Consider the following 115,343-nt stretch of genomic DNA (forward strand, 5'->3'; position numbering starts at 1 on the left):
ACTGGGGCGCACCAGCGCTATTTCTGCATTGCTCAATGTCGGCACCTGAGCTTTCAACCACTCAATCGGTGCTGCGACATCTTGTTGAATGAGCACGCGTAGTCGGATCCCTAACTGGGCCGCCGAGCGAACCGCCGCAAACATCAGTAAATGTTCTTTCAATCCGCGGAGGTTCTCCGCCCGAATTTCCACCACATGCACGCCCATATCACGCATGAGTTGCTCCGGTTCTCCGTCGGCACGAATCCGCCCTGAATCCATAATCGCCAACCGATGACAACGTTCAGCTTCATCCATATAGTGGGATGTAACCAGAATGGTCGTCCCCTGAGCGGAGAGGTCAAACAGTTGTTCCCAGAACTCTCGCCGGTTTTCCGGATCAACGGCTGACGTCGGCTCATCCAGAAATAACAACTCAGGATGATGCATGGTTGCTGCGGCCAGAGACAAACGCTGTTTTTGTCCGCCACTCATTCCTCCGACGCGTTGCTTACGTCGTTGGTCCAATCCATACGTCTGAAGTTGCTGAGTGAGACGCTGTCTGAGTTGTTGGTGACTCATGCCGAAGATCTGCCCGATAAACTGCAGATTTTCTTCGACAGAGAGATCGTCGTAAAGTGAGAATTTTTGCGTCATGTAGCCAATTTTCAGCCGGAGGCGCTCTGATTCGCGGGGAATATCCAGCCCTAAGACTTTCACTTGCCCTGAAGTGGGATGCAATAAGCCAGTGAGAACCCGAATCGTGGTTGATTTGCCGCAACCATTCGGCCCGAGAAAACCATAGATCGACCCTTTCGGAATTTGCAGCCGGACATCCTCAATTGCAGTAAAATCCCCAAATCGCTTCACAACATTTTCCGCCTCAATGGCATACGTTGTCACGGTCTGAGCCCTCCGAGTTCCACCTGAGCCGGAATGCCGGAAGGGAGTGATTGCGCTGAATCATCCAAATCAATTTCAGCCAGATACATCAACCGAGAGCGTTCTTCCTCCGTCAATGCGTAGTAAGGGGTAAAGGATGGTTGCTCCGAGACGCGGCGAACTTTGCCCCGAAAAACTTTGTCAACCCCATCAACATGGACATTGACCATCAACCCAGTCACAAACTGAGTCCGGTATCGCGCGGGGACATAAACCCGGGCATAAGGCACCCGATCAGCTTCAATCACGGCAACCGCCTGATTGACCATCACCCGTTCGCCAAGTTGATAAGGCAGGCTGTCCAGCACACCATCGCGCGTGGCAACGATGGTCAACTCATCCAGTTGGTGCTGTTGTAACATCACACCAGCGGTTGCGGCATCCAGTGCCGCTTTCGCCTGGTCAATATCTTCAATTCGGGAGCCTGCTGTCAGTTTAGCGAATGCTTCTCTGACGGCATTCAATTCAGCCTGAGCGGTATCACGACCGGCCAACGCCCGATCTTTCTCCGACTGACTACTGAGTTTTTTCGCGACCAGTTCACGGGTGCGCTGATAATTTTTTTCGGCTTCAATAAAACGGGCCTCAGCACGAACGACATCCGCTTTTGCGGCCGCAATATCTTCCGGACGTTCGCCATTGGTGAGTTTCTGTAAGTAGGCTTTCGCTTGTGCCTGTTCAGCAACGGCCTGCGCCAACTGCATCATCTGACGTTGCCGATCAAGTTGCACCAGGACCTGCCCTTGAGTCACCGGCGAACCTTCTTTCACCGGTAAATCACGGATAATTTCGTTAGCCGTTGCAGTCAGAGTCACCCGATCTCGTTCTAAAGTGCCTAATGCAACGTTATCTGTATCCGTTTGACAGGCGGTGAGTAGAATCATCAGGATCGCATGGTAGATCAGTCGCTGCATTGATGCTTCTCCACGATTTAGATGAGCGTTGTGTCAGTCAAGTGGCACTTCACAAACCAGATGAGGACTTCATCCGCTCAACCAATGTTGCTAAAGATGCGGGTTTGCCAATATAGTAACCCTGAGCCATATGGCATCCGATCTGATGGAGCAGCGCCAGCTGTTCTTTGGATTCTACACCTTCAGCCAAGATCGACAAGTTCAGATGTTTTGCCATGTGAATCAACGTTGAAATTACATATCGATCTCGTTCGGAGTCCACCAGCGCACGGGTGAAAATCTGATCAATTTTTAAACAGCTAATGGGGAGATCTTTCAGTCGCCCCAGACAAGAATACCCGATGCCAAAATCATCAATGGCGATATGCACACCAAGAGCTCTCAATTCAGTGAGCTTCTCCCGGATATCATCAAAGATGTCACAGACTAACGCAGATTCCGTCAATTCTAAAACCAGCCGATGCGGGGGAAATTCATGGGCCGATAATGCCCGCTGAATTTGACTGACAAAATCACTCATCCAGAAATGCCGCGAGGTGATATTCACCCCTAAACGCTGATCCGCTTGCAAAAATGATTGCGCATCTTCTAGGGCCTGATACAACGCCCATAAGCCGATTTCTTCAATATGTCCTGTGTCTTCGGCAATCTGAATCAATTGTGCTGTCGGTATCAGTTTTCCTTTTAACTCCCAACGAATGAGTGCTTCATAGCCGATGATCTGCTCATTCTTCAGTGATAATTGTGGCTGATATGCCATATGGAACGTTTTATTTTGCAGCGCGGTTTTCAGATCAGATTCAAGCTGGTAGCGCGCATAGAGAATCTCGGCCATCCCAGAGGTATAGAGTTCAATTTGTCCTCTTTTGGTCACTTTAGAATGATACATGGCAATATCAGACGCTTTGAGTAAATCGGCTGCTGTATAACCATCATGAGGGTAGATAGCCACTCCGGCACTAAAACGTAACGCCAGATCATTTTCATCTAAACGATAAGATTCTTCCTGTAAGGATTTAATCCGTTCCAGTACGGGAGCCAGCTCATCTTCATCTTTCAGCTCGAGTAAAACCAGATACTCATCCCCGCCTAAACGCCCGACAATGTCACTTTTGCGGATCGTATAACGCAGCCGCTCACCGAAGACCTGCAATAACAAGTCGCCTTTGGCATGACCATAGGTATCATTGACCATTTTGAAATTATTCAAATCAATGAATATCACGGCCACCTGACACTCCAGCCGCTCTGCCCGGTGTATCATTTGTGTTAGGCACTCCAGAGAATAGGCGCGGTTTGGCAATTGGCTCACTTGATCGAAAAAAGCTTTATCCGAGACTTCATGGAGAAGGTCACGTAAATCCTGCATCCGACGATAAGCATAGAAAATCCCACCGAGGCCGAACCAGAAGACAATCAATGTAATCTCATCCATTTCCCAAAGTTCATGTTGACGACTAAAAAAATAGAGTTGTTCGAACAGATCAACTTTGGCTATCAAAGAGATACAGGACAATATCAGAACAATCGTACAGATATAGAAAAGATCACGTTTAGCCCGTGCCCGAATCTCTTTTCCTAAACTGATCTGCATGTATTTTTGTTTCATTGTGATTTATCATTTTTGGAGGCGCACAGTCAGGAAGTGTCCCTATGCCCCTGAGAAACAAATTAATTCAGCAGTGGTCAAACCAATGCTACCTTATGTAAAGCGTAGACCAAATTGTCATATTATTGATAAGCTTATTGAGCAAAGAAAATACTGTACTACTCAAATATCCAGCGACAGCAGATGAAAATATTGCTTTATTCCCATAAACAGAATAAACCACCAATAGAACTGACAATATAAAATATTGATGAAATGGATTTCATTAGACTCTTTTGTCTGCCTTTGCTAGCAAAAAACCAGATAAAAAACCACATTTAAAGTTTTAAAAAGATCAAATCATTAATTTATTGTTAACTAAATGGCAAATTCATCTAAAAGTTGCTAGGGTAACGGGATATTTGTAAAGTGGGCATAATGAGTAAAGTCAACTTGTCCAACATATAGAATCCAGTATTTCTTTCGTTTATTCGGATACCTATATTGACACTCACTTTATGAATACGATCACGGATGTCATCACACAAAATCTGGAGTTTTACATGAATAAAAATAAGATTTCCCGAGCAATGATGCTGGGATTAGGCCTGACTCTAGCCGGCACAACATTACCATCTTATGCAGCACACGTTCCCGAAGGCACAAAACTCTCCCCAGTACAAGAATTAGTCCGGGGAAATGGTTCAGAAATCGAAACGCTTGATCCACAGAAAGTCAATGGAGTTCCCGGTGCTAACGTAGACAGAGACTTGTTTGAAGGTCTGGTCAATGAAGATGGCTACGGCAAACTTATCCCCGGTGTCGCAGACAAATGGGAAACCAAAGATAATAAAACATTTATTTTTCATCTCCGTAAAAACGCACAATGGTCTAATGGTGACCCCGTCACGGCTGATGATTTCGTTTACGGATGGCAACGGCTTGTCGATCCTGCAACCGCTTCACCTTATGCTGAATATTTGCAGTTAGGTAATGTGACCAATGCAGAAGATATCGTTGCGGGTAAGAAAGACAAATCGACGCTGGGTATTAAGGCGATCGACACCCATACACTTGAAGTCCATCTTGATAAACCCACACCTTACTTTGTCAAAATGTTGGTTCACCAATCAACGTTCCCGGCACCACGTAAAGTCATCGAAAAATGGGGCAATAAATGGACTCGGCCAGCGCACTTTGTCGGAAATGGTGCGTACGTTCTGGACAAATGGGTTGTCAATGAGCGTTTAGTTCTCAAGCGCAATCCGCTTTACTGGAATAACGCTGAAACGATCATTAATAAAGTCACTTATCTACCGATTGAAAGTCAAAATGCTGAAATGAACCGTTTCCTCGCGGGTGAGATGGACTCCACCTACGAAATGCCGGTTGAACACTTCAAACGACTTAAGAAAGACCACCCTGAATCGGTTTCTGTCACCGGATATCTGTGTAACTACTACTACGATTTCAATATGCGGAAAAAGCCATTTGACGATGTTCGAGTCAGAAAAGCACTCTCTTATGCGATTGACCGCGATATCATCACAAAGGCCATTATGGGACAAGGCCAGAAGCCAGCTTACGCCTTTACGCCAGATATTACTGCCGGCTTCACGCCACCGATGCCGGAATATGGCAAGTGGACACAGAAAAAGCGGGACCAAAAAGCGCGTGAACTTTTGGCTGAAGCAGGTTATGACAAGAGTAATCCGTTAACATTGACGCTGATTTACAACACATCTGACAACCATAAGAAAGTAGCCACGGCGATTCAATCCATGTGGAAAAAAAGCTTAGGTGTCAAAGTCAATCTGGAAAATCAGGAATGGAAAACATTCTTAGACAACCGTCGTCAAGGTAACTTCGAAGTCGCTCGCGATGCTTGGTGTGGTGACTATAACGAAGCATCGACCTTCCTCTCTCAAATGCTCTCCAACAACAGCGGTAACTATGCCCACTATCAAAGCAAAGCTTATGACAGTGCCATGGAAAAAGCGATGGTGAGCACGTCAGACACTGAGCGCGCCAACTACTATGCCCAAGCAGAAAAGTTGATTGCGCAAGATATGCCCGTGGCTCCGACTTACCAATATGTAAAAGCGCATTTACTCGCGCCTCACGTTGGTGGTTATCCGATCCATAATGCGGGAGACATGACTTACACTCGGGATATGTATATTAAAGCAAAATAAGCCATTCCGAGTTATCAAGACAGGGCTGTATGGCAGATGTCATACAGCCTTTCCATTTCACAGTTGCAATTAAAATACACAAGAGTGAGTTTATGCTTAAATTCATTGCGAAACGGATGTTGGAAGCTATACCGACGCTACTGGTGCTGATCACGATATCCTTTTTTCTTATGCGCTTTGCGCCCGGAAGCCCGTTCTCTTCAGAGCGAGCCGTTCCACCTCAGGTTCTTGCGAACATCAATGCCGAATATGGATTGGATAAACCAATTAGTGTCCAGTACTTCACTTATCTGAAAAATATTGTGCATGGCGATTTCGGCCCTTCCTTTAAATATAAAGATTTCAGTGTGAATGAGTTGGTCGGAAAAGCGTTACCGGTTTCAGCCAAAATCGGGGCAACCGCCTTTGTCTTTACCCTCATTCTCGGTGTCGCGATTGGCACAATCGCGGCCCTGAAACAGAACACCTGGCTGGACTATTCATTAATGGCAACGACCATGTTGGGTATCGTGATCCCCTCCTTCGTCTTTGCTCCGGTGCTGATCTTTATCTTTTCCATTAATTTAGAATGGTTACCCGCCGGAGGCTGGAATGACGGCTCTTTCAAATATATGGCACTCCCCGTACTCGGCATGTCGTTACTCTATATTGCAACGTTTGCCCGAATTACCCGAGGCTCGATGATTGAAACCCTCAACAGTAATTTCATTCGCACCGCCAAAGCCAAAGGGCTTAATTATGGTTATATCGTCATTCGTCATGCTTTAAAGCCTGCGCTGTTACCGGTCGTATCTTATATGGGACCTGCATTTGTCGGCATTATTACCGGTTCAGTAGTCATCGAGACAATCTTTGGTTTACCGGGGATCGGGAAGCTATTCGTAAACGCAGCCTTTAACCGAGATTATTCTCTGGTACTCGGGATTACCATCCTGATTGGATTTTTGTTTATTTTGTTCAACATGATCGTCGATATTCTGCTCGCTTATATCGATCCAAAAATCCGCTATTAGAGAGAGGCAGACACATGTTAGGAAAAAAAGATAATGTCCAAGCGCTGGAGCGATTTAGCGAGCAATTGGAAATTGAAGGAAGAAGCTTATGGCAAGATGCCCGAATGCGCTTTGTACGCAACAAAGCAGCAATGGTCAGCCTGGTTATTCTGGTTTTGATTACCTTAGCGGTACTCATTTTACCTTATTCAGCCACTTACAGTTTTGATGATACCGATTGGTATGCGATGAATGCTGCCCCTTCCGCCGAACATACCTTCGGCACGGATTCGCTGGGCCGGGATCTGTATGTCCGAACCTTGATTGGCGGTCAGATTTCACTGGCTGTTGGTGTTCTGGGGGCGCTGGTTGCGGTCATTATCGGCACGCTGTATGGCGCGGCTTCCGGGTTTATTGGTGGCCGAGTAGACCGTGTGATGATGCGTATGCTGGAGATTTTGTACGCAATCCCCTTTATGTTTTTCGTCATCGTACTGGTCACCTTTTTTGGTCGTAACATCATGCTCATCTTTGTTGCCATCGGGGCGATTTCATGGCTGGATATGGCACGGATCGTTCGGGGGCAAACCCTAAGCCTACGCAGTAAAGAATTTATTGAAGCGGCGCATGTCTGTGGTGTCAGCCAGTGGAAAATTATCACTCGCCATATCGTCCCGAATGTACTGGGCATTGTGGTCGTCTATTCAACACTGCTTATCCCGACGATGATTCTGACTGAGTCATTCCTCTCTTTCCTCGGTCTGGGTGTTCAAGAGCCACGGACAAGCTGGGGGGCCTTGCTGCAAGAAGGAGCAAATACGATGGATCTGGCAATCTGGCAGCTCGCATTTCCCGCCGCATTTATGATTGTGACTCTATTTTGTTTTAACTATGTTGGCGATGGATTGCGTGATGCACTCGATCCAAAAGACAGATAATCCGGGAGCATTGTATGAACTTAATTGATGTAAAAGATCTCCGGGTTGAATTCTCGACACCGGACGGCACCGTCACTGCCGTCAACGATCTGAACTTTTCATTAAAACAGGGCGAGACTCTGGGAATCGTCGGTGAGTCCGGCTCCGGAAAATCTCAGACTGTATTTGCAATGATGGGACTACTGGCAAAAAACGGTAAAGTTTCCGGTAGCGCCTTGTTTGAAGGCAAAGAAATCCTGAATCTGCCAGAAAGAGCGCTCAATAAAATTCGCGCAGAACAGATTGCCATGATATTCCAGGATCCAATGACCTCTTTGAATCCTTATATGAAAGTCAGTACGCAGCTGATGGAAGTCCTGATGAAGCATAAAGGCATGGGGAAAGCAGAGGCATTCGAAGAATCAATTCGGATGCTGGAAGCGGTTAAAATCCCGGAAGCGCGGAAGCGTATCAACATGTATCCCCATGAATTCTCAGGAGGAATGCGCCAGCGGGTAATGATCGCCATGGCGTTGCTGTGCCGTCCCAAATTATTGATCGCGGATGAGCCGACAACAGCACTCGATGTCACCGTTCAGGCACAGATTATGGATCTGCTTAACGAGCTGAAATCAGAGTTCAACACCGCCATTATCATGATTACTCACGATCTTGGTGTCGTCGCCGGCTCTTGTGAGAAAGTTTTGGTGATGTACGCAGGCCGAACCATGGAATACGGCAGCGTCAACGATATTTTCTATCAGCCAAGTCATCCTTATGCCGAAGGGCTACTGCGGGCGATTCCTCGTCTGGATACCGAAGGAGATGTTCTCCCGACCATTCCAGGCAACCCACCCAATCTACTACGGCTTCCCCCCGGCTGCCCTTATCAGGAACGATGCCATCGGGTCACAGAACGCTGTAAACATGAAACACCAGCCCTTACAACGTTTGGCAATCAACGTCAACGGGCCTGTTTTTCTGACTGGGAGACTTGGGAAAAATGAATCAGAAACCCTTACTACTTGATATCAAAGATCTGAAAGTTCATTTTCAGATCGCCTCAAAGTCGGCTTGGCCTTGGTCACCACCGACTTCACTCAAAGCCGTTGATGGGGTGAATGCTCGCCTTTATGAAGGTGAAACGCTGGGTGTAGTTGGTGAGTCAGGTTGTGGTAAATCCACTTTTGCACGCGCAATTATCGGGCTGGTCAACGCAACGGAAGGTGAAGTGCTCTGGCTCGGTCAAGACCTGACTCGTATGAAAGCCGTACAACGGCGGGAAACCCGTAAAGATATTCAGATGATCTTTCAGGACCCGTTGGCATCGCTCAACCCGCGAATGACGATTGGTGACATCATTGCTGAACCTCTCCAGACATTTTATCCGGAACTCTCCTCTCTGGAGGTGAAAGATCGGGTCAAAGAAATGATGATGCGCGTCGGATTATTGCCGAACCTCATTAACCGCTATCCGCATGAATTTTCTGGTGGGCAGTGTCAGCGGATTGGGATTGCCCGTGCCTTAATTCTACGACCCAAAATGATCATCTGTGATGAGCCCGTTTCCGCACTGGACGTATCGATTCAGGCGCAAGTCGTTAACTTGCTCAAAGAGATACAAAAAGAGCTTGGATTAAGTCTGGTATTTATTGCCCATGACCTATCGGTCGTGAAGCACATTTCTGACCGGGTGATGGTAATGTATCTGGGGAATGTGGTTGAGATTGGTGAAGCCGATAAGCTGTTTGCAACCCCGAAACATCCCTATACGACCGCTTTGATGACGGCTGTGCCAATTCCCGACCCAAATTTGGAACGGCAGAAAAAAATTCAGATGCTGGAAGGTGATCTCCCGTCGCCAATCAATCCACCATCCGGCTGTGTATTCCGCACCCGCTGCCCAAAAGCACAACCGCAATGTGCCCAAAATAAACCGGTACTGAGCGGTGACGAACAGCACGCGGTCGCCTGCCCTATCGTGCTCTGATTCGTAAACAAAAACCTGAAGACGAGAATATCTCACATCATCGTCTTCAGGTTCCTCCATGTATACAAACACGTAACGCGCATACCGCATACCGTATCAAACAAGCTCACAACCTGAGCCAAATTCAGCAATTTTGTTCAAGTTTTCCTAAGTTGACTTTTTTATCATAAAATAAAAGTGAGACGCAGCAAGTTAGGTATTCATATGCGAACAGGTAATCATTTCAAATTTGAAAACAGCACTGCGCTTCAAGGTGTCAAAATACTGACGGCAAATATGCACGATTTCAGTTATGACAAACACGCACATGAAGAATACTCTCTGGGGGTGACATTACGCGGCAGACAAGATTTTTTCTGTTGTCGCCGTTTTCATCAAAGCCCTCCCGGAGGTGTCATACTCTTCAATCCTGATGATGTTCATGATGGGCATTCAGGCGGTACAACGGATTTGTCATATGTGATCACGTATATCCACCCTCAGACATTTCATTCCCTTTTTCTCGCACTGGGTGTGAAACCGAATCACACTGTCCGAGTGGAAGGTGCATTGTTTGACGATCTGATTCTCAAACAACAGATTCTGGCTTTCATCCGCATCGTCAACAGCGGCTATCACTCGAAAATTGAACAGGAATTGGCCCTGTTTCGTTTAGCACATACGCTGGTAAAAAAATCAGGGGCTTTATGTGAAGCAAAGCCGCAACGACGTCAGGATATCTTACTGAACCGAGCCAAAGCCTTCATTCTCAGTCAGTACCGGGACGATTTAATCGTCGATGATATTGCGGCTGTCGCTCATATGTCGAAATATCATTTTATTCGCCTATTTCGGGCACAATTCGGAATTACACCTCACCAGTACGTCCTCAACTGCCGCATCAACGGGGCACAAAAAGCGCTTGAGTCCGGTATCCCCGCCTCAGCGGTTGCACAAATGTTCTGTTTTGCAGACGTCAGTCATATGAACCGCCGCTTCAAAAAGCTCTATGGGATGACCCCGAAACAATATCAAACGCAATTGAATCTGGTACCACAACGCTAACCAGCAATACCATTCCTCCTGATAACCACAAAACAGGTCTGTCAACCTATGCTAGCAATATGGATTTATGCTCTGGGAATTATGTATTCCCCCGGTCCGGTGAACCTACTCAGCCTAAACGGTGGGGTACAGGGACACACACGTCGCCACCTCGGATTTTTCTTTGGGGTCGCCTGTGCAATGTTCATCCTATTTATCAGTTTAAGTTACCTTGGTCACTCACTCGTCAACGATGAAATTCTCCCTTATGTCGCACTCTGCGGATGCAGTTACATTCTATACCTCGCTTGGCAGTTGATACGCTCATCAGTGACATTCAAGCAATATCCCGCTTTCACGCTTTCATTCAAAGGTGGCCTCATGATGCAACTACTCAACCCCAAAGGGCTGATTGCAACACTACCAATTGCAACGATTCAGTTTCCGGCACAAAACATGACTGAAGGACAGGTCATCTGTTGGTCTGTCGCACTGTCGCTGTTTGCCGGATGTGCGCCCGGGAGTTATTCGGTTATCGGTGGGATTGTCGGGAAACACCTGCTGAATGCGAATGCGATCTGGTTGCAGCGTATACAACAACTATTGGCTTTGCTCTTAGTGTATACAGCGTTCAGTATCGGCTACGAGCATATCTATAAAGCCTGATAACCTGTTATCAAATCATCTAAAACGTCATACTGTGTATTAATCGTTTGTCGATAGCGCCACGAAAAACGGGCTCAGAAGAGCCCGTTAGCAATAGAAGTATTGGGTAGAATCTTATAACTCGACGATTAACTTACCTTGGTTATCACCATTAAATAGTAATTTAATCGCATCAGGCGCATTCTCGATACCATGAATCACATGGGTGCGATACTTCAGTTGACCTTTCATCAGCATCCCGCCTAAAGCCAAACCATAGTCAGCAAACCGATCAAAGTGATCTGGCATAGTAAAACCCTGAATCGATAGGCGACGCTTAATAATATTCATCCAACTCGGGCCCGGATCGGGCTGATCTTTATTGTATTCAGCAATCATCCCACAGACAGCAATCCGCCCATGCGCATTCATCTGGGAAAAAATAGGTGCCTGAGCAACACCACCGGTATTTTCAAAAAACAGATCAATCCCATCCGGTGCCGCCGCTGCTAATTGTTCAGCAAAGTCTTGATCGTGATAATTCAAAGCGGCATTGAATCCTAACTCTTCAGTAATCCATCGCCCTTTTTCTTCATTACCGACAACCCCGACGACTCGCAATCCGAGATTCTTCGCCATTTGTCCGACGAGTGAACCGACCGACCCAGCGGCTGCCGTGATGACTAATGTTTGTCCAGGCTTTGGCTGTAAAACTTGATACAAGCCATGATACGCCGTAACACCCGGTAGTGAGATAACCGCCAGCACAGCTTCAGCCGGAATATCCGCTGGTATTTTATTCAGCCCGGTTCCGTTTGAAATCAGGTATTCCTGCATTCCTGTCATCCCCAGCACTCTTGTTCCCTCGGGAAAATCAGGATGTTTGGAAGACACAACTTCACCTAAGCCACTTGCTCGCATGACATCACCGAGTTGTACTGGGGGAATATAGCTATTCTCATCTGGGCTCATCCAGCCTCGCATTGCAGGATCTAGAGAAAGATGCGTGACTTTGACCAAAAACTCGCCCTCTTGTGGCGTCGGTATTGTTGCTGTTTCTGTTGAAAATACATCCGCAGTAATTTCCTGCTGGGGTCTCTCAACTAAATGAACCGCCCGATATGTCTGCATGTTTTCCTCTCTCATCGAATGCTTGTTGTCACCATTACCACAACATGTTGAACATCGTATCCCACGGGTCTCAGATAGGTTATCTTTCATAGGGCAGAAATTATGCGTTCAATCTCTTAACCTATCCTTATAATTCCGATGGAATTTATTGAATGTTATGAATATTTTCTATTCAGTAAATGTAATCATAATATATATGGTGATGATTCAGGTCATTTTAAAGCATGGGAGTACAGAAAATCAGGAAATGCTAAATATCAAATAAACAAAGATAAACTGCCACCTGAAACCATTGATGATTTTTATCAGATAACAGTATTTTATTTTTACCACTGTTAACTTTAAACTAATGATGATTCCATGCAAGGTTCAAGCTGAATCGATATAGCTTTGCCATTCAGCGATGCATATTCAGTCCCCATTGGCGCATCACCAATCGACAGTGATAACTCAATAGAATCATCATGTTCTGATGTCACAGCGGGTATGCCGTTACCAAATTGTTCCGCGAAATCCTCATCCAGAAATGCAAAGGTGATGAAATAGCTTTTCCCAATCCGAATATCACTGGGGACATGACCTAAAAAACATTGAACAATTGAACCATGAATGTCAAAAGTGATCTCTTCTCGAGCTTCTGGATTAATATGAATGACTTTTGCTTTATATTTTCTCATGAAGTCTCCGTTATTATATTTTGATGAATCGTATTTCGCATCAGTAAACACGATTAAAAATGATCAAGCGTGGCGTTATACTCCGAGTCAGGATAATTGATAATTACCGACATGATATGGAATTAACTCTCATTTATTTGTTGTTATTCATATAGATATCTAAACCGATCAATCAATAAAAATAAAATTGCTCAACCAGTCAACCATCCTGATGGTGCGACGATTGTCTTTCATAAGCATAATCGATTTACAGAAAGAGACAATCCATTCTTCCGACGACACATTGAAATCAACGATCGCCTCACATCATTAAAACGGCCCGCATCCATACCTTTGCTACCGCTATTTTGAAGCGGTGGATGATTTTCTTGCACCCCGTTTAGCAAACGACTTTCTTGCCCGTGAGCGTTTCACCGGCTGAGGTAGTGAGCGTAAAGAATCCGGTGGTGGTGCGATTTTTACTTGTTGCATTAAACTGTCGATCTGTTGCGTCAGGGTAGTCATAAAAGGCTGATAAGCCTGATTTTTTTCCGCCATATCCTGAAGCTGATGCTCCCATTGAGCCGTCATATCCGGATATGTCGATGCTACGGGCAATGCATGTATCAACCCCCGCCCCGCTGCCGTACTGCGGATCTGTTTTCCTTCCCGCTGTAAGAGTTGACGTTTGATCAACATATCAATGATACCGGCACGGGTTGCTTCCGTGCCAAGCCCGTCGGTTTCCCGTAAAATTTTTTTCAGCGATTTATCTTCAACAAATCGAGCGATTCCGGTCATCGCCAACAATAAGGTTGCTTCAGTAAAAGGCCGTGGAGGTTCGGTCTGATGGTTGCCGATTTCTCCTTCACGACAGGTCAAAACAGTTCCTTTGGCCAGCGGGGGAACGGCTTCAAGACCATCCTGGTCATCATCACGAAACCCCGTAACAACCTTCCAGCCCGGCGAGACCATCTGTTTTCCTTTGGCAATAAAAGTCCCCCCGGCAATATCAAATACCAGTTGAGACTCGGCATAGCACGCAGGCGGATAAAACTGGATCAAGTACTGTCTGGCAATCAATTGATAAATTTTCTGTTCATCACCTGACAATATCGCGGTCTTGGTCTTCGGGGTCGGGATGATGGCATGGTGTGCATCGACTTTACTGTCGTTCCACGCTTTGGATTTCAAAGATAAATCTGCATCCGCGACGGCTTGTTTCAGCGCTGGCGCAATATTTGAGATTGCAGCGGTCACCGAAGCTGACGCCTGCCAATGCTCCGTTGGCAGATAGCGGCAATCTGAACGGGGATAAGTGATCAACTTATGTTTCTCATACAGCCCCTGACATACGTTCAGCACTTGCTGAGCACTCATTCCATATTTTTTCGCTGCATCAATCTGTAAAGCAGAGAGCGAATAAGGTAACGGAGCATTTTGGCGCGTTTGTTTTTGTTCTGAATCCGTGACAGTCGCTGGCTGGCCTTGAATTCGTTTCGCGACGTTTTCGACCAATGGACGATGGAGAACCCGCCCTTCTTCATCCTGCCACGGACGGCAAGCTTCACTCGGTTTCCAGCGGGCCCGAATATCAAAGGCTTGATCTGATGTGTGATAAGGCATCAAGGCATGCAGGGTAAAGTAATCCCGAGGCACAAAGTTTTCAATCGTTTCATCTCGACGAACCACCAGCCCCAGCACTGGTGTCTGAACCCTGCCGACGGACAGCACCCCCTGATAACCAGATTGCTGCCCCAACAGTGTATATGCTCTCGACATGTTCATGCCATATAGCCAATCCGCCCGGGACCGTGCCAATGCAGAGACAGAGAGCGGTATGAATTCTCGGTTTTGCCGAATCTGCTGCAATGCCCGTTTGACCGCAGACGGATTGAGATCGTTAATCAACAGACGTTCCGAGTCTGACCGTCGCTGTTGACTGACTCGGCAATACTCTAACACTTCGTCCACCAACAGTTGCCCCTCACGATCCGGGTCTCCGGCGTGAACAATCTGTAGTGGCGATTTAAGCAGTTTCTTAATCACTGTCAGTTGCCGCGAGGCAGATTTTCGAGGGCGAAGTTGCCATTGCTGCGGCACAATCGGTAAGTCTTCCAGTCGCCACTTCTTATAGCGCTCATCGTAGACTTCCGGTTCAACCTGTTCTAAAAGATGACCGATACACCATGTGACAATATCACCATTACCACAACGAATGCACCCATCCTCCTTCTGGTGGGGGCGGGGTAAAACATCGGCAATCGCACGGCCGAGACTCGGTTTTTCAGCAATAAATAAACGAGGCATAAAAATATAAAGGCCACAAAAATTTGTGGCCTTAACATAACAGGATCAACTGTAATTTTATACAGTTTACTCTTCTTTTTCTACGCGTGCTGCTGCTTCTTTAATCAGGGGTTGTAGCTCACCTTTCTGGAACATTTCCAGAATGATGTCACAACCACCAACCAACTCGCCTTCGATCCATAGCTGAGGAAACGTTGGCCACTGGGCATAAATTGGTAACTCTGCACGGATATCCGGATTCTGGAGAATATCAACATAAGCAAATTTTTCTCCACAAGCCATCAATGCCTGTGCTGCCTGAGATGAAAAACCACAACTAGGTAGCTTAGGCGAACCTTTCATATAAAGCAGAATTGAATTGTCAGAAATCTGCTTTTTAATTTTATCGATTGTTTCCATGATGTCCTCGTCAGAGCGTTTGAAAATATCGACTATTCTAAATCATTAACGGAGAATAAAAAGCCTATTATTATTAGGGTCTCTTCCGCTCAGGATACAACGCTGTCCTGCTGTGTTGACAAATTAGTGCTTTAAATAAAGTAAAAACTTGCTAAAATAGAACCAAGTCAGTCGTTTTGACGAATATCAAAAGAAAATAACTCTGGAAGCTAACTGAAAGAGAGACTCTTTCAAACACAATGGAGAACTGAGCAATGTCATTTGAACTCCCCGCTCTTCCTTATGCAAAAGATGCATTGGAACCTCATATTTCAGCAGAAACACTCGATTATCATCATGGTAAACACCACAACACATATGTGGTTAAGCTGAATGGCCTGATCCCAGGTACTGAATTCGAAAACAAGTCACTTGAAGAGATCATCAAAACTTCATCTGGCGGCGTTTTCAATAACGCGGCTCAGATTTGGAACCACACATTCTACTGGCACTGCCTGTCACCAAACGGTGGCGGTGAACCAACCGGTACTGTTGCTGATGCAATCAATCAGGCGTTTGGTTCTTTCGAAGATTTCAAAGCAAAATTCACAGATTCTGCTATCAACAACTTTGGTTCATCGTGGACTTGGTTGGTGAAAAAAGCTGATGGCTCTCTGGATATTGTCAATACATCCAATGCAGCGACACCAATTACTGAAGCTGGTGTAACACCACTGCTGACTGTTGACCTGTGGGAACACGCCTACTACATCGATTACCGCAACGTGCGTCCTGATTACATGGGTGCTTTCTGGGCACTGGTTAACTGGGACTTTGTGGCTAAAAATCTGGCGAAGTAATTCGGTAATAACCGAATTAACTGTATAAAAACCTCTGTCTCAGACAGGGGTTTTTTATGTGTATTGACGCTCGATTTTCCCTAGTATATGTTTTCCGAAATTCACAGCTGTACGAAAAAACTTATATAAACCAGACAAACGAGACCGAAGCCAGTAAGCGCCTCAAACTTTCAAGCCACAACACAGTTCATAGAGTGCTTGAGATAAATGCCAATAATACTCTCTTATTCAACAAAATAATTAAATACATAAGAAATACTCAGAATTTTCTTGGGTCACCCATTCATATAAATTATGATATTTATATAAATAATTTAAGTATAATAAATCTTTCTAAAGTGATAGATACGCAATATAAAAAGCCATTCTATAATCTCTAACTTACTGTTTATTAACATAATATATAGGAAAAATAATGAAAACATTGTTACTTACTATGGCGTTAATCTCACCATTTGCTAACGCCGAAGCGGTTTATACTGCTGCTCATATTGATTTTGTATTTGCCGGATACTCTGATGGAAGTATATCTTTTATACCAACAGAGGGGACAACCAACCCCGCACATTGCAGCCAAACTCAAGCCTATGCCATGCTTCCTCCCTCAGACACCAAAAGCGCGTTAAGTGTTTTACTTGCTGCAAAGCTAGCAAATAAGAAGGTATATTTCTCCGTTTTAGACAATGTTTGCCACTCTTTTCCACAAACAGATAACCCAGGTTCATTTCCTGTCATTCAACGTATCGGTATTCGTGGAGACTAATCTATAGTTGTAGGTCGATATCATCGATGACCACTACACTAATTAGTTTAATGGCGAAATTTTACTCCAAGAAAAAGTCTGACTTGACCATATTACTCAGCAGATATCTACTTATAGTTTATAGTGATTAAAAAGATTAATCACTATAAATTCGCTCTTTTGGTGACTGACTGTTCAACTAGATGTAATTTTATTTCCTTCCCCCCCCCCCCCAAAAAAAACATAGTAAAGTCACTGAATTCGTTAAAGTCATCTCCTCTACTGCCGATATGTAAGCATCAGACGGAGAAGATGATGCGACAGCAGACCACCGAAATCCAACATACACTGGATAAAGCAAACCTGATCAACGAACTGCAATGTGGGCAGAACGTCAATCAGGCGATCGCACAAAATCGGCGCGCCGATTTTACCTTGCTGCTTGCGATGCTCTCCAACGATATGCGTGAAACCACTGCAACAGAAGTGATTGCTCCAATTCATCATACCGACAGTGAATTACGCAAACACTTTGCACTGACATCACCACAACCCTTACGCTCCGATCAGGAGAGCTATTCATCCGGGGCTCAAATCGCTTTACAATTTCATCAAGGCGGAATGCGTTCGGCAAAACTTCAGCATTACCTACGCCCAGATGCTTTGTCTTACTTCCCTGAACATACTCACCAACTGGAAGAATCGGTTTATCACAACCTCTCCGGTCACCAACGCCGCCAGCTTGAGGACAAAACACCGCCTCAATCTTTAAACTATGACCTTTACAATCAATTGGTTACTAACCGAAGAGTGTCCCAAATTCAGGCTCAGGCCTAACTGTTTTTCTGTAATCACACCGTGATACACCGATGGTTGTGTGAATTACCCCCCAAAACAGATCACATCATGCAGCTTTAAATATATTCTTTGACCCTTTTCACATCCTTCCCTGATGGGTTCAACCATGCTAATCAAACATGAATAAAAATAATAAACCACAGGAAGATGTCAGTCATGCATATCAAGGATTCAATTATTCTAATCACTTCATCAGCAACAATGTTGGGGAGTGCATTAGCTGAGCGCTTCGCTCAACTGGGCGCAAAAATAGTCCTGACAGATACGCACCAACAAGATCTGCTGGCGACTTACACGAGAATCCGAGAGCTTTCAGCCAGTACCAGCTATTTTTTTCTACCGGATTACACACCCGGTTCAATCGAAGCATTGCTGAATTTTATTGCCGAAAAATATCATGAAAGCCCGGACATATTGGTAAACCATTGGCCGAATACCCCATTGCCTTCGGTGACAGATGAGCAACCTTTAGAAATGTTTACGAATAATTTGACTATGATGGCTTCGACAATTTTTTCATTTGGTCAGATGAGTGCTGAACGCATGAGGCGTGACAAAAAAGACGGTGTTATTGTCAATATCATTTCGAACACTGATCAAGAGACTCTCAAAGGATTTGAAAACTCAGCGTCAATGGTCACTGGATTTACCCAAAGCTGGGCAAAAGAATTGACACCATTCAATATACGAGTCGGGGCGGTCATCCCCGTCTTAGAAGCAGCTGATGGCGAATCACGGCCGACACCAGTCTTGTTAGATGAACTGATTCGGAATACCGAATATATTGTAGAAAACGAGTATTTCAGTGGCAGAACCATGTCGACTTGAATCTGCCAACATCAAGACATAAATCAGATGATCACGCTTACTCATTCATATATTGGTCAAATAAGGCTTCCTGCTCCGGATCATAGGTCTCTTTTTTCTCAATTTCAGCTTTGAAATCCTGATGCTGTAAGTAGATTTCTCGGGTCAATGCATAAGGATCGGGAGAGTCCTCCAACATTGATTCCTGATTCACCAATGCTGCCCGACTTTCCATCCCTTCAAAAATCAATTTTGAAACACTCCCCCAGATATTCAAGTAAGAGAGCGGTGCGTAGGTTTCATCCACTAAATCAGTCGCAGCACGGGGCGTATAAGGTCCGGCAGCGGGTACCATCAGATAGGGGCCATTCCCGACCCCGTAGTGCCCGAGAGCATCCCCAAAACCTTTTTGATCGGCTTTGGTAATCCCAGCTTCAGATGCCAAATCAATTAAGCCGAACAATCCGAAAGTCGTATTCAACCAGAAGCGGTTAAAATGATCTAATGCTTGATGGCCCTTCCCCATAAGCAAGTTATTCACCATACTTGCCGGTTCATCAAGATTCGAGAAAAAATTCGTAATTGCACGGCGAATCGGATTGGGGACATGATCCACATAAGCGAGAGAAACCGGTCTGATCACGTAAGGATCAAGATAATCGTAATTCAGAGCCCAGAAACTGCGATTGACGCCTTCAAGCGGATCATTTACCGATGCATTAGGGTCTTGTGGATTAACGTGCCCCGTTGTGCTGCATCCAACCAAAACCAATAGAATAAAGCCTAGACAAAGCCGCTTGATACGGTTATTCATTTTATCTTTCCGTTCTCTTTCTTGACCCAGATACGAACGATCAATCCGGCAAAGCAGTTGCGTCCTATCTATGACCGATCACTCAAAACTCGCTAAGTATATTCATATCGTTTATCAATAACAATGTTAACCGACTCTCTGGATAACCAGATCAGTTTGTTGATAACAAATATTCTGGATGTTACTCCGTTACACGCTAAATTGATTCGAACGATTTCGACAAATCATTGCCACCAATTCAATATACCTTCAGAGAAATTTAGCACATTTTTGTAGATCAGGACTGAAAAGTTCGCGACGAACAACCGCAGAAGTAAACAACCTTGCTATACACGAATCGCGTATGTCCCACAGCATTTTCTACAAGCGATAAAAAAGAAGTCCGCAGACTTCCTTTTTAATCAACTTATACACTTCTCTTTTTCGGAGGTGCTTTCCGTTTGACAGCACCACCTTCCGGACGCCCCCTCAACGGTGGCACTTTTTCTTCTCCGGAGAGTTTCTTCTGGAGTGAAAGCATCAGTTCTGCCTCAGCTTTAGGCAACTCACACTCTTCAATTAATTCATTGATATCAGCACCAAGCTGCACCATTTTTGAAGCACGGGTGTAAAGCCGGGCATCGCTGTCTTGCTGTTCCAATTCTTTAATTCGCTCATCCTGATGCAAAATAATTTGCTCCTGCTCGGAGATTTTTTGCCCCAGTCCCACGACGACAGAACGCAGCTCAACAAGCTGCTTACTCGCCTTTTGCAACGACTTATCTAATACCCTTGACTCCTGACGACGCATCTCAGACTGCTTTAAAATTAGACGCCTTAGACGGTATATTGTCAGGATCAACAAGAAAACAACAAAAATAGCTCCCCCGAGCAATACGGGAAAGCTTAATAAAATGTCACGATACATTATAAGTGAGCCACTTCATCCCACTCGTCATCATTCAAAAGCTTGTTCAGATCAACCAGAATCAATAGTTTGCCTTCCCGATTGCTGACACCTTGAATGAATTTAGAGCTTTCATCCGTTCCGACACTTGGTGTCGTGTCAATTTCAGAGGTTCGCAAGTAAACGACTTCTGCAACACTATCAACCAAAATGCCGATAACTTGACGTTCAGACTCAATCACAATAATTCGAGTATTGTCGGTCACTTCACCATCAATCAAACCAAAACGAGATCGGGTATCAATCACCGTCACCACATTTCCCCGTAGATTGATAATCCCCAACACATAATCAGGTGCTCCGGGAACAGGGGCGATTTCAGTATAACGAAGGACTTCCCGAACTTGCATCACATTAATGCCGTAAGTTTCTTCCTCTAACTGGAACGTCACCCACTGAAGCACTTCATCATTAGACTTATCTTTTTTCACTTCTACTTCATTTGTATGAGACATACCTTATCCTCTCTAAGTCGAATCCGACACTAATGTTTTCGGTAAATCTAATCACTATCGAGTGCTTTAACATCTAATCCAGCCTTTAACATGGCGGTTAATGCTTCAACATGAATCAAAGCACACATTTTCTCTTTTACCATTCCGGCAAGCCAAGGGCGTTTGCCAGCTCGTTCACGCCAACGAACCTCTTCAGGATTCAATGATTCGGTTCCTCTCAATTGACCGCATGCGAGCCCCCAAGTACTGTCACCAAGCATCACGATGTATTGATAGGAATCCTTATAATCATCATTTTTTAACTTTTCAGACATGACCCAACGGGCAGTATCGACAACATCCAATTGCTGATCACGATTCGTCTGTAAACCGAGATACCATTGAGGTCTGCCAATTAAATGACTGACTTTTTCAAGACGATGGATACCACCTAATTCATCCAACGGTACAGCAAATATAATTTCATTGACTTCAAAATACAGTACCTGAAAGTTTTCAGCCCGTTCCGTACTATGCCAAGTCATCTCTCCAACCGTATCACCAGACTGAGTCTGAAGTTCTGGCTGGGTATCCGATTGCTGTTCAATATTCTCCTGAACATCTTCGACTTGAGTCGTCTGAACTGTCATCTCAGGTTCAGGTTCAACAGCCAGAGGTTCGCTTATCACTTCTGCTGTTGCAACCTCGTCTTCCAATACATCATCCGATGCAATATCGACATCAGATGGTGTTGCGACTTCGATCACTTCTTCAGATTGAAGGTCAATATCCCAGCTCTGAATCTCATTTTCTTCAACACGTACATCTTGATGGACAGAAATCTCCTGAGTATTTTTATCCAGCAATGCTTCAAGATCTTCAATTTCATCAACTGGATTCGATGATTCCATCTGATTCAAGAGTCGCTGTACATCCTCAAGATTCGGAAACGGTGCTTCATTTTGATGAGCCGCTGATGCTTCAGTCACACTAACACGCTGTGCCTGTAATTGTGGTACAACTTCAGGTTCTTGCGAAACTTGTGCGTTTTTTTCTTGAACCAGCTCTAACTCCCCTGCCTCTTCATCTAATAAGGCAGCAAAGTAATCATCTAGAGCCTGTTCACTCGACAACGCGACATCACGATTCATTAATCGCCAACCTCTCTAAGTAGATAAGCAATTGTTTGTATGCAAATACACCCCGACTACCTTCAGCAAAGTGAGACGCAGGCAGACGTTTCAAACTTGCATCTCTGAACTTAGTATCGATCGGCACAGCAGACGTCCAGACTTGCTCCGGATAATCTTTTTTCAACTGAGTTAATGTCTGCAGAGAGGCTCTTGTTCTTTTGTCATACATCGTCGGAACAATTGTCACTTTGAACTCTCGGCTCCGTGACTTCTGCATGATACTGAGTGTCCGCACCATCCGTTCTAAGCCTTTCATCGCCAGAAACTCAGTCTGAACAGGAATCAAAATCCGGTCGCTAGCCGCTAGAGCATTGACCATCATCACACCTAAAATAGGTGGACAATCAATTAATACATAATCGTATTGATGACGAAGGGCTAGCAGCGCTTTTTTTAGAATCAGTCCCATGCCACTTCGGTTACCCATCACCCGATCCAGCGTTGCCAGAGACATATGAGCCGGAATCAGATCCATCCCTTCAATATCGGTCTCAATGACAAGAGGACGCACTAATTTTTCTTCCAAAGATGGCAACTGGAACAGATCGAATAAGCTTGACTCAACATGATCAGAATCATAACCGAGATAAGTCGTCAGTGAAGCGTGTGGGTCAGTATCCACCAGAAGCACCCGATGACCTTTTTTGCATAACAGACCAGCCAACGTAATGGTTGTCGTTGTTTTTCCTACTCCACCTTTTTGATTGGCAATACTCCAAACAATCATCGGTTTTCCTTATGCAAGACCCACTTCTACTAAAATACGCTCAGCGATACGTTCCAAAGGCAAGCTTTCAGACGAGATTCCCGCTTTAGCGACAGCCTGAGGCATACCATAAACAACACAACTCTCTTCGTCTTGTGCCCAAATCGTTGCCCCAGCTTGCTTCAACATCCGGGCACCTTCCCGCCCATCAGCCCCCATGCCGGTCAATACAATTGAAAGGACTTTATCTGCGTAAATCTTTGATGCGGAACCAAACGTTACATCGACACAAGGTTTATAGTTCATCCGTTCACCGCCATCGAGAATACGAATTTTGGCAGCGCCTGCCCGTCCCTCGACCATCATCTGTTTACCACCGGGAGCCAAGTAAGCAACCCCTGGCTGCAAAACATCACCATCGGCGGCTTCTTTAACCGATATCTGACATAGAGAATCAAGGCGGCTGGCAAAAGCAGCAGTAAAGGTCGCTGGCATATGCTGGATCAACAAAATAGGATGAGGATAATTCGCGGGTAACTTCACCAGTATTTTTTGCAGAGCAACCGGGCCTCCGGTTGACGTTCCGATAGCAGTCAATTGATATCGTTTACCACTCGCCTTAAAGCGAGTCGGCACCAAATTGGCACTACCACTCAAAGGACGAGTCGTTCGTGTTGTCGTCTGAGTCGGAGTTGATGTTGTTGTGTTCAACCGAGAAGAAAGCGGAGAGACACGACGAAGATAAGCTTTCTTCCGTGCGATCTCTAAAACACGCTGTTGCAATAACGTCACCGCTTCATCACGGTTACGGGCAATGTCTTCAAATTTCTTGGGCAGAAAGTCCATCGCACCAGCATCGAGTGCATCCAGTGTTGCTTTCGCACCATCATGAGTAAGGGAAGAGAACATCAATATTGGCGTCGGATTATCTGCCATTATTTCTCTCACAGCAGAGATACCGTCTAACACGGGCATCTCTACATCCATCGTAATGACGTCTGGATTCAAGCGTTTTGCCTTTTCAACAGCTTCTCGACCATTGATTGCGACGTCAATGACTTCTAAACGCGATTCCGAGTTAATGATCTCACTAACACGACGTCTGAAAAAACTTGAGTCATCAACCACCAAAACTCTTATCGCCATATTTTCCCTTATTCAACCTATCAGTTAGATGCGAGATGCTGCCGCATAGTTTTTCAATAAATCAGGAACATCCAGTATTAATGCAATATGTCCGTCACTGGTAATCGTTGCGCCAGCCATCCCCGGAGTTCCTTGCAGCAAATTATCCAACGGCTTAATCACAACTTCTTCTTGGCCTATCAATGTATCTACCACGAAACCAACTCTTTGGTTCCCCAACTGTACAATGACAACATGCCCATGCCCTTTACGATGTTCAATAATGCCCTTACGAGGCGCAAGCCAATTTTGTAAATAGAACAAGGGGATGGATTTTTCGCGTACGATAATCGTCAGCTGTCCGTCCACCACATTCGTCCGGCTCAAATCCAGATGGAAAATCTCACTCACACTTGCCAGCGGTAACGCGAACGGACTTCCTGCAACACCGACCATGAGTGTAGGCAGTATTGCCAGTGTCAACGGAACTTTGATAGCAATTTTGGTCCCTTTCCCAATTTCGGAGTCGATATCGATAGAACCATTCAGCGTATTAATCGCTGTTTTAACCACGTCCATACCAACACCACGGCCTGAGATGTCAGATATTTGATCTTTACTAGAGAATCCCGGCATGAAAATGAGGTTAAAGCACTCTTTATTTGTCAGACGAGAAGCGGCATCTTCATCCATGAGCCCTTTCTTAACAGCAATACCTCTCAGTTTATCCGGATTCATGCCCGCACCATCATCAATGATGCACAGTTCAATGTGGTCACCTTCTTGCGATGCAGATAACAACACTTTCCCAGTGCGAGATTTGCCGGATTTCACACGATCATCCGGCATTTCAATCCCATGGTCGACAGAGTTGCGGACCAAGTGAATCAGTGGGTCTGCAAGCGCTTCAACGAGGTTTTTATCCAGATCAGTCTCTTCACCACGCATTTCCAGCACAATGTCTTTCTTCAGGCTTCTCGCCAAATCCCGAACGACACGAGGAAAACGGCCGAATACTTTCTTGATCGGCTGCATTCTCGTTTTCATGACAGCACCTTGCAGATCAGCCGTCACAACATCTAAATTCGATACAGCTTTTGACATTTCTTCATCATTGCTGTTCAAACCAAGACTGAGCAGGCGATTCCGGACAAGGACCAACTCACCGACCATGTTCATGATGGTATCCAGTGTGGATGTATCCACACGGACACTCGCTTCAGCCTGTGGTTTTTTCACAGCAGCGACTTCTTTGGACTCCCGTGTCGCAACCTGTGTTTTCGCTTCTGGTTTCTCTTTGACTGGCGGAGTAACCGCTGGTTTCGCTTGCGCGCTCACTTTTGGTGCTGCGGATTCTTTTTTCGGAGGCTCTGCTACTTCCGCGACAGGCTCAACATTAGCCGATACCGGTCTGACCGCCATTTCCAATTCTTCTATCGACGGCCCTTTGCCAGCACCGTGTAACTCATCCAGCAATTTTTCGAACTCATCATCGGTCATCAGATCACTGTCACCGCCACTTGAGGCAGGTGTTGACGACTGAGCAGCTGGATCTACTGCTGGTGTTTTCTTCGGTGGTGGTGGCGCAGTAATTGGTTCGGCATCTTCAACGGAAGGTCCCTTCCCAACACCGTGCAACTCATCAAGTAATTTCTCGAATTCATCATCGGTAATATCACCACTATCACTTACTGTATGCTGCTGTGGTGATGCTTTAGATGTCTGACCTGATTCTTTTGGCGTAGATTCATTTGATGTAGATGGAGAGCCATGTACCGGAGATTTCCCCTTACCATGGAGTTCATCCAACAGTCGCTCAAACTCATCTTGGGTAATTTCATCAATCGATTGAGCACTTGACGGCTCAGAAGCCGCGTTGTTTTCTGGTGGCGGTGTTGGTTGAGGGATATCTTCAACAGATGCTGCAGGCTCTTCATCGAGCACTGATGTATCCGGGGATTGTCCGGTATCCTCTGATTCATCGTCATCTGCTGAAGCGGGCTGAGAAAGTCGGTGTAACTCTTCCAATAAGATTGGGTCTGCGGGTTCGAGTGGTTCACGATCTTGGACAGCTTGGAACTGTTCGTTCACAGTATCTAAAGCCCGTAACATTGTATCCATAAGACCAGATGTTACTTTTCGCTGCCTGTTTCGTAATGTATCAAAAACATTTTCTGCACCGTGACAGGTTGCAACCAACTCAGTTAAAGCAAGGAAACCAGCGCCCCCTTTTACCGTATGGAACCCTCGAAAAATTGCATTTAAAAGGTCGTTATCTTCAGGATTATTTTCAAGCTCAACCAACTGCTCGGACAACAGCTCTATTATTTCACCTGCCTCAACTAAAAAATCCTGTAAAATATCTTCGTCTAATTCGTAGCTCATACGGCACCTCTAAAAACCAAGACTCGATAACAAATCGTCAACTTCGTCTTGAGATGAAACAGCATCACTTCTTTCATGAGGATTCAAAATTGGCCCCTCAGGAGCAGTGGCTTGATGTTTTGTATTATCTTCTTGTTGTTCTGATTGCTCTGTTCCAAACACGGTAAGAATATCAACCAATCGCTGCTCAACTTCATTCACCAGTGTGATAACCCGTCGAATAATCTGTCCCGTCAGGTCTTGGAAATCTTGAGCCATGAGAATGTCCATCAACTCGCCACGTAACTCCGAACTATCACCTTCAATCTGACTAAGTAGGTCATCAATTCTATGGCAGAGTGCTTTGAACTCATCTAATGCGATTCGGCCTTTCATGAGCTCGTTCCATTGAGGACGAACATCCAGAAGCGTCTGGTGCAATTGATCAGCGATAGGCATACAGCGGTCAACGGCATCCATCGTTTTGTTAGCAGCAACCTCGGTTTTGGTAATGACATACTGGAGGCGGTCTTTTGCATCAGGAATTTCAGCTGTCGCAATCTCACTCATCCGTTCATCAACGGTGAACTCCTTGATCGATTCATGCAGTTCTCGGGTCAGCTCGCCAATCTGCTGAAACATAGGTTCGGCAGACTTAGACTTGTATATCGCCACCAATAATGCATTAGCTTCTTCTTTTTTGCCGCATTCCAATAAATGGACGAGCTGTTGTGCTTGTTCTAATTCAATCATCCTGAAGAGCCTTTATACGCGAATAAATGTTTCTCTTACCTGATCAGGTACTCAGATCAAAGTTCAAGACTTATAAACGCTCAAAGATTTTATCCAACTTTTCCTTAAGCGTAGCCGCTGTAAATGGTTTGACAATATAGCCATTCACGCCGGCCTGAGCAGCTTCAATAATTTGCTCACGCTTCGCTTCGGCTGTAATCATCAACACAGGAAGGTGCTTAAGCTCCTCATCAGAACGAATGTGTCTCAGTAAATCAATCCCTTGCATTCCCGGCATATTCCAGTCGGTCACGACAAAGTCAAAATCACCTTTCTTAAGCATAGGCAAAGCCGTTAACCCGTCATCAGCTTCTTGAGTATTATTAAAACCCAAGTCGCGGAGCAGGTTTTTCACTATTCGGCGCATTGTTGAAAAATCGTCAACAATAAGGATTTTCATGTTTTTATTCAAAATTGCCTCCACTGAGTATGAGATCAGTGATATTTAGTCATTTTGTGTCCAAGAACGCAGCTTTGTTCTTAAACGCTGCATGGTTTGGCTCAATATTTGGCTTACGCGAGACTCACTTACACCAAGCACTTCACCAATTTCTTTTAAGTTTAGCTCTTCATCATAATAGAGCGAAAGTACTAAAGCTTCACGTTCGGGAAGCGATTTTATTGATTCAACCAATGCTTTACGAAATGATTCGTCAGCAACACCTTTAAATGGTGAGTTATCATCACTATCAAAAGGTGATATTGCATCATCAGAAACACCTAAATCTTCGATGCCAACAATCCGAGAACTGTTTATATCGGTAATGACGCCATGATATTGATCTAACGACATTCCCAGATGCTTAGCAACTTCTGTATCGGTCGGTTCACGATTTAATTCACCTTCAAGTACCGAAACTGCTTGGCTGATCTCACGATTATATTTATGAACAGATCGAGGAACCCAGTCTCCACGACGAATATCATCCAACATTGCACCGCGAATACGGATCCCCGCATAAGTTTCAAAACTGGCACCTTTACTATTATCATAGTTTTTTTGCGCTTCGAGTAGTCCGATCATGCCCGCTTGAATTAAATCTTCGACCTGAACACTCGGTGGTAACCGTCCGATCAAGTGGTGTGCGATACGCTTAACCAATACAGAATACTTTTCCAGAAAAGCCTGCTGATTATTGAGATTTCCATATTGATCGTACGTCAGCGCCTTATTCACCAAAAGGTTCCCCTACTATTTCAGTTCGATTTAGCAACCGTTCAACAAAAAATTCCAAATGGCCGCTCGGTGTTTTGGGTATTGGCCATGTTAATGCTTTATTCGCCAAAGAGCTAATCGCAAGCGATGCCGGTGAGCGTGGAAATGCATCAACAATGATTTTTTGTTTTTTCACCGCCTGACGCACATTATCATCTAAAGGTATACATGCGACGAGTTCTATGCCGACATTGAGGAACCGCTCTGTGACTAAGGTCAACTTCGCGAACAATTCACGCCCTTCCCGATAACTCCGCACCATGTTCGCAACAATTTTAAAACGCGGCACCTGATGCTCACGACTCAATAACTTAATTAAAGCATAAGCATCGGTAATTGATGTGGGTTCATCACAAACAACGACAACAACATCCTGCGCCGCCCGAGCGAAGCTCACAACCATATCAGAAATACCAGCTGCCGTGTCAACCAACAGCACGTCCATTTCTTCTTCCAGACTACCAAATGCCCGAATTAACCCGATATGTTGCGCATGGGACAACTCAACCATGGACTTAGTGCCGGAAGTCGCTGGGATAATTCTAATCCCATATGGTCCTTCAACGATAGCATCTTTTAACTCACACTCACCAGCTAGGACATGTCCCAGATTCTTTTTGGGACGAATACCTAACATGACATCTACGTTTGCCAATCCCAGGTCAGCATCAAGTACCATTACTTTTTTGCCCTGACGAGCCATACTCATTGCCATACCCAAAGTTACGTTGGTTTTCCCAACGCCACCTTTCCCACCAGTCACTGCAATCACTTTTGTCAGTGTTGGTTGGCTTAAACGGCGTAAGCCGCTTGCTTGGTCGAAAATCATTTTATCTGTCATATTTATTCGCCGCCTAGATTCTCTCTGAGTCACTGCTCCAGTAGTGAGGCTCATTGTCAGCCGACTTCTCTAGCAATTCGTTCGCTTTCGCTACCATATATTTTGGCTGAGCAATCACAATATCTTCAGGGACACGCTGGCCATTCGCGATATAAGCGACTGGTAACGCATTTTCTACCACCACACTCACAAACTCTCCCAAACTCAAGGATTCATCCAATTTAGTCATGATGCATCCGGATAAGGGAATTCGTCTGAAGTGGTCAATGGTTTCCTGAAGTACCTTTCTCTGTGCTGTTGCTGGTAAAACTAAATAACTTTTGATCACTCCACCACGGTCCTGCATTAAAGTGTCAAGTTGTTCAGACAAGCGCACATCTCTTTGCCCCATACCTGCTGTATCCACAAGAATCAGACGTCGATTTCGTAACTGTTGAACTACATCGGCTAACTCGTTGGAATCTTTAGCAACTTTTACTGGGCATCCCATAATCCTGCCATATATCGCTAATTGCTCATGGGCACCAATACGATAAGTATCCGTTGTTACCAGCGCGACATTATCCGAACCGTATTCCATTGCTGCTCTGGCAGCCAATTTTGCAACGGTTGTCGTTTTCCCGACACCCGTCGGCCCGAGCAAGGCGACAATCCCGCCTCGCTTTAAAATATCCTGATTGACGACCGGAATCTGATCCGACACTAACCCAAGTAAAGCGCGCCATGCTTTGGGTGGTGGTGTATCTTCCGGTATATAACAAGCAAGCTGATCCGCCAGTTCCAGTGACAGTCCCATCCGAGACAATCGCTTGATTAACATGGCTCGGAGAGGCTCTCGACGCTCAACCTCTTGCCACATTAAGCCGGAAACCTGATGTTCCAGAAGACGACGAATCGAGTTGATATCTTCTTTCATCAAATCAAAATCCTGCGTATTCTGAACGTCTTCTTCGCGTTTCTGGCGACGCTCATAACGAGAAGGATCGAGTTGAGGCTTGTGCTGTGCTTCGCGCTCTTCCCATCGACTGACGGGCGAGTGATCTCCGTTGCGTGAAGTGCCATTGCTCGCTGAAGCATCTTTTTCTTTGGCTTGACGCTGTAGCAAAGACGACAGCGAATCTTCACGTGTCGGCTCTTCGTCTGACTGAGCTGGCGTATACTGTTTCAGTAAATTGGCAAAGCGGTTGGTCATTGAACCACGTTGACTGGACGGCTGTTGCTGCCGTTGGGGTTTCTGAAGCGTTGCCGCAGTCCGTTGACCGAGTTGGACGCGATCCTCTTCTAGCTCACGTCGTCTGGATGAAGTGACGGAAGGTGAAGGTTGAGGCGCATCCCGGTAACGCGGTTGAGAATTATAACCGTGAACTTGTGTCTTGGGAGCGGCGGTATCGCTGTCAACCGCAGCAACGATTTCTACCCCACCTGCAACTTTTTTATTAGACATGATCACCGCATCAACCCCAAGTTCCTCTTTCACTTGAAGTAGTGCTGTTTTCATATCTTTAGCAAAAAATCGTTTTATCTTCAAAGCAGCAACCCACCATCATGTTTATCTGCTAGTTACCGACAGCCTGTACAATTCGAATCTGTTTCTCGTCAGGAATCTCCTGATAAGAAAGTACGCGCAAGTTGGGTATCGTATTTTTCACAAATTTAGCCAGTGTGGCGCGCAGAACACCCGATGTGAGTAGAACTGCCGGCTCACCTTTCAACTCCTGCTCCTGAGTCGCCTGACTCAAAGAAGATTGAAGCCGCTCAGCGAGACCAGGTTCAATCCCTGCAGACTCTCCACCTGACGCCTGCATTGTCTGATGCAATAATTGTTCCAATTCAGGAATCAGTGTAATCACTGGCAATTCTGGCTCTATACCATTGATTTCCTGAACAATTAGACGTCTTAGGGAAATTCGAGCAGCAGCCGTCAAAATGTCAGGTTCTTGACTCTTCCCAGAATATTCTGCGAGGGTTTGAACAATGGTGCGAATGTCACGGATCGGGATCGCCTCATTCAATAAATTTTGCAGAACTTTAACGACGGTGCCTAATGGCAGTTGGTCCGGCACAAAGTTCTCGACCAGTTTTGGCGCACTACGCGATAACATCTCCAACAAATTCTGAACTTCTTCGTGACCGATCAGCTGGGCAGCATTATTCGTGAGTAACTGACTCAAATGGGTCGCTAAGACCGTCGATGAATCGACAACGGTATAACCCAATGCCTGAGCATGTTCTCGCTGATCTTCACGAATCCAAACCGCTTCTAAGCCAAATGCAGGGTCAAAGGTCTGTTCGCCGTCAATCAGTCCATAGACTTGCCCCGGATTAATTGCTAACTCCTGATCAGGCCGAATTTCAGCTTCCCCGACAGCAACGCCCATCAAAGTAATCCGGTAACTGTTCGGGGTTAACTCGAGATTATCCCGGATATGAACAGGCGGGATCAGAAAACCAAAATCTTGTGAGAGTTTCTTTCTGACGCCTTTTACCCGCTCTAATAATTCACCGCCTTGATCGCGATCCACCAGCGGGATTAACCGATAGCCCACTTCCAACCCAATAATATCAACCGGCTGAACGTCATCCCAAGACAGCTCTTTTAACTTCGGAGACTCAGTATCCATTTCTGCAGGCAATTGCTCGTTTTCAGCGGCTTTATCTTGTTTTTTATGTAACCAATAGGCGCCACCGCCAGCCAGAGAAGCCAGTAGCAAAAAAGCAAAATGAGGCATACCGGGCACGATTCCCATCACACCTAAAATTGCAGCCGTGATCATGAGTGCTTTCGGATTGTCGAACAGCTGGAAGATCAGCTGCTGCCCCATATCTTCATCGGTATTTTGACGCGTCACCATGATCGCAGCACCGATAGACAGGAGCAATGACGGAATTTGTGCGACCAAACCGTCACCAATCGTCAGCAAAGTATATATCTGAATTGCCTCACCGAAACTCAGATCATACTGGATCATCCCAATGGTCAATCCACCGACAATGTTGATGAATAGGATGAGAATCCCCGCTATCGCATCACCTTTCACAAACTTTGAAGCACCGTCCATTGAACCGTAAAAGTCAGCTTCTTTCGTCACTTCAAACCGACGAAGACGAGCTTGCTCTTGCTCTATCAATCCGGCATTCAAATCAGCATCAATTGCCATCTGTTTCCCGGGCAATGCATCTAACGTAAAGCGAGCACTTACTTCGGAAATCCGGCCAGCCCCTTTGGTGACAACCATAAAGTTAATAATCATCAAAATCAGGAAAACCACCAGACCCACAGCATAGTTCCCACCAATCACCACGCTACCGAATGCTTCTATCACACTACCGGCAGCCCCCGGGCCGCCATGACCATACAATAAAACAACCCGAGTCGATGCGACGTTCAATGCTAAGCGCAATAACGTTGCTATCAGCAATACAGAAGGAAAAGCAGCGAAGTCGAGTGGTCTGCGCGTATAGACGGTCACCAACAAGACGACCATCGACAAAGCAATGTTAAACGTAAAAAAGAGGTCCAACATAAATGCCGGGATAGGCAAAACCACCATCCCCAGCGTTGCAAGTACCATGACAGGAGCACCGATAGCAGGGATCGTTCGCCGTGGCATGGCCGGTAATTTGTCAGCAAATGGCAGCGTAAACTTCATAGATGACCGTTCATAATTCTCTGTTGGGAGTTGAAGAGCCTGAATTTCAGGCCGTCATTGGGAATTTTGGGATTTCTCGGTTCATGCAATAATTGCACCATAAACATGTCAAATTTATGGCTCGCTGGCTTAGTTATCACTCAGAGCACTGAAATGATCTGGATGAACCCAGAATAATAGCGCTGAACAAGGAATGGATCATAGAAATGGCGTCATATACAACAAAGATAGGAAATCAATCACTCTGGGACCATCACAAGGGACAAACGTCAATAACCCAACATGACTCCCTCTTTGACTTCAGATTGGGGGGAACATACTGCCTCACTGTTCCTCCCTTTCTGACAAAGGTCTGTGAACCCGTCTTGAACCGCAATCACCGGCAAATTATTTTGGCGCAAGACGCCACAATAACTCACCCTGCTGTGTTTCAGGTACGTAATCAAGACAAGCCAATCCGGATGTTGGAAACATCGGTGCCGGCATGTCTCTGACGAACTCACTGGTCAAGTAACCGACCAAAGGTAAGTGGGAAACGAGAAAAAATGAATTGACCCGTTCAATATCAGCCAAAGCCATCAAATAATCGAACACTCGATCCGATTTACCGTAAGGCGTTATATCATCGCAAGTTTCGACACTGCAAGCATCGACGTAAGTAGCGATTTCCTGCCATGTTTCTTGCGCTCTAAGATAAGGGCTAATCAACACTTTATCGACGCTGATTCTCTGTATGTCACTCGTCTGTTTCATCACTGAAACAGACTCTCTCTTCCCAAGCTCGGTCAAAGGCCGATCCGCATCACCTGTCGCGCAATATCCCGCTTCTCCATGACGCATAATAAAAATTTTCATACGATGGCTACCTTAATACCCCATTAAACTCACAGGTGAGTTTATACTCACTCAATATAGCCAAATCCTGATTTTCGTCGTTAGAGAAACCTCTACTCTATATTGGCTGCTTCACTCGAATTGAGCAAATTAAAATAACATTTTACTCATAAAATTGTTATCTGAGGTTGGCGACGTCAGTTTTCAACGTCATACTAAATAATCGATTCCCTAGCCACATCTGGAGACATGTCTCGTGCATATCAGTCCAAATGACACAAATAGTTACCGATATATCACCTTACCAAACCAACTTCGGGTGCTATTGATTTGTGACCCCAATGCACAAAAAAGTGCAACTGCTCTGGCAATCAACGTCGGACACTTTGATGACCCCGCAGATCGTGAGGGTTTAGCGCACTACCTAGAGCATATGCTATTTTTAGGCACGGAAAAATACCCAAACTCCGGTGAATTTCAAAATTTCATCAATCAACATGGTGGAACCCATAATGCTTGGACAGGGACTGAGCATAGTTGTTTCTTTTTTGACGTCGCAACTTCAGCATTTGAAAAAGCACTGGATCGCTTTGCCCAATTTTTTACGGCGCCACTGTTTAATGAAGAATCGCTCGACAAAGAGCGCCAAGCCATTGAATCGGAATACAAACTCAAACTCAATGATGATATTCGGCGTCTGTACCAAGTGCATAAAGAAACCATTCATCCACAACATCCTTTCGCCAAGTTTTCTGTCGGGAACACACAAACCCTGTCAGATCGCAATCAGGTCAGTATTCGTGAAGAAATTATGCAGTTCCACCGTGAACACTATTCTGCAGACTTGATGACGTTAGCGGTCATCGCTCCAGAATCACTAGAGACACTGGAACTGTGGGTTACGGAACGATTTGCTGACGTCATGAATCAGCAATGTCGGGGAAAAACGGTTCAGGAACCCTATGTCACCAGTAAACATACCGGCCTGCTGATTGAGGTTGAGCCTCTGAAAGATATTCGTAAGCTGTTTTTGTCCTTTCCATTGCCCTGCATGGATATTTATTACCAGCAAAAGCCATTGTCTTATTTTGCGCATTTACTCGGTTATGAAGGAAAAGACAGCCTGACACAAGCGCTGAAAGACAAAGGATGGATTACAAGCCTTTCAGCCGGCGGCGGTACCAGCGGAAGTAACTACCGAGAATTTACCGTCAGTATGCTACTCACAGAGAAAGGGATGACATCTGTCGATGCGATTATTCAGGCGGTTTTCAGCTATATCCATTTAATCCGGGAAAAAGGGCTGCAAGCTTGGCGTTATGAAGAGAAAAAAGCGGTTCTTGAAGCAACGTTTCGTTATCAAGAGGTCCCTCGCCCATTGGATATGGTCAGTCATCTGGTGATGAATATGCAGCATTACCAAGAAGAAGATACCATCTATGGCGATTATATGATGCTGGGCTATGATGAAACGCTGCTCAGAGAGATTATCGATCAGTTTGTCCCTAAAAATCTCAGAGCCACCCTGCTGGCTCAGGGCGGCGACTATGACCAGACCGCAAATTGGTATTACACCCCCTATTCAGTGACCCCTTTTACTGACGCTCAATTGGCCTGTTTTCATCAGACTCAGTCAGAGCTCAGCATCGCATTGCCCGAACCCAATCCTTTCATCTGCCACGGACTACAGCCGAAACCGATCGAGTCTGATGATGATCAACCACAAATCATTCAGGAAAGTGACGGATTTCGCCTGTGGCATATGCAAGATCAGGAATTCTTGGTTCCCAAAGGCGTCATCTATGTCGCCATTGATAGCCCTTATGCTGTCCAGAGTCCTCGCAATATTGTGATGACCCGTTTGTGCGTTGAGATTTTTCTCGATTCACTGGCGAAAGAAACTTATCCGGCAGAAATTGCCGGGATGGGATATAACATGTATACCCATCAAGGTGGGGTGACCTTGTCTATTTCGGGTTTCAGTCAGAAACAACCAGAACTGTTGGCATTAATTCTTGATCGTTTCAAAAAGAGAGAATTCAGTGAACATCGTTTTCTGTCGGTGAAAACCCAACTGGAACGGAGCTGGCGAAATGCCGCGAAAGATCGTCCGATCTCACAATTGTTTAATGCGATGACAGGGTTGTTACAGCCCAATAACCCACCCTACGAAAGTTTGCTTGAAGCACTGCAAACAATCAAAGTTCAGGAACTGGCACCTTTTGTCGATCAGATGTTATCTCAACTCCATGTGGAGATGTTCATTTATGGTGACTGGAGAAAATCGGATGCATTGCAAATCGGACAACGGTTGATTCAGGCATTGCACGTCCACGATCAACATTATGAAGAGTCACTCCGCCCTTTGGTAATGCTGGGAAAACAAGGGACTTTCCGCCGGGAAGTGTTCTGTGATCAAGATGATTCCGCCGTCGTGTTGTACTACCAATGTACTGATATCTTACCCAAAAGTATCGCACTGTACTCTTTAGCCAACCATTTGATGTCTGCAACCTTTTTCCATGAAATCAGGACAAAACAGCAGCTCGGATATATGGTAGGGACAGGGAACCTCCCTCTGAACCGCCACCCGGGAATCGTGATGTATGTCCAATCTCCTCATGCAGCGCCAGTCGATTTAATCACCTCGATTGATGAGTTTCTGAATGCCTTTTATCTGGTTTTACTGGAACTGAATGAATACCAATGGCATAGCAGTAAACGCGGGTTGTTCAACCAAATTGCTATTCCAGACCCAACGCTCAGAAGCCGAGCACAACGTTTATGGGTCGCTATCGGCAATAAAGACCATCAGTTTAATCAGCGAGAACTTGTGTTGCAGGCGCTGAAACAACTGTCGCGCTCAGATATGATCCGCTTTGTTGTCAATGAACTGAAACCCAGAACAGCCAATCGCCTCATCATGCACACTCAAGGCAATGTACACCATGATGCCGAACAGCTTACTCTAGGCAGAGAAATTGGCTCAATCGAAGCATTTCAACTCATGCCGAAAGCTTACGAGCTAGGCTAGATTTGATGTTCTGAAGCGATCACGTGCGCCAGTGAATGGGGATGCAACTTGAGGCAAATATCTCCCTGACGAAAAGCAATTGTCGGGTTTGCCAAGCGTTCCCTTTCTCCTTTTGGCGCAGAACATTTTACCGTAATCCCTCGCTGTTCTAATGTCGGCCACATCTGTTCCAGAGCAGGGAAACGCTGCCAAATCTCCTGCAAAAAATCATCCACGTTTGTTGCACTGGAGGGAATCACAAATTCCACATGCTCCCATCCTTGACGGGGATAATTTTTTCCTTTCACCGGATAAGGCAATTCCAAACAATGCGTTGACCATCCTCCGAGCAAGATGGGCGTCTCCAGCTCAATCACTATAATCGGTCGGCCATTAATGTTTGCCGATGAAATTTCCATCCCCTCGTTTAACCAAGCTTGATGAGCGGCTTCAGCAAGCTGCCAGTCATTGACGCGCATGGCAATATGATCCAGTTGGAACACGGTTAAATCCAATTGGAGAATGTCACATAACCTATTGATTTTATCAATAAAAAAAGTCACATCCTGATACATTTGGGTTGGTGTGAGACGATTTGTAGTGAGCAGAGAATGCATTTGGCGACCATCATCGGTTGAAAGACAGGTTGAATCCTAACAGGATCTGGTGGAAAGTAGAGAAATTCAGGTGCTTTTCTCTATAAGAGTGATAATAAAATTGCTATTATGTGCGCCAATTTTTGAACCTGATCGCGATGTGTATCGCACTGAATGATACACAAGCAGACAATTCCTAGAAGTGAAGGATAAGTACGTGAATATCCAAGCATTGATAAACGATAAAGTATCTCAAGCACTTGAAGCCGCAGGCGCGCCTGCCGGCAGCCCAGCCGCTGTCCGCCAGTCCGCAAAACCACAGTTTGGTGACTATCAAGCCAACGGTGTCATGGGTGTTGCCAAAAAACTGGGTACGAATCCACGCGAGTTTGCTCAAAAAGTACTGGATGTACTTGATCTGGAAGGAATTGCCAGCAAGACCGAAATTGCCGGGCCGGGATTCATTAACATATTCCTCAGCGAAACATTTGTGGCTCAGCAAGCTGAACAAGCACTGGCCGATCCACGACTTGGCGTCACACAAGAAGCCCCGCAGACCATTGTTGCAGACTACTCTGCCCCGAATGTCGCAAAAGAGATGCACGTCGGTCATCTCCGTTCCACAATTATTGGTGATGCCGTTGTCCGTACCCTTGAATTTTTGGGACATAAAGTGATTCGGGCAAACCATATCGGTGACTGGGGAACTCAGTTTGGGATGTTGATTGCCAATCTGGAACGTGTTCAGCAAAATGACGATACCCCATCGATGGCGCTTGCCGATCTGGAAGCATTCTACCGCGAGTCAAAGCAACGCTATGATCAAGACGAAGCCTTTGCTGAAAAAGCCAGAAGCTACGTCGTGAAACTACAGAGTGGTGATGCGTTCTGCACCCAGCAGTGGAAGAAACTGGTCGATATCACCATGACTCAAAATCAGATCAACTATGACCGACTCAATGTGTCTTTAACCCGTGCTGACGTCATGGGAGAAAGCATGTATAACACCATGCTCCCGGAAGTCGTTGCCGATCTGAAAGCGCAAGGGTTAGCGCAAGAAGATGATGGTGCACAAGTCGTATTTCTTGATGAATACAAGAATAAAGACGGTGAGCCGATGGGAGTCATCATTCAGAAACGTGACGGTGGTTATCTCTATACCACAACCGATATCGCTTGTGCCAAGTACCGTTATGAACAACTTGGGGCAGACCGGGTCTTATACTTTATCGACTCACGTCAGCATCAGCATCTCCAACAGGCTTGGACGATTGTCCGGAAAGCCGGTTATATCCCGGAAAGTGTTTCACTGGAGCATCATGCCTTCGGTATGATGCTGGGGAAAGATGGACGACCATTTAAAACCCGTGCTGGTGGCACAGTCCGTCTGACCGATCTGCTGGATGAAGCCGAAGATCGTGCGATTCGGCTGATTGAGAGTAAGAATCCGGAACTGGCCCAAGACGAAAAAATGAATATCGCTCAAACCGTCGCGATGGCTGCCGTCAAATATGCAGATCTATCCAAACACCGGACCACTGACTACATATTCGACTGGGACAACATGCTCGCCTTTGAAGGCAACACGGCACCTTATATGCAGTATGCATATACACGAGTCGCTTCAATTTTCTCTAAAGCTGGTCTCACCATGGACAACCTCAATGGCGAGCTCCAAATTCGCGACGAGAAAGAAAAATTGATGATCACCAAACTCCTCCAGTTTGAAGAAACGATTCAATCTGTCGCTCGTGAAGGTCAGCCACACTTAATGTGTGCTTATCTGTTTGAATTGGCGGGTCAGTTTTCCAGCTTCTATGAGGCTTGCCCTATTTTATCAGCAGCCGATGAGGCTACGCGCAATAGCCGTCTGAAGCTAGCAGCCCTGACGGCAAAAACCATTCAACAGGGTTTAAATCTACTCGGCATTCAAACCTTAGAACGGATGTAAATCATCCGGACCAGACAAAAAAACCCAGCAAATTTGCTGGGTTTTTTTATGACCGACTCTGACTTTAATCTGGACGCAGTGCGTATTTACCTGAGCCGAGCAACAAAATGGTAATCGATGCAAACAAATAAGTCCCGATCTCTTCAACAGCCCAAGCACCATATTCATTCAATGAGAAAAAATTATCTCGGTGCATCAGTCCGATAACAACAATCGAAGTCCCGATCATTGCTGTTGCAGCAAAACGGGTAAACAGACCGAAAACAATCATGATCGGGGCAATCACTTCTCCCAGATAGACGGCATAGGCAAAAAATCCCGGCAGACCGATATCAACAAACATCCCCTGAATAAATGCAGTTCCGTCATATATTTTATGGATGCCATGTAATAAAAACATTAAGCCGAAACTCACTCTGAGAATCAACTTAGCAGCATCAGGATGATTCATTCCTGCTTCAAATTTACGGATCAAACTATTCATCAATTACTCCAAACTAATCAGTCTTATAGTTAGTATATCGGTACACTATTGAGAAGACCTTGATGTATTTTTCATCATCTTCATCAATAAAATCGAACAAAAACACTGTCCTAAATCAAAAAATTAGAAATTCATGTCATTTCGTCACTGCAGAAATCCAGTCTTTCGTCACAACCAACGAATTGAACGTATCCCTCATGAAGATATGCTATCCTCCTTCAGTTTCATTTTATCGCAGGGAGCAATGCAATGAGTTTCGAACTCCATCCACAATTACAACAAGATACAACCTACCTTGGTGATTTCCCGCTTTCCCTCGTGTTGTTACATTGGGATCAAGCCGTGCCATGGGTAATTTTGGTGCCGAAACGTGCCGGAACTAAAGAATTCCACCATTTACCGATGACCGATCAGCAACAGTTCCTGATTGAATCTCAATGGATTAGTCAGATTTTAGAGTCTCAGTATCACCCCGATAAAATCAACCTGGGCGCGTTGGGCAACATGGTCCCTCAGCTCCACTATCACCACATTGCAAGATTTGCTGAAGATGAAGCATGGCCCGGGCCGATCTGGGGAAATACAACAGGAACCCGCAGAAGGGATACGGCACAACAACATATGGCCAATTTACTGAAAACAGCATTGGCTCAATCCGGCATTTTCACACCGGTTTAGCTCAAAGAATAGCAGTCAGCGACAGGGCCTGAGGCGAATTCACCGCATAACGAATACGCCGGACTTCACCGCTTTTACTGGTATCGACAAAACGGGAAATGAGCCCTTTTTTGACCCAAATACCGAGCATGGCATCGATGCCATCTTCGCTGATGCGGAAATGACGGGCTAATGTCGCACCGCTGGTTGTGCCATGCTGTTCCAGATAATTTTTCAACTCATTCAGAATCATACGATTTGACGCTCAAACTTTTTGATCACATCGCCTTGATGCTTCAGCATACGATATAAGCCCCATCCACCGATCAAGATGAACGCCATCCACAGCAGACTTTGTAGCGGATGTTGCATGATATTCATCGCCTGATAGAAAAATGTTGCCGAACAATAGGCTAAACCAAAGGTCCAGATGGCAATAAATCGGGCATACCGGGCACCAAATTCTCTGACATAAGCCCCCATGGCCGCCACACAAGGTGTATAGAGCAAAATAAAAATCAGGTATGCAAACGCTGCGGAATGACTTTGAAAGTAGTATTGCAGATTACTGAATATCGATGAATCCACGTCCTGCTCTGCCGCAGCGGATTGAGTATCGGATAAATCCCCGACTTCAATGCCCAGAGGGTCAGAAAAACTCAACGATATCAGGTTATCGGGGATCGTTTGCAACGCCTCTTTCAAGCTCGCCAGCAAATCAAAATCATTAGATTCATCTGACGGTGAAGCATACAGATTATTCAACGTACCGACGACGGCTTCTTTGGCAAAAATACCAGTGATAATTCCGACGGTTGCCGGCCAGTTTTCTTGTTGTATTCCAATCGGTGCAAACAGCGGTGTCACGCGTTGTGAAACCTTGGATAACACAGATGTATCACTGTTTTCATGACCGAAACTACCATCTGTTCCGACTGAGTTCAAAAAACTCAGAATTGTCACTACAACGACAATGGTCTTTCCTGCACCTAATACAAACCGTTTTAATTTCTGCCATGTTTTAATCAGAATATTCTGTAGCGTCGGTAACTCATAGTCCGGGATTTCCATCACCATACTTTCACTACTGCCGGGATAGATCGTATACCGTAAGACAATGCCAGTGAATACAGCCGCAGCAATCCCCAATAGATAGAGCGAAAAGACAATATTCTGACCGCTATGAGGGAAAAAAGCCGCAGCCAATAATGCATAAACGGGCAACCGCGCCCCACAAGACATAAAAGGTGCCATGGCCGCAGACAATCGTCTTTCTCTTTCCTGATCCAACGTTCGCGTCGCCATGATTGAAGGAACATTACAACCAAATCCCAAAATAAGCGGTACAAAAGCTTTCCCCGGCAGACCGATTTTCTGCATCACTTTATCAAGCACGAACGCAGCCCGAGCCATATACCCTGAACTTTCCAACACAGCTAAAAATAGATAAAGACAAGCAATCACGGGAATAAAGGTCGCAACCGTCTGGATCCCCCCACCAAGGCCATCCGCTAACAATGTGACCAGCCATACCGGAAGATGTTGATCCAATAAAGCATGACCACCATCAACCAATAAAGCACCAACAGAAATATCAAAGAAATCGATAAAAGCACTCCCGATATTAATCGAGAACATAAACATCAGGTACATTACGAGAAAGAAAAAAGGAATACCAACCCACTTATTGAGCACCACCTGATCCATACGCTTGGTGAAATTATGACTTAACACACCTTGCTCACGACGAACATCCTGACATTGCTCATGTAACCATGTGTATTTGACATTGGCTACATGCAAGTCAATATCCAGTAGGCTATTCAGTTGCAAATCATTCAATTGTTGTCGGGCTGAATCTGATAAAAGATCGGTGATGAGGGCGTCCCCCCCAAGTGCACGAATCGCAAGGGCCCGAGGTGAAACAGCTTGTGATGTTTCAGTTTTTGATAAAAATAATGGGGTAACGCTCTCAATCATCGACTCAAATTGATGACCATAGTCCAGTGGCAATTCATTGAGAGTAATCCCCTGTAACAAGGTTTTATCGAGATTCTCTTTCAGTTGAAGCACCTGAGACTTATTATTGGCAGAAATGGGATAAACCGGACAACCCAGCAACTTCGCTAATCGTTTAACATCAATCGAACGCCGCTCTCTTTTGAGCACATCCATTTTATTGAGCACAACGACCATCGGGCGCCCTAATTCACGCAACTGCAAAGTCATATACAGACTGCGCTCAAGACAGGTCACATCGACCACATTCAGAATTAAATCCGCTGAGTGTGACAGTACCGCTTGCGATGCAATCGACTCATCAATACTGTGACTATCATTACCACTATCCAACGCATAAATCCCCGGCAAATCAGTCAGAGAGCATTCATTCCCGGAATAGCTATATTTCCCAGTTTTCTTCTCAACCGTGACACCAGCCCAGTTTCCAACCTGTTGACGCGCACCGGTTAAACCATTAAACAACGTTGTTTTACCGCTGTTTGGATTACCAACCGTTAAAATGTTGTATTTCATCCGATAACCTCCACTTGAATGGCTGCCGCAATTTTTTCTCTGATAGCCAGAGAAACACCACGAACTTCAACCTGAAGCGGGTCTCCCATCGGGGCTTTTCGAATCAAAAGGATGGGGGTTTCTGGCAAGATCCCCATGATCATTAAACGCTTTCGAACTTCCGCTGAAAGTTGATGAAAGCCTAAGATCGATGCGCGTTGACCTGGATTTAACTGAGATAGATTCATGGCTAATTCTTACTGGTATGATGTATGAGAAGCATTCTCGTTATCAGATTTTAGTATACGCGCAAGTATTAGGGAAATTATTGAGAAGGATCAAAAGTCGATACACTTCGAAGTATTCATGGTGGCGGCTTTTACTCGTGGTATAGCGAGCGCTATACCACGTCATTGATTCATTACTGCGACATTTTAAAGCAGTTGGTATAACTCTGACTCAACGTCGTTAAAAAGCGGAAATAACTCCCTTTTGCCAGTGGAATGTCAGTTGCCAACGGATCAAGTGTTCCGACTTTAGCGGATGTTCCCCGGGTGACACTAGTAATAACTGAAGGTAAAAACTGAGGTTCAGAGAAAATACAGACGTTAGGCTGTTCTTTAAGTTTGGTCCGAATCTCAATCAAAGTCTTCGCGCCCGGCTTTCGTTCTGGGCTAACGGTAAAATGACCGATATTATTCAAATGATAGTGAGCCTCAAAATACTCATATGCATCGTGGAAGACATAATAAGGATAGTGCTGATACGCCGACAACTGAGCCTGAATCTGTTGATCTGTTTCAGTTAACTGCGTCAGGAACTGTGTCAAATTTGCCTGATACTGTGCGGTATGGTCAGGATCCTGTTGAATCAGACGTGCAGCAATCGCTTTGGCAACCACCCGAACCTGCTCAACTCCCAGCCAGAAGTGAGGATTGATATTACCGTGATGGTGATGACCATCATCATGATGTGACTCGGAAAAATGTCTGAACGGTACACCTTTGATATGGCTAATCATCAACTGATTGGTTTGATGTGATAAGACTTTCGATAAAAAGGGTTCCAGCCCTTCACCAAACCAGATGATCAGATCGGCCTGCTTGATCCGCTTTACATCCGAAGGACGAAGTGCATAATCATGCGGCGAAGTATTGGGGGCAAGCAACACATCCGGTTGACTGACACCTGCCATCAATTCGTAACTAATCATTTGAATCGGTTTGATACTGGTTAACACATTCAGTGCCCATACAGGGACTGATAGGCTCAACAGTAATGCGAATGTAGTGAGACGAAAGAACTTCATGGAAATTTATCCCCAGCTTATAGCTTCAATTTTTCACAAATGTTATATTATAACATTACCATTTTGCAAACGAGTTATTTCATGTCAACACTGATCGAACTACAAAATGTTTGCGTCGCATTCAACCAAAAAAACGTGTTAGACCATATCAGCCTTCGTGTCGAGCAAGGAACAATCACCACCTTGATCGGCCCGAATGGTGCGGGAAAATCAACATTGGTCAAAGTCTTGCTAGGGCTTCAACCGATTCAATCAGGGAAAATTACTCGGTCACCACGACTCAAAGTTGGTTATGTGCCACAAAAGCTTCGTCTGGATGAAACGTTGCCGCTGGACGTACAACGCTTTTTGAAACTTGCCGGACGCTATAGTCGCCAAGAACTGAACGATGCCCTGACTCTCGTGGGGGCCGCACATCTCACTCATAGCAGTATGCACCATTTATCTGGCGGGGAGACACAACGTGTTTTACTGGCTCGGGCATTACTGCAACGACCCGATGTTTTAGTGCTCGATGAACCAACCCAGGGGGTTGATGTTCAAGGTCAGATTGATCTATACGAATTAATTCAAATGCTGAGACAGCGCTTCGGCTGTTCCATTTTTATGGTGTCTCATGATCTCCATTTAGTGATGGCGCAAACAGACCATGTGATCTGTCTCCAGCACCATATCTGCTGTCATGGTGCCCCCGCAGATATTACCCAGCATCCCAACTATATTGCGTTGTTTGGTCAGTCACGCCATGAAGAATCTCTGGCCTTTTATCATCACCAACACCAGCATCACCATGATCTTGCCGGACAACCGGTCTCTGGCGATGCAACACAATGTAACCACCACACTCACGGACATCATCACCATGGTTGAGATTATACTTCCTGCCATTCTCGCAGGAATCGGGATAGCCTTGATCGCGGGCCCGCTTGGCTCTTTTGTTGTATGGCGAAAAATGGCGTATTTCGGCGACACACTGGCGCATGCTTCGCTAATGGGTTTAGCATTTGGCTTTTTGCTTGATATCAACCTAAACCTCGCACTCTTGGTATGTTGTTTAGCGATTGCGACTATTTTAGTGGTTCTACAAAGACAAAAATTCATTGCGACAGATACCCTGTTAGGCATCCTTGCTCATAGTTCCCTATCGGTTGGTCTGATTGCAGTGAGTTTTCTGAGTGATGTTCGGATTGATCTGATGAGCTATCTGTTTGGCGATCTACTCGCGGTCACGCCCAGTGATTTATATTTTATCTGGGGGGGCGTCTTGGTGATTGCGACTTTGCTTTACTTTATCTGGCGACCGTTACTCTCTTCTACTGTAAATGAAGAACTCGCTTCCGTAGAGGGGACCAATACCGATTTGATGCAACTATTATTGATGCTGATGGTTGGTCTCGTGATTGCCGTCGGTATGAAATTCGTCGGCGCACTGATCATTACTTCGTTATTAATTATTCCGGCTGCCGGTGCCAGACGTTTATCCACAACACCGGAACAAATGGCGATGATTGCATCAGCGATTGGTACGATCGCCGTCTTAAGCGGGCTCTATCTATCCTGGGAGTTTGACACCCCTGCAGGCCCATCAGTAGTTATCTCTGCCAGTTGCTTATTTATTCTGAGCCACTTGGTCAAAAATAAAGCGTAAAAAAATCCCCCTCAAACCATTGCGGGGGATTTTTCCTAGCGTCTTTAAACTGACAGGAATACTTACCAGCCAGTCACATCTCTTAAAGCTTGACCGATATTGGCAAGACTTTTCACAGTTTTCACGCCCGCAGCTTCAAGTGCAGCGAATTTCTCATCCGCTGTTCCTTTACCACCAGAGATAATAGCACCTGCATGTCCCATCCGTTTACCCGGAGGTGCAGTGACACCAGCAATGTAAGATACAACCGGTTTCGTCACATGATCTTTAATAAACGCAGCCGCTTCTTCTTCAGCCGTGCCACCGATTTCGCCAATCATGACAATTGCTTCGGTCTCTGGATCGTCTTGGAACAACTTCAGAATGTCGATAAAGTTAGACCCCGGAATCGGGTCACCACCGATACCAACACATGTAGACTGACCAAATCCTTCGTCTGTCGTTTGCTTCACGGCTTCATAAGTCAATGTGCCAGAGCGGGAAACAATGCCCACTTTACCTTTCTTATGAATATGGCCGGGCATGATACCGATCTTGCACTCATCCGGCGTGATCACCCCCGGACAGTTTGGACCAATCATGCGAACGCCCGCTTCATCCAGACGAACTTTCACATCTAACAGGTCAAGCGTCGGGATGCCTTCGGTAATAGTGACAATCAGTTCGATACCCGCATCAATCGCTTCTAAGATGGCATCTTTACAGAAAGGTGCCGGAACATAGATAACAGATGCAGTTGCACCGGTCGCTTCAACCGCTTCACGAACAGTATTAAACACTGGCAGACCTAAATGGGTTTGACCGCCTTTGCCCGGTGATACACCACCGACCATTTGTGTACCATACGCAACCGCTTGCTCGGAGTGGAAAGTCCCTTGTCCGCCAGTGAATCCCTGACAGATCACTTTGGTCTCTTTATTTATCAATACAGACATTATTTACCCTCCGCAGCAGCTACAACTTTCTCAGCAGCTTCAGTTAACGAAGTTGCAGCAATAATGTTCAATCCACTCTCATCCAGCTTCTTCGTACCGAGTTCAGCGTTGTTTCCTTCAAGACGAACCACGACCGGAACAGAAACACCCACCTCTTCAACCGCACCGATAATACCATCAGCTATCAGGTCACAGCGCACAATACCACCGAAGATATTCACCAGAACCGCTTGTACATTGCTGTCGGAAAGAATTATTTTGAAAGCTTCTGTGACACGCTCTTTCGTCGCACCGCCACCAACATCCAAGAAGTTAGCCGGGCTACCGCCATGCAGGTTAACGATATCCATCGTTCCCATTGCCAGACCAGCACCGTTCACCATGCAACCAATATTACCATCGAGAGCAACGTAGTTAAGCTCCCATTGAGCAGCATGAGCTTCACGCTCATCTTCCTGTGAAGGATCGTGCATCTCTCTCAGTTTTGGCTGACGATACAATGCATTCGAATCAATGTTGATTTTCCCGTCGAGGCAAAGCAGATTATCGTCTCCGGTAATAATCAGCGGGTTAATTTCAAGCAGTGCCAGATCATACTGACTGAACATTTCACCAAGACCCATGAAGATTTTGACGAATTGTTTAATCTGATCCCCTTTCAGACCCAGCTTAAATGCCAGTTCACGTCCCTGATAAGGTTGTGGACCAACAAGCGGATCGATGGCTGCTTTATGAATCAGTTCTGGCGTTTCTTCAGCAACTTTCTCAATTTCAACGCCACCTTCAGTCGATGCCATAAAGACAACACGACGGCTGGAGCGGTCAACCACAGCACCAAGATAAAGTTCGTTGGCAATATCAGATGCCGCTTCAACTAAGATTTTTGTCACCGGCTGACCATTCGCATCGGTTTGGTAAGTCACCAAGTTCTTGCCGAGCCAATTCTGGGCAAAATCACGAATACCATCTTTTGTATCGTGTAGTTCAACGCCACCGGCTTTTCCCCGGCCACCCGCGTGAACCTGACATTTTACGACCCATTTTGTCCCGCCAATTTTACCGGTGGCTTCAGCAGCTTCCTGTGGGGTGCTGCACGCATAACCATCTGGAACCGGCAGACCAAATTCTGCAAAGAGCTGTTTGGCTTGATATTCATGCAAATTCATTGTGCTATTCCGTTATATATTATTTTTTCATTCAATTTCGTTTCAACGAAACGAAACATTTTGCAGGGTACTCAGTACGCGCTGAAACATGACTGCATGTTTATTTCCATACATGCTGACAACACAAGACCAGGTGTTGAGCAACCCAGCCTGCATGGCAGATATCCGGAAGAAGATATCTGCCATCTCATTAATTACACATCCAACAGCAAACGTGTCGGATCTTCCAGAAATTCTTTAATTGTGACGAGGAATCCTACGGATTCGCGGCCATCAATCAGACGATGGTCATAAGAAAGAGCCAGATACATCATCGGCAGAATTTCTACTTTGCCATCGATCGCCATCGGACGATCCTGGATTTTATGCATCCCAAGAATCGCAGCCTGAGGTGGATTGATGATCGGTGTTGACATTAAAGAGCCGAAGACACCGCCGTTCGTCACTGTAAAGTTACCGCCCGTCAGTTCTTCTACGGTTAACTTACCGTCCCGGCCTTTTTCTGCCAGCGCTTTAATTCCCTTCTCGATCTCGGCAACACTCAACATATCGCAGTCTTTCAGAACTGGCGTCACCAGACCACGCGGTGTTGACACAGCAATGCTGATATCGAAGAAATTGTGGTAGACAATATCACTGCCATCAATAGAAGCATTGACGCCAGGATAACGTTTCAGCGCTTCTGTAACCGCCTTAATGTAGAACGACATAAATCCGAGACGGATATCATGTCTTTTCTCAAATAGATCTTTGTACTGCTTGCGCAGGTCCATGATTGGTTTCATGTTCACTTCATTGAAAGTCGTCAACATGGCCGTACTATTTTTCGCTTCCAGCAATCGCTCAGCAACCCGTTTACGCAAACGAGTCATCGGTACACGCTTTTCGCTTCTTGCTGCGGCTGGTACAGCAACCGCTTCTTGTTGCTCCGCTGTTGAAGCTTTTGAGGCTGACGCCAGATATGCTTCGACATCTTCACGGGTAATCCGACCACCAACACCGGAACCTTTCACCTGAGACACCTCAAGATCATGTTCTGCCATCAAACGGCGTACCGCTGGACTCAATGCATCATTGGTCTCGTCATTCAGGTTCGCTTTATGGCGTTTGTCCGGCGAAGATTGTGTCGATGTTGTTTTCTCTGATGTGGGTTCACCGGCAACAGCACCGGGCTTAAGGCTTCCCAGTAATTGCTTTGATGTTACCGTTGCACCTTCCTCTTGATGAATCGCCTCAAGCACACCGGCCTCTGGCGCGGGAACTTCTAAGACAACTTTATCGGTTTCGATTTCAAGGAGGATTTCATCACGCTCAACCGCTTCACCCGCTTTTTTATGCCAAGTTGCTACGGTTGCATCTGCTACCGATTCAGGTAAATCCGGAACCAGAATTTCAACTGTCATATTTATTTTTCCTTTTATTTCTAGTTCTTAATCTAGTGTCAACGCATCATCAACGAGTGCTTTCTGCTGCTTCAAGTGAACCGACATATAACCGACGGCCGGAGAAGCCGATGCAGGACGTCCTGCATATTTCAGTTCAGCACCAGCAGGAATTGCGGCTCGGAAATTATGTTGGCTGCTATACCATGCACCCTGATTTTGTGGTTCTTCCTGACACCAAACGTAATCCACAACATTCGTATAAGGGGCAATGGCAGCTCGAACATCTTCCAGCGGGAATGGATACAATTGCTCGATACGGACAATCGCGACATCCCCTTGCTCATTGTTACGGCGCTGTGCCAGCAAATCGTAATAGACCTTACCGGAACAGAAAACAACGCGTTTCACCTGAGCTGCATCGAGTTCATCAACTTCCGGAATCGCTGGCTGGAAAGTCCCACTCGCCAAATCTTCCATTGAAGAAACGCACAGTGGATGACGTAACAGAGATTTCGGTGACATCACAATTAAAGGACGACGCATTGGACGAACCACCTGACGTCTTAGCATGTGATAAACCTGAGCCGGTGTCGAAGGCACGATTACCTGCATATTTTGCTCAGCGCAAAGTTGCAGATAACGTTCGAGACGGGCAGAAGAGTGCTCTGGTCCCTGTCCTTCATAACCATGCGGCAATAACATCGTAATGCCGCATAAACGCGCCCATTTCTGTTCGCCAGAAGAAATAAACTGATCAATGACAACCTGAGCGCCATTGGCAAAATCACCAAATTGCGCTTCCCAGATCGTTAAACCACCGGGTTCAGCTGTCGCATAACCATATTCAAAAGCCAAGACTGCTTCTTCGGATAACACAGAATCAATGACTTGGAATGGTCCTTGATTACTATGAAGATTCTTCAGCGGCACATAGGTACTGGCATCATTTTGGTTGTGCAATACAGAGTGACGGTGGAAGAATGTTCCCCGTCCTGAATCCTGACCTGAGATCCGAATCCGATGACCATCATCAACCAATGTTGCATAGGCCAGAATCTCTGCCATCCCCCAGTCCAATAATTTTTCACCGTTAATCATCGCCAGACGATCGGTGTAAATTTTCTCGACACGGCTTTGTAATTGATGACTTTCCGGATACAAACAAACTCGCTTACCAATATCTTTCAGTCGTTCTAAGTCAAACTCGTTCTTCCACACTTCATCCCATTCATGGGACAAGTAAGGTGACCAGTCAACCGAATGCATTGCCATGGGACGCCATTCTTTGACAACAACTTCACCATGATCCAAAGCATCTCGATATTCGTTGACGGCCTGAGTCACGAATTCAGCATCAACATCATGACGTTCGATCAGCACATCGCCATATAGTTTACGCGGTGTCGGATGTTTTTTGATTTTTTGGTACATCAGCGGCTGAGTCGCATTCGGCTCATCCGCTTCGTTGTGGCCATGGCGGCGATAACAAACCAAATCAATCACAACGTCCTTACGGAATGTATTTCGATAATCCAACGCAATATGGGAGACAAACGCAACCGCTTCCGGATCGTCGGCATTCACGTGAAAAATCGGAGCCTGAACCATTTTTGCGATATCGGTACAATACATGGTTGAACGCATATCTCGTGGGTTCGAGGTTGTAAATCCGACTTGGTTGTTAATCACGATACGTACCGTACCACCAACCTGATAACCACGAGCCTGAGACATGTTGAATGTTTCCGCAACCACACCTTGACCCGTAATGGCTGAGTCACCATGAATGGTAATCGGCAACACTTTTGTACCATCTTTATCACCCAGTCGATCCTGGCGAGCTCGGACTGAGCCCATCACAACAGGGTTAACGATTTCCAGATGCGATGGGTTAAACGCCAACGCTAAGTGGATATTTCCACCCGGGGTCGCAAAATCAGCAGAGAATCCCTGATGGTATTTCACATCACCCGTTCCCCAAGTCTCATCATGCTTACCCGCAAACTCATCAAATAGATCTTGAGGACGCTTCCCTAAGACATTGACCAGCATATTCAGACGCCCACGGTGAGCCATCCCAACAACAGATTCGCGCATCCCTTGAGAACCTGCGCGACGGATCAATTCTTTCATCATCGGAATGAGTGCATCACCGCCTTCCAGAGAGAAGCGTTTTGCACCGGGGAATTTAGCGCCCAGATAGCGCTCCAGACCTTCAGCAGCAGTCAACTCTTCAAGGAAAGTGACTTGCTCTTCTTTAGTAAAGGATGGCTGGCCGACAACCGATTCCAGACGCTGCTGAATCCAACGTTTTTGTTCGGTATTGGTCATGTGCATATATTCTGCACCGATAGAACCACAGTAGATTTGATTCAGAGACTCATAAATATCCTTAAGCTTCATGGTCTCCTGACCTATTGCAAAAGAACCGACATTAAATGTCTCTTCCATGTCTCCGGGGTTAAGATTATGAAATGAGGGCGCAAGCTCAGCCACTGTCGGCCGTTTCCACAGACCGAGAGGGTCTAACTGAGCAGCTTCATGACCGCGAAAGCGGTACGCATTAATTAACTGTAATACTTTTACTTGTTTTGCATCGACATCGGGGTCACTAACTTGGACATTGTAATGCTTTGTCTCTTGAGCGAGTCGACGGAAGTAGTCACGGATACGTGAATGCGGTTGTTCAGCCACATTACTATCATCAGGGCGCGAAAGCCCTTCAAAAACACGTCTCCACTCCTCACTTACCAGGTCGGGATCACTTAAATAGAGTTCGTAGAGATCTTCTACGTACGTCGCATTGGCGCCAGCCAAGTGTGAAGACTCGAGCCATGCCTTCATCACGCCGTTGTGCATATTTTCCCTTTACCAGTAATTTTCACATTTTGCTACGGTCTACGCCGAGCTCTGAAAATGCAGGTCCGAAGACCTGCAAACCATCATCTAAACGGAACGTTTAATCAGCATTGATTTAATATGACCAATAGCTTTCGTTGGATTAAGACCTTTCGGACAAACACTGACACAATTCATAATGCCATGGCAACGGAAAACACTAAATGCATCATCAAGATTAGACAAGCGTTCATCTGTTGCTGTATCACGACTATCAATCAACCAGCGATAAGCAGCTAACAGTCCAGCGGGTCCGATGAATTTATCCGGATTCCACCAGAATGAAGGACAGGCGGTCGTACAACATGCACACATAATACATTCATACAATCCATCCAAATGTTCACGCTCTTCAGGAGACTGTAAATTTTCTCTGGATGGCGGTAAATGCCCATCAGAAATCAGATAGGGCTTCACTTTTGCGTAATTGTCGTAGAACTGTGTCATGTCAACAATCAAGTCCCGAACGACCGGGAGCCCCGGTAATGGTCGAATAACAATTTTATCGCCTGACAACGCTGATAATGGTGTAATACAGGCGAGGCCATTTTTGCCATTCATGTTCAAACCGTCAGAACCACAGACGCCTTCCCGACATGAACGACGGAATGCAATTGAAGGATCCTGCTCTTTCAGCAGAATCAATGCATCCAGTACCATCATATCCGAACCTTCAGGAACGTCCAGCGTATAGTCCTTCATATAGGGCTTTTTATCCACATCCGGATTATAGCGATACAGAGAGAAGTTAAGTTTCATCACATTGTCCTCCCCTTAGTATGTACGAATCTTTGGTGGAAAGGCATCACGATGGACCGGTGCCATATTGACATGACGCTTATTCATCTGTTCAGTTTCCGGGTTATAAATCGAGTGGCATAACCAATTTTCATCATCTCGGTCTGGATAATCAAAGCGAGCATGAGCACCACGACTCTCGGTCCGATAATTGGCAGCAACGGCTGTTGAATAAGCAGTCTCCATCAGGTTCTCCAGCTCTAAGCATTCAACACGTTGTGTATTAAATTCACTAGATTTATCTGCAAGATGTGCTTCTTTCAAACGTTCACGAATCACTTTGAGTTCTTTCAGACCATCGGCCATGGCATCCCCTTCGCGAAATACCGAGAAGTTATGCTGCATACATGCCTGAAGATCTTTCCGGATTTGTACCGGGTCTTCACCACCCTTGCTGTTTTCCCAACGCATGTAGCGAGACAGAGAAGCTTCAATATCCGACTCTGTCGCATCACGTGCTTCAACTTGTGCCGTCAATGTTTCACCGAGATGGAGCCCAGTCGCGCGACCGAAGACAACCAAATCCAGTAGGGAATTCCCGCCCAGACGATTCGCACCATGCACGGAGACTGATGCAATTTCACCACAAGCAAACAAGCCCTGAACATCAACATCATGACCAGAGGCATCTTGTTTCACGGCTTGACCGGAGACCTGAGTCGGCACGCCACCCATCATATAGTGACAAGTTGGGATGACCGGAATCGGCTCTTTGACTGGATCGACATGCGCAAACGTCCGGGAAAGCTCACAGATACCCGGTAGACGAGATTCCAGAACTTCTTTACCCAGATGGTCGAGTTTCAGCTTAAGATGAGGTCCCCATGGGCCGTCACATCCACGCCCTTCACGAATTTCAATCATCATTGAACGGGCAACAACATCACGACCCGCCAAATCTTTTGCATTGGGTGCGTAGCGTTCCATAAAACGCTCACCATCTTTATTCAGCAGGTAACCCCCTTCGCCTCGGCAACCTTCAGTCACCAAAACACCGGCACCAGCAATTCCGGTAGGATGGAATTGCCACATTTCCATATCCTGCATCTGTACACCGGCACGTAGCGCCATACCAACACCATCACCGGTATTAATATGAGCATTTGTTGTCGAAGCGTAGATGCGCCCGGCACCACCTGTCGCCAGAATGGTCGCCTTCGACTTGAAGTAACACACTTCACCTGTTTCCATACACAGTGCGGTACATCCCATCACGACACCATCTTGGTTTTTCACCAAGTCCAGTGCATACCATTCTGAGAAGATCGTTGTTTTATGCTTGATATTCTGTTGATACAAGGTATGGAGTAAAGCATGACCGGTTCGGTCTGCTGCTGCCGCAGTTCTTGCGGCTTGCTCACCACCAAACTCTTTTGACTGACCGCCAAAAGGGCGTTGATAGATAGAGCCATTATCCAAACGGGAAAACGGCAGCCCCATTTTTTCTAATTCAATAACAGACTCAGGGCCGTGTTTACACATGTATTCGATCGCATTTTGGTCACCGATATAATCGGAACCTTTTACGGTATCGTACATATGCCATTGCCAATTATCTGGATGCGAATTTCCTAGCGCAACTGTAATACCGCCCTGAGCAGAAACGGTATGAGAACGAGTAGGAAACACTTTAGATAGCAAAGCACAAGACAGGCCTTGCTCTGAAATTTGTAGTGCAGCTCTCATACCTGCACCACCAGCGCCGATCACAACGGCATCAAACTCTCGAACTGGAATAGTCACTTAAGCACCCCACAATACAAACAGGCCAGAGAAAAAATATCCGAATAGCACAGCAATCACGGCAAGCTGTAACAAGGCACGCAACGGTGTGGATTTCACATAATCCGTCAGAACCTGCCACAAACCGATCCAGCCGTGAATCAGAACACTCACGAGGGCAATCATTGTGAAGACTTTTGTAAATGTACCACTCCAGAAGTCGAGCCATAGTTGATAAGTAATATCACCGGAGAAAGCAAAAAAACAAACAAGATAAACGGTATACAGGGCCATCAAAATTGCGGTTGCACGAACGAGTAAAAAGTCGTGAACCCCATTACGCCCTACAGATGAAACATGCTTTACCATACCATGACTCCTGCAAGCAGAGATAAAACGACTGTAACAGCAAATGAAATCTTCGCTGTTTGAGTGCCGGATTCCAACTCTTCAAAGTAACCGAGGTCCATTATCAAATGGCGAATGCCACCGACAATATGGTAAGACAATGCAGTCAATATCCCCCATAGGATAAACTTCACGAAGAAGCCACCGACAAGTTCAGATGCATATTGAAAACCTTCCGGAGAAGATAACGAAACAGACAACAACCACAACAAAATTCCGATAGCGACAAAAGTGATTACACCTGAAACACGGTGAAGAATAGATGCAATCGCAGTGATCGGAAAGTGGATGGTCTGCAAATCAAGATTTACGGGTCTTAAATTTCTTTCTTTCACAGGCTTGCTCACTCAGCTCCCCATTGAGCATTATTGTTATAAATGAAGAGTCAGCCCTAACTGATAAGTTTTAACAATATTTATACAATAATAAGTAAGAAACGCATAAAAATTGATATAAAGTTGTTAAATTTTAGTTAAGAAATGTAACATAACTTTCTTACTGGTCACTTCTTATACAGTCCAGACTGACTGGATTCCCAGCCAATATAAGGCTCGCAACATTCTAATACAATTAACGTAACAATTTTTGCTACATAGAACATATTTTTAACTTAATTCGCGCAAAAAACGCAATTGAGTGCACACATCACAGGAGAAGAATTGACTTTAATGAAATCAGGAGTTAAATATTCATTCGCAAACATCCTGGACGGATTAAATAATAAACAAAGGAGATTGTTATGGCAGATAAGAAAGCGACCCTTCATGTTGAAGGCAAAGCGCCAATCGAACTGCCAATTATCAACGGTTCTATGGGGCCTGAGGTAATTGATGTTCGACAACTGGGAGCGAACGGGTACTTTACTTATGATCCTGGTTTTCTTGCCACTGCATCTTGTGAATCTCAAATCACCTACATCGATGGTAACCAAGGTGTACTACTGCACCGGGGTTATCCTATCGATCAATTAGCGAATAACGCAGACTATCTGGAAGTCTGTTATATTCTTCTTTATGGTGAAGCCCCAAACAGGAAGCAATACTCAGAGTTTAAAAATACAATTTCGCGCCATACAATGGTTCATGAGCAAATCGCTAGCTTTTTTCACGGTTTCCGACGTGATGCTCACCCAATGGCAGTCATGGTAGGTGTTGTTGGTGCACTTGCTGCGTTCTATCATGATTCTCTAGATATCAACAACGATAGCCACCGAGAGATAGCTGCATATCGTCTTCTCTCAAAAATGCCGACACTGGCATCCATGTGTTATAAATACTCTGTCGGCCAACCATTCATTTATCCTCGCAACGACTTAGGTTATGCGGAAAACTTCCTTCATATGATGTTCGCAACACCATGTGAAGAGTACGAAGTGAATCCAATTGTTGCTCGGGCAATGGATAAAATTTTCACCCTGCACGCTGATCATGAGCAAAATGCTTCAACGTCAACAGTTCGTCTGGCCGGTTCATCCGGTGCAAATCCATTTGCATGTATTGCTGCGGGAATTGCGTCGTTATGGGGGCCTGCTCATGGTGGCGCGAATGAAGCGTGTCTGCGGATGCTTGAAGAAATCGGCAGTGTCGATCGCATTCCTGAATTCGTTGCACGAGCAAAAGATAAGGATGATCCATTCCGTCTGATGGGCTTCGGTCACCGGGTTTACAAAAATTATGACCCGCGTGCGACTGTGATGCGCGAATCCTGTCATGAAGTACTGAAAGAACTAAGTATCGACGATCCATTACTGGATGTTGCAATGGAATTGGAAAGAATTGCTTTGTCTGATGACTATTTTGTCGATAAGAAACTCTACCCGAACGTTGATTTCTATTCAGGTATTATTTTGAAAGCAATCGGTATTCCTATTTCTATGTTTACTGTGATTTTCGCGTTGTCGCGCACCATCGGTTGGATTGCTCACTGGAATGAAATGCACAGTGATCCTGAGAGTCGTATTGGTCGCCCTCGTCAGCTATATACCGGATATAAACTTCGCGATTTTTCACCACTACACGAACGTGAATAATAAAATCCAGATGTTTGCATAAATCAAAGGGCAGGTTGATAAAACCTGCCCTTTTGAGTTCTAAACTGCCTGTTTAGGCTGGATTGTCAATATCGACAAACTCAACGGCTATATTTTGAGTTTGGGACAGCCATTCCCCTAACGCTTTGACACCGTAACGTTCTGTGGCATGATGCCCGGCAGAAAAATAGTGAATCCCCTGCTCTCGGGCACTATGTGTCGTCCTTTCCGAGATTTCCCCCGAAATAAAAGCATCCAGGCCTTTGGCCGCAGCCAAATCAATGAAGTCTTGTCCCCCACCGGTACACCATCCCACCGTGGCTATCAATTGCTCCTCACCCGACGCAATATGAAGTGGTTCCCGTTGTAATACGGTTGCTATTTTACGGCTCAAATCCGCACCACTTATCGGCGCTTTGAAAGCCCCATACATCGCCACCGACTGCGCATGACCTTCTAAGCCTCCCATCACGTCAATCCCTAATAACCGGGCCAGACAAGCGTTATTCCCCAGTTCAGGGTGAATATCCAGTGGTAAGTGATAAGCGTACAGATTGATGTCATGCTGAATCAAACGCCGAATCCGTTTCCCTTTCATGCCTCGAATCGGCTCGGGTTCTCGCTTCCAAAAATAACCATGGTGTACCAGAATAGCATCGGCTTGCAGCGTAATCGCTTTTTCAATCAATGCCTGAGAGGCTGTAACACCGGTGACAATTTTTCTGATGTCGGATCGACCTTCAATTTGCAATCCGTTCGGACTGTAATCCTGAATTAAATCGGGACGCAGTTTCTCGTCGAGTAATGCTTCGAGCTCAAGATTATTCATGGTTCTTCCCGCTTTTGATATAAGTGCTAGGCAGGCTACAATGACACTTGAAATACTTCAAGAGGCATCCACGATGGATTTAACCGCAATTGCTCAATGGGTCCGAGACACGCCCGGATTGTTTCTGGCAGCACCGCCAATAGAATCGGATTCACCGTTTGCAGAGCTCGCAGCCTTCCCGATTTCATGGTCAGCGTCAGTACGCCCGAATCAACGACTAGGGCTGCTCTATCAGTCGGTCTGTTCAGATCTGTTTAAATCCAACCCAGCCTACGCACTCACCGCGGAAGAAGTGCAGATTATCGATAACGGGAAAACTCGGGGTGCTATCGACTTTATTCTCGACAACCAACACACATCACAACAGGAACATTGGGAAGTCGCGATCAAATTCTATCTGCTCCATCAGGGGTACTGGTTTGGTCCAAACGCAAAAGATCGGCTGGATATCAAACTCCAGCATATGCTCAAACATCAGTTACCGCTGTCTGCGCACCCCATTGTTTTACAGCAATATCCACATTGGCAGGTGACATCACGACACCTCTTGATGCAGGGGCGGCTTTATATCAATCCGTTTACGGATGCGCCAATCCCTCAAGATTGTCTGGGTTACGCCTTGAATCAAACTCAAATCCAAGGCCACTGGTGCTATCAGGCTCAGTTTCACCAGATCCGTGAACCACTCTACTTACTGGAAAGATATCAGTGGATGACTGGACGAACAGCAACCAACCTGCGTTACGAGCCAGCAGCGTTGGAACGGGCTGTTCATTGTCAGTCGGAAAGTGGGATATTCTGGTTTATCGTGCCGGATAGTTGGCCACAATAAATTATGCTCATGTTTTCAACCGCCCATACAGCGATGACAACTGAGCTTATACTGATTAGATTTGAGCATCTTAGCTGCTCTCTGCAAATGGCATTTGTCGCTGAAACGTCAAGGGAGCACCACTGTGCTCCCTTATCTATTCATTCTTATCAATTCTGGTAACAACACTGCTTCAAGCTATACCCCAGCATCGGCAAAGACTTGATTCACTATCTCCTGAGCTTCTGATTCGATCTGTTTCAGGTGCGCCTCACCTTTAAAACTCTCACAGTAGATCTTGTAAATATCTTCAGTCCCGGAAGGACGCGCAGCAAACCAACCAAATTCCGTCGTCACTTTCAGTCCACCAATTGCAGCACCATTTCCCGGGGCATGCGTTAATCTTGCCGTAATAGGGTCTCCTGCCAACGTCTGAGCGGAAACCATTTCTGGAGATAGCTTTTTCAAAACCGCTTTCTGCGAACCAGTTGCGACGGCCTGAAGACGGCTATATTTCGATTCACCATGTTTTGCAGCCAGCGCTTCATAATATTGCTGAGGATTTTTTCCGGTCACAGCGGTTATTTCAGCAGCCAGCAAACAAAGAATGATGCCATCTTTGTCGGTTGCCCATGGTGTGCCGTCAAATCTCAGGAAAGATGCACCGGCACTTTCTTCACCGCCAAAACCAAACTCTCCGGAGAACAACCCATCGACAAACCATTTAAAGCCAACAGGAACTTCGCACAACGTGCGGCCTAAATCAGCAACAACACGGTCAATCAATGCACTGGAAACCAAGGTCTTGCCAACAGCGACATCGGCTTTCCACTCACGGTGGCGATACAAATAATCAATACAGACCGCCAGAAAATGATTGGGATTCATCAACCCTTTCGGTGTCACAATTCCGTGACGGTCATAATCTGGGTCATTACCGAATGCCAGATCATATTGATCTTTCAGTGCCAGCAATCCCGCCATTGCATATGGCGAAGAACAATCCATCCGGATCACACCATCTTTATCGAGCGACATAAACTGAAACGTCGGATCGATCGACTCATTGACCAGCTCTAAATTCAACTGATAAGTTGCTGCAATTTTCCGCCAGTATTCAATCCCACTGCCTCCGAGTGGATCAACACCAATTTTCAGATTGGCCTGTTGGATCGCAGGCATATCAATCACATTAACGAGATCATCAACATATGGCATCACTAAGTCCTGTTCAACATAGTATTCTGACGCCATTGCTTGCTGTAACGGAATTCGTCGCACAGTCGCGATTCCATCCGCAATAATTTCATTCGCCCGATTTTCGATCGCTTGCGTAACTTCACCTTCGGCCGGACCACCGTGCGGTGGATTATATTTGATCCCGCCATCTTGAGGTGGATTATGAGATGGTGTGATGACTATCCCATCCGCTTTTTGCGCGTGCTCGCGGTTATAAGTCAGAATCGCGTGAGAAACGCCCGGAGTTGGTGTATACCCTTGTTCAGCCTGAACGATCACCTGAATACCATGGGCGATTAAAACTTCAACAACACTGGAAAATGCACATTCCGACAATGCATGGGTATCTTTGCCAACAAAAACAGGGCCTGTGATACCAGCCTGACCTCTCACTTCAGCAATCGCTTGTGTGATCGCCAGAATATGATTCTCATTAAACGAAGATTTTCCAGAAGTTCCTCGGTGCCCGGACGTACCAAACTCAACTTTATGCGCCTTTTCAGCGGCATTGGGCTTAAGACGGTAATAATCAGAAACAAGCACAGGAATATTTTGCAAATCGCTGTGTTGTGCTTGCTTTCCAGCTCTCGGGTGAATAGCCATATGACATCCTTGGTTTCAAAATAACAGTTATCTAAACTCACAGTATTTCAAAGATCAACGTCTCAAATATAAGAAAACCCCATCAGCGATGATGAGGCTATAAAATTTCATTTAAATTGAAAACGTTACTTTGTCGATCAGATCAGACGGGAAATTCATCCGAACCATGAGCTGCTCAATCATCTGCTGTTTACGACTGGTATTATTATTGGTAATCACCCAGAAAGGTGTATTGGGAATCGCTTTTGGTTTGGTCGTTTTACCGTTTGCCAACAAGGTTTCTTCATTGTCAGCAAAGTAAACCCGTTTGCGGCCCTTCACGTCCATCGCTTCGGAAAAACTAACCGAATCGATATAATAAAGTGTAGAAAGCACCAACATAAACCGATCAACCACTTTTTTCTGAGCGGCGAATTCATCGGAAATCAACAACTCACGGATGACCTGAACACCCGATAATTGTGATTCTCTTCCTGCATCTTTACTGACAACAATACCTTGAGTACCAGCCTGATCTTGCGGGTGCGCCGATTCGTTCGGTGCAGATGGAGTAACGTGAGAAACAGGCAGAGACGGAGTTTCCTGACCATCGACATTCAACAACCGACGCAATATATCCGATGCACTCTCACCGATGTGGCATGTCTGACTCGCAATATAACGGTATAATTCCTCATCAACCTCAATTGTTTTCATTCGCTTTTCACAATCTCTATGTTTAAACTCTTTAGGATTATAGCGAGATCTTTTACGATACACCACGATAAACCGAATACAAACAGAGAAAATGTCTACACAACTTCACTATAAAATTGAAGGGGATGGGTCACCGATTGTCTTGCTGCACGGGCTGTTCGGCAGCTTGGATAATCTTGGTTTACTAGCCCGTGACCTAAAAAACGACTATCAAGTCATCCGTCCCGATTTAAGAAATCATGGGCTGTCTTTTCAAGCGACAACCCATGATTATGAATTAATGGCTGAAGATGTCGCCCATCTGATCCGGTCACTTGATCTGCCACCAGTGATATTAATCGGCCATTCGATGGGCGGAAAAGTCGCCATGAAGCTGGCAGCGCTCGATCCTCAGCTCGTTAGAGAATTGATTGTCATTGACATGGCTCCGCTGAAATACCATGAACGTCATCACGATGATGTGTTTGCCGGATTATTCGCCGTACTGGAAAAACAGCCGCCAGACCGAGAAGCCGCAATGCAAATCCTCGCTCAACATATCGAACCAGAATCGGTCCGCCAGTTTTTAGGCAAATCACTCTACAGAGACGGTGATAAAATGGCATGGCGTTTTCAGGTTGAAGCATTATATAACAATTACGAGCATATTCTTGACTGGCAACCGATTCAGCCAGTACAAAAACCAACACTATTCCTGAAAGGCGGAGATTCAGACTATATTAGTTCAGATGCTCAAACGCCGATTCTGGAACAATTTCCTCATGCAAAAGCGCATATTATTGCAAACACAGGGCATTGGCTCCACGCAGAGAAGCCTCAGGATGTGTTGAGAGTGATCCGTAAATTCTTATTCAGTGACAACAGAATCCATCAGCAATCCACTTGCTGATGGTGCATTAACTTTAATGAACAACAGTGGTATAGTTCGCGCAATCATCAGATCGAAATGGGCATACTGAGCCACTCAATCCAGATAATGTGGTAACGAACCGCACATGATGACAATCATGCAGAGATGAATTTTCAGGGTTCCATCCCATAAGTAGACGACACATATATAGGGTAATGATTTTATGGCAAGTGTAGGTATCTTCTTTGGTAGTGATACAGGTAATACTGAAGCCGTTGCAAAAATGATTCAAAAGCAACTTGGTACAAAATTAGTTCATGTGCAAGATATTGCAAAAAGCAGTAAAGAGGACATTGACAACTTTGACTTATTGCTGTTTGGCATCCCCACTTGGTACTACGGTGAAGCACAGTGTGATTGGGATGATTTTTTCCCAGAGCTTGAGGGAATTGATTTTTCAACAAAACTGGTTGCAATCTTTGGCTGTGGCGATCAAGAAGACTACGCTGAATATTTTTGTGATGCCATGGGAACAGTTCGAGATATCATTGAAAGCAAAGGTGCAACGATCATTGGTCATTGGCCGACGGAAGGCTATGAATTTGAAGCATCCAAAGCACTGGTGGATGATAACAACTTTGTCGGTCTATGTATTGATGAAGATCGTCAGCCAGAACTTACCGAAGATCGTGTCAACCAGTGGGTCAACCAAGTCTACGATGAAATGTGCCTTTCTGAGTTAGAAGACTGATTTTTATTGATAAAAGACTTGCGCTTGCAATGAATGTTCAAACTTTGAACAAGCTTTGACAGTTCAGGTCTTTTTATTTGCCAGTAGATCTTATAAAGTACATTATCACTCGCATCTATATGTAGAATAAACTGCATAAATTGCCATGCTCTCAGGAAAGATACAATACCCTTTAAAAGTTAGTGGTTTATTGTTGGCGGTGACTAACCTATAATAATTTCAATCATGAAACGCTGTTACTGATGCAGATCATCAACAGGAAAATATATGTCTGATAACAACCAAGCACTCAAGGATGCGGGCCTCAAGGTCACTCTCCCTCGGTTAAAAATTCTCGAAGTTTTGCAGCAACCGGAGTGCCAGCATATTAGTGCTGAAGAACTGTATAAGAAATTGATTGATCTTGGCGAAGAGATTGGTCTGGCTACTGTTTATCGAGTTCTTAACCAATTTGACGATGCAGGTATCGTGACTCGCCACCACTTCGAAGGTGGAAAATCTGTATTTGAGCTATCAACACAAGAGCATCATGATCACCTTGTTTGCCTTGATTGTGGAGAAGTAATTGAATTCTCTGATGAAGTGATAGAAGAACGCCAAAGAGAAATTGCTTCTCAATATAATGTACAACTGACAAACCACAGTCTTTATCTTTACGGTAAGTGCCGTGAAGGGAACTGCAAAGATAACCCTAACGCGCATAAACTCAAGTAACGTAAATAAAAAAACCACCGATTTATCGGTGGTTTTTTTATCCCATCCTGAATTATAAATAATCCCGAACAAGTATTTCCGCAATCTGAACCGCATTAGTTGCAGCCCCTTTGCGAACATTATCAGCAACAACCCATAGGTTTATCCCCTGATGGTGACTGATATCATTACGAATCCGACCGACAAAAACATTATCCTGTCCGCCGGCATTACCAACCTGCGTCGGAAACTCTTCTCCAGAAAACACCTCAACATTCTCAGACTGGCGGAGTAAATCAGCCACCTGCTCCGCATCAATCGGTGTCCGAGTCTCCACATGCAACGCTTCTGCATGACCGTAAAACACAGGTACCCGAACACAAGTCGGATTAACCTGAATCGTTGGATCATTGAAGATTTTCTGGGTTTCCCACACCATTTTCATTTCTTCTCGTGTATACCCGTTATCCATAAAGGTATCAATCTGAGGAATACAGTTAAATGCAATCTGCTGGCTAAACTGTTCTGGCTCCGCAGGTACCCCATTCAATAGTCTGGCAGTTTGCCCAGCTAGCTCATCCACGCCCGATTTTCCGGCACCAGAAACCGATTGATAGGTTGAAACGTTGATGCGCTCAATCCCGGCTGCATCATGGATCGGCTTCAACGCAACCAACATCTGTATCGTTGAACAATTAGGATTAGCAATAATGTTACGATTACGGAATTCCGCAATGGCTTCAGGATTCACTTCAGGGACAACCAGCGGTACATCATAGTCATAGCGGAACTGAGATGTATTATCGATGACCACAACCCCAGCATCCGCAGCAATTGGTGCCCACTTTTCCGACAGTTCCCCCCCGGCTGAAAAGAGAGCAATATGTGCCTGAGACCAGTCAAAGTCTTCAACGTTCTGGACATACACCGACTTGCCGTTAAACCGGTAGCTCTTTCCTTCACTACGCTCACTCGCAAGCAAAAAGAGCGTTTCTACAGGAAACTCACGTTTCTGAAGCACTTCAATTATTGTTTCACCGACAGCGCCTGTGGCACCGAAAACAACAACGTTAAATTTTTGGCTCATGGTGTTACCTCAATCTGAAAACCTAATTCTGACAGCGGACTCAAATGACAATCCTGCTGACCAGTTATTTTTATTGCACCGTATTCACGACGATCCCAATAGTTTTTACGCATGGCATCAAAGGCGCCCGGTTGGTCAATGACTCGTCTAAACAACGCATCATCTCGGCGCACGTCGTAGACTAGATGGATCAAATTCACTAGCGTCGCTTCATCCCAGGCATGAGACAGACAAACTTCAGAGATCGGAGCCACCGGTAAAAGCTTATTCGGACTTGCCCAGAGATCACAACCGAGGAAAGTACAATAGCTGTTAAAAATCATCGTTGTTCCACGTGCCTTACCTTCTAAACCGTAACCGGCAATATGTGGTGTCGCAAAAGCAAGTAATGGTAACAACGCCATATCAACTTCCGGTTCAAACTCAAATACATCTAAAACCGCCGTAAAGCCGTCTTGTTGCTGCAAACGGCGTTTCAACGCAGCATTGTCAACAATCGGTCCCCGGGCTGCATTAATGAGAATCTGATCCGCCCGCAGATGATTTAGCCGCTGCTCATCCATCAAGTGATAAGTCGGCCAAGTACCATCATTCACCAGTGGCGTATGTAAGGTAACCACATCGGCTGTTTCCAACAGCGTTTCCAGTTCAGTAAACTGGCGCGGATCACCTTCCGCTTCTTTGGGGGGGTCATTGAGTAATACGTTTAATCCAATACCACGCAGGCAGTCTGCAAGGTAGCTGCCGACCTGCCCGGCACCAATAATACCGACCGTTTTATCAAAAACAGAAAAACCCTGCTGTTGTGCAAGTACCATGAGCACACTAAATACATACTCAGCGACCCCAACTTTGTTGCACCCCGGTGCAGCGGTAAAGAAAATTCCCCGTTCCTGCAAAAGTTTCTGATCGACATGGTCCATACCTGCTGTCGCGGTACCGACAAATTTAAGTTTGTCAGCCTTTTGTAGTAATGCATCATTGACCTTCGTCACGGACCGAATCATTAAACCATCAACGTCCACTAAGTCATCCGCAGTTAAATCACGTCCGGATTTTAGAATCACATCACCCAATTGGCTGAATAATGCTTCAGCATAAGGCATATTTTCATCTATGAGGATTTTCATACCTGACATCGTCTTTTTCTTTTTCGAAATTAAAGAGGGATTGTACAGAAAGTCGGAACACGGTTCGATATAAATGTTTTATACGAAAAAAATACTCGGTATCGTGCGACACCGAGTATTTCATAGAATGATTCAATCTGAATATGTCACTTACGACGATTGAACGGGCAGAGAGTCCATCACTGCACAACCAGCCGTGTAAGAGAGGCGGCCCAATTACCCCTGATATTTGCGCATCAGTAAGGTTGCATTTGTCCCACCGAAACCAAAACTGTTCGACATCACTGTTGTCAGTTCCTGATCTCTGCTCTCTGTAACAATATCTAACCCTTGTGCCGCTTCATCGAGATTTTCGATATTCACACTTGGGGCGACAAAGTTATGACGGAGCATCAGCAGAGAGTAAATGGCTTCATGCACACCAGCCGCCCCCAGCGCATGACCTGTCATTGCTTTTGTTGCCGAGATAGCAGGGCTGTTGCCACTGAACACTTCCTGAATTGCATGGAGCTCTTTGACATCACCGGCAATCGTTGATGTCCCATGCGTGTTGATGTAATCGACTCGATCAGTATTCTGCATCGCCATCTTCATACAACGCACCGCACCTTCACCAGAGGGCGCAACCATGTCATACCCATCAGAAGTGGCGCCGTAACCCACGATTTCTCCATAGATAGTGGCACCACGAGCCAAAGCATGTTCCAGCTCTTCCACGACAACCATACCGCCACCGCCAGAAATCACAAATCCATCCCGATCTGCATCATAGGTACGAGAGGCGCGATCTGGTGTGTCATTATATTTGGTTGACAATGCCCCCATCGCATCAAACATCATGGTCATCGTCCAGTCGAGTTCCTCACCACCACCGGCAAACACAATATCTTGCTTACCAAGTTGAATGAGTTCTGCCGCATGACCGATACAGTGAGCAGACGTCGAACACGCTGAACTCATACTATAATTCACACCGCGAATCTTAAATGGCGTCGCCAGACAGGCAGAAACAGTCGATGACATTGTTCTTGTAACCATATAAGGACCAACGCGTTTGACCCCTTTTTCACGCAATGTATCAACAGCAAGGGCCTGGTTCAATGATGATGCACCGCCAGAACCGGCAACAACACCAGTTCGGTCATTTGAAACCATTTCTGGTGTTAATCCGGCATCAGCAATCGCCTGTTCAAGTGACAGATAAGCATAAGCAGCAGCCTCTCCCATAAAGCGCATTTGCTTACGATCAATCAGTGTTGATGGGTCAATTTTCAGATCACCCCATACTTGAGAGCGCAGACCTTTCTCTTTAAACTGCTCAGACGCTGTAATACCTGATTTTCCAGCTTTCAAAGATGCCAGAACTTCTTCGACATTGTTACCGATACTGGAAACAATACCCATACCGGTTATTACAACTCGTTTCATATAAGATCCCTATTTTCTAAAAAATTCGTATAATTTCGCGTAAGATGATAGCTGACAAAGTTTATTGAAGTGGTCAGCTTTCCAAGAAATTCGTACAATTCATTCACCGTTAGTATACCTCCCATAAAAGAAAAACGCAGCTATGACTAAAATAACCAACGCCAAACTTGACTGGAACGAGGCCGGAACCCCCGTATCCGGAGAGTTTGACGACGTCTATTTTTCGAACGTGAATGGATTTGAGGAGACAAGATACGTTTTTCTTCAAAAAAATCAATTACCTGAACGCTGGGATCATTTTAATCGGTCAAGATTTGTGATTGGAGAAACAGGATTCGGAACCGGGCTTAATTTTCTCGCGGCATGGCAAGCATTTGATCAGTTTCACCGTCAACATCCGCAAGCCCCCCTTCAATCACTTCATTTCATCAGTTTTGAAAAATATCCGGTGAGTCGGGATGACTTAATCAAAGCTCATCAAGCTTGGCCGGAACTGGCAGATTATGCCGCAGAACTCCAACAACATTACCCGCTGGCGGTACCGGAATGTCACCGAATCACACTCGCTGATGGGGCCGTCACGCTCGATCTGTGGTTCGGTGACATTCATGACTGTATGCCTTTAGTTCCCGTCCCTCAAGACGGCCTGATTGATGCATGGTTCCTCGATGGTTTTGCACCGAGTAAAAACCCCGACATGTGGAATCAGCAACTGTTTGACCACATGGCAAAACTAGCCAAAGCGGATGCAACTTGTGCAACATTTACAGCCGCAGGCTTTGTCCGGCGAGGATTAATCGAAGCTGGTTTTTCGATGCAAAAAGTCAAAGGGTTCGGCACTAAGCGAGAGATGTTGGTCGGCACAATCACAACACCGACCGGATTCACCAATATGCTGCCGTGGTATGCCCACCAGTCGGTTCCTGATTTAGCGGATGTGGCCATTATCGGGGGCGGCATCGCCAGCGCAACATTAGCAAAAACCTTAAGCCGCCGAGGCATTCAGGTGACGCTCTATTGCCAAGATGACCAAGCAGCACAAGGAGCATCTGGCAATCGTCAAGGTGCCATTTATCCGCTGCTGAATGCCCAACATGACCCACTGTCCCGCTTTTTTACCGCGAGTTTTCTATACGCGCGACAATTTGTCGAACAGCAGCACTGTGACGGTCTCGATTTTGATTACCAATGGTGTGGCGTGACCCAACTGATGTGGAACGAGCAAGCGCACAAAAAATTGAATCCCATAGCAACGGGGCGTTTCCCGACGGGACTGGTCACCGGTTTGGATTCACACCTGACCTCAGCAACACTTGGCTTACCTGTCACCTCAGAAAGTCTTTATTATCCGCTCGGCGGCTGGATTTGTCCCGCACAGCTCACGGAGCAACTGCTGTCAGCATTACAGGCATCCGGCCAGCTCAAAGCCCATTTCCGCACCCAAATTAATCAACTCCACTGGAATGAGCAAGCATCGGTCTGGCAACTCCATAGTGCGGATCAAATCTTCCGTCACCAATGTGTCGTCATTGCCAATGGACATCAGTTTGACCAGTTTCCCCAGACTCAAACACTTCCACTCACACAAGTCAAAGGTCAGGTCAGTCATATCCCGACCACGGAGACGCTCAAGCATCTCAACACCGTGCTCTGTTACGATGGTTATATGACACCTGCCAATCCGGCCAACCAGCAGCATTGTATTGGTGCCAGTTATGATCGCCAGAATATTGACATCCACTTTGATCCAACCGCGCAAACACAAAATCGAGATAAGCTGCAAACCTGTATACCCGACCAATCGTGGCCGGACGACGTTGATGTTTCGCAGAATCAGTCAAGACAAGGGATTCGCTGTGTCAGCCGTGATCATCTGCCTTTTGCCGGAAATCTGGGGGATTTGCAAACCATCAAGACACAATATCATGCATTGGCTACACAAACGGCTCAATCTGCCCCCAAAATTCACCATTATCCCAACCTCTACGGGATGTTAGGGCTCGGCTCCAGAGGGCTAAGCTCCGCGCCACTGCTGGCAGAGTGTCTTGCCTCTATCATGTGCGGTGATCCACTGCCGCTATCAGTCGATTTACTAGAACGCCTTCATCCCAGCCGAATGTGGATCAGAAAACTGCGCAAAGGCAAAGCCGTTATGGCGTCATAACCACCACAACCGACTCCCCTTCCAATACAAAAAATCACCCGAGGTCTCCCTTCGGGTGATGGATGTTCAGGCGAAGCTATAAATCAGATCTGGCAGCGCTTGAAATGATTATCCCTGTAATGTTTTAACCGCTTGCTCAATCTCAGCTGCAATTGCTGGGTTAATCACTTGACCTTTTTCCATGTCAAAATTGTCATAAAAGTTCGGTACGGAAACCGATGCTTTTACATCGCCACCAAAGAAACTGGCAGAAGCTGTTGCAGCCGCCAATACGGACTGAGCACCACCAGGTCCCGGAGATGTCGCCAAATAAACCGCGGGTTTACTCTTGAAGATATCCCGATCAATCCGAGTCATCCAATCAAACAAATTCTTATACGCTGCCGGATGATGGCCATTATGCTCGGCGTAAGAAATAACGAATGCATCAGCCTGCGACAAATCATCCAGAAAAGCCTTCGCGCCTTCTGCATGGCCAATCTCTTTTTCTAAATCTTCGCTGAACATCGGCACTGAATAATTGTTGACATCAAGGACCTGAACTTCAGCAGCTGCGACCAAATTTGCCGCATAAGTTGCTAATGCTTTATTAATCGAAGCTGAACTTGTACTCGCACCAAATGCAATAATTTTCACCGTTATTACCTCTTCATCATCTTAGAATAAGTTCAGAATAAGCTTTCATCGCTATGGCAACAACCGCAAAATTTGTATAGATACATTCAAATAATTAGAACGACCATCACTGCGATCTACGGTGCCTTCGCGAAATTCATCTGAGACAGCAGTCTTTCCCATAGTTGTTGGACAATCACGCGATCGGCGGGTGCTAGCTCAGAACGGGCGTTATCCAGACTGGTTTCGATCCGTGTTTTTAGCTCAGCCAGCTCGGTAACACCGTCATCTTCACATGATGCCGCAGCCAGTGAAATATGCCCACGCAGATAACCACCGGCAAAGAGTTCATCATCAGAGGCGTGGACAATGCCATCGTCGATCAATGCCAGCATTTTTTCTTCAAATTCAATAATCATTTTATACTCTTCATTGCCACTATAGTGACTGATTGTTTGACAGCACAACCATACAATAATCCTCACCGGAGTCACGGTATGATCTGTATTGATTTCTGTGTCAGCTGATATTATTTCACAACAAATAACGCTGGAGACAGCGGTTCTGTCTGATAAAAATTCCGTAATTCATCAGCAAGCAGACCAACCCGTTCGGGGAGTCCCTGACGAAGAATCTGCATCACCTCATCATGAACTTTCGCCATAAATTGCAATCGATCCGGCTCGAAGTCACCATTGAGATTGTCACAACTCACAGAGAAGGGAAAATCGGCACTGACGGAAAGAATCCATTCGTAAGCCTGAGGACGGATTTCAACCAGCTCAAACGCTGCCTGAACTTCACGAGTCCGACCATCCGGTTCATACCAATAGCCAAAATCTTCCAACATCCGTCGCTCCGGGCCTGCAACACACCAATGCGCAATTTCATGCAGCGCAGATGCGTAAAAGCCATGAGCAAAAATAATTCGGTGATAAGGAACCGAATCATCTGCCGGTAAATAAATAGGTTCATCATCCCCCGACACCAAACGCGTCTGATAACGCTCAGCAAAGGTCCGATTAAACATGTTGATTAAGTCTTGATAGCGATGAACCATGATTTACTTGATCTGTTGTAACGACGGCGTGCATTTTCCTGTTTTTCCCACGAGAGGTAAAGTCTCGCCACAAAAAAATGCCCTCTGAGGAGGGCATTCAAGAAAGATTTTACGCATAATTCGCGCAGAGAAAGCGGATCAGATTTTCGGTGTCTCAGTCACTACATCCTGATTTTGACCCCGATGACGCAGAAGATGATCCATCAAGACAATCGCCAGCATCGCTTCCGCAATCGGAACGGCACGAATACCGACACACGGATCATGACGCCCTTTGGTGATCAGTTGTGTTTCTTCGCCAGTGTTCGTGATTGTGTCACCGGGAATCGTAATACTGGAAGTTGGTTTCAGTGCGATATTGGCAACAATATCCTGCCCCGTTGAAATACCACCCAGTACACCACCGGCGTGATTACTGCCAAACCCATCCGGTGATAATGTGTCTCGGTGTTGACTGCCTTTTTGTTGGACGACCGTAAACCCATCACCGATTTCAACGCCTTTCACCGCATTGATACTCATTAATGCATGTGCAATATCCGCATCCAAACGGTCAAACACAGGCTCTCCCAAGCCAACCGGTACGGATGTCGCTACAACCTGAATTTTGGCTCCAATAGAATCGCCCTGCTTTTTCAGGTCTCGAATCAGTGCGTCAAATGGTTCAACTTTATCCACATCCGGACAGAAAAAAGCGTTGTTTTCAATTTCATCCCAGTCAACTTTGTCGATGGCGATATCACCCATTTGTGACAGATAGGCACGAATTTCAATGCCATATGCCTGCCGAAGATATTTCTTGGCGACGGCACCGCCAGCCACACGCATTGCCGTTTCACGTGCGGAAGAACGACCACCGCCGCGATAATCCCGAATGCCATACTTTTGGTGGTAAGTATAATCGGCATGTCCAGGGCGGAATTTATCTTTAATCTCGGAGTAATCTTTAGAACGCTGATCCGTATTTTCAATCAACAACCCTATCGAGGTGCCGGTTGTTTTACCCTCGAATACCCCGGACAAAATTTTCACTTCATCCGGTTCTCGTCGTTGTGTGGTATAACGAGACGTTCCCGGACGACGTCTGTCGAGATCGACTTGCAAATCTGCTTCCGTCAGTTCGAGTCCCGGAGGGCATCCGTCAACGATACATCCCAGAGCAAGACCGTGACTTTCTCCAAACGTCGTTACACGGAAATGTTGCCCGATACTATTTCCTGCCATGCACTTTCCTGTTTATTCATGTTGTGGATAACTATTTGTGAATCACTATTTTTCTTTTTAATTCGTTGTGGCTTCTGGAGAACCAATCAGGCTCATGAGACCGACATTCACAATATGTGGCCTCATAGTCGCTTGATTCTGATTTGATGTAAAGCCTCAATCCCAGCGCTTCTCACTCACCAAATCACTTTAATCACGATAGTCAGAAAAATGCTCAGCACATTCAACTAACTGTTGGCGGGTCAGCATAAAGACCCCGTGACCACCGTTGGAAAATTCCAGCCATGTAAACGGAATATCCGGATACTGTGCCATCATATGAACCATCGAATTACCGACTTCGCAGATTAAAATCCCTTGTTCCGTCAAATAATCCGGTGCATTAGCAAGGATTCGGCGGACTAATTCTAATCCATCCACCCCGGCAGCCAGACCCAGTTCCGGTTCATGTTCAAATTCCTGCGGTAACGAATCCATGTCTTCCTGATCGACATAAGGCGGATTAGAGACAATCAACTCATAAGCGGCTTTGGGTAAGTCCCTGAACAGATCAGAACGCATGGGAAATACCTGCTGTTCCAATCCATGATCCTGAATATTGATCTCAGCAACCGCCAGAGCATCGGTAGAAATATCAACGGCATCCACTTCAGCCTCGGGGAACATATGCGCACATGCAATGGCAATACAACCACTCCCCGTGCAGAGATCCATGATTTTATTCGGGGTTTCAGTCAGCCAAGGCTGAAACTGATTTTCAATCAACTCACCAATGGGAGAACGCGGTACCAGTACCCGCTCATCTACAAAAAATTCCAACCCACAAAACCAAGCCTTATTCGTCAAATAAGCAACTGGCTTACGTTCTTTAATACGCTGGATCACCCGCTCGACAATACCTGCTCTTTCACTCATCGTCAGACGAGAACTTAATACATGTGAAGGCGCATCGATCGGCAGATATAACGTGGGTAAAATCAACTGAACGGCTTCATCCCAAGCATTATCGGTCCCATGACCGTAAAATAATCCGGCAGCGTTAAAGCGGCTGACCGCCCAACGAATCATATCCTGAAGCGTATGAAGCTCAGCGACTGCCTCATCGACAAAAATCTTATCCAAAATTGCCTCCAAAAAGCGCTACAATACTGCTTATCCATCTTTAACGAACATATGAACAGCGAATGAGTGACCACGACCCATATCAGGATGATGACTCAACCCTATTCAACGATGCAGTAAAGGGCGTAAAAAAGTTGCATCAGGATACCATAGTCCGGCAACCAAACAGAAATGCCAAACACAATTTAGCACGCCGCAACATTCGTGATACCAATGATAATGAGTTCTATTTTTCTGATGAATTCGTGCCACATCTTGATCACGAGGGGCCAACGCGCTACGCACGCAGTGATGTCTCCAAATATGAGGTCAAGCGGCTACGTCAGGGGATTTATGTGCCGGATGTTTTTCTCGATATGCACGGTATGACTCAAAAAGAGGCGAAAAGAGAACTGGCGGCAATGATCGCCTACTGTATCAAAGAAGGCATCCATTGTGCCTGTGTTCAGCATGGGATTGGTAAACACATTCTGAAACAAAAAGTCCCGCTGTGGTTGGCTCAACACCCTGATGTGATGGCATTTCATCAGGCACCGCTGGTCTTTGGCGGGGATGGCGCGTTACTGGTACTGCTGGCGATTCCCGAGAAATAGGGCAAGAGCGGCGATAGACAATATAAAAGGTAACGCACTCAGCATCCTCTAGCGGATGCTAATAATTCATGTCGGTTGGAATGGTCATCGATTCTTCATTGAGTTTTGGCCGTTTACCACCGCGTCGCCGATACTGCCGCAGCTGAAACACATAAGCCAACACTTGAGCCACCGCTAAAAACAACCCGTCAGGGATCTCCTGCTCTAATTCGGTGGTATGGTAAAGCGCACGCGCCAATGGGGGGGCCGGCACAATCTCAATCTCATGTTCTCTGGCAACCTCACGGATTTTCAGGGCAAGATGATCAATACCTTTTGCGACAACAATAGGGGCTTTATCATTATTTTGCTTATACCGTAGTGCAACAGAGAAATGTTCCGGGTTGGTAATAATGACATCAGCTTGAGGTACATCAGCCATCATTCGTCGCTGTGCGGCTTCTCTTTGCAGCATCCGGATCCGACCTTTTACTTCAGGTTTCCCTTCCGTGTCTTTGTATTCATCTTTGACTTCCTGTTTGGTCATTTTTAACTGATTGGCGTGCTGCCAAATTTGGAAAGGAATATCAATGGCGACCACAATCAGTAAAGAGCAACTAATCAACAGAACGAAATTCAATAAAATCTGCAACGCGTGATAAATATTTTGCGGAAAGGCATCCAGACTCAGCTGAAATAGATCGACTTTCTGACTATCAATCAAAAAGAAAGCCGCACCGGCAACCAGTGTGACTTTCAAAATAGATTTGAGTAATTCGACCCAGCTTTGCAAACCAAACATGCGTTTCAGTCCACTAAGCGGGTTTAATTTTGACATTTTCGGACGGGCCGCTTCTGCTGAAAAAGAAATACCACCGACACCGCTTGCACCGAGGAGCGCGGCAATAAACAGCGTCACCAGAATCAATATCATCGGTAAGATCAGCGTCACCAGCGAGCCAGATAACACATCAAACAGTTTCGGCAGGTCAAAGATCTCTTCACGGCTCAAGGTAAATAGCCGCCCCATCGACACATACAAGGCTTTGGCCAACATGTCACCAAACCACATCAGTGCAATTGCCCCAACGACCAGTACCGATACGGACGCTAACTCTTTTGAGCGGGCGACCTGCCCTTTCTCTCTCGCCTGTTCCAGCCTTCGGGGCGTGGCATCTTCGGTACGTTCTTGTCCGTCAGACTCAGCCATGATCTGTCCTCCTTAAGGTGCCTGACAATTCAGTCGTATCAATCGACAGATCTGCGCCTGTCCTTGCTCCCAGAAAATCTCATAATGACTGAACAGCCCGGTAACAATGTACCAGCACAGCAATAACCCGACCATGAGCGCAAAAGCAAAACCAAGAGAAAATATATTCAGCTGTGGTGCAGCCCGTGTCATGACGCCAAACGACAGATTGACGGTCAATAAGGCAATAATGCCGGAAAGTGACATGGTCAAGGCAACTTTAAACATAATCCCAAACCACAACGCCAATTCGCGAAAGTCAACGGATGTCAGCCCCCCTTGACCAATCGGTAATGACTTAAAACTAAAGGCAATGAGTTGGAGCATCTTTAAATGCCCATCAGTGGCCAGAAAGAACATCGTCGCCAGAAACATAAAAAACTGCCCCAGTAACGGGGTATTTTGCCCGTTGGCAGGATCAACCATCGAAGCAAAGCCCAAGCTGGATTGCATCCCGATAATTTGTCCCAGCATGACAAAAGTCTGAATCATAAACTGCGTCACCGTTCCCATCGCCACACCAATAATGATTTGCTCAAAGGTAATCATGAATCCCTGTACAGAGAGCAGTTCAATATGGGTAGGAACAACCGGAATAACGGGCATCAATGCGAATGTGATCGCAAGACCAAGATAAAGGCGAACACGGGCAGTCACAAACCGGGCCCCTGTCACGGTCATCACCATCAACATGGCAGAGATCCGAGTCAGCGGCCAAAAATATGTGGCGATCCAATCTAAAATCAAGTTTGCCGGATATGTCATCACGAGCGCCTCAATAGAGGATTTGTGGTAAACGATCAATCATGGAATAAAAGAACTCCATTAAAATCCGAGTCATCCAGTGGGCAAACAACATCAACGCCAGCAATGTCACAATTAAACGGGGAAGAAAGCTAAGTGTTTGCTCGTTAATCGAGGTCGCAGCTTGAAACACGGCAACCACTAAACCGATCAATAAACCGGGCACAATGATTGCCGAAACCATTAACAATACAATCCATAAAGCATCGCGGAATATTTCAACAAAAGCTTCTGGTGTCATCGTGTCCCCCTAAAGTGCAAAGCTACCTGCGAGTGTCGATAGAATCAGATTCCATCCATCAACCAACACAAACAGCATGAGCTTGAATGGCAAAGAAACAATCATCGGAGATAACATCATCATCCCCATTGCCATCAAGACCGAAGCAACCACCAAGTCGATCACCAAAAAAGGGAGAAACAGCATAAAACCGATCTGGAAGGCTGTTTTTAACTCAGAAGTGATAAAGGCCGGAATCAATACCGTCATTTCAACATCTTGCGGGTCGGTTGCCTGAGAGCCGGACATATTGACAAACGTTTCTAAATCTTTGACCCGGGTCTGCTTGAGCATGAAAGCTCGCATCGGTTTCTGCGCCTCATCAAAGGCTTGTTTGGCATTAATCTGCTCATTGAGATAAGGCTGGATCGCGCGTTCATTCACTTGATGAAAGACCGGAGACATAATAAAAAAGGTCAGAAACAACGCAATCCCGATAATGACTTGGTTTGAGGGTGTCTGCTGCAATCCCATTGCCTGCCGCAGAATCGACATGACGACCACTATCCGGGTAAACGAGGTCATCAAAATGACTAATGCCGGCAGGAAACCGAGCATCGTCATTAAACCGAGGATTTGTAAACTAATCGAATAATCCTGACTACCGTCAGGATTGGTGGTCATGGTTATCGCAGGGATACCGGCTTGATTCGAATGCGCGGCCGTTGCTGTATTGGCAATCCCTTGTGCGGTAATACTCTGCGTGACCTGACTATTGCTGGGCTGAACGCCTCCCGGCGCCGGTGCCGCCCAAGACATCACCGAGAATAACCCTAAACACAGGACCAGCCCGAGAAGGGCCAGTCTGTTCCAATGCGATGTGATTAAATGGAAACTATATTTTATCATTCTTTTTCAGAAACCGATTAAGTTGGCCCGCAAAGGGATGCTCCCTTGTCTGGGACCCAGATGCTAACGGTTGTTCAAGCTTGGAAATCAATTGAATCGAATGGCTCGTCGCTCCGACTAAAAACTGCTCTTCTCCCGCTTGAACAACTAACAGTTTTTCTTTGGTACCAATCGGAAGTTGACGAATGATCATCAGATCTTTTTGCTGACCCAACGCTGGTAAACGCATCTTCTTGAGCAAGAATGCCAGTACCAAGATAAAGGCAATGACAAAAACCAAAGACCCCAGTGTCGTCAAAATACTCATGGAGTCACCAACCTCTGCCCAGACGGGAAAGGCACACAAAAACAGACTAAACAGGCTAATTAATCGTTTCATCAACGCATTTATCTCAGCTTCTTGATCCGTTCAGTCTGGCTAATCACATCAGTTAAACGGATACCGAACTTATCGTTCACCACCACAACTTCACCATGAGCAATCAAGGTTCCATTGACGAGGACATCCAATGATTCTCCGGCAATACGATCCAATTCGACAACCGAGCCTTGGTTCAATTGCAACAAATTACGGATACTAATTTGCGAGCGACCAACTTCCATCGAAATGGTCACTGGGATATCCATAATCGTATCCAGTTTCCGTCGCTCATCTTCTGAAATAGGCTGTGATGTATCTTTCAACTCTTCCAGCGGGGCCGCCAATATTTCATCAATATCGTCATCTGATGCCGCATTCGGGTCTTCACCCAGTGCCGCAGCCCACTCATCTGCCAGTTTTTGATCATCAATATCAGACATCTTTGCTACCTACTTTAGTCTTTTACTTCATCTTCTCTTTCAAGATCGGAAATAATATCCTCACTCAAAAAAGCCAAATCTGTCTTCACAACATCAGGACGTTTGATTTTCTGTGAGATCTGAATGGCCAGATTATCTTCCGAACGTCCCATTTTCACGCGGAAAGTCGGCAGCTCTTCCACAAACATAACTGCATGTTCAGGCATGTCGATCGGAATAACATCGCCCGCCTGCAACTCCATCAAATCTCTTAATGCCAAGACTTTTTCCAGCAAATTCACGCGGAAATTAACCGGCACATCCATGATTTCTTCACGCAGCGCCGAGCTCCAGCGAACGTCCGTTTCCATTTTATCCGATTGAACCCCTGCATCTAAAAGTTCCCGGATCGGTTCAAGCATCGAGTATGGCATGACCATATGAAAATCACCACCGCCGCCATCGACCTCAATATGAAACGAACTCACGACAATCACTTCCGTCGGACTGACAATATTCGCCATGCTTGGGTTCACTTCGGAGTCAAGGTATTCAAACTCAACCCCCATCACCGGAGACCAAGCCTCTTTATAATCTCCAAACACAATTTTCAGCAATAACTGAATGACCCGACGCTCTGTCGGTGTAAACTCACGTCCCTCGATTCTGGCGTGAAAACGGCCATCACCACCAAAGAAATTTTCCACCAAAATGAAGACCAAGCGCGCTTCCATAGTAATCAACGCGGTTCCTTTCAATGGACGGAAACGTACCATATTCAGACTGGTCGGGACATACAATGTATTTTGGTACTCCCCAAACTTCATCATTTGTACGCCGTTAATCGACACTTCGGCTGTTTTTCTCAGCATATTAAACAAGCTGATACGTAAATGACGCGCAAATCGTTCGTTAATCAACTCAAGCGTCGGCATCCGTCCCCGGACAATGCGATCCTGTGAAGAAAAATCAAAACTGGCCGCCTCATGCGAATCCGATTCAAACTCTTCTTCTTCATCATCATCGACACTATCGACGCCATGTAATAGCGCATCAATCTCGTCCTGGCTTAATAGATCAGTCACACATCACCTATTGCATTACAAAATCAGTAAACAGAACACGTTCAATCACTGGCTCACCGACCGCTTTAGTCAGCGCAGTCTGAATATCTTTCGTCGCCCGGTCACGTAACTCAATCCGACCATTGGGTGACCGTAGCTGTTCCACCGTCGCAGAAGCAAACGTCGAGAGCAGAGAACTTTCAATTAATGGGGAGTGGTAACGGGCCTGATTTTCATTATCACTACCTCGAACCATCAGCTGAACTTTGATTTGCACCATCCGATCTCGCTTATCGCCCGCCACATTAAACACGAACGGTTGAGGCAAACTGACATAAGCTACCGGTTCATTATTGTTATCCGCCTGCTCAACACTCTGCTCAGGTGCTGCACTTGGTGACTCATCATCCGACCCCATCATAAAAAATGCAGCACCGCCACCAACCATCAGCAATACCACAAGGGCGATAATGATAATCAAAAGTTTCTTTTTGCCGCCGGATGCATCGTCTGCGACACCATTTTCATCTGCCATAATTATCTCTGCATGTGCAACGTACTAATTTTTAACCTTATGCGTAATAACTAATCCCATCACGCTGTGAACTAACATCCACATCAAGTTTAACACCTGTGTCTGGATTATCATCATGAAAAACTGAATCCTGCCCCGGTAAAGCGCCCCGTCCGGAGGACTGACCTTGCCCGGAAGCAGCATAACCTTGCTGTTGATGACCACTGCCTTGGTGCTGTACAGACGTTTCACCCAACTGTACGCCTTGCTGTGACAACATGTCTCTCAAACGAGGCATGGAGTGTTCAAGAGCTTCTCTGGCTTGCGGGGTTGCCACGGTAAAATGCACCGTTGCGGCATCACCAGACATATTCATCCGAATATGCATTCGTCCAAGTTCTGGCGGATCAAGACGGATATCAATATTTTTCAAATTTTTGGACATCATCATCTGAACCCGCTCCGAAAGCTGATCGGCAGCCATTGCATCTTTTGCCAAATAAATTGACGTCGGAGTCTGGGCGGCATCGGCTCTGATATGACTCTGTACGCCCGAGGTCTGTTGACCCGCCAGCGATGACAGTTGATGGGCAATGTGTCCTTCTTTTCCCGTACCATCGTCAATCATTCCCTCAGGGCGAGCTTTACCATCTCCAAATCCAGCCAGACGCTGACGAATCCATTGCTCACGTCCGACTGCACTCGCAGATAAAGTCTGTAATGCCGCCTGAGAAGCAGCGGAATCACCGGGAAGGTTGATAAGCGAATTGGTGGAACCATCACTCTGAATCGCCTGGGTCAACGGATTCACCGGAACAGGTGTTGTCTGAGACAGTTGCTGAGCCGCAAACTGTTGTTGAGCCATATGCGTATGATGTCGCGGATCCGCTCTTGGCGGTAATTCTTGATGCAAAGATTGCAGTAGCTTTTGTGATAGCGCAGCTTTTTCCATATTGCCTTCAGTACCAGATAATGCAGCGGCCTGAGTGTGTTCAACGCCATCGGTTAGCGCCATATTCTGCATATCATCCTGATTAATAATATTCTGATTAATAATATTCTGATTTGGCACGCTGCGGATATTTGTCTCGGCAGCTATCTGATCCGGTGAAATGGTGACGTCTCGATGTACCGTATCTTTGGTCGGTACCTCGGATGAAACAGCAGCGGATGAAACAACCGATGGTCCACTGTCATTAAGTTGGGCGGATGCCTCTGTGAGCTGAGACAAATCAGCGGTCAAGGATTTCTCCCCTGTCAGTTGATGCGCATCCGATCCTTTACCTTGGGTTTGAGAAGAAGCGCTGCCCGATTCAACTTGAGACAACGGTAATTCTGAAGAGACGACCGCATTCTGAAGAGCATCGGCGTCTGTCACATTGACCGACTGCACTGTATTTGCTATGTGTTTGACAGGTTCAGTGACATCCGAGGCTGGCAATTTGTTGCCGTTTTGCGACACAAGCTGTTGTTCAGCGCCTTTAAGCCGGCTGAGTACCGCTTCCCCCTCTCCCATGGTCCGCAATGCAGCGTCTTTCTGTGCTGATGAAGCACTTTGCTCAGAAGGTTTCAAGGGAGACGGTGACGTTGTCGCATGGGATGGCGAGTTTGACTCGGGACGAGGGGCATTCAGCGCAGCGGTATCACCATCGTGCTGATGTTGTCCGCCAGATGTTTTCACGGCCGCGATTTGCGCGTCATCCACATCATCAATATTCTCAGACAAATGCTTCTGAGATTGCGTCTCAGATAAATCCACCTCAGCTTTAGACAGCTCTTTTCCAGAGACTTCTTGATCAGATAGGTCTTGATCGGATAGGCCTTGATCGGACAATAGAGCATCCGCTGACATATCACCAGCAACATCCGATCCCCCTTCGGAACCTTTCGTCTCACCGCTCTCTACTGAAGACTTTCCAGAAGCTGAATCCTCTCCCTTAAATAAAGCGGCCAGTTTGGCAAAAAAGCCACCGGACTCTTGCGACGATTCAGCGACATCACCAACAACGGCATCATCACTAACCGCTTTATGGTGAGACTGAGCTTTCTGTGTCCCCGACGTGGGCGTGAGGTTGATATTCATATCCAGTACTCTCGCAAACCAAACCTAATTGATGGTATTTGCTATCACAGACAAATGACCTTGATGCAAACAACTTGATATTAAATAAGCAAAAAGTAAGCCATATCTGTCAGAATATTCATTCGGTTAGCAGTATTGTGATGTCCGATAGGGTAAGAATTCACTTAAAATCGAGCTTTGCGGGCATACTGAATCGTTGTAAATTCATCGAGTTGCTTCTGCTCTCGTTTAATTTCAGCCTGTTGTTTTTCGGCCCGTTTCTTGTCTCGCAACCACTCATAAGAACGGCGTGTTTTGCGGACCTCAAGCCAATGTTCCTGACAGTTTTCAACTTGATCGATAAAATGCTGCTCTGCGCCTCTTTGTTTCGCAAGCGTCTCGTCTAACTGAGTTAAGAAGCGATTCAGATGTCCATACTGACTTGCCGTCAAGCCGGCTTTTCCCCGATCAATCATTTGGTGGCAATAATCCAGACGATACTGTTCAATCTGACTCACCTGACGGTAATAACCTTCAAGTTCCTGACGGGCGCTATTTAATGCGAGCACGGCTTTCTCTTCATTCTCTTTCACCTGTTCCAGCAAGAATTCCAGTGCATTTTCCATATCATTCAGAACCTATCTGCAAAACATTCTTCAACATACTGACACACATGTCATACGGCACGGTGTCTTTCATGCCTTGTTGCAGGTACATATCAATCTTCGGTTTGAGAGTAAATGCCTGATCAATTGCCGGATCAGAGCCTGGTTTATAAGCGCCAATCGACACCAGATCCTGATTTTTACGACAAACAGACAGAATTTGCCGCACTGCTTTTGACATCAGTTGATGTTCATCGGTCGTGATTTGAGGCATCACCCGACTCACCGACTTTTCAACATCAACCGCTGGATAATGACCGGCATCCGCCAGTTCCCGGGACAGAACAATATGGCCATCAAGAATGGCCCGTGACGCATCGGCAATCGGGTCCTGAAGATCATCCCCTTCCGTCAACACGGTAAAAAACGCGGTGATCGACCCCTGATCGTCACTACCGTTCCCAGCTCGCTCAACCAACGCTGGCAGTTTGGCAAAGACCGAGGGCGGATATCCTTTCGTCGCCGGTGGTTCACCGACTGAAAGCGCAATTTCCCGCTGTGCCTGAGCAAAACGGGTCAACGAATCCATCAATAATAAGACATCTAACCCTTGATCACGAAAATACTCAGCAATCGTCAGCGCGGTCTGACACCCTTTGAGGCGCATTAGCGGCGATGAATCGGCCGGTGCGGCAACCACAACGGCCCGTTGACGGCCATCGATACCTAAAATTTCATCAATAAATTCTTTAACTTCTCGCCCACGTTCACCAATGAGACCAACCACCACGACTTGAGCCGTCGTTCCGCGGGTCATCATTCCCAATGTCACGGACTTACCCACACCAGAACCGGCAAAAAGCCCGATACGCTGCCCCTTACCGACCGTCAATAATCCATTCACTGACTTCAGACCGACGTCCAGCGGCTCAGAGATTGGTTTACGCGCAAGGGGATTGATCGCGGCAGATTGAAAAGAAGCTTTATGTTCAGCATAAATCGGGCCTTTGCCATCCAGCGGCATCCCGACACCATCAATCACTCTTCCCAACAATTCCATACCGACGGGGACACCGGTATCGCCGTGAATCGGTGTTACTTTCGCCCCGGGCAAAATACCCGAGACTTGCTCACTCGGCATCAGATAAAGATGAGCGCCAGAGAAACCGACGACTTCCGCTTCAATCTCACCACTCATCGTTTCGACTTTACATAAACTGCCGATCGGTGCTTTACACCCGGTGGCTTCCAGAGTCAGTCCGACCACCCGAACGAGACGACCAGAGGCAATCGGTCGGGAGGACAATCCCTGAGTTTTGTATTGTGCGAAACGCTCTTCTAACGCTAACACGCATCACCACCATGTCGGTTTGCTTCACAGAAACTTTTCAGTGTGGTTCGGATTCGCTCTTCAATCCGGTAGCTGACACTCGATTCCCCGGCCTCAATTTCAACATCACCGCGATTGAGAGATGGCTCACTCACTAAAGTCCAGTGCCGGAAATCAAGGTCTTCTTCTCCGTAGGACTGACGAATGATCTCAACATCTTCCGAATTAAGTTTCAGTGTAATGTCATGGCCGGTAACCGGCAGTGACTCAACTGAAGATTTCACCGTATCCAGAATCACCTGAGGGTTCATCTGCACTTCAACCCGAACCACTTCTCTGACCAAAGCAAGCACCATATCGACCAGTTGACGTTCGACCTGTGCATTCATCAGTGCGAGGGGCTGGGCGAATTGATTCGCTAAATGAACAAAACTGGCGACATGTGCATCGATGATTTCCTGACCAGCCGTCAGGCCTTCACTTTGTCCGGTTTCTTGGCCTTCCTGATGCCCTGCCTGATAACCTTCTTCTTTACCTTTATCGTAACCTTGTCTGAAACCGGCTTCCTGGCCCTGATGCAGTCCTTCTTGATAAGCACCTTGACGAATCAGTTCGATTTCATCGTCCGTCAATTCCAGCGGTTCCTCTTCTACCAAACGTTCCGCTTCCGGTATCCATCCCGGATCGTATTTCAGTGCCGTGTCTTTTGCTTGACCATGTATATCCGCAGTGTAATCAGGTAGCCCCCACACTTTGGCACGCTCAACATCAGTATCCATTCCCGGACGTAAGAATCCGCGTTTTCTGTCTGACATCGTGACTCCTTAAACCAATCGATCAGAGGAATTCATCAGCACCACCTGACAACATGATTTCACCGTTGTCAGCCATTCTGCGGGCAATCGCCAAAATTTCTTTCTGTGCAGCTTCCACATCCGAGACTTTAATTGGCGGCATCGCTTCAAGATCGTCTCTGAGCATTTCGGCTGCACGTTTAGACATATTTTTGAAGATTTTCTCTTTCAGGGTGTCATCCGCACCTTTCAGTGCTTTCTGCAAGATATCCTGTGGCACATCCCGCAACAGTTTCTGGATTCCCTGATCATCAACTTCAGCGAGGTTTTCAAAGACAAACATCAGATCCTGAATCTGCGTAGCCAGATCTTCATCCTGATCACGCATTTGCTCCATCAGGACGCCTTCAACGTTATTATCGAGATAGTTCATAATATCGGCAGCGGCTTTCAGACCACCAATTTTCGCAGCTTGTGCGCCCGCTTGGCCGGCAAACTGTTTCTCCATAATTTCATTCAATTCTGCCAATGCCGATGGCTGTACTTCCTCCAGATTAGCAATCCGCAGCATCAAGTCCAGTCGATCCCGTTCAGCAAATTGTGCCAAAATTTCAGCCGATTGGTCTGGATCGAGATAAGACAAAACAATTGTCTGAATCTGAGGATGCTCATTGACTATAATGCTGGCGACCTGACGTGGGTCCATCCATTTCAAAGAGTCCAAACCTTTTGAACCGGTTCCCAGCAGGATTTGATCCACTAGGTTATTAGCTTTATCTTCGCCTAAAGCCGCAACCAAGGCATTACGCATAAAGTCTTCGCTGCCCATTCCGATATTGGTGTACTTCTGAATATCTTCCAGAAATGCCCGGTGGACAGCACTCACCTTACCCTGACTGAGCTCATTAGAACGAGCCATCGCACTACCAACTCGCTGGACCTGTTTCGGTTCTAGGTGACGAATAATACCGGCAGCATCGTCCTCATTCAGACTCAACAAGAGGATTGCAGCTTTTTCATCGCCACTAATTGATCCGATATCAACGTCTTGAGGGACCAGATCACCGCCATTTTCTTTCTCATCAGCCATCGTTCACCATCCAATTTTTCACAACCTGAGCAGCGAGTTCCGGCTCATTGGCAACCAAGGCCCGTACCGCTTTCAGTACGTCTTCATCTTTATGTAAATTCGGTAAGTCAATCGTCGAACCGAACTCGAACAAATCACCCGCTTCAATGTCTTCACCAATCAGGCTGGTTTCACCATCGGCACCAATCGGTACGCCATCGGGGCCATAAAGCTGGTCGTCATCGTTACTTGCTGGGTTGATAAGTTTTTTCATTGCCGGACGAACCAATACCAGAATCACGACAATGATAACCAATGCACTTGCCAGCCAGCGGATCCATTCGCCAAAGTTCGGGTTTTCCCATATCGGTACATCGGTGAGCGGTTCCATTTCAGGCTTGGCAAATTGCATACTTAAGACATTTAATAAATCGCCTCTTTGTTTACTATAGCCAATCGCACCGATCAGTACCTGACGCACAGCATTCAGCTGACTGTCAGACAAAGGTTTATAGGTGACCTCACCCGTATCCGGATTCACAACCTCACGGTCTTTAATGGCAACGGAAACCGTCTGACGATTAATCACACCGGTTTGCTTCCGCTCATGACTCACTGTCGTGTTCAATTCGTAATTGCGCGTTGCTTCTTTATGGACCGACCCTTGACCGACGGTCGATCCATCTTTCATTTGTGCAACATCTTCCGGGATAGAAGAATCTGCCGGGGGTTGATTACTCAACGCGCCGGGAACACCCGCGACAACATTTGCGTTGTTATAATCTTCAAGCGTGTATTCACTACGGGTTGATGGCTTTTTCGGGTCAAATTGACGACTAGTTTGTTCAATGGCACTGAAGTCCATTTCAACATCCACCTGCGCAGTATATTGCCCCAACCCGAGAATCGGGATCAGCACTGAATCAATTTTATCTTTGAGTGCCTGCTCTTGCTTACGCTCTAATTCTTGCTCTTTCCGACGTGCGGTTGATAAGGGGTCGGCCGACCCAGAGTTAAGCAGACGTCCATGTTGATCGGTGACAGTAATGCGGGTGGTTTTCATGCCAGGTACGGCACTGGCAACCATATCAACAATCGAATCGATTTCTTCCTGTTTCAGATTTGCACCGGTTCTCAGCGTCAAAAAAACCGATGCTGAAGCTTCTTGATTTTGACGGACAAACACACTCGATTTAGGCATCGCCAGCAATACACGTGCTTTTCGCACCTGATTCATGGCTTCAATTGCTTTGGCTAACTGGCGCTCGCGGCTCAGTTTTAACCTCTCGATTTCAAGACGCTGTGAGACGCCGAACCCCATATCCTGAAGCAGAATATCATCGCCGGCCTGTTTCTCCTGATTCAGACCAGCCCGGGCTAAATCCAATTTGAGTCCGCTGTATTCAGTGACCGGAACCAAAATCGTATTGCCATCGAGTTTGTAGTCTTTCTTGCTCTGATCGAGATAGTCCAGAATCGGGATTAACTCCTCGGTATCATAGGCTCCCAGTGGACGCATTTCCGGCTCTTTCACCCAGAAAAACAGCATCATGATCAAAGCGACACAAATAGAGATAGAAAGGACGAGAACAACCTGACGAATCAGGTCCAAATCACCGACGGCAAAATCGAAACGTGATGAACTTTTCTCATCCAAATCAGGATCTTGATGATCGACGGGCAAATCCGTATCTGCGGAAAGCGCCCCACCGTCGCTTAAAGTCAGGTCTGTCGATTGGTTATCTTCGGCCACGTTGCTTACCTACAATACTTCAAAATTGATACCGAAACGTCACAGTTAAACCGGCATGTTCATCAGTTCTTTATAAGCATCAATGAGCTTATTTCGAACTTGTACGGTTGCATCAAATGCAACACTTGCTTTATTTCTTGCGATCATGACATCGGACAAAGACACACCGTCATCACCCCGATCAAAGCTCGTTTGCAGATTACTGGATGCCTGTTGTAATCCATTCACGTTGTTAATCGCTGTATTAAGCAGCTCACCAAAGTCAGCACTCACTGACTGTCCGGTTGGTGTCGTTGGTTTACCGCTGGCTTCCTGTATCATTGACTGCATTTCAGTCTGTAATCCATCTAGTCTCATAAGTTCCCCCCGATAGCCAAATCTTTGACTCGTATAACCGTTGCTTATCTCTTATCCAGCAATTAGTGTGCCATTTGATAAATAATATTTACCCCGGAATATCAATCCCTGCATCTCTCATCTTCGCCAGCTTATAGCGCAAGGTTCTCGGACTAATCCCCAGACGCTCAGCCATCTCTTTCCGCCGTCCTTTACAAGCAACCAGAGTTTCCAGAATAATGGAATATTCCTGATCGCGAAGCTCACCTCCCAAATCAGAAATACTTGACTGATGGGTGCTCATCTCACTGTGAGCCACAGTTTTGACAGTCGGTGCTTCAACTGGTTGTGATGTCGAGCGCGGCTGATCATTTTCAACCAATCTTTGTAAACTGCCGGCATCCTTCCAATCGACGCCTTCCAAGAGGATATGATCTTCGTCGATATTGCCATTCTCACTCAAAATCAAAGCTCTCTGAATGACATTATCCAGTTCACGCACGTTACCGGGCCACGGATAAGACAGTAGTTTTTCAACGGCTGATGTTGCGATCCGGGGCATTGCGATACCAAGCTTTTTACAGTGACGTTCAACCAAATGCTGCGCCAAAGGTTTGATGTCATCCTGACGCTCTCGCAGCGCTGGCCATGAAATGGGGAAAACATTCAGGCGATAGTATAAATCTTCGCGAAATTCACCTTCCTGAACATAGCTTTTTAAATCGCGGTTACTGGTCGCAAGCACTCTGACATCCAATTGAATACTTTTACGGCTTCCCAGACGCTCTACTTCTCTTTCCTGTAGCACCCGTAATAGCTTGGCCTGAAGGTTCAAGTCCATTTCACTGATTTCATCGAGGAGAATGGTCCCACCTTGTGCTTGTTCAAATTTTCCGGGACAAGCTTGGATTGCGCCGGTGAAGGCCCCTTTCTCATAACCAAACAGGGTCGCTTCCAGCATATTGTCCGGAATCGCAGCACAATTGATCGCGATAAAAGGACCATCTTTTCGCAATGAGGCATTGTGAATGTAGCGAGACATCACCTCCTTTCCGGAGCCACTCGGCCCGAGAATCATGACATTTGCGTCAGTTTTAGCAACTTTCTCCGCTAAAGCGAGTAATTTCACACTTTTCTCATCAGCGACAACCGCATCGCCATTGTCATCTGATTTGACCGGGGCATAACGGCTGACCATATTCAGCAACACTTCAGGTGCAAATGGTTTCGCCATATAATCAATGGCACCTTCTTTCATCGCTGCAACGGCATCTTCAATATTGGCATATGCAGTCATCAGTAATACCGGGAGATTCGGCCAATGCTGTTTGATATTTCTCAATAATGCCAGACCACCCATACCAGCCATTTGCACATCAGAGACCACGATATCAACGCCCTCTGATTTTAGCTTTACCAGTGCTTCTTCAGCACAATCAGCTTCGACCCATTCATAACCGGCCAGAGCTAAGGTATCCACCAATGCCTCGCGCAAACCTTCATCATCTTCAACAATTAATACTTTGCTCTGAGCCATGATTACTCTCCTGCCTCTGAATTCTTATGAGAAACCGTCCGCTCCAGAGGAAGACACATCGTGAAACATGCACCGTCCCCTTCTTCAGAAATCAAGTCTAGATGCCCATCGTGTGCACGACAAACCATCTGAACAACCGCAAGCCCTAACCCCGTTCCCTGCGAACGCGTGGTAAAAAAAGGCTCCATAATTTTATTTTGCATCTCAGCAGCAATTCCCGGCCCGTTATCCTGTACAGAAATCTTCAACATATTTTGGACAGGTCGGAAGAACACATCAATCTGAGCACCTTTCCCGCTATTCTGAATCGCATTCATCACCAAATTACTCAACGCTGAAGCGATTGCATTGGGATTTCCCAGCAAAGCCGTATCCGGATGTTCGATTTCTTGCCCGTAGTCGATCTGATGACTTTGTATCGCCGTTTCGACCATTGGATAAAATTCCTGAACTAACGCATCAAGTGTAAAGGATTTGACGACTTTATTATCGCCTCCCTTGGCAAACAGCAGCATGTCATTGACTTGTTTATCCAAATCATGCAACCGATCCATCAATTTCGTTTGAAAACGTTCACGTGTTGCAGCCGATAACTGAGGCGCAGCAAGGTTAGACGCATACAGCATCGCACTCGATAAAGGGGTGCGAACCTGATGTGCCAATGACGCCACCATTCGGCCCAGTGAAGAGAGCCGTTGTAAATCACTCACTCGCGCCTGAAGCAAACGGGTTTCGGTTAAATCGGTAATGAGGATCAGTTGACCAGTTGACGATGCTGAGATCGCGAGCCGCACTTTTCTGCCATTGCGTAGCGAAATTTCGTGTCCATCATCTTCTTTCGGTGCAAAAGCAGACTGAATCACAGCGTACCAGCGTTCACCGACTAATGGAATTTCCAGCAGCCGAACCGCTTCAGGATTTGCCTCACGGACAATGCCCTGCGTATCCAACAAAATAACGCCGGCAGGCATGACATCCAGTACCTGTTTGTATCGTTCAACCTGATCTTCTATCGAATCGAGATGAGAAAGCTGTTGTGACTGAGATTCTTGCATATCCGTTTTCTGTTCTGTAAAAACAACAATAGTCTGAAAAGCAAAAAGCGTTCCAGACTATTTTTTATATAAAATTCAATCTATTACATCAACAGAAGAAATATGATGACAATATATTGACTCTTTTCTGACGTTTAACGGTTCATCTCATATTTTTTCATCTTTTCAACCAGCGTCGTTCTGCGCATCCCTAGCATGTCTGCAGCACGGGCAACCACACCATCTTGAGCATCCAAGGCTTGATTAATCAGATTCACTTCCAGCTCTGCCAACAATTCCTTGAGATTAACACCTTCAGGGGGCAAGGATTGAGGCGCATTCACATGGTTTATCAAATCCTGCTCTACATCACTCAGTTGAAAATCTTCAGAAAAAATGTCTGCCAGTACATCCCGTTCCTGCTCTTCAATACTACTGTAACGACTCACCTCCGGTTGGAATTCCGGAATATCGCTGTAGCGATATTTGGTTGGTAAGTGATTGACATCAATCAAGCTATTTGGAAAAAGAATGATCATCCGTTCAACCAAATTCGCTAATTCCCGAACATTTCCCGGCCAATGATGTTCCATCAGCGACTGAATCGCTCGCGGCGTAAAACAGATAGGTGAAGCCCCTTCGGATTCCATGCGCGTCAGCAGTTCTTGAATTAACAAAGGAATGTCGTCTTTACGCTCTTTCAACGCAGGCATTTCAATCGGAAAAACATTCAATCGATAATAGAGATCTTCGCGGAATAATTCCTTATTGATCATCGATTCCAGATTGCGATGCGTTGCTGCAATGACACGAACGTTAACTTTAATCGTGGCATTACCGCCAACCCGTTCAAAACAGCGTTCTTGCAACACACGCAGCAACTTCACCTGCATTGCCATTGGCATATCACCAATTTCATCCAGAAATAAGGTTCCGCCTTCTGCCAATTCAAACCGACCTTTACGTGCCGTGAGTGCCCCGGTAAATGCACCTTTTTCATGCCCAAAAAGTTCACTTTCCAATAAATCGGCAGGGATCGCACCACAGTTAATCGGCACAAAAGGACCGTTACGTCGCGGTGAATGATAATGGACATTGCGTGCAACAACTTCTTTCCCAGTTCCGGATTCACCGAGAATCAGCACATTAGCATCCGTTCCTGAAACTTGCTCAATCAAATGACGGACATCTTGAATGCCGGAACTCTGTCCGACTAAACTTCTGAACAGCGTTGTTTTACGCCCAGAGGTAAATACAGAAATGCCTTTACGTCCCAGAAAATCCTTACAATGCCTCAGCGCTTCAGCTAACTGAGGATAATTGAGAGGCAAATCAAGTTCGCCAACATAATTAGAGAATGCTTCCAAAGAGTAAGGCTGTTGATCCATCATCAACAGTGGGATATGAGAGAGATCCTGTAAACGTGTCTGCGCCATCGCAGACAGATGTCCACTTTGCAACGAACCAAGCAGACAGCCAGCCCATACGTCAGACCAATCAATCTGTTCAAATTGAGACGATTCGATTACCTCGCAAGGTTCACCGACAAAATCCAAAATAATACTGATTTGCTGACGAATTGCAGGATTATCCTCAATCACGAGCAGTTTCGCTAAACCTTGCATAGGTAAGTATATTGCCTTCATCCATTAGGTTATTGTTGCCGTTGAATTTCTACGTTGACCTGGTGAGATATCGTTTACTCAATCTATCTCTAGATAAACATAGACAAAAACTCAGACGACCAGCAACAAAAAAGCCACTAATCTATAGTGATAGTGGCTTCTATTCTATTGAATTCAAAAAATATGGCAATACGAAGACGCCACTCAATCATCGATTGAGTGAGATTCTTCCAATAAAACCTATGCACCCACTTCAGAAGAAGTGAGATGGTGATACTCTGAAGGTATCTGATCCCAAGCCGATTTTATTTCTCGAATGATATCAATTACATCATCAAGCAGCTCTGGTTCATTGAGATGATTTGCCTGTGTAATTTGGGTAATCACAAATTCGTAAAGCTGATCTAGGTTTCTGGCAATATCCCCACCATCTTCCATTGATAAACAACTCCGTAGACTGATGATGATGTCCAAGGCCTTACCTAAACGCTCACCTTTGACAGGAATATTGCCTTGCATCATCGCCGCTTTGCCCTGTATCAGTCGCTCAATCGCGCCGGCCATCAGCATCTGTACGACTTTATGTGGTGAGGCAGCACTGAGCTGGCTGTCCACTGATACTTTTTTGTAAGCCTGTAAAGAACCACGCATAGTCTTCCTCTTTCATAAAAACTTCTTGTACTGCTGAACAGATTTATTCCCATACCGGTACTTTTTCAGTGAATGACCGATACCTGATGTTTTCAGTTGCATCTCTTCAACCAGTCGTTGGGTGCGTTCGATTGCACACTGCCACGGCTCTGAACGTGAGAACTGTTGATTTTCTGACGCTTCCTGAACCAATACCTGCAATATCTGATCCCTTTTATCGACTAATCGGTGAATTACTTCAGTATTTATTTCTTCTTCCTGAAGATGTTCACTAATTTCGTGATCAAGATCACTTAATTGACTCAGATGATTATCCATTTGACGAACCTAATGCATTCATCATCCCTGACAGCTGGCTTTGCATTTTACTTGTTGCATCCTGCATCGCCAGAAACTTATCATGAGTTCGTTGTTCTAATGTGTTCATCCGGCGATCCAGTGCCTCTTGGTTATCGTCCAAACGACGGTTCTGTTCAACCATACTCTTTTCTCGAGTACGCAGAGACCCAGTCACACCGGTCATCCCTTGAATCGCGTCTTCAACTCTTTTGGCAAAACCATCCCGGCCACCAAAAAACTCACCAAGTTTATTAAAATTGTTGTTCAGTTGCCGGGTTAGCATATCTTCGTTGATTTCCAATGTGCCTTGCCGGGTCGTTGTAATACCAAACTCCGTGAGTGTTTTTAAATTTTCAGGCGCTTGCTTGATCTGAGAAGAAAAAACCCGTTTCATCCGGGAGTCCGCATTACGGACAACACTGTCACCCGCAAGTGGCCCGGCTTGGCCTGTCTTTGGATCCACATTTGATAGCTCTTTCGACAGCTGGTAAAACTGATTGTATGCACTGACGAATTTGTGAATATCATCTTTGACCGTATCCCGGTCATACTCAATATCAATTTCCGCAGGTGGCTGATTGGCTTTCGTTTTTCCTTTGACTTTTAAATCAACACCATCAATCGCATTTTCAATAATGTTGTTCTTGCTTGACAGAGTCGCAACCCCATCCAACATAACTTTGGCATCCTGAGCAGACTGAACTTCTGACATCCCTTGATAGGCATCAAATGCTTGCTGAGCGGCTTGCAGTTCAGATTGCACTTTTTCCACTTTTTCGATGTAAGCCCGCTCTTCCGGCGATAATCGCGCGCGTTCCTGTGCTTTCGCTTCCTCTGGTGTCATTTGACCAGAGCGAACGGCAGCTTCGATATCTGCTTCTTCCTGTGCTAACTTTTTCTGCAGCTTATCTTGCGCTTCTTTAGGCGTTACGTACGAATCATATAATGTTCCTGATGCGGCATTTGACCATCCGGGCACATTGGAAGACTTATCGATCGTACTTTGATCCAGTTCCGGTTGCGGCTCTTGATAAGAGTCTAACAACGTCCCGGATGCTGTTTCCGACCACCCGGGAATGCGATCTTCAGGACGGACATAATCTTGCGCTTTTTTCGCAGCCTCTGCGGCTGCATTGGCAGCAGTGTCCGATAATTCGCTCGTTGCAGATGCGTCGGGTTGGGCTTTTTCAGCAGCTTGGCGGATCTCATCCGCGACAGACTGATCAACGGCTCGGGCTGCCGTTTCTAATTTTTCGGCAACTTTCCCTGCGATTTTTTGCTGTTCTGGTGTGAGCGGCGTAATCAGTTGTTGCGCTTGAGAACGTGCTTGTTCTAAATCCTTAACCCGTTGCTCCAGCGTTTTATATTCCAGTTTTTTTAAGCTACTACCATTGGGCGCATCAGCGCCTATCTGGATTTTATTATCTTGGCCGGATTGGTTTGAAGCAATAATGAGACGAGGACCGTCGATATCATTAATCACAGAGGCGCGAACCCCTGGGTTCCCTTCCGCAGCATTAATGCCGTTCACGACATCTTTCAGACGTGAATTTGATTGAATATCAACGGTAAAACGACGGTTGTCGAGTGAAATATGCAGCTTACCCGGCCCAAATTTCTCATCTTCCGTAAAAACGTTAGATGCAACTTTATGACTTTGGGCAAGCTGCAACACATCGATAGCGTATCTTCCTGCGATGGCATCAGTTGTCGCTGTCGCTGAGACGACATTTTCATTGGTCGTATCAACTTTTCGCAATGCAAACGCTTTTTCTTGGCGAAAATTTGCCATGAGCGTTTTCATTGTATCCAACGACTCTCCGAGTCGGCCGTAGGCACTAATACTGGCATTATTTTGCGTCCGCTGATTATCGATCCGTTGCTGCTTGGGAACACGCTCCGAATCGACAATCTTACGAACCATGGAATTAATATCCATGCCAGAATTCATCCCTAACGGGCCCAGACTCATCCAATCACCTCAAAATAACGTTACACTTTGGTCATCAAAAGACCAGATCGATGATCCTGATCTCTGGCCAAGCGTCGCAAGACAACAAGTATCTCTTCTTCCGGAATCTGACGAATTACATCACCGGTATCAGCTTCGTAAATCGTCACCACATCCCGTCCGGACTCTTCATCAACTCGAAACGACAATCCTTTATTGAGTGAAGAAACAAATTCATGCATCTGCTTCATCACTTGGGCTCGCTGTTCTTCGTTAATTCGCTTCCGCTCTTTTGACACTTTTTCTACTGTCTGAGCGGAATCCGCTTGCCGCACTTTCATCTCTTCGGCAAGCTTGTCCATTCGTTCTGCGTCTTTATTCACAGAAACACTTCTTGCACTATTACTGTCATTCTCTGAAGCAATTTTAGTGCCATTTTGTGAGCCGTAAGGCTGGATGTTCGATGTGTAGGATGAAACTTCCATAACAATCTCCCTTCCACCTCATTGGGTTCAAATCATCAGACTACTTTGACCCCAAGCTCAAAATAGTCCGTTGATTACCCCAATAGACTAAGAGCTGCAGATGGAGCCTGCTTCGCCTGCGCCAGTACCGAGGTACTTGCTTGTTGCAGAATTTGAGACTTGGTCATCTGCGTTGTTTCTTTTGCATAATCAGTATCTTTAATACGACTCCGTGATGCATTCACGTTTTCGTTAATATTTTCAAGGTTACTGATTGCATGTCCGAAGCGGTTTTGGAAAGCCCCCAAAGAAGCCCGTTGACTATCAACCGATTTCAGCGCACCATCAAGGACAGCTACCGCCAGTTGAGAACCACCGACAGTCGAAACATCGACACTCTGAACGGTCATATCCTGACCTTCACCGAAACCGATTTCAGAGCCCAGTCCACCACCGATGGTGACATCACCAGTTACTTTTTGTGAAGAAGCAAATAGCTGTAATTTGCCACCATCTCCAACAGAAGCCTGAATGTCACTATTCTGCCCATTAATGTAAGTCGCTACCTCTTCCAGATCATCGCCAGTTTTCGCATTAATCGTCAACTCTTGGGCGTCACCGTCTTTATTAGTATAACTCAAGGTGAGATCGGTTGCGTTAGAGACCATCCAGTCTGGAGATTTTCCTTCTTGCGCAACATATGCACGCCCCCCCATATTTTGCGTATCGGTTCGCATGCTACCCATCGTCAAAGATACGGCTTCACCAGAATCAGCACCGATCTGAAAAGATTTGCTACCAAACGTCCCATTGAGGAGTTTATTTCCCCCGAACGATGTCGTTTCAGCAATCCGGTCCAGCTCATCATTTAATGCTGAAACCTCTTCCTGAATCGCATTACGATCCGCACTCGAGTTAGAACCATTCGAAGATTGCAGAGACAGATCCCGCATTCGCTGCAAGATGGATGTGGTTTCATTCATCGCACCTTCAGCAGTTTGTGCAATTGAAATGCCATCATTCGCATTTCTAACCGCCATATCTAACCCGTTACTTTGCGAGGTTAAGCGATTCGAAATTTGCAACCCTGCGGCATCATCTTTCGCACTGTTAATCCGGTAACCGGAAGACAGTCGCTCCATTGATTTCTGAGCGCTATCCGCAGCATTATTCAAATAACGCTGCGCGGTCATACCCGAGATATTGGTATTTACACTAATTGGCATATTGATCTCCTTTAACGGATAGTTGATGTGCTGCTGTGTCTCTCACCTCACTTTCACACATCTCATTTCTCTCAATCTTGTTAACGGCTAGGGATCTATATCCTTTAGAATATTTTTAATTTTTTTATTCAATCGGCCCATTGTGTAAAAAAAGCGTGAATCACTTCAAAATTTATTGTCTAGATAACATCTCTCAATACAAAAAAATCCAGCCGAAGCTGGATTTTTAAACAAAGTCTGTCTTGTAGTGAATGGCTTATCCAAGCAGGCTCAATGCTGAGTTTGGTGCTTGTTTGGCCTGTGCCAGAATCGAACTTGATGCCTGACCCAGAATCTGAGATTTGGTCAATGCAGTTGTTTCTTTCGCAAAGTCGGTATCTTTGATTCGGCTCTTCGATGCATTCACATTCTCATTAATGTTATCCAAGTTACTGGTTGCATGGTTGAATCGGTTCTGGAATGCACCCAGTTCAGCACGGTGACTATCAACATACTTTAATGCTGAGTCAATGATAGCAACCGACTGTTGTGCGCCACCGACAGAAGTCACATCAATGGTATCGACGGTGACACCTTTCCCTTCGCCAATCCCTAACTCGCCCGCTAATGCACCACCAAATGTAACATCACCATCAACTTTATTATTGCCAGCAAAGACTTGTAGTTTGCCATCCTGATCAACTGACGCTTTAATCGCATCGGTCTGACCATTGATGTAGGTTGCAAGCTCTTCAATATCATCACCCGCTTTAGCAGAGATAGCGATGTTTTGCTCTTGTCCGTCTTTGTCTATCAGATTGATTTGGAGATCATTCTGCCCGGCCTGAACGGTCCAGTTTTTGTCCTTACCATTTTCCGCGATATAACTGGTACCACCCATCTGGCTATTATCGCTGCGCATATTTTTCAGGTTCAGCATAACGGCTTCACCATTATCAGCACCAATCTGGAAGGATTTCGTCTGGAAAGTACCGTTTAAGAGCTTGTTACCACCAAAAGAGGTTGTTTCCGCAATCCGATTCAGTTCGTCATTCAGTGCTGTCACTTCTTCTTGAATCGCAACTCGATCAGATTTAGAGTTCGAGCCATTCGAAGACTGGAGTGACAAATCACGCATCCGTTGCAGAATGTTAGTGGTTTCGTTCATTGCCCCTTCAGCGGTTTGCGCAATAGAGATACCATCATTCGCGTTGCGTACAGCGACATCTAAGCCGCGGCTTTGTACATTCAAGCGATTCGAAATTTGCAGACCTGCAGCATCATCTTTCGCGCTATTGATTTTAAAGCCTGATGATAAACGTTCCATTGATGAATTCTGAGCTTGTGTTGCAGAATTCAGGTAACGTTGTGCGGTCATTGCTGATACGTTTGTGTTTACATTCACTGCCATGATGACTTCTCCAATTGATTTTCCGATGTTTCCGGTTTCCGACGTCTCGGAAAACCAAGTAGCTCTCTCAAAGTTACTTTTATTAACGACGTGGATGGGGAAATCTTAAGGATTTTTTTGATTTTTTCTCGACAAAAAGTCCAATTGCGTAAGGAGTGAGCAATCGATCAAATTCATTGCACTTTTCGCTAAAGATGTACTCAAACCGGACGATACAGGGCGTTTTTCTTTTATTTGTTGCGACTCATCAACAGCAGCAGAACGGTGACATAGATAAACCGTTCATACCTTTTTAACCTTTTCTACAACAAATCCTTTCTTCTACTCGATATGAGAGAACACTAGACGAGTGGAAGACATATCGAATAAATCAGAGGGGAGTCAGCGATCGTAGCAGCGTCAAATCACTCAGCGCATATACTCACCGGATATAATGTGAGCGGCTCAATCATTCACAATATAAAGGACCATCATTCACTGGGTGAATAGGATTCGTCTGATTGGCATCGGAACCCGTGCGTTGCTGCAAAACTGTAAGCCCAAAACGAGATGCAGCACTTATCTCAATCGTCTTTTATTTCCAGACTGATTTACCTCAAGACTGGTCTATCTTAATACTGATCTACCTTAATACTGATCTACCTTAATAAGTATAACGCCATATTGGGCTGTCTTTTGGCTTGTGCCAAAATTGACATACTGACCCGCTGCAAGATCTGTTGCTTCATGCTTTGGGTTGCTTCCCGGGCATAATCCGTATCCCGAATACGGCTTCTGGAAGTGGCCAGATTCTCATGAATATTGTCTAAATTCTGGATGGCATGTCCGAAGCGATTCTGAAATGCGCCCAGTTCAGCTCGGTTTTTATCGACGAACGATAAAGCCGTATCTAAGACGGAAACAGCCCGCTGCGCACCGCCGACCTGAGTAATATCGAGATTATTGACCGATTCATAGCCCATCACACCAATTTGCAGTTCACTGGCGAGCGAGCCACTGAAATCCATCGTGCCGGCAGTCTCTTTGCCGGCCATAAATATCTGCAGTTGTCCGTGCTCATTCACTGAGGCAGAGACTTGATCGGTCTGGCCATTGATATAGGTTGCTAACTGTTCAATATCATCCCCGGCTTTGGCTTCAATATCAATCTGCTGATCTGCCCCTTGTGCATCCTTAAAACGCATGGTGAGCTGATTCTGATCCGACTGAACGCGCCAATCCGATGGGGGCACCTTCTGGGCAAGATAGCTAAACCCACCCATATCGAGCGTGTCGGTACGCATGTTACTGAACGAAAGCTGTACCGCTTCTCCGGCACTCGCACCGATCTGAAAAGATGAGGTGCCGAAAGAGCCGTTCAATAACTTTCTGCCACCGAAAGAGGTCGTCTCCGCAATGCGGTTCAACTCATCATTCAGGGCAACATATTCTTCTTGCAAAGCTTGCCGATCCGCTTGGGAGTTAGAACCGTTGGCCGACTGTAGCGCCAAGTCACGCATTCGCTGTAAGAGCGAGGTACTTTCCTGCATCGCGCCTTCTGCGGTCTGCATGATTGAAATACCATCATTTGCATTTCTCACCGCAACATCCAGCCCGCTCATTTGTGTCCCCAAGCGATTTGATATCTGCAAACCGGCCGCATCATCTCTTGCATGATTAATACGGTAACCGGAAGATAAACGCTCCATCGCTTGTACCCAGGCACTGTTTGCCTGATTGACATAATGCTGAGCCAGCAATGCCGATATATTGGTATTGACTGTAATTGCCATAATTTTCACCTAAAATCACTCAGGATTTTCCCCCTATCGGTGTTTTCAGGGATATCTTTAGTGAAAAAAACCGAGCACTCAGGCTCGGTCACATTATGTACAGCTATGATGAGATGAATCTTATAATAAAGCGTATTTATCGGATGGTCAGTGACTGTAACATCCCGGCTGACGGCGCAAAAAAGTAAGCGCCAGTGACCGCGTGGGTAAACCGGAGCATTTGATCTGTTTTACCATCACGTTCACCATACATACTCTCTAACATCGCCTGAAAGTTATGCAGGGTCTGGCAATATGCAATGAAGAGTAAGCCATGATCACCACTCACCGTTCCATATGGCAAGCTATGTCTGAGGATTTTCAGCCCTTGACCGTTTTCTTTCAAATCGACACGCCCGACATGAGATGCAGCCGGCACATCATCTAATTCAACTGAATCGTCTTTCGTTCTGCCGATCACTTTCTCCTGAGCGGCAATGTTCAATCTTTCCCATGCCGGCAACTGGTGAACAAACCGCTGCATCATCACATAGCTTCCACCAGCAAATTCACCATCGTGGATGAGTGCAACGTCCTGACGCCCTTCATCTTTCGGATTTTCAGTGCCGTCAATGAATCCTGTCATATCCCGCGCATCGAGATAACGATATCCATAGGTTTCATCAATCATGTCCACCCATTCGGAAATACCACTCATCAGTTGGCGTAACACATAAAACAGTAAGTCATGGCGCTGACCGTGCACATGAATCAAAAAATCGACGTCGGTCACGGGCGCACTGATATCCCCCTGACCTAATGGGGTAAAATCCACCAACTCCGGTGGTAAAGCCGCGTCGAATTGTTTCCAGAATGAATGACTGAATGCAATGGAGAGGGACAGGTCAGCACCGGGCTGAGATGCATTCAGTGTCTCGACCAGATCCGGTAAAGATTGTAACTGACGCAATACTGATGCCGCTTCTTGCTTGACTTTAAAGATGGCATACAGCGCAAATGGTCCGGGTTCTGGCAAAATTGCAGTTTGAGGATGAGACATAAAAGATCCCTGATGTGTAGTTGTCTTGGGCCACATCATACTCTGTCATGCGTGAAGAACAAACTGCTAACGTCGCGATCTAAACAAGCCACGCAGAGCATCAGTCTTACGACCATTTGTCATGCAGCGATTTGTCATATAATTATTTGTCATATAGGTTTTTTTTATATAAGCATTTGTCATATAACCTCCGGGCTCTTACAAATCCTCGGCCTTACATATCACCTGCCTTACAAATAGCGCTGCTGGAGTAACGTCAATGCAAAATAGTAGCCATCCGGGCCCATCCAGTAATTGACGAGATTCTCGACGCTCTGGCTGGTATTGGTTGCGCCAGCCAGACCGTCAACGGTGAAACGGTCTTGGTTGTTTTCATGGGGAGCACCCACGCGAAATCGTGCCTGACCATCAGCAAGCACCTGTTTGCCTTGAAACTGAGCAAGCCACTGCTCATTTGTCATAATCTTGCCCCCTAGCGCTGGAGTCTCTCCCTGCTCATAAAAGCGGATCCGATGAATCGACAGCGTTTTAAGATCTAAGGACAGATAACCTTTCAACATGGACAAATATCCCTGCCCTTCAAGCGGTACAACCAACTGTTTCCCCATATTTTGGGGCGTCTCCTGTCTGGCAGTTTCCTTTTCTACTGAACTGTTTTTCTCTACTGAACCGTTCTCGCCTAAATCATAACCATCAACGATATACGCCATCACCCATTGGTCACGGCTCGCCAAATGCGCAAGATTCTGTTTGGCATCCAGCGTCTGCCGGGTCAGCGTATGATGTATAACGCGGTCCCGATAACGCGCAATCGTGTCCGGTTCATCCGTCAGCGTGTGATTTTCCATATTCAGTAATACGGGGTGAAAGTACGTCTTGATTAAGTTCGCCGTACTATCGTGAACCGTACCGAGACCGGCCACAGCCAACAATGTTCGTTTCTCATCACGCTGTATGATTTTATGGTGCTGCACTTTCGATGATGATGTTACGGACGCTTGCTGCCCGGTTCCGGCATGATTTTCATCATCAAAACAACCACCAAGGAGCATGACGCCCGGTAGCATGATCAGTGAGAGTAGCGATTGATATTTCATCTTGAACGATTACATCCTGATAGCAAAAAAAAACAGTGAAACAAACATGAACGGAAAAACAGACGTAAAAGCGCGAACACATGTTAGCGAGTCGACGTACGTTAACGAATCGACGTCCGTTAACGAATCGACATAGGTACCACCCTTGCGATGACCCTCACCAAGCCTTGATTGGTATGCAGTATCAGACTCACAAATTCCCCCCGTTGTAGCGGCCGGGTGAATCCCATGAGCATGATGTGTGAAGTATTGGGCGTTAACGCAAGTTTCTGATGTGCAGCAACCGTAATCTGCTCGACCGGATACATCTCACGCTGACCACTTTTATAGGTGGTGGCATGCAACATGATCTGTTTAAAGCGTTGACCGGTGACTTCACGAATAATGAGCGGCTTATCTGAACGGTTATAAATGGTCATTTTTGACCCGGTGGCACTGGCATTGCGTTGCGGCATAAATATCTCCGCTTTGCCGACTTCGATGTTCTCGGCTAAGGTTGCTGCAAATACCATACGGGTCACCGCCATCAACACGAAAATCAGCCCCATACGACACCATGAAAAGTTCGTCACTGTATTGTCCTATTCCTGAATCAAATTAACGTAATGATCGAGATCCATCCCGGATGAGTACCCCATATGAATTATTTTCAGAACACCTTGGCGATCAATAAAAAAAGTCGTGGGGGTGGCAATCACCTGATAACGTTCCTGAGTAATCCCAAGCTGATCGAGCCCGAGCGGCAGCGTAACGCCTAATTGATCAGCAAAAGCAGAGAGGTTTTCAGGGTGTGGGTCAATCCCGACCCCGATAAACTGCAATTTATCGGGGTGCGCCTCTGCATATTTTTGCCACGCTTTCATCATCACCAAGCAAGCCCCACAGGTTGATGACCAAAACTCAACAACGACCGGTTTACCGCGAACCTGTTGCAAGGTCATCTGCTGCTCATGCGCATCCATCACCGCTAAATCCGGGGCTGGTGCACCGACAGCCAGCGCCTGCTCTTTACAACCACTGAGCATCACCAGCACGCTCATCAATACGCTGAGGCCTATCCGCTTAATGACCATTGATGTATTCCTCACCCATGTATTTGCCATGCTGCAAACGAATGATCCGGTCAGTATAACGACCTAAATCCGGGTTATGCGTCACCATAATAATGGTTCGGTTCTGTTGATGCAGACGTTGGAATATCTCCAAAACAATCCGCTCATTCGCTTCATCCAGATTGCCGGTCGGCTCATCGGCAAATAATATCGGACACTCATTGACCAACGCCCGGGCAATACAGACCCGCTGCTGCTCCCCTCCCGATAATTGACTGGGTAAATGATTGATGCGGTCCTCAAGCCCAACGTCTGCCAGCACTTTTTTTGCAGCGTCGATATCCGTGACACTATGGTAGTGCTGCGCCAACATCACATTTTCTAACGCGGTCAAATAAGGGATCAGATGGAACTGCTGGAACAACAATCCTATTTTTTCAGCCCGGAATGCGCGCCGCCCATCTTCATCAAGACTCGCGGCATGATGCCCGTCGAGAATGACTTGTCCTTCCGTCGCTGTATCAAGACAACTCAGGATATTCATCAGGGTGGTTTTACCCGAACCGGATGCGCCCATGATGGCCACGAATTCTCCCCGACGAATGGAAAGATTGATATTATCCAATGCACTCACATGCTCAAAACGCTTACACAATCCCTTAGTTTCGATGACAAATTCAGACACATTACTCTCCTTTCAACACTTTCGCCGGATCCACTTTCATGGCGCGTAAAGTCGGGATGATTGCAGCCACCAGCGCAGCACAAACAGATAAAATCATTGTGATAATAAAGACCGGCAAACGCAGATCAATTGATGCACTAAACACCGTTTGCCCAAGGATTTGAGCAAGGATATAACCGAGACCTAATCCCATCACAATCGCTGCAATGGTCATTAACAATGTCTCTGACAAAATTTGCCGGGTAATCGCTCGATGGGATGCTCCCAGCGCTTTTTGCAATGCAAATTCATGGCGGCGCTCACCAATCATTGCCGTCAGTGTTGTATTCACACACAGGGTAGAAAGTATCAGAATCACCACCGCAACCACGCCCATCAGGAGTTTGATTTTATTCAGCACTTTTCCTTCTGACGCAGAGACTTTCAGAATCGGGCGAATGGTCAGGTTCGGGTAACGGGCTTTAAGACGTGCGGCATACTGGTTCACCTGCCCCTGAGCATTATCGATACTAAACATGGCGTAATTGGCCTGATCAGGCTGGTGGAGCCATTTTTGTAGCATCGAAATATTGACGATCAAATAGTTATCTTCATCTGCACCGGCATCGATAATGCCTTTAATGGTAAAAGTATGCCGGGTATCCCCCTGAATCAGACTCAGTTGAGAGCCGACCTTCACTTCTAGCTTCTTCGCCAGATTGGTCCCAATCATCGCATTGCGTTGGTCAAAAGATACACCAACCCATTCCCCTTGAACCTGCCAATACGGCACCAGATCTTTCAATTGGGAAAAATCAACGCCCATCGCCACCACTTTTTCTAAATCGGATTGCACCACCCCATACAGATACGGGCTGGATGCCACTAACTGAGCCTGTGGTGCCAAAGCCAACATAGCGCGGTAATCGTGAGTCGATAACGTCGAAGAATCAGCATCCGGACCAACATAAAAATTCGCCCCGTAATGACGCAGTTCATGACTCATTTTCTGGTTGATATCGAAATAAACACCAGCCATGGCGGTCACAATTGCCGCCCCCATGGTCAGCGCAGCAAGCACCACAACCACCCGACGCAAACGCAGTTTCAGGGAACGAATGATCAGCAGGTTTTGCATCGAATGTTTATTTACGGCCATACAAAACCTCGATTGGATAAAGTGCGGCAATTCGTCGGGAAGGGAAATAGGTACCGCATATGGTCATGATGACCGAGATAACCAAAATGAGCGGGATAATGATCCAGTGAAAAGGGATAAACGATCCAAACAGGGCATACCCCATCACTTTGGACAATCCCCATCCGGCAGCACATCCCAGTATGCCGCCCAGCAAACCGCACACGATAGATTCAGCATAAAATAACAAGTACACCTGCCAATTATGGGCACCGAGGGATTTCATCAACCCAATCTCTTTAGAACGCTGTAAAATTGCGTTGGTCATCAGAGAAGCGATCCCCATCGAGGCAGCAACAAATGCGGCTAATGTCACCATAAACAATAAACTCTGAATTTTACGAATGACGATGCCTTCCGATGCCGCGACTTGCCAAACAGGACGAACAGCCGCGTTACTTAACGCTTTTTCTAATTGGTAGGAGATGGAAGAAACAAATGCGGTACAAAACCATAAGTCATATTCATCAGAATCTAACGATTCCAGATTGTCCCGCGCTTTTTTCGACAACGCATTTTCAGGCACTGTCAACGCAGAGACTTTAATACTTTCCACACGCCCTGCCAGTCCCAGCAATGCCTGACCAACATGTAACGGCACAATAACGGACGCTTCCTCGGCACTACCATTGGTCAAAATGCCGGTAATGGTGACCTGTTCATGGTGTTGTTTACCGGCTAACGTTAACTGGTCACCAATGTGCCAGCCCATCCGGCTGGCCAGTGCGGTTCCGACCAACGCCTGCTGTTTGGTATCCTCCGGCCACTGTCCCTGTACTTTCCAATACTGAGAGATAATCTTGTTACCGGTGTGATAATCCGGCTCATCCGGGACAGCAAGGTGCTGATCAAAGAACGTGCCGACAATGGGGACCTCACTCTGCCCGTGATTGATGGTCACAACCCCGCGCACATAAGGGGCAAACCCGATGATATTATTCCGCCAGAAGATGTTTTTGATATTGGGTAATTCCGACGCCAGTAACAAGCTATCTTTATCCATGTCCGTCAGCGTATGTTTCAACATGTAAGGCAGATTCACCTGACCTTCTGGTTTAATTTCGATGTTGGCACCATAGCGCTTCATCTCAACCGACATCTTGTCACCAATCGTAATCGAAATAGCCAGCAACGCTGAAATTAACCCTGCCGCCAGAAAAATAGTGGTCGTTGCCAGCACTTTCCGGCCACGGTCATGACGCCATGACTGACGAAGCATTGTCCATAGCATTATTGTGCCCCTCCTATCGCTGAACTCTGATCAACGTAGCCCCAAGGGTTATCACGGAATGCATCGTAAGAGTTCTGCTCAGTAAAGAAATAGGTTTTCCCCCCGAAGGTATAACTAAACGGGGCATCGAGATTGGTCAGCGATTTACCGTTCACCGGATCAACCACGGTAATCTTCACCACATCGCTGAAATACTGAAGACCCGATTCAAGCATCACTTTCCCGATGACGATCTCATTATTGGTCAACGACCATTTCTTAATCGGAATCGGGTTACATCCGCCCGGGTTACCAATCGACGGAATAAAGATATGTACACCACAGGCCAGACAGATCACCTGATCACCATCCTGAATATACCCCGCATCACCACACAACATGCAGGCATCCAGGACCACACCAAACTTCATTTCACCGGGGTAGCGATCAATGATAAAAAAGCGCACCACTTTACCGTCACTCGCAATCCACTGATAACGGTGTAACTTGCCGTCTTTCAGGGTATCGGTGATCGGAATGTGGACCGCATCATCGGCGGACAACGTCATCGTCTGCGCCGGTGAACGCGTTGGCGGCTGAGACGCCACGGCATCCCAGTACAGTAAACTGCAAAAAATCATCACCAAGCTGACAGCGAAACTTTTCGCCCGGCGACGGTGAATATTCAGTTGGGCCTGAAGTTTACGTCTTGCGATGGGCTGCTGTTGTGCTTTCACTGCATTTTTCAACGGCTTCACATCACTCCACATCATGATACTCAGTGGAATCAGACTCAGTGCCAGCACACAATACGCATACAACCAGAAGAAATTGGTCACTTTTGAAACGTAACTCAACAGTCCCTGATACAGATCGATCATCTGTAACTTCATCCCAGCCAGAATCACCTCTCCGGAGAGCGGTAAAATTGCCAGTAAAATGAAGATGAAAAAGACGCTATTTTTTAAGATACGCGAGCGCTGTTCGAAAACTTTACCGGTAAAAAAGTAAACCGAACCAATTAAAACAAACCCGAATAGCAAGGCGGTCACATTCAGGATCAGTTCGGTATTGATCACACTGGTGGCAGTCATCATGTCCAGTTTTGCAATTCGGGCCCACATAAATGCGGCCAATACCGTCACAATCGCCTGCCAGACCAACAACACCCGGGTCGGTCGGGTACTCAGTAAACCGTAGCCCAATAACAACAGGCATATCACGATGTAGGCACAGCCGATAGAGAAAATATAGACTTGGCTGTAAGGCAACAACGTATAAGCACAAACCCCAATGACAACAGGCAGCACAAACCACCAGAACCTTTGCTTATACGACGTATTCGCACCCGACCAAAGCAAGCCGAACATCATCGCGGGGAGAAGAAAGTGGGAAAGAACCTGAGAAAGATAAAAACTCATATCCGCTCACATGATAAATTTTTTCAGGTGACTTTGACCAAGAGCAAAGCCACCTTTGTATGAATCCCAGACTTGGCGGGAGGTTTAATTCAGACCAACATATTTAAATTTGTAATTCACATCAAAAGGCTTGTACCAACGGCCAACGCCTGTTGCTTCATCGGTGTGACGAAGCAGACCACCTTTCGATGGTGGGTCAATATGGAAAGAAAGCTCATAATTACCCACACCAAGCATTTTCACATTTGAACCATAATGAGGACCGTCTGAGGCAATCATTGGCATGAAAGTCCCCTGTTGAGTTTTACCGGTATCCAAGTTCTTCATTTTGTAGCTGATCGTCAGGTACGGAATCCATTCACCAGCCGCAAAGCCATTTTTATTGCCTTTCAGTGCATGAATGTCCGCTTCAAGGTGAACATCTGCCTGAGAAGCGGCCATCATCATACCTTGGGGTTCCATCGTGACCGGTTCCAGATAAACAGCGGCCAGTTCCATACCGTTCATTTCAACGGTCTCCCCTGCCGGGTGTTCACCCGCAATCGCTGCGGTCCCAAATGTCATTGCTGAAATCGCAACTGGAATTAAAAATTTATTCGTCATTAAAATTATTCCTTCAATAAAAAGTTGTCACAGACTGAAATTGCCATAGATTGAGCTACGCGGTTTGTCTACCCTGACGCCGAATGACGAACAATGCCAAAATCGCGGCTGCAACCAGCGCGAGTTGAGGTATTAACGTTTCAGCATAAGGATAAACCCCCAACAAACTGATTTGCGGAACTGCCTCTATGAGTGTCGGGTTAAAGACTTTGGCTTCAATAAGTTCTAAAACACCGTTACCGGCAAAGACAAATGCCATCAGATACATAAATCCACCGGTGAAGATAAAGAAAGGTTTGAGTGGTAATTTCACGACGCTATAACGCATCAAGAAAAAGATAACCGTTAGAATCACGATCCCCACACCGAGCCCGCTCAAGATCCCGATGAGTGAATTTGATGAACCGTCAGCCCCCAGCGCATAATAGAACAGCACGGTTTCGGCACCTTCACGGTAAACGGCTAGAAAGCTGGCGAACCACAGACCGGCAATCGAACCTGCGGTGAGTGAGCGGGATAATTTATTTTCGAGATACTGTTTCCAATGGGTTGCTTCCACTTTCGACAGCAACCAGTAACTCATCATGAACAGCACCACAACCGCGATCAGCATTGTGATACCTTCCAGCATTTCGCGACTCGCGCCAGCATTGGTAAACAACCACTGGAACAGGGCCGCTGTGATCAAACTGCATATCACGCCAACCACGACGGAATTCTTGATAATATAGAGTTTGTCGGTATGGTCGTTCTTGACCAGATAAGCGGTAATTGCAGCGACAATCAGTAACGCTTCCAAACCTTCACGGAGAATAATGGTGAGGCTGGCGATAAACATTGCCCAAATCCCCTGACTACCGCCGCCTAACATGCTGGCACCTTGGTCCAGACTACGACTCAATGCCTGTTGTTGCGCCTGAATATCAGCCAGTTCAGAGCGGGCTTTCATCATACTGACCAGACGGGTAAAGTAACCTTCCAGTTCAGATTTCAGTGCACTATCCCGCGCACCAATAGCATTTTCCATGCCTGTTGATTCGAAGCGATCAAAATACGTATCCTGAACCGCTATCATCGCATCAGCAACCTGACCTTGTTGGTAGCGGTCAACCGCCTGAGCGATAGCAGCATCAATGCCGGTTATCACTGATTGCCAGTCTTGCTTGACGTCTGAATGCTCAACTTCCTGAGTCTGTTTCTGATCATCACGAGTCGCTGGCAGCCCCGGGAGATCATCTTTCAGCCCTTGTGTCAGCGTGGCAACCTGATAACCAAATGCGACCAAACGTTGCATGGCATATGGCTGATCGGCCAAATCAATCATGGCTTTGAACATGTCATTATATTGCGCGGCTTTTGCACCGGAACGATTCAGGCGGATGGCGGTTTCCAGATCAGAGTTTTTATAACCATCAAATTGTGCCTGTCGTATCAGCTTCACTGCGGCTTCCCGCTTTGCCTGTTGCGCCTGTTCTGTCTCAGCCTGAGTTGACGTGCGATAACTGGCCAAACCTTGGTTAACCAGCCGTTCAATGGTCAGAACTTGCTCTCGCCAGTAAGGTAAAATTGACGCATGATGGATGTTCGCCGTTTCCGCGACCAACTGTGTTCCTGATTCCAGAATCGAGGGAACTGATGCGATTTGAGTTTTGAGCCAGTCGACATTTTCCTTCACGTCATCGAGCGACGCCTGATTGCCAATCATCTTCCGAATTTCACTAAATTTAGCTTCTAGCTGATACGCGTATTTCTGGGAATAATTAATTCGGATGGGGCCTTCCAGACCTTCAAACACTTCAAAATATGCCATTTGCACCGTGTGCTTCGCTTGTACAGCATCACCATGCGCATAAAGTTGTACCGTGGTATCCAGACGCGTATTGATATCATCCGCAGCAGCCTGATAATCAAGCACCGCTGCTGCAACAGAGTAATTAAAAGTAAAAATCGTAGTAATAATGAAAAGCTTTACCAGCTTTAACATAACAAACATCCTGCGAGCCAATCACAAATAAAAATACTAAAGAAAATAGTTATCATTTGCAATAGAAAGATTTTGTTACATTTGAAATGTTACATTCGGAAAATGAATCCAGAGAGGAAGATATAACACGAGGTCATGATTTATGAATGGCATTCATACAGGTCGCGATCTGAAACGCAACCCGATTTCAAAACCGTGTTCGAACCTGTTGGAATAATGAGTACCACTCAGAAAAGAGAAAGGACAAAAGCCAGAACATTCTGGCTTTTAGGCTTGCGTATTGTTGCCCCACAACCAAGGATAACCGTCAGCCAATTCAGCCAAGAACATAATTCGAGCATGACCCGCGCTACCCTTGAAAAGATCAGAGGAGCCATGAACCATCATTGATTATGTTGATTTTCATACAGTAAAGCGCGATGAAACGATATCCGTTTTCTCGCCCTAAAGGGATTTACCCAGACTGGCAGCTATATCATCTTGACGTTCAACAATCCATTGACTATCAAATGGTCCCCAATCGGACAACCGGTAGTACCCGTCATTGTGTCGTCTCCCGTCTTGGATAAACATGAGTTGAATGCCGATAGCCGGTAATGCTTTCAACACATCCTGAATTGTGCGACGAGGCCACCCGGTATGTTCAATTAATCTGGGGACATTTGGCCTGTCTAGATTTTCAACCAAGTAAGCTAAATAAAGCCTTCTTGCAAAAACAGGACTCAATTCCATTGACACCTCCTATTCACGTGCCAGCCCATTATTTCGGTTTTCACACAAAGAGTGTTGCGTTCGATCAATAACTTCATTTTTATCTGTCACTCGATGAATAAAATGCCTCTCATATCAATCAAGCTGCTGTAAATCACGACTTTGTCAGCGCACTCACTTCCTGCTACGATGCGCTCACAGCCTGCTCTAATTTGAGGAATCATATGACCATTACGCTTTATGGCATCCCCAACTGCGACACCATAAAAAAAGCACGTCGCTGGTTAGATGCTGAAAATATCGACTATCGATTTCACGATTTCCGTAAAGACGGAATCCACGCTGAACTCGTTGAAGAATTTTGTCACAATTTAGGATGGGACAAGGTGGTCAATAAACGTGGCACAACCTATAGACAACTGACTCAAGCACAAAAAGACAGCTTAAACAGTACAACCGCGATTCCCCTATTGGTTGAATCCCCAGCCATGATTAAACGTCCGGTTTTGGTGGTAGGTAACACTTTCCACCTTGGTTTTTCTCCTGAACAATACTCTGAGATATTTGCATAGAAAGGAACAAATGGATGAGCGATAGTCCGGTACTCGCCCTTGCTAAAGAATTAATTTGTCGTCGTTCGGTTACACCGGAAGACGCAGGATGCCAAGACTTAATGATAGAACGGCTCAAGGCTCTCGGCTTTGACGTTGAAATCATGGTTTTTGAAGACACCACCAACTTTTGGGCCCGACGAGGGACACAAGCCCCCCTATTTGCCTTTGCCGGCCATACCGATGTTGTGCCTGCCGGAAAAGCAGAACTATGGCATACCCCCCCATTTGAACCGACCGTCATTGATAACTATCTGCATGGCCGTGGCGCAGCGGACATGAAAGGGTCACTCGCCTGTATGATTGTTGCGGTTGAGCGCTTTATTGCAGCGCATCCTGACCATCAAGGGTCCATTGCATTTCTGATCACATCGGATGAAGAAGGTCCGTTTATTAACGGCACAACCCGGGTTGTCGATACATTAGTGGCACGGGATGAAATCATTGACATGTGTATTGTCGGAGAACCCTCCAGCACCCACGCCGTCGGTGATGTGGTCAAAAATGGTCGCCGAGGTTCACTGACCGGTGATTTAGTCGTCAAAGGAATGCAAGGCCATGTCGCCTATCCTCATTTAGCCAATAATCCGGTCCATCAGGCACTGCCCGCATTGACCGAACTTGCCGCGATTCAATGGGATGAAGGGAATGAATTTTTCCCGCCGACGAGCTTTCAGATTCCAAATGTACAAGCGGGAACCGGTGCATCCAATGTGATTCCGGGTGAATTCCATGTCCAATTTAACTTCCGTTACAGTACGGAACTGACAGCAGAAGAGATTCAGCGTCGCGTGCATTCCACATTTGATGCCCATGGTCTGGATTATGATCTGAAATGGACTTTGAATGGCAAACCGTTTCTAACTGATGCCGGTAGCCTTGTGGAAGCCGTTACCCAGTCTGTCAGCCAGATTAACCATAAAGAACCGGCACTACTCACAACCGGCGGAACATCCGACGGTCGGTTTATCGCACAGATGGGCGCTCAGGTTGTTGAACTCGGTCCGGTCAATGCGACGATTCACAAAGTCAATGAATGTGTCAGTATCCCTGACCTTGAGAAATTGACCGATATGTATCAACACACATTGAACAACTTACTGGCCCGATGATATGACGCCTGAGCAATTAACCGGAAAAAGTGAGCAACATCTGCAAGCATGTCTTGTGGATACCAAAACCTTCCTGATCCATCCGCAGGTTGCTCAAGATTTTCTGGCGTTGAAACAGGCCGCTCACCAAGCCGGATTCCAGTTACAAATTGCCAGCGGATTCCGTAATTTTCAGCAGCAGCTTGCGATCTGGAATCTAAAATTCTCAGGAGAACGGCCGCTGCTCGACTCACAAAGTCGGCCGCTCGATGCTTCAAACATGCCAGAGCAAGAAAAAGTTCTGGCCATTTTACGCTGGTCGGCACTTCCCGGCGCCAGCCGGCATCATTGGGGTACAGACTTTGATGTCTATGACAGAAATGCGTTACCCGCCAATGAATCGCTGCGTCTGGAACCATGGGAATATCAATCCGGTCATCAGGCTCACTTTTCGGCATGGTTAACCAAACACCTCTCCCAATTTGGTTTTTTCCTGCCGTATCAGCGGGATCGGGGCGGTGTGTCGGTCGAACCTTGGCATATCAGTCATCATCTCGTTGCAACACAATGTCTGAATCAAATGTCACCTGACATCATCTTTCAGGCATTGGCTGACGAGTCGATCGCAGGCAAAAATACGATCCACAAAATGTGCCATACTATCTACACCCAATTTGTCATCAATATCGAACAGAGCGGTGCGTAATATGGATTTCCTGACTTCACCCTGGTTCATCATCACCGTCATTATCAGCATCATTATTGGCAATATTGCCGCGCTAAAATATCTGACGCCCAAAAACCTCGATAAGCTAACCAAGAAACAGGGAAATGATTTAGATCGATTGATCGAGTTAGATAAAAAACATCAACAAGAGATCAAAAAAAGGGATGAATAATCATCCCTTTTTATCGCAAATCACCGTCTAGTGCGATTGATGAAACAATGCTGATAGCGCGTCAGAAAAAGCTTTAAGCTTTTCTTCAGTAACAGGTTTATCACCCTTGCCTGTGATATTAACAGACGTCCGGTTACCTAAGTCTCCCAACAATAATGTATATGTACCGTTATCAAGAGAAATCGGTGCAACACCAAGCGCTTGCCAGACTTCATCATCCGGTTGGCTGAATTTAACTTTTATCGTACCTTGAGAGCGGTTGCGATCTTCAACACTAAAACCAATCTTAGCCAAGGTATCTGGCAGGCGTTGCCACATATTGGTATATGGTGTTCTGGCAATCACAACTGGCAAACCACTGCGATCAGCTCCCATGGCGACGGCAATCTGTTGAGCCATTTGACGAGATTTCCTCGCCGCTTCTGCCTGAGCCTGTCGATCATATTGCGTCGTTATCGCATTCGCCATGATCACGGTATAACGATTCTGAATGTAGATCGCTTTTTCTGCTGCCGAATCACGCTGCTGCATGTCCAACAAAGAGACCTGAATACCGTATTTTTTCCCCTGCTGTAAACGGGTATAGCGATATCTCGCTTTCACGGGTGCAACTTCATCTTCTGCTGACCATGATATCCAAGCGGTATCAATCAGCGACGGGCGAGACTGCGAACGTGCGACTTGATGCTGCTCTAAATACTGTGAAATGACATGCCAGATTTCATCAGCAAGCTGTGGTTGCACAGTCCAGAATGTAACTTGGTTCTTCTCACTGTCGATCCGCACCCCCGGGATCAAAGCCAACACGGATTGAGGCGGACGAATATCCACATGTTCCCCCAATCCACCCTGGAATTTTCCATCCGGAATATCGTAATTGTGATAGCGCTGTAATTCAGCATCCTGAGGCATTTTCCAAGCCGTAGATAATTTTGCGTTTAAATAATCAAAGTCGCCTTCTGCTGTCTGTCGTGTCAACGCACTATTAGAACATCCAGACATCATGAATACAGCCAGTGAACTACAAACCAGCTGATTGAAAAATTTCATTCATACTCCTACACGAAAACCAAAGCTCGGCTCCGTACAACTATTCTCGTACAACGATTGCCATCCCATGATGCTGGCACAGCAATCAAACCTCAATATACATACCCAAAGTGTTCACCAAACCAAACAACATTCAGTCCGGCAAACTATCTGTCTCGAAATCGATCTTTTTCTCGCAACTCATCTTTTCCAGAAACATTTCCCGATACAGATATTCGTCAAAAACCTATCGTAATCCGGCAGAAGCCAACGCCTGTAATACAACCGACTGATGGGATTCTGATAATTCGGTCATGGGTAAACGTAACAAGCCGCCATCAATCAATCCCATTTGATGGGCTGCCCACTTCACTGGGATCGGGCTCGACTCAACAAACAAGTTTTTATGCAGAGCCATTAACTTTTCATTCAACGCTTCAGCGGCATCAAACTGCCCGTCTAAGGCAAGATGCACCATTTGTGCCATTGCTGCTGCTGCAACATTGTTGGTCACGGAAATCACCCCATGACCACCCAACTTGATAAATTCCAATCCAGTCGAGTCATCACCGCTCAGTAAGACAAAGTCTTCGCCGCAAAGTTCACGATGTTTCGCGACCCGACTCAAATCACCGGTCGCATCTTTAATACCGATAATGTTTTTCAGTTCAGCTAAGCGCGCGACAGTTTCCGGCTGCATATCCACCGCCGTGCGGCCCGGTACGTTATATAAAATCAGCGGGATATCGGTCTCTTCTGCAATGGCTTTATAGTGAAGGAACAAACCTTCTTGCGTGGGTTTGTTGTAATAAGGCGTGACACTCAAGAATCCGGAAATACCGGTATTACACAACAGACGGCTAAATGTCAGAGATTCGTGTGTCGCATTCGCACCTGTCCCGGCAATCACAGGAATACGGTCTTGTGCATACTCAACGGTTTTTGAGACAACTTTGACATGCTCTTCAATGGTCAGTGTTGCAGATTCTCCAGTGGTGCCAACAGACACAATCGCATCGGTTCCAGC

111 protein-coding genes (2 of these 111 running past the window's edge) are annotated in these 115,343 nt (G+C 46.1%); 27 read left to right on the forward strand and 84 right to left on the reverse strand.

Going from position 1 to position 115,343, the window contains the following annotated elements:
• The 3 genes in view from OCU60_RS12290 to OCU60_RS12300 are tightly spaced (at most 49 nt apart) and all read right to left on the reverse strand, a layout consistent with a single transcriptional unit that may run on beyond the window.
• Positions 1–882, reverse strand: the 5' portion of a protein-coding gene (locus OCU60_RS12290; protein WP_074373116.1) for an ABC transporter ATP-binding protein. 45 nt of this gene lie to the left of the window's left edge; the window shows 882 of its 927 coding nt (coding positions 1–882); its start codon is at positions 880–882; the stop codon falls past the left edge of the window.
• Positions 879–1,835, reverse strand: a complete 957-nt coding sequence (locus OCU60_RS12295; protein WP_074373115.1) for an HlyD family secretion protein — start codon at positions 1,833–1,835, stop codon at positions 879–881. The genes OCU60_RS12290 and OCU60_RS12295 overlap by 4 nt, the downstream gene beginning before the upstream one ends.
• Positions 1,836–1,884: 49 nt before the next feature.
• Positions 1,885–3,444, reverse strand: coding sequence for a putative bifunctional diguanylate cyclase/phosphodiesterase (locus tag OCU60_RS12300; RefSeq protein WP_074373114.1), 1,560 nt, complete (start codon positions 3,442–3,444; stop codon positions 1,885–1,887).
• A gap of 542 nt (positions 3,445–3,986) precedes the next feature.
• Between OCU60_RS12300 and OCU60_RS12305 the strand changes: the two genes are divergently transcribed.
• The 7 genes from OCU60_RS12305 to OCU60_RS12335 all read left to right on the forward strand — a co-directional run bounded on the left by OCU60_RS12305 (position 3,987) and on the right by OCU60_RS12335 (position 11,206).
• A complete protein-coding gene (locus tag OCU60_RS12305; protein WP_074373504.1) occupies positions 3,987–5,618 on the forward strand; it encodes an ABC transporter substrate-binding protein in 1,632 nt (543 codons plus the stop codon).
• A 92-nt stretch (positions 5,619–5,710) separates the two neighbouring features.
• The gene (gene oppB, locus OCU60_RS12310) at positions 5,711–6,631 is read left to right on the forward strand and encodes an oligopeptide ABC transporter permease OppB (RefSeq protein WP_074373113.1); all 921 of its coding nucleotides are present in this window, start codon (positions 5,711–5,713) and stop codon (positions 6,629–6,631) included.
• A 14-nt stretch (positions 6,632–6,645) separates the two neighbouring features.
• On the forward strand, positions 6,646–7,548 hold the full coding sequence (gene oppC, locus OCU60_RS12315) for an oligopeptide ABC transporter permease OppC (RefSeq protein ID WP_074373112.1): 903 nt from the start codon (positions 6,646–6,648) through the stop codon (positions 7,546–7,548).
• A gap of 14 nt (positions 7,549–7,562) precedes the next feature.
• The gene (gene oppD / locus OCU60_RS12320) at positions 7,563–8,534 is read left to right on the forward strand and encodes an ABC transporter ATP-binding protein (RefSeq protein ID WP_074373111.1); all 972 of its coding nucleotides are present in this window, start codon (positions 7,563–7,565) and stop codon (positions 8,532–8,534) included.
• Positions 8,531–9,517: a murein tripeptide/oligopeptide ABC transporter ATP binding protein OppF gene (oppF, locus tag OCU60_RS12325; protein WP_074373110.1), complete on the forward strand. Its 987-nt coding sequence runs from the start codon at positions 8,531–8,533 to the stop codon at positions 9,515–9,517. The genes oppD and oppF overlap by 4 nt, the downstream gene beginning before the upstream one ends.
• A 204-nt stretch (positions 9,518–9,721) precedes the next feature.
• A complete protein-coding gene (locus OCU60_RS12330; protein WP_074373109.1) occupies positions 9,722–10,561 on the forward strand; it encodes a helix-turn-helix transcriptional regulator in 840 nt (279 codons plus the stop codon).
• 48 nt (positions 10,562–10,609) lie between these two features.
• Positions 10,610–11,206, forward strand: coding sequence for a LysE family translocator (locus tag OCU60_RS12335; RefSeq protein WP_074373108.1), 597 nt, complete (start codon positions 10,610–10,612; stop codon positions 11,204–11,206).
• 114 nt (positions 11,207–11,320) lie between these two features.
• On the opposite strand, the gene OCU60_RS12340 is transcribed toward OCU60_RS12335, so the two are convergent.
• From OCU60_RS12340 to OCU60_RS12355, 4 genes are all read right to left on the reverse strand, one after another.
• A complete protein-coding gene (locus OCU60_RS12340) occupies positions 11,321–12,316 on the reverse strand; it encodes an NADP-dependent oxidoreductase (protein WP_074373107.1) in 996 nt (331 codons plus the stop codon).
• Positions 12,317–12,657: 341 nt separating this feature from the next.
• Entirely contained in the window at positions 12,658–12,993 is a 336-nt protein-coding gene (locus OCU60_RS12345) for a hypothetical protein (RefSeq protein ID WP_074373105.1), read from the reverse strand.
• Positions 12,994–13,335: 342 nt separating this feature from the next.
• Complete coding sequence (locus OCU60_RS12350; protein ID WP_074373104.1) at positions 13,336–15,282, reverse strand: DNA topoisomerase III; 1,947 nt, start codon at positions 15,280–15,282, stop codon at positions 13,336–13,338.
• A gap of 66 nt (positions 15,283–15,348) precedes the next feature.
• On the reverse strand, positions 15,349–15,681 hold the full coding sequence (locus OCU60_RS12355) for a Grx4 family monothiol glutaredoxin (protein WP_072956726.1): 333 nt from the start codon (positions 15,679–15,681) through the stop codon (positions 15,349–15,351).
• 254 nt (positions 15,682–15,935) lie between these two features.
• On the opposite strand from OCU60_RS12355, the gene sodB reads away from it, so the two are divergent.
• The 4 genes from sodB to OCU60_RS12375 all read left to right on the forward strand — a co-directional run bounded on the left by sodB (position 15,936) and on the right by OCU60_RS12375 (position 18,948).
• Positions 15,936–16,520: a superoxide dismutase [Fe] gene (gene sodB / locus OCU60_RS12360; protein WP_074373103.1), complete on the forward strand. Its 585-nt coding sequence runs from the start codon at positions 15,936–15,938 to the stop codon at positions 16,518–16,520.
• Positions 16,521–16,935: 415 nt separating this feature from the next.
• Complete coding sequence (locus OCU60_RS12365; protein WP_074373101.1) at positions 16,936–17,283, forward strand: hypothetical protein; 348 nt, start codon at positions 16,936–16,938, stop codon at positions 17,281–17,283.
• 291 nt (positions 17,284–17,574) lie between these two features.
• On the forward strand, positions 17,575–18,099 hold the full coding sequence (locus OCU60_RS12370; RefSeq protein WP_228448880.1) for a VC2046/SO_2500 family protein: 525 nt from the start codon (positions 17,575–17,577) through the stop codon (positions 18,097–18,099).
• Between the two features lie 177 nt (positions 18,100–18,276).
• Positions 18,277–18,948, forward strand: coding sequence for an SDR family oxidoreductase (locus tag OCU60_RS12375; RefSeq protein WP_074371529.1), 672 nt, complete (start codon positions 18,277–18,279; stop codon positions 18,946–18,948).
• A gap of 37 nt (positions 18,949–18,985) precedes the next feature.
• Here OCU60_RS12375 and OCU60_RS12380 read toward each other — a convergent pair whose 3' ends face one another.
• From OCU60_RS12380 to sixA, 14 genes are all read right to left on the reverse strand, one after another.
• Complete coding sequence (locus OCU60_RS12380) at positions 18,986–19,741, reverse strand: MlaA family lipoprotein (protein ID WP_074371530.1); 756 nt, start codon at positions 19,739–19,741, stop codon at positions 18,986–18,988.
• 406 nt (positions 19,742–20,147) lie between these two features.
• Complete coding sequence (locus OCU60_RS12385; protein WP_074371531.1) at positions 20,148–20,648, reverse strand: DUF2802 domain-containing protein; 501 nt, start codon at positions 20,646–20,648, stop codon at positions 20,148–20,150.
• Positions 20,648–21,142, reverse strand: a complete 495-nt coding sequence (locus tag OCU60_RS12390; RefSeq protein ID WP_021018794.1) for a chemotaxis protein CheW — start codon at positions 21,140–21,142, stop codon at positions 20,648–20,650. Before OCU60_RS12390 ends, OCU60_RS12385 begins: the two co-directional genes overlap by 1 nt.
• Before the next feature lie 47 nt (positions 21,143–21,189).
• A complete protein-coding gene (locus OCU60_RS12395) occupies positions 21,190–22,272 on the reverse strand; it encodes a chemotaxis protein CheW (RefSeq protein ID WP_074371532.1) in 1,083 nt (360 codons plus the stop codon).
• Complete coding sequence (locus OCU60_RS12400) at positions 22,262–23,041, reverse strand: ParA family protein (protein ID WP_095533257.1); 780 nt, start codon at positions 23,039–23,041, stop codon at positions 22,262–22,264. The genes OCU60_RS12395 and OCU60_RS12400 overlap by 11 nt, the downstream gene beginning before the upstream one ends.
• Positions 23,042–23,050: 9 nt before the next feature.
• The gene (locus tag OCU60_RS12405; RefSeq protein WP_095533258.1) at positions 23,051–24,166 is read right to left on the reverse strand and encodes a protein-glutamate methylesterase/protein-glutamine glutaminase; all 1,116 of its coding nucleotides are present in this window, start codon (positions 24,164–24,166) and stop codon (positions 23,051–23,053) included.
• Between the two features lie 24 nt (positions 24,167–24,190).
• A complete protein-coding gene (locus OCU60_RS12410; RefSeq protein ID WP_074371533.1) occupies positions 24,191–26,530 on the reverse strand; it encodes a chemotaxis protein CheA in 2,340 nt (779 codons plus the stop codon).
• A 9-nt stretch (positions 26,531–26,539) separates the two neighbouring features.
• On the reverse strand, positions 26,540–27,262 hold the full coding sequence (locus tag OCU60_RS12415; RefSeq protein ID WP_074371534.1) for a protein phosphatase CheZ: 723 nt from the start codon (positions 27,260–27,262) through the stop codon (positions 26,540–26,542).
• 70 nt (positions 27,263–27,332) lie between these two features.
• Positions 27,333–27,701, reverse strand: a complete 369-nt coding sequence (gene cheY, locus OCU60_RS12420) for a chemotaxis response regulator CheY (RefSeq protein WP_074371535.1) — start codon at positions 27,699–27,701, stop codon at positions 27,333–27,335.
• Positions 27,702–27,746: 45 nt separating this feature from the next.
• A complete protein-coding gene (locus OCU60_RS12425; RefSeq protein ID WP_074371536.1) occupies positions 27,747–28,478 on the reverse strand; it encodes an RNA polymerase sigma factor FliA in 732 nt (243 codons plus the stop codon).
• Complete coding sequence (locus OCU60_RS12430; protein WP_074371537.1) at positions 28,471–29,358, reverse strand: MinD/ParA family protein; 888 nt, start codon at positions 29,356–29,358, stop codon at positions 28,471–28,473. Before OCU60_RS12430 ends, OCU60_RS12425 begins: the two co-directional genes overlap by 8 nt.
• Before the next feature lie 13 nt (positions 29,359–29,371).
• A complete protein-coding gene (flhF, locus tag OCU60_RS12435) occupies positions 29,372–30,886 on the reverse strand; it encodes a flagellar biosynthesis protein FlhF (protein ID WP_074371538.1) in 1,515 nt (504 codons plus the stop codon).
• Positions 30,887–30,914: 28 nt separating this feature from the next.
• On the reverse strand, positions 30,915–33,008 hold the full coding sequence (flhA, locus tag OCU60_RS12440) for a flagellar biosynthesis protein FlhA (protein ID WP_074371539.1): 2,094 nt from the start codon (positions 33,006–33,008) through the stop codon (positions 30,915–30,917).
• Between the two features lie 387 nt (positions 33,009–33,395).
• A complete protein-coding gene (gene sixA, locus OCU60_RS12445; RefSeq protein WP_074371540.1) occupies positions 33,396–33,863 on the reverse strand; it encodes a phosphohistidine phosphatase SixA in 468 nt (155 codons plus the stop codon).
• A gap of 235 nt (positions 33,864–34,098) precedes the next feature.
• Between sixA and OCU60_RS12450 the strand changes: the two genes are divergently transcribed.
• Complete coding sequence (locus OCU60_RS12450) at positions 34,099–36,876, forward strand: insulinase family protein (protein WP_074371541.1); 2,778 nt, start codon at positions 34,099–34,101, stop codon at positions 36,874–36,876.
• Here the strand turns inward: OCU60_RS12450 and OCU60_RS12455 are convergent.
• Positions 36,873–37,472 carry a VOC family protein gene (locus tag OCU60_RS12455; RefSeq protein ID WP_074371542.1) on the reverse strand — a complete coding sequence of 200 codons (600 nt, stop codon included), beginning with the start codon at positions 37,470–37,472 and terminating at the stop codon, positions 36,873–36,875. The genes OCU60_RS12450 and OCU60_RS12455 overlap by 4 nt on opposite strands.
• A gap of 196 nt (positions 37,473–37,668) precedes the next feature.
• Between OCU60_RS12455 and argS the strand changes: the two genes are divergently transcribed.
• Positions 37,669–39,402 carry an arginine--tRNA ligase gene (gene argS / locus OCU60_RS12460; RefSeq protein ID WP_074371543.1) on the forward strand — a complete coding sequence of 578 codons (1,734 nt, stop codon included), beginning with the start codon at positions 37,669–37,671 and terminating at the stop codon, positions 39,400–39,402.
• A gap of 64 nt (positions 39,403–39,466) precedes the next feature.
• Here argS and OCU60_RS12465 read toward each other — a convergent pair whose 3' ends face one another.
• Positions 39,467–39,886 (reverse strand): DoxX family protein, encoded by a 420-nt coding sequence (locus OCU60_RS12465; RefSeq protein ID WP_074371544.1) that lies wholly within the window; start codon positions 39,884–39,886, stop codon positions 39,467–39,469.
• 249 nt (positions 39,887–40,135) lie between these two features.
• Between OCU60_RS12465 and OCU60_RS12470 the strand changes: the two genes are divergently transcribed.
• Positions 40,136–40,564 carry an HIT domain-containing protein gene (locus tag OCU60_RS12470; protein WP_074371545.1) on the forward strand — a complete coding sequence of 143 codons (429 nt, stop codon included), beginning with the start codon at positions 40,136–40,138 and terminating at the stop codon, positions 40,562–40,564.
• A 1-nt stretch (position 40,565) separates the two neighbouring features.
• Here OCU60_RS12470 and OCU60_RS12475 read toward each other — a convergent pair whose 3' ends face one another.
• The 4 genes from OCU60_RS12475 to OCU60_RS12490 all read right to left on the reverse strand — a co-directional run bounded on the left by OCU60_RS12475 (position 40,566) and on the right by OCU60_RS12490 (position 44,372).
• On the reverse strand, positions 40,566–40,796 hold the full coding sequence (locus tag OCU60_RS12475; RefSeq protein WP_074371546.1) for a FeoC-like transcriptional regulator: 231 nt from the start codon (positions 40,794–40,796) through the stop codon (positions 40,566–40,568).
• Positions 40,793–43,078: a Fe(2+) transporter permease subunit FeoB gene (feoB, locus tag OCU60_RS12480; RefSeq protein ID WP_074371547.1), complete on the reverse strand. Its 2,286-nt coding sequence runs from the start codon at positions 43,076–43,078 to the stop codon at positions 40,793–40,795. The genes OCU60_RS12475 and feoB overlap by 4 nt, the downstream gene beginning before the upstream one ends.
• Positions 43,075–43,305, reverse strand: coding sequence for a FeoA family protein (locus OCU60_RS12485; protein WP_074371548.1), 231 nt, complete (start codon positions 43,303–43,305; stop codon positions 43,075–43,077). Before OCU60_RS12485 ends, feoB begins: the two co-directional genes overlap by 4 nt.
• Positions 43,306–43,478: 173 nt before the next feature.
• Positions 43,479–44,372: a zinc ABC transporter substrate-binding protein gene (locus OCU60_RS12490; protein ID WP_370738662.1), complete on the reverse strand. Its 894-nt coding sequence runs from the start codon at positions 44,370–44,372 to the stop codon at positions 43,479–43,481.
• 75 nt (positions 44,373–44,447) lie between these two features.
• On the opposite strand from OCU60_RS12490, the gene znuC reads away from it, so the two are divergent.
• Positions 44,448–45,236: a zinc ABC transporter ATP-binding protein ZnuC gene (gene znuC / locus OCU60_RS12495; protein WP_074371550.1), complete on the forward strand. Its 789-nt coding sequence runs from the start codon at positions 44,448–44,450 to the stop codon at positions 45,234–45,236.
• Positions 45,229–46,014 carry a zinc ABC transporter permease subunit ZnuB gene (znuB, locus tag OCU60_RS12500; protein ID WP_074371551.1) on the forward strand — a complete coding sequence of 262 codons (786 nt, stop codon included), beginning with the start codon at positions 45,229–45,231 and terminating at the stop codon, positions 46,012–46,014. The genes znuC and znuB overlap by 8 nt, the downstream gene beginning before the upstream one ends.
• 62 nt (positions 46,015–46,076) lie before the next feature.
• Here znuB and sucD read toward each other — a convergent pair whose 3' ends face one another.
• The 8 genes from sucD to sdhC all read right to left on the reverse strand — a co-directional run bounded on the left by sucD (position 46,077) and on the right by sdhC (position 55,673).
• The gene (gene sucD / locus OCU60_RS12505; RefSeq protein ID WP_074371552.1) at positions 46,077–46,949 is read right to left on the reverse strand and encodes a succinate--CoA ligase subunit alpha; all 873 of its coding nucleotides are present in this window, start codon (positions 46,947–46,949) and stop codon (positions 46,077–46,079) included.
• Positions 46,949–48,115: an ADP-forming succinate--CoA ligase subunit beta gene (sucC, locus tag OCU60_RS12510; protein ID WP_074371553.1), complete on the reverse strand. Its 1,167-nt coding sequence runs from the start codon at positions 48,113–48,115 to the stop codon at positions 46,949–46,951. The genes sucD and sucC overlap by 1 nt, the downstream gene beginning before the upstream one ends.
• A 194-nt stretch (positions 48,116–48,309) precedes the next feature.
• Positions 48,310–49,518 (reverse strand): 2-oxoglutarate dehydrogenase complex dihydrolipoyllysine-residue succinyltransferase, encoded by a 1,209-nt coding sequence (gene odhB / locus OCU60_RS12515; protein ID WP_074371554.1) that lies wholly within the window; start codon positions 49,516–49,518, stop codon positions 48,310–48,312.
• A gap of 27 nt (positions 49,519–49,545) precedes the next feature.
• A complete protein-coding gene (sucA, locus tag OCU60_RS12520; RefSeq protein ID WP_074371555.1) occupies positions 49,546–52,359 on the reverse strand; it encodes a 2-oxoglutarate dehydrogenase E1 component in 2,814 nt (937 codons plus the stop codon).
• A gap of 87 nt (positions 52,360–52,446) precedes the next feature.
• Positions 52,447–53,157 carry a succinate dehydrogenase iron-sulfur subunit gene (locus OCU60_RS12525; protein ID WP_074371556.1) on the reverse strand — a complete coding sequence of 237 codons (711 nt, stop codon included), beginning with the start codon at positions 53,155–53,157 and terminating at the stop codon, positions 52,447–52,449.
• Between the two features lie 15 nt (positions 53,158–53,172).
• On the reverse strand, positions 53,173–54,939 hold the full coding sequence (gene sdhA / locus OCU60_RS12530; protein WP_074371557.1) for a succinate dehydrogenase flavoprotein subunit: 1,767 nt from the start codon (positions 54,937–54,939) through the stop codon (positions 53,173–53,175).
• On the reverse strand, positions 54,940–55,287 hold the full coding sequence (gene sdhD / locus OCU60_RS12535; RefSeq protein ID WP_074371558.1) for a succinate dehydrogenase, hydrophobic membrane anchor protein: 348 nt from the start codon (positions 55,285–55,287) through the stop codon (positions 54,940–54,942).
• Positions 55,281–55,673, reverse strand: a complete 393-nt coding sequence (sdhC, locus tag OCU60_RS12540; RefSeq protein WP_074371559.1) for a succinate dehydrogenase cytochrome b556 subunit — start codon at positions 55,671–55,673, stop codon at positions 55,281–55,283. Before sdhC ends, sdhD begins: the two co-directional genes overlap by 7 nt.
• A gap of 392 nt (positions 55,674–56,065) precedes the next feature.
• On the opposite strand from sdhC, the gene OCU60_RS12545 reads away from it, so the two are divergent.
• Complete coding sequence (locus OCU60_RS12545) at positions 56,066–57,355, forward strand: citrate synthase (protein WP_074371560.1); 1,290 nt, start codon at positions 56,066–56,068, stop codon at positions 57,353–57,355.
• Between the two features lie 73 nt (positions 57,356–57,428).
• Here OCU60_RS12545 and OCU60_RS12550 read toward each other — a convergent pair whose 3' ends face one another.
• Complete coding sequence (locus OCU60_RS12550) at positions 57,429–58,184, reverse strand: Nif3-like dinuclear metal center hexameric protein (RefSeq protein ID WP_074371561.1); 756 nt, start codon at positions 58,182–58,184, stop codon at positions 57,429–57,431.
• A 73-nt stretch (positions 58,185–58,257) separates the two neighbouring features.
• Here OCU60_RS12550 and OCU60_RS12555 point away from each other — a divergent pair, with 73 nt between their 5' ends.
• Complete coding sequence (locus tag OCU60_RS12555) at positions 58,258–59,016, forward strand: DUF1853 family protein (protein ID WP_074371562.1); 759 nt, start codon at positions 58,258–58,260, stop codon at positions 59,014–59,016.
• A 177-nt stretch (positions 59,017–59,193) separates the two neighbouring features.
• On the opposite strand, the gene pgm is transcribed toward OCU60_RS12555, so the two are convergent.
• Both pgm and seqA read right to left on the reverse strand, forming a co-directional pair.
• Positions 59,194–60,837 carry a phosphoglucomutase (alpha-D-glucose-1,6-bisphosphate-dependent) gene (pgm, locus tag OCU60_RS12560; protein WP_074371563.1) on the reverse strand — a complete coding sequence of 548 codons (1,644 nt, stop codon included), beginning with the start codon at positions 60,835–60,837 and terminating at the stop codon, positions 59,194–59,196.
• A gap of 111 nt (positions 60,838–60,948) precedes the next feature.
• Positions 60,949–61,533 carry a replication initiation negative regulator SeqA gene (gene seqA, locus OCU60_RS12565; protein ID WP_074371564.1) on the reverse strand — a complete coding sequence of 195 codons (585 nt, stop codon included), beginning with the start codon at positions 61,531–61,533 and terminating at the stop codon, positions 60,949–60,951.
• Positions 61,534–61,624: 91 nt separating this feature from the next.
• Here seqA and OCU60_RS12570 point away from each other — a divergent pair, with 91 nt between their 5' ends.
• The 3 genes from OCU60_RS12570 to fcrX all read left to right on the forward strand — a co-directional run bounded on the left by OCU60_RS12570 (position 61,625) and on the right by fcrX (position 63,848).
• Positions 61,625–62,422 (forward strand): alpha/beta fold hydrolase, encoded by a 798-nt coding sequence (locus OCU60_RS12570; protein WP_074371565.1) that lies wholly within the window; start codon positions 61,625–61,627, stop codon positions 62,420–62,422.
• A 184-nt stretch (positions 62,423–62,606) separates the two neighbouring features.
• The gene (fldA, locus tag OCU60_RS12575; RefSeq protein ID WP_074371566.1) at positions 62,607–63,134 is read left to right on the forward strand and encodes a flavodoxin FldA; all 528 of its coding nucleotides are present in this window, start codon (positions 62,607–62,609) and stop codon (positions 63,132–63,134) included.
• A 267-nt stretch (positions 63,135–63,401) separates the two neighbouring features.
• Entirely contained in the window at positions 63,402–63,848 is a 447-nt protein-coding gene (gene fcrX, locus OCU60_RS12580; protein ID WP_074371567.1) for a ferric iron uptake transcriptional regulator FcrX, read from the forward strand.
• A 52-nt stretch (positions 63,849–63,900) separates the two neighbouring features.
• Here the strand turns inward: fcrX and OCU60_RS12585 are convergent, their stop codons facing one another.
• The 3 genes from OCU60_RS12585 to fabB all read right to left on the reverse strand — a co-directional run bounded on the left by OCU60_RS12585 (position 63,901) and on the right by fabB (position 67,472).
• On the reverse strand, positions 63,901–64,914 hold the full coding sequence (locus tag OCU60_RS12585) for an aspartate-semialdehyde dehydrogenase (RefSeq protein ID WP_074371568.1): 1,014 nt from the start codon (positions 64,912–64,914) through the stop codon (positions 63,901–63,903).
• Positions 64,911–66,044, reverse strand: coding sequence for a 4-phosphoerythronate dehydrogenase (locus tag OCU60_RS12590; protein ID WP_074371927.1), 1,134 nt, complete (start codon positions 66,042–66,044; stop codon positions 64,911–64,913). Before OCU60_RS12590 ends, OCU60_RS12585 begins: the two co-directional genes overlap by 4 nt.
• 216 nt (positions 66,045–66,260) lie before the next feature.
• A complete protein-coding gene (gene fabB / locus OCU60_RS12595) occupies positions 66,261–67,472 on the reverse strand; it encodes a beta-ketoacyl-ACP synthase I (RefSeq protein WP_074371569.1) in 1,212 nt (403 codons plus the stop codon).
• Positions 67,473–67,614: 142 nt separating this feature from the next.
• Here fabB and mnmC point away from each other — a divergent pair, with 142 nt between their 5' ends.
• A complete protein-coding gene (gene mnmC / locus OCU60_RS12600) occupies positions 67,615–69,636 on the forward strand; it encodes a bifunctional tRNA (5-methylaminomethyl-2-thiouridine)(34)-methyltransferase MnmD/FAD-dependent 5-carboxymethylaminomethyl-2-thiouridine(34) oxidoreductase MnmC (RefSeq protein ID WP_074371570.1) in 2,022 nt (673 codons plus the stop codon).
• Between the two features lie 108 nt (positions 69,637–69,744).
• Here the strand turns inward: mnmC and OCU60_RS12605 are convergent, their stop codons facing one another.
• The 5 genes from OCU60_RS12605 to prmB form a co-directional block, all read right to left on the reverse strand.
• On the reverse strand, positions 69,745–70,272 hold the full coding sequence (locus OCU60_RS12605; protein ID WP_074371571.1) for an NADPH-dependent FMN reductase: 528 nt from the start codon (positions 70,270–70,272) through the stop codon (positions 69,745–69,747).
• Positions 70,273–70,388: 116 nt separating this feature from the next.
• Entirely contained in the window at positions 70,389–70,670 is a 282-nt protein-coding gene (locus OCU60_RS12610; RefSeq protein WP_074371572.1) for a YfcL family protein, read from the reverse strand.
• 110 nt (positions 70,671–70,780) lie between these two features.
• Complete coding sequence (locus OCU60_RS12615; RefSeq protein WP_074371573.1) at positions 70,781–71,311, reverse strand: elongation factor P hydroxylase; 531 nt, start codon at positions 71,309–71,311, stop codon at positions 70,781–70,783.
• A gap of 138 nt (positions 71,312–71,449) precedes the next feature.
• Positions 71,450–72,535, reverse strand: a complete 1,086-nt coding sequence (gene aroC, locus OCU60_RS12620; protein ID WP_074371574.1) for a chorismate synthase — start codon at positions 72,533–72,535, stop codon at positions 71,450–71,452.
• Between the two features lie 189 nt (positions 72,536–72,724).
• A complete protein-coding gene (gene prmB, locus OCU60_RS12625) occupies positions 72,725–73,657 on the reverse strand; it encodes a 50S ribosomal protein L3 N(5)-glutamine methyltransferase (protein WP_074371575.1) in 933 nt (310 codons plus the stop codon).
• 62 nt (positions 73,658–73,719) lie between these two features.
• On the opposite strand from prmB, the gene smrB reads away from it, so the two are divergent.
• Positions 73,720–74,250 (forward strand): endonuclease SmrB, encoded by a 531-nt coding sequence (smrB, locus tag OCU60_RS12630; RefSeq protein WP_074371576.1) that lies wholly within the window; start codon positions 73,720–73,722, stop codon positions 74,248–74,250.
• A gap of 58 nt (positions 74,251–74,308) precedes the next feature.
• Here the strand turns inward: smrB and flhB are convergent, their stop codons facing one another.
• The 36 genes from flhB to OCU60_RS12810 all read right to left on the reverse strand — a co-directional run bounded on the left by flhB (position 74,309) and on the right by OCU60_RS12810 (position 110,707).
• On the reverse strand, positions 74,309–75,439 hold the full coding sequence (flhB, locus tag OCU60_RS12635; protein WP_074371577.1) for a flagellar biosynthesis protein FlhB: 1,131 nt from the start codon (positions 75,437–75,439) through the stop codon (positions 74,309–74,311).
• Positions 75,440–75,451: 12 nt separating this feature from the next.
• On the reverse strand, positions 75,452–76,243 hold the full coding sequence (gene fliR / locus OCU60_RS12640) for a flagellar biosynthetic protein FliR (protein WP_074371578.1): 792 nt from the start codon (positions 76,241–76,243) through the stop codon (positions 75,452–75,454).
• A gap of 10 nt (positions 76,244–76,253) precedes the next feature.
• Positions 76,254–76,523, reverse strand: coding sequence for a flagellar biosynthesis protein FliQ (gene fliQ / locus OCU60_RS12645; RefSeq protein ID WP_074371579.1), 270 nt, complete (start codon positions 76,521–76,523; stop codon positions 76,254–76,256).
• Positions 76,524–76,532: 9 nt separating this feature from the next.
• Positions 76,533–77,411: a flagellar type III secretion system pore protein FliP gene (gene fliP, locus OCU60_RS12650; RefSeq protein WP_074371580.1), complete on the reverse strand. Its 879-nt coding sequence runs from the start codon at positions 77,409–77,411 to the stop codon at positions 76,533–76,535.
• A complete protein-coding gene (gene fliO, locus OCU60_RS12655; RefSeq protein WP_074371581.1) occupies positions 77,398–77,790 on the reverse strand; it encodes a flagellar biosynthetic protein FliO in 393 nt (130 codons plus the stop codon). The genes fliP and fliO overlap by 14 nt, the downstream gene beginning before the upstream one ends.
• Positions 77,791–77,798: 8 nt before the next feature.
• Positions 77,799–78,212, reverse strand: coding sequence for a flagellar motor switch protein FliN (gene fliN, locus OCU60_RS12660; protein WP_059121292.1), 414 nt, complete (start codon positions 78,210–78,212; stop codon positions 77,799–77,801).
• A gap of 14 nt (positions 78,213–78,226) precedes the next feature.
• Positions 78,227–79,276 carry a flagellar motor switch protein FliM gene (fliM, locus tag OCU60_RS12665; protein ID WP_074371582.1) on the reverse strand — a complete coding sequence of 350 codons (1,050 nt, stop codon included), beginning with the start codon at positions 79,274–79,276 and terminating at the stop codon, positions 78,227–78,229.
• A gap of 7 nt (positions 79,277–79,283) precedes the next feature.
• Complete coding sequence (fliL, locus tag OCU60_RS12670) at positions 79,284–79,790, reverse strand: flagellar basal body-associated protein FliL (RefSeq protein WP_074371583.1); 507 nt, start codon at positions 79,788–79,790, stop codon at positions 79,284–79,286.
• Positions 79,791–79,827: 37 nt separating this feature from the next.
• A complete protein-coding gene (locus tag OCU60_RS12675) occupies positions 79,828–81,852 on the reverse strand; it encodes a flagellar hook-length control protein FliK (RefSeq protein WP_074371584.1) in 2,025 nt (674 codons plus the stop codon).
• Positions 81,853–82,016: 164 nt separating this feature from the next.
• Positions 82,017–82,457: a flagellar export protein FliJ gene (gene fliJ / locus OCU60_RS12680; protein WP_074371585.1), complete on the reverse strand. Its 441-nt coding sequence runs from the start codon at positions 82,455–82,457 to the stop codon at positions 82,017–82,019.
• A 1-nt stretch (position 82,458) separates the two neighbouring features.
• Positions 82,459–83,787, reverse strand: coding sequence for a flagellar protein export ATPase FliI (gene fliI / locus OCU60_RS12685; RefSeq protein WP_074371586.1), 1,329 nt, complete (start codon positions 83,785–83,787; stop codon positions 82,459–82,461).
• On the reverse strand, positions 83,781–84,581 hold the full coding sequence (gene fliH / locus OCU60_RS12690) for a flagellar assembly protein FliH (RefSeq protein ID WP_074371587.1): 801 nt from the start codon (positions 84,579–84,581) through the stop codon (positions 83,781–83,783). Before fliH ends, fliI begins: the two co-directional genes overlap by 7 nt.
• A 22-nt stretch (positions 84,582–84,603) precedes the next feature.
• Positions 84,604–85,650, reverse strand: a complete 1,047-nt coding sequence (gene fliG, locus OCU60_RS12695) for a flagellar motor switch protein FliG (protein WP_074371588.1) — start codon at positions 85,648–85,650, stop codon at positions 84,604–84,606.
• Positions 85,643–87,382 (reverse strand): flagellar basal-body MS-ring/collar protein FliF, encoded by a 1,740-nt coding sequence (fliF, locus tag OCU60_RS12700; RefSeq protein ID WP_074371589.1) that lies wholly within the window; start codon positions 87,380–87,382, stop codon positions 85,643–85,645. The genes fliG and fliF overlap by 8 nt, the downstream gene beginning before the upstream one ends.
• 45 nt (positions 87,383–87,427) lie before the next feature.
• Positions 87,428–87,739: a flagellar hook-basal body complex protein FliE gene (gene fliE, locus OCU60_RS12705; RefSeq protein WP_074371590.1), complete on the reverse strand. Its 312-nt coding sequence runs from the start codon at positions 87,737–87,739 to the stop codon at positions 87,428–87,430.
• A gap of 88 nt (positions 87,740–87,827) precedes the next feature.
• The gene (locus tag OCU60_RS12710; RefSeq protein WP_074371591.1) at positions 87,828–89,255 is read right to left on the reverse strand and encodes a sigma-54-dependent transcriptional regulator; all 1,428 of its coding nucleotides are present in this window, start codon (positions 89,253–89,255) and stop codon (positions 87,828–87,830) included.
• 2 nt (positions 89,256–89,257) lie between these two features.
• A complete protein-coding gene (locus tag OCU60_RS12715) occupies positions 89,258–90,310 on the reverse strand; it encodes a sensor histidine kinase (RefSeq protein WP_074371592.1) in 1,053 nt (350 codons plus the stop codon).
• A gap of 134 nt (positions 90,311–90,444) precedes the next feature.
• Entirely contained in the window at positions 90,445–91,914 is a 1,470-nt protein-coding gene (locus tag OCU60_RS12720) for a sigma-54 dependent transcriptional regulator (protein ID WP_074371593.1), read from the reverse strand.
• Between the two features lie 240 nt (positions 91,915–92,154).
• The gene (gene fliS, locus OCU60_RS12725; protein WP_072956554.1) at positions 92,155–92,565 is read right to left on the reverse strand and encodes a flagellar export chaperone FliS; all 411 of its coding nucleotides are present in this window, start codon (positions 92,563–92,565) and stop codon (positions 92,155–92,157) included.
• A gap of 12 nt (positions 92,566–92,577) precedes the next feature.
• The gene (locus OCU60_RS12730) at positions 92,578–92,883 is read right to left on the reverse strand and encodes a flagellar protein FliT (RefSeq protein WP_074371594.1); all 306 of its coding nucleotides are present in this window, start codon (positions 92,881–92,883) and stop codon (positions 92,578–92,580) included.
• On the reverse strand, positions 92,876–94,876 hold the full coding sequence (gene fliD / locus OCU60_RS12735; protein WP_074371595.1) for a flagellar filament capping protein FliD: 2,001 nt from the start codon (positions 94,874–94,876) through the stop codon (positions 92,876–92,878). The genes OCU60_RS12730 and fliD overlap by 8 nt, the downstream gene beginning before the upstream one ends.
• A 20-nt stretch (positions 94,877–94,896) precedes the next feature.
• Complete coding sequence (gene flaG / locus OCU60_RS12740; RefSeq protein ID WP_074371596.1) at positions 94,897–95,340, reverse strand: flagellar protein FlaG; 444 nt, start codon at positions 95,338–95,340, stop codon at positions 94,897–94,899.
• 74 nt (positions 95,341–95,414) lie between these two features.
• The gene (locus OCU60_RS12745; RefSeq protein WP_074371597.1) at positions 95,415–96,545 is read right to left on the reverse strand and encodes a flagellin; all 1,131 of its coding nucleotides are present in this window, start codon (positions 96,543–96,545) and stop codon (positions 95,415–95,417) included.
• Between the two features lie 256 nt (positions 96,546–96,801).
• A complete protein-coding gene (locus tag OCU60_RS12750) occupies positions 96,802–97,935 on the reverse strand; it encodes a flagellin (protein ID WP_074371598.1) in 1,134 nt (377 codons plus the stop codon).
• A gap of 638 nt (positions 97,936–98,573) precedes the next feature.
• Positions 98,574–99,707, reverse strand: coding sequence for a flagellin (locus OCU60_RS12755; RefSeq protein ID WP_074371599.1), 1,134 nt, complete (start codon positions 99,705–99,707; stop codon positions 98,574–98,576).
• A gap of 136 nt (positions 99,708–99,843) precedes the next feature.
• Positions 99,844–100,746, reverse strand: a complete 903-nt coding sequence (locus OCU60_RS12760; protein WP_074371600.1) for a Dyp-type peroxidase — start codon at positions 100,744–100,746, stop codon at positions 99,844–99,846.
• A 230-nt stretch (positions 100,747–100,976) separates the two neighbouring features.
• The gene (locus OCU60_RS12765) at positions 100,977–101,843 is read right to left on the reverse strand and encodes an FMN-binding protein (RefSeq protein ID WP_074371601.1); all 867 of its coding nucleotides are present in this window, start codon (positions 101,841–101,843) and stop codon (positions 100,977–100,979) included.
• A gap of 119 nt (positions 101,844–101,962) precedes the next feature.
• Positions 101,963–102,415: a copper chaperone PCu(A)C gene (locus tag OCU60_RS12770; RefSeq protein ID WP_139302091.1), complete on the reverse strand. Its 453-nt coding sequence runs from the start codon at positions 102,413–102,415 to the stop codon at positions 101,963–101,965.
• A 9-nt stretch (positions 102,416–102,424) separates the two neighbouring features.
• The gene (locus tag OCU60_RS12775; RefSeq protein WP_074371603.1) at positions 102,425–102,916 is read right to left on the reverse strand and encodes a TlpA family protein disulfide reductase; all 492 of its coding nucleotides are present in this window, start codon (positions 102,914–102,916) and stop codon (positions 102,425–102,427) included.
• A complete protein-coding gene (locus OCU60_RS12780; RefSeq protein WP_074371604.1) occupies positions 102,906–103,580 on the reverse strand; it encodes an ABC transporter ATP-binding protein in 675 nt (224 codons plus the stop codon). The genes OCU60_RS12775 and OCU60_RS12780 overlap by 11 nt, the downstream gene beginning before the upstream one ends.
• 1 nt (position 103,581) lies before the next feature.
• Positions 103,582–104,718 carry an ABC transporter permease gene (locus tag OCU60_RS12785; RefSeq protein ID WP_074371605.1) on the reverse strand — a complete coding sequence of 379 codons (1,137 nt, stop codon included), beginning with the start codon at positions 104,716–104,718 and terminating at the stop codon, positions 103,582–103,584.
• Positions 104,705–105,988 carry an ABC transporter permease gene (locus OCU60_RS12790; RefSeq protein ID WP_074371606.1) on the reverse strand — a complete coding sequence of 428 codons (1,284 nt, stop codon included), beginning with the start codon at positions 105,986–105,988 and terminating at the stop codon, positions 104,705–104,707. Before OCU60_RS12790 ends, OCU60_RS12785 begins: the two co-directional genes overlap by 14 nt.
• Entirely contained in the window at positions 105,988–107,388 is a 1,401-nt protein-coding gene (locus tag OCU60_RS12795; protein WP_074371607.1) for a Fe-S-containing protein, read from the reverse strand. Before OCU60_RS12795 ends, OCU60_RS12790 begins: the two co-directional genes overlap by 1 nt.
• Before the next feature lie 84 nt (positions 107,389–107,472).
• Positions 107,473–107,991, reverse strand: a complete 519-nt coding sequence (locus OCU60_RS12800) for an iron transporter (protein WP_074371608.1) — start codon at positions 107,989–107,991, stop codon at positions 107,473–107,475.
• 55 nt (positions 107,992–108,046) lie between these two features.
• Positions 108,047–109,975 (reverse strand): FTR1 family iron permease, encoded by a 1,929-nt coding sequence (locus OCU60_RS12805; RefSeq protein ID WP_205410464.1) that lies wholly within the window; start codon positions 109,973–109,975, stop codon positions 108,047–108,049.
• 444 nt (positions 109,976–110,419) lie between these two features.
• A complete protein-coding gene (locus OCU60_RS12810) occupies positions 110,420–110,707 on the reverse strand; it encodes a winged helix-turn-helix domain-containing protein (protein ID WP_038183694.1) in 288 nt (95 codons plus the stop codon).
• A gap of 203 nt (positions 110,708–110,910) precedes the next feature.
• Here OCU60_RS12810 and OCU60_RS12815 point away from each other — a divergent pair, with 203 nt between their 5' ends.
• From OCU60_RS12815 to OCU60_RS12830, 4 genes are read left to right on the forward strand one after another with little or no spacing between them, the layout of a single operon-like run.
• Positions 110,911–111,258, forward strand: coding sequence for an ArsC family reductase (locus OCU60_RS12815; protein ID WP_074371610.1), 348 nt, complete (start codon positions 110,911–110,913; stop codon positions 111,256–111,258).
• A gap of 14 nt (positions 111,259–111,272) precedes the next feature.
• On the forward strand, positions 111,273–112,409 hold the full coding sequence (gene dapE / locus OCU60_RS12820) for a succinyl-diaminopimelate desuccinylase (protein ID WP_074371611.1): 1,137 nt from the start codon (positions 111,273–111,275) through the stop codon (positions 112,407–112,409).
• Between the two features lies 1 nt (position 112,410).
• The gene (locus OCU60_RS12825) at positions 112,411–113,094 is read left to right on the forward strand and encodes a M15 family metallopeptidase (RefSeq protein WP_074371612.1); all 684 of its coding nucleotides are present in this window, start codon (positions 112,411–112,413) and stop codon (positions 113,092–113,094) included.
• 1 nt (position 113,095) lies between these two features.
• A complete protein-coding gene (locus OCU60_RS12830) occupies positions 113,096–113,287 on the forward strand; it encodes a hypothetical protein (RefSeq protein ID WP_074371613.1) in 192 nt (63 codons plus the stop codon).
• A 27-nt stretch (positions 113,288–113,314) separates the two neighbouring features.
• On the opposite strand, the gene bamC is transcribed toward OCU60_RS12830, so the two are convergent.
• Together bamC and dapA are read right to left on the reverse strand one after the other, a co-directional pair.
• Entirely contained in the window at positions 113,315–114,337 is a 1,023-nt protein-coding gene (bamC, locus tag OCU60_RS12835) for an outer membrane protein assembly factor BamC (protein WP_074371614.1), read from the reverse strand.
• 226 nt (positions 114,338–114,563) lie between these two features.
• Positions 114,564–115,343, reverse strand: partial view of a 4-hydroxy-tetrahydrodipicolinate synthase gene (gene dapA / locus OCU60_RS12840; protein ID WP_074371615.1) — the 3' portion only. Its footprint extends 99 nt past the window's final position; only the last 780 of its 879 coding nucleotides appear in the window; its start codon lies off the right edge, out of view — the gene reads right to left on this strand; the stop codon is at positions 114,564–114,566.

Origin of the sequence: Vibrio spartinae (assembly GCF_024347135.1) — a bacterium.
In the GTDB taxonomy this organism is placed as follows: Bacteria; Pseudomonadota; Gammaproteobacteria; order Enterobacterales; family Vibrionaceae; genus Vibrio; species Vibrio spartinae.

Bases quoted from the DNA above. Each gene is read 5' to 3' on its own strand.
- sodB (WP_074373103.1), top strand. From the start codon at position 15,936: ATGTCATTTGAACTCCCCGCTCTTCCTTATGCAAAAGATGCATTGGAA.
- OCU60_RS12400 (WP_095533257.1), bottom strand. From the start codon at position 23,041: ATGATTGTTTGGAGTATTGCCAATCAAAAAGGTGGAGTAGGAAAAACA.
- fldA (WP_074371566.1), top strand. From the start codon at position 62,607: ATGGCAAGTGTAGGTATCTTCTTTGGTAGTGATACAGGTAATACTGAA.
- fliJ (WP_074371585.1), bottom strand. From the start codon at position 82,457: ATGGAAAATGCACTGGAATTCTTGCTGGAACAGGTGAAAGAGAATGAA.
- smrB (WP_074371576.1), top strand. From the start codon at position 73,720: ATGAGTGACCACGACCCATATCAGGATGATGACTCAACCCTATTCAAC.
- sixA (WP_074371540.1), bottom strand. From the start codon at position 33,863: ATGAAAATTTTTATTATGCGTCATGGAGAAGCGGGATATTGCGCGACA.
- OCU60_RS12750 (WP_074371598.1), bottom strand. From the start codon at position 97,935: ATGGCAGTGAATGTAAACACAAACGTATCAGCAATGACCGCACAACGT.
- sucC (WP_074371553.1), bottom strand. From the start codon at position 48,115: ATGAATTTGCATGAATATCAAGCCAAACAGCTCTTTGCAGAATTTGGT.
- OCU60_RS12805 (WP_205410464.1), bottom strand. From the start codon at position 109,975: ATGTTAAAGCTGGTAAAGCTTTTCATTATTACTACGATTTTTACTTTT.
- OCU60_RS12720 (WP_074371593.1), bottom strand. From the start codon at position 91,914: ATGCAAGGTTTAGCGAAACTGCTCGTGATTGAGGATAATCCTGCAATT.
- OCU60_RS12790 (WP_074371606.1), bottom strand. From the start codon at position 105,988: ATGCTATGGACAATGCTTCGTCAGTCATGGCGTCATGACCGTGGCCGG.
- OCU60_RS12585 (WP_074371568.1), bottom strand. From the start codon at position 64,914: ATGAGCCAAAAATTTAACGTTGTTGTTTTCGGTGCCACAGGCGCTGTC.
- mnmC (WP_074371570.1), top strand. From the start codon at position 67,615: ATGACTAAAATAACCAACGCCAAACTTGACTGGAACGAGGCCGGAACC.
- OCU60_RS12730 (WP_074371594.1), bottom strand. From the start codon at position 92,883: ATGGATAATCATCTGAGTCAATTAAGTGATCTTGATCACGAAATTAGT.
- flhB (WP_074371577.1), bottom strand. From the start codon at position 75,439: ATGGCTGAGTCTGACGGACAAGAACGTACCGAAGATGCCACGCCCCGA.
- OCU60_RS12610 (WP_074371572.1), bottom strand. From the start codon at position 70,670: ATGATTATTGAATTTGAAGAAAAAATGCTGGCATTGATCGACGATGGC.
- sdhD (WP_074371558.1), bottom strand. From the start codon at position 55,287: ATGGTAAAGCATGTTTCATCTGTAGGGCGTAATGGGGTTCACGACTTT.
- OCU60_RS12745 (WP_074371597.1), bottom strand. From the start codon at position 96,545: ATGCCAATTAGTGTAAATACCAATATCTCGGGTATGACCGCGCAGCGT.
- fliD (WP_074371595.1), bottom strand. From the start codon at position 94,876: ATGAGTCTGGGCCCGTTAGGGATGAATTCTGGCATGGATATTAATTCC.
- feoB (WP_074371547.1), bottom strand. From the start codon at position 43,078: ATGAAATACAACATTTTAACGGTTGGTAATCCAAACAGCGGTAAAACA.
- fliO (WP_074371581.1), bottom strand. From the start codon at position 77,790: ATGAAACGATTAATTAGCCTGTTTAGTCTGTTTTTGTGTGCCTTTCCC.
- OCU60_RS12795 (WP_074371607.1), bottom strand. From the start codon at position 107,388: ATGAGTTTTTATCTTTCTCAGGTTCTTTCCCACTTTCTTCTCCCCGCG.
- OCU60_RS12470 (WP_074371545.1), top strand. From the start codon at position 40,136: ATGAGTTTCGAACTCCATCCACAATTACAACAAGATACAACCTACCTT.
- OCU60_RS12430 (WP_074371537.1), bottom strand. From the start codon at position 29,358: ATGACAGATAAAATGATTTTCGACCAAGCAAGCGGCTTACGCCGTTTA.
- OCU60_RS12365 (WP_074373101.1), top strand. From the start codon at position 16,936: ATGAAAACATTGTTACTTACTATGGCGTTAATCTCACCATTTGCTAAC.
- znuC (WP_074371550.1), top strand. From the start codon at position 44,448: ATGTCAACACTGATCGAACTACAAAATGTTTGCGTCGCATTCAACCAA.
- fliQ (WP_074371579.1), bottom strand. From the start codon at position 76,523: ATGACACCAGAAGCTTTTGTTGAAATATTCCGCGATGCTTTATGGATT.
- OCU60_RS12675 (WP_074371584.1), bottom strand. From the start codon at position 81,852: ATGAATATCAACCTCACGCCCACGTCGGGGACACAGAAAGCTCAGTCT.
- OCU60_RS12455 (WP_074371542.1), bottom strand. From the start codon at position 37,472: ATGCATTCTCTGCTCACTACAAATCGTCTCACACCAACCCAAATGTAT.
- OCU60_RS12550 (WP_074371561.1), bottom strand. From the start codon at position 58,184: ATGAATAATCTTGAGCTCGAAGCATTACTCGACGAGAAACTGCGTCCC.
- OCU60_RS12775 (WP_074371603.1), bottom strand. From the start codon at position 102,916: ATGGTCATTAAGCGGATAGGCCTCAGCGTATTGATGAGCGTGCTGGTG.
- sucA (WP_074371555.1), bottom strand. From the start codon at position 52,359: ATGCACAACGGCGTGATGAAGGCATGGCTCGAGTCTTCACACTTGGCT.
- OCU60_RS12295 (WP_074373115.1), bottom strand. From the start codon at position 1,835: ATGCAGCGACTGATCTACCATGCGATCCTGATGATTCTACTCACCGCC.
- OCU60_RS12390 (WP_021018794.1), bottom strand. From the start codon at position 21,142: ATGTCTCATACAAATGAAGTAGAAGTGAAAAAAGATAAGTCTAATGAT.
- oppF (WP_074373110.1), top strand. From the start codon at position 8,531: ATGAATCAGAAACCCTTACTACTTGATATCAAAGATCTGAAAGTTCAT.
- seqA (WP_074371564.1), bottom strand. From the start codon at position 61,533: ATGAAAACAATTGAGGTTGATGAGGAATTATACCGTTATATTGCGAGT.
- OCU60_RS12830 (WP_074371613.1), top strand. From the start codon at position 113,096: ATGGATTTCCTGACTTCACCCTGGTTCATCATCACCGTCATTATCAGC.
- cheY (WP_074371535.1), bottom strand. From the start codon at position 27,701: ATGAAAATCCTTATTGTTGACGATTTTTCAACAATGCGCCGAATAGTG.
- dapE (WP_074371611.1), top strand. From the start codon at position 111,273: ATGAGCGATAGTCCGGTACTCGCCCTTGCTAAAGAATTAATTTGTCGT.
- oppD (WP_074373111.1), top strand. From the start codon at position 7,563: ATGAACTTAATTGATGTAAAAGATCTCCGGGTTGAATTCTCGACACCG.
- OCU60_RS12815 (WP_074371610.1), top strand. From the start codon at position 110,911: ATGACCATTACGCTTTATGGCATCCCCAACTGCGACACCATAAAAAAA.
- OCU60_RS12785 (WP_074371605.1), bottom strand. From the start codon at position 104,718: ATGGCCGTAAATAAACATTCGATGCAAAACCTGCTGATCATTCGTTCC.
- OCU60_RS12300 (WP_074373114.1), bottom strand. From the start codon at position 3,444: ATGAAACAAAAATACATGCAGATCAGTTTAGGAAAAGAGATTCGGGCA.
- OCU60_RS12385 (WP_074371531.1), bottom strand. From the start codon at position 20,648: ATGTATCGTGACATTTTATTAAGCTTTCCCGTATTGCTCGGGGGAGCT.
- OCU60_RS12755 (WP_074371599.1), bottom strand. From the start codon at position 99,707: ATGGCAATTACAGTCAATACCAATATATCGGCATTGCTGGCTCAGCAT.
- OCU60_RS12350 (WP_074373104.1), bottom strand. From the start codon at position 15,282: ATGCCTCGTTTATTTATTGCTGAAAAACCGAGTCTCGGCCGTGCGATT.
- pgm (WP_074371563.1), bottom strand. From the start codon at position 60,837: ATGGCTATTCACCCGAGAGCTGGAAAGCAAGCACAACACAGCGATTTG.
- OCU60_RS12475 (WP_074371546.1), bottom strand. From the start codon at position 40,796: ATGATTCTGAATGAGTTGAAAAATTATCTGGAACAGCATGGCACAACC.
- oppC (WP_074373112.1), top strand. From the start codon at position 6,646: ATGTTAGGAAAAAAAGATAATGTCCAAGCGCTGGAGCGATTTAGCGAG.
- OCU60_RS12405 (WP_095533258.1), bottom strand. From the start codon at position 24,166: ATGGCGATAAGAGTTTTGGTGGTTGATGACTCAAGTTTTTTCAGACGT.
- OCU60_RS12375 (WP_074371529.1), top strand. From the start codon at position 18,277: ATGCATATCAAGGATTCAATTATTCTAATCACTTCATCAGCAACAATG.
- fliE (WP_074371590.1), bottom strand. From the start codon at position 87,739: ATGAGACTAGATGGATTACAGACTGAAATGCAGTCAATGATACAGGAA.
- flaG (WP_074371596.1), bottom strand. From the start codon at position 95,340: ATGGAAGTTTCATCCTACACATCGAACATCCAGCCTTACGGCTCACAA.
- fliN (WP_059121292.1), bottom strand. From the start codon at position 78,212: ATGTCTGATATTGATGATCAAAAACTGGCAGATGAGTGGGCTGCGGCA.
- OCU60_RS12525 (WP_074371556.1), bottom strand. From the start codon at position 53,157: ATGAAACTTAACTTCTCTCTGTATCGCTATAATCCGGATGTGGATAAA.
- sucD (WP_074371552.1), bottom strand. From the start codon at position 46,949: ATGTCTGTATTGATAAATAAAGAGACCAAAGTGATCTGTCAGGGATTC.
- OCU60_RS12355 (WP_072956726.1), bottom strand. From the start codon at position 15,681: ATGGAAACAATCGATAAAATTAAAAAGCAGATTTCTGACAATTCAATT.
- OCU60_RS12765 (WP_074371601.1), bottom strand. From the start codon at position 101,843: ATGAAATATCAATCGCTACTCTCACTGATCATGCTACCGGGCGTCATG.
- OCU60_RS12340 (WP_074373107.1), bottom strand. From the start codon at position 12,316: ATGCAGACATATCGGGCGGTTCATTTAGTTGAGAGACCCCAGCAGGAA.
- OCU60_RS12410 (WP_074371533.1), bottom strand. From the start codon at position 26,530: ATGAGCTACGAATTAGACGAAGATATTTTACAGGATTTTTTAGTTGAG.
- fliS (WP_072956554.1), bottom strand. From the start codon at position 92,565: ATGCGTGGTTCTTTACAGGCTTACAAAAAAGTATCAGTGGACAGCCAG.
- fliR (WP_074371578.1), bottom strand. From the start codon at position 76,243: ATGACATATCCGGCAAACTTGATTTTAGATTGGATCGCCACATATTTT.
- fabB (WP_074371569.1), bottom strand. From the start codon at position 67,472: ATGAAACGAGTTGTAATAACCGGTATGGGTATTGTTTCCAGTATCGGT.
- fliG (WP_074371588.1), bottom strand. From the start codon at position 85,650: ATGGCTGATGAGAAAGAAAATGGCGGTGATCTGGTCCCTCAAGACGTT.
- OCU60_RS12760 (WP_074371600.1), bottom strand. From the start codon at position 100,746: ATGTCTCATCCTCAAACTGCAATTTTGCCAGAACCCGGACCATTTGCG.
- fliL (WP_074371583.1), bottom strand. From the start codon at position 79,790: ATGGCAGATGAAAATGGTGTCGCAGACGATGCATCCGGCGGCAAAAAG.
- OCU60_RS12395 (WP_074371532.1), bottom strand. From the start codon at position 22,272: ATGAATCGTGATGTCGCGTTGTCGAGTGAACAGGCTCTAGATGATTAC.
- OCU60_RS12615 (WP_074371573.1), bottom strand. From the start codon at position 71,311: ATGGTTCATCGCTATCAAGACTTAATCAACATGTTTAATCGGACCTTT.
- oppB (WP_074373113.1), top strand. From the start codon at position 5,711: ATGCTTAAATTCATTGCGAAACGGATGTTGGAAGCTATACCGACGCTA.
- OCU60_RS12345 (WP_074373105.1), bottom strand. From the start codon at position 12,993: ATGAGAAAATATAAAGCAAAAGTCATTCATATTAATCCAGAAGCTCGA.
- bamC (WP_074371614.1), bottom strand. From the start codon at position 114,337: ATGAAATTTTTCAATCAGCTGGTTTGTAGTTCACTGGCTGTATTCATG.
- OCU60_RS12570 (WP_074371565.1), top strand. From the start codon at position 61,625: ATGTCTACACAACTTCACTATAAAATTGAAGGGGATGGGTCACCGATT.
- fcrX (WP_074371567.1), top strand. From the start codon at position 63,402: ATGTCTGATAACAACCAAGCACTCAAGGATGCGGGCCTCAAGGTCACT.
- OCU60_RS12590 (WP_074371927.1), bottom strand. From the start codon at position 66,044: ATGAAAATCCTCATAGATGAAAATATGCCTTATGCTGAAGCATTATTC.
- OCU60_RS12330 (WP_074373109.1), top strand. From the start codon at position 9,722: ATGCGAACAGGTAATCATTTCAAATTTGAAAACAGCACTGCGCTTCAA.
- OCU60_RS12305 (WP_074373504.1), top strand. From the start codon at position 3,987: ATGAATAAAAATAAGATTTCCCGAGCAATGATGCTGGGATTAGGCCTG.
- OCU60_RS12335 (WP_074373108.1), top strand. From the start codon at position 10,610: ATGCTAGCAATATGGATTTATGCTCTGGGAATTATGTATTCCCCCGGT.
- OCU60_RS12710 (WP_074371591.1), bottom strand. From the start codon at position 89,255: ATGGCTCAGAGCAAAGTATTAATTGTTGAAGATGATGAAGGTTTGCGC.
- OCU60_RS12715 (WP_074371592.1), bottom strand. From the start codon at position 90,310: ATGCAAGAATCTCAGTCACAACAGCTTTCTCATCTCGATTCGATAGAA.
- fliH (WP_074371587.1), bottom strand. From the start codon at position 84,581: ATGTCAGACAGAAAACGCGGATTCTTACGTCCGGGAATGGATACTGAT.
- OCU60_RS12810 (WP_038183694.1), bottom strand. From the start codon at position 110,707: ATGGAATTGAGTCCTGTTTTTGCAAGAAGGCTTTATTTAGCTTACTTG.
- OCU60_RS12415 (WP_074371534.1), bottom strand. From the start codon at position 27,262: ATGATTGAATTAGAACAAGCACAACAGCTCGTCCATTTATTGGAATGC.
- OCU60_RS12485 (WP_074371548.1), bottom strand. From the start codon at position 43,305: ATGAATCTATCTCAGTTAAATCCAGGTCAACGCGCATCGATCTTAGGC.
- OCU60_RS12465 (WP_074371544.1), bottom strand. From the start codon at position 39,886: ATGAATAGTTTGATCCGTAAATTTGAAGCAGGAATGAATCATCCTGAT.
- znuB (WP_074371551.1), top strand. From the start codon at position 45,229: ATGGTTGAGATTATACTTCCTGCCATTCTCGCAGGAATCGGGATAGCC.
- fliP (WP_074371580.1), bottom strand. From the start codon at position 77,411: ATGATAAAATATAGTTTCCATTTAATCACATCGCATTGGAACAGACTG.
- flhA (WP_074371539.1), bottom strand. From the start codon at position 33,008: ATGAAGTTTACGCTGCCATTTGCTGACAAATTACCGGCCATGCCACGG.
- OCU60_RS12380 (WP_074371530.1), bottom strand. From the start codon at position 19,741: ATGAATAACCGTATCAAGCGGCTTTGTCTAGGCTTTATTCTATTGGTT.
- aroC (WP_074371574.1), bottom strand. From the start codon at position 72,535: ATGGCAGGAAATAGTATCGGGCAACATTTCCGTGTAACGACGTTTGGA.
- OCU60_RS12800 (WP_074371608.1), bottom strand. From the start codon at position 107,991: ATGACGAATAAATTTTTAATTCCAGTTGCGATTTCAGCAATGACATTT.
- OCU60_RS12370 (WP_228448880.1), top strand. From the start codon at position 17,575: ATGATGCGACAGCAGACCACCGAAATCCAACATACACTGGATAAAGCA.
- odhB (WP_074371554.1), bottom strand. From the start codon at position 49,518: ATGACAGTTGAAATTCTGGTTCCGGATTTACCTGAATCGGTAGCAGAT.
- OCU60_RS12555 (WP_074371562.1), top strand. From the start codon at position 58,258: ATGGATTTAACCGCAATTGCTCAATGGGTCCGAGACACGCCCGGATTG.
- OCU60_RS12545 (WP_074371560.1), top strand. From the start codon at position 56,066: ATGGCAGATAAGAAAGCGACCCTTCATGTTGAAGGCAAAGCGCCAATC.
- OCU60_RS12825 (WP_074371612.1), top strand. From the start codon at position 112,411: ATGACGCCTGAGCAATTAACCGGAAAAAGTGAGCAACATCTGCAAGCA.